Here is a 115,343-nt window from a genome sequence, read left to right on the forward strand (position 1 = left end):
ATAACAGAAATTGAAAAGTCATATTTCAGAGAAAATCATATCACAGCTGAAAAGGGAGTGGGAGGAGCTATTGCATGTGGAGGAATTGCACATATCGAAGACACAGTCTTCTTTAAGAATTATGCAATATATTCTGCAGGAGCAATACTCTCCCTAGCAAATACCACAATAAACAACTGCAGCTTTATTAATCAGACCACAGAATATACTGGAGGAGCAATAAGCAATCACAATTATATGATAATCAACAACAGCCAATTTATAAATGGATATTCAAGATTTTATGCAGCTGCAATCCTTGCACCTCTAAGTGGACAGCATGTTGTAACTGAAGTTTACAATACTGTCTTTGATGGGAATCATGTAACCAATCATGCTGCAGTCTCAAACAACTTTAAGGACACCGAACTTAAAATGGAAAATTGTGCACTTGTAAACAATTACATCCTTACAATGGGTGTGAAAGGTTATGGAGATGTTGCATTGGATGACAACGCTTCCTTATTATACTGCTGGTGGGGACAAAATGAAATAGGCAATTACTATTCCCCACATAGTGACGCTTGGGAAGCATGGAAAATAAATGCATCAAAATGGTTAATCATGACCTTTACATCAAGCAATGAAATCATAGCCCAAGATAAAAATAATGTGCTGACTGTAAGTTTGCACCAATTCTTTGATAATGAAACTAAAGAAATTTACGATTATGATGAAGACATTAACTTGCCTCTTTCAGTTAAATTCTATACAAGCACTGGAAAAGTAATAGATAACGTAATTATGAAAAACGGTACTGCAGTTCTCAACTACAAGCCGGAACTTAATGTGAGATATGTTTATGCTCAGTTAAACAACCAAACATTAAACATTTCAGTTAAAATGAAAGATGAATCCAAGCTTATAGTGAATAATTTAACAAAATATTATTTGGAAAACAAGCCGTTAACCATTAAATTGACAGATTCAAATAATTTATCCCTTACTGAAAAAACAGTCATTATAAAAATATCTGGAAAAGAGTATCAAAAGAAAACAGACACTAAGGGAATGATTAACTTAGGCATTGATCTTTCTCCAGGAACCTATAATGCAGTAATAAGTTTTGAGGATGATGATTACAGAAATCAAAAGAAAACCGTGAAAATAACTATATTGAAAAATAAGCCTTCCATAAATGCTAAAAATAAAAGCTTTAAGGATAAAACTAAAATTAAAAAGTATAGTGTTGTACTTAAAAATAGTTTAGGAGAGACCTTGAAGAATAAGAAAGTTACCTTAAAAGTTAATGGGAAAACTTATAATGCTAAAACAGATGCAAACGGCAAAGCTGTCTTTAAAATAAACAAATTAACTAAAAAAGGAACATTTAGCGCAAAAATCAGCTATGCTGGAGACAAATCCTACAGCAAAGTAAACAAAAAAGTTAAGATAACAGTTAAACAGTCTTTTAAAACCGTTTCAAGAGGAAGCAAAGATAAATCAACAGTTAAAAAAATCCAAAAGGCATTGAAGAAAAATGGATATTACTTAACTTATAAAAAACATTACCTAAAGATTGATGGGATTTATCAAAGCCATACCGAAAGATCCGTTAAGGAATTCCAAAGAGATAATGGATTAAAAGTTACAGGAAAAGTGGATGAAACAACAGCTAAAAAACTTAAAATAATATGAATTAAGAAGATGTCATGACATATTCAATATTTATTCTATGGAAAAATAATATTAAATATTGAAACAATGCACAATAAATATGAAAATTTATAAATAAACAGATACAATATGTAATAATATAGATTATTTTATAAATTTTTTATAAAATCTTATTTTATTATAAATTTAGCGGTTAAATCAAATTAGTGGTTAAATTGTAATGCGACTGAAAATTTGAAAAATAATTGATTGTCTGATGTATTATGAAAATATATTGGATAATTGATAGCGGATGGTGGTTTTTATTTCCGAAGAAGAAATTGAAACTTTAAAAGAAAGATTAGCTAAGAAAGATGACAAACTTAAAAATCAGGCAAGCGAATTGAATCATTTAACAAATGAAGTCATTCCTGAATTGAAAAAACAGAACAAAGAACTAAAAATAGTTAAAAAAGAACTTACTGAAGCATTGGAAGCAAGCACAAAAAAATATTTTAATCAATTAGAAATCAATGCGGATTTAAGTGAAAGCGTTGCTAAAAAAGGTGCTGGTCTTCAATTAGCTAAAGTCAGATTGGAAGAAATTGAAAAGCTAGTTATTGAACTTGAAGCAAAAGCTAATGAAAAAGAAGCAGAAATTGCCGCTACAGAAGACTTGTCTGATGAAGAAAAATCAATTGTTGATCAACTTAACAATAAGGTCGATAAATTAAGCAAAGAGTTAGAAGCAAAAGACAGAGTTATTGACAATAAGGAAAAGGAAATCATAAGAAAACAAAACCAATTAAAAGACAAGAACTCTGAAATAGCTGACTTGAAAGAAAATCTAATTCCTAAACTCAAAGCTGAAACTGCTGAAATCAATGCTAAAATGAAAGCTAAAGATGCAGAACATGAAGCTGAGAATGCAGGAATTGGAGGAACAATCGCTAAGTTAGAAGCGGAAATTAAAGACCTAAACGAAAAATTAGATAACAAACAGAGAGATTACAATAAGTTAAGCACTGCAATGAATGCAAAAGACAAAACCATTAACTCTCTTAAAAACAAAAACCAACAATTATCTGAACAGCTTAAGAACCAAGACAACAAAGGATTCTTTAGCAAAATCAGAGGCAGATAATTATAATTAGATTAATTAATTTTTATTAATTAATCACTTTTCTTTTTTTACAAATTTTATACACTATACTATTTTTAGAATAATAATTTTTTATAGTAATTATTTTTTAAGTAATTATTTTTTTAGAAAAAATTCTATTTTTAAAAATAAAGTTTTAATATAATCGAACAAATAATTGTGGGATTATTTTGAAAAAATGGAAAAATTTACAAAAATAGAAAATAAAAAAAATAAGAAAAATAGTTTAAAGTAGATAACCCCCAACTACTAGAAAAGATTTTGGTCTAGGTTTTGCGCCCCACAGGGGCGGAAAAGCTGGGTTTAAGCTTCTTGTCTTAACCTTTTAACAACAAAGTCCTTATCTAAAGAGAGTAAGAATGAAGCTGCTCTTGGCCCTTGTTTTTGACCGAGAATCAATTTGTAAATAGCTTGGAAAGCCTTTTGTGGTTTTAATCCATGGCTTTCTAAAACTTCATACATAGCATCATGCAATTCTTCAGCAGATGAGAACTCTTTTTCTTCCATCAAATCAGCAAGATCTTTCAAGAATGCAATTTGATCATCTGGAAGTGGTAATTTTGGAATTGAGTTGTATTGAACTTGGAACTTGACGAATTTAGGAGCATATTTGTCTAACCAAGCGACTACATTATCTACTCTTTCTTCATATTGAGCCAATTCAAGTTCGGTTAAGTCACAGAAGTCCTTATCCTTAAAGCTTTTAGTCAATTGGGAATTCTTTTTCAAAATTCCAAAAATCTTTTCAAGGTCCTTTTCTCCAACAATTTGATAAGCATTTACCAAGAATCTGAAAGGAGGTCTGAATGGTAAAGGCGCATCTGCCTTGATTTGAGCATTCTTATAAATGCTTTTGAATTTTCTGCCTTCTTTTTCAGATGGAGCTTCTTCCTCTCCGTAGAATACCCTTTCAACTTTATCAAAGGTGTCCATGAAGTCTAACCATGGCATTTTTGGAGAGAAGTCTTTGGATTTCATAGGTTTGCTTCTGAATAAGTAATAGTTAAGACTTTCTGCAGGTCCGATTTCCAACCATTGTTCTGGAGTGAAGAATACACCATGAGACTTACTCATTGCTTCACCATCCAATGTGATCCATTCATATGGAACTGGATATGGTGCTGGGTAATCAAAAATCTCTTCAGAGATAACGCTACTTACATCGTAAGATCCACCAGCTGCTGCATGGTCTTTTCCAAATGGTTCACAAGTGGTTCCGAAGATTTTCCATCTTGCTGCCCATTCAACTCTCCAGGTAAGTTTACCGTTACCAGATTTGATGTCCATTTCACCGTCGTGACCGCACTCACATCTGTATTTTACAATGTCTCCATCGAAGTCATATGCTTCTGTGGTGTTTACTCTTCCACATTTTTCACAGATTGGGTTGTATGGCAACCAGTGGTCTGCGAGTGGCTCTCTTCTGTATTGGTCAAAAATGGCTTTGATTTCATTATGCTTTTCAAGGGAGATTCTGATTGATTCAAGGTAATCCCCATTTTTGTACATTTCAAAACCGGATTTAGGGGTTATTTCAATACCATAAGCATCAAGAACTTTGAATAAAGGTTTTTCAAAGTGTTCTACAAAGTTTTTACAGCATCCTTCAGGACATGGAATCATAGAGTATGGCATACCTAAGTATTGGTCATAAGATTCAGGAAGTGGGAATGGAACTTTTCTGAGAGGGTCATGGTCATCTGCAATCCAGATGGTTTCTGCATCATTTCCCAATTCACGCAATGCTTTTCCAATAGCATTTGCAATGAATACGTCACAAGAATTTCCAATATGTATAGAACCTGATATAGATGTACCACTTGCTATGACATGTTTTTCTACATCTATTTCATTTAATTCATCAGCGATTCTTTCAATCCAATGTTTCATTGTTTCACCATAATAATTATAAAAGCTGCTTTCAATTTAATGTGTTTAATATTCCAAACTATATATGAAAGCAATAATGAAGTAATAAATTAATATGAATTTGATACTATTTTGATAATATTTCGATAATAAATATCCAATATAAATATCCTAATAATTTATTATATTATATATTTTTATTATCATCTTATAAAAAATTAATTACAAAAATTAGAGATTAATCAAAAAAATCTGGAAAAAATTATAATAAAAAATAGATTTGGAAAATTTTTTTAAAAATTTATAGAAATTTTATAAAAATAGCCATTAAAGGATGTAAATAGGATTCTAAAATAAGAACCCTATTAAGTGGAAAAATAGAGTCAAGCTCTATATAAAAATAAATTTAAAATAATAGGCAAAAAACAATGCCTATGAAAATTAATTAATTAATAAATCAATTAAACTTCAAGATCAATCAATAAGTCAAAGATAAGTAGATTGAACTTATTGTTCAAATCTACGTCTGTCGATTAATTCTTGACGTTTACCTGCGTTCCATCCACCGTTTGCAGATTTAGCGTGACCTACTTGTTGTACGTAACCAGTAATTCTGTCATACCATTCCACATCAGCAGTTTCACCACAGGAAGGACATTTGTTGCTTAATCCTTTCATTAAGGTTTTACAGTGTAAACAGAAACTGAATGCTGAACTGTAAGCCCAGAAACCAATGTCAGATTTTCTTGCAATCTTATTGGTTAAGCTCATTAATGCATCAGGATCAGAGTATGATTCACCCATGAATGCATGGAAGATGTGTCCACCAGGAGTTAATTTGTGGTATTGGCCTTCAATTTTAACTTTGTCTGCAAAGGAAATGTCACTGTTTACAGGTACGTGTGAGGAGTTAGTGTAGTAGTTAGCTCCATTGTCACCTTGTAAGATTGCTTTATCTCCGAATTGCTCTTTATCCAAGGTTGCAAATCTGTATGCAGTTGATTCTGCAGGAGTTTGCAATACAGACCATCTGAGTCCAGTTTCTTCTTGTAAGGATTTTGCTCTTGCATTGATGTATTCTAAACATTTGATACCGAATTTGTTTGCATCTGGGTTGTCGATACCTTCACCGAATAATGCAAGCAACATTTCATTAAGACCACAGAAACCAAAGGATAAAGTGGAGTTTTGGATTCTGTAATAGGTCTCACCATCAACATCTTGATTTAAGAATGGTAAGATGTCAAAGTTGTTTAAACAGTTAAGACCTTGGTTTCTTCTAATCATTAAGGTTTCAACAGCTAAATCCATGTAGTTGTCTAAGTATTCGAATACATCGTTTTCATCTCTGGATTGGTATCCGATTCTTGGTAAGTTTAAGGTTACGTAAGCTAAGTTACCGGTTCTTAAACAGTCTTGTTCCCAGTCACCAGTCCAGGTGTCTTGGAGACAGGTTCTGCAACCCATATAGTTAGCCATTTGACCTCTGTATTTAGGTAACATGTTTACAAAGTAGGATGATCCGTATTTTGCAGAAAGTTCATGAACTAAACGGATATCGTCTTCATAGTCCCCTTTTAAGGTCTCTTCACGTAAAGTATAAATAGTATTTGGGAATAAGTGAGGTTTACCTTCGGAATCTCCTTCAAGCAAGATTTCAGTGAATGCCTTTTGGATCATTCTGGTTTCATCTTCAAAGTCAGCATAAGTTCCTACTACTTGTCCTTTTGGACCGTATGCAGTAACATCTTGCAAGAATTTTGGAACTCCGAATTCTAATTGCATGCTTGTAAATGGAACTTGGGAACCTCTTGCTGCATAAGCCATGTTCAAGTTGTAAACTAACATTTGAATAGCTTGTTTTACTTCATCATAACTTCTGCCGGTTGCAAATGGTGCAACAAATACGTTCCAGAGAGACATAGCTTGTCCACCAGACATGTTTTGCTGTGCTGCTAACATGATTTCTCCAGTATGGTTCATTAATGTTTCCATATGGGAAGGAGGTGCAGCAACTGAAGTGTGGTCTCCAGTACCGTCTACTTTAAGACCATGTTTGATGAATGCTCTTATATCATGTTGGAGACAGTTTAATGGTCTTCCAGCAAAGAATTCCAAGTCGTGAATGTGAATGTCACCAGACATGTGTGCATCAGCTAAGTGAGCTGGTAACATGTGTAAGAGAGCATATTGTTTTAATGCTTCATCAGCAACATATTTGTGAATGGATTCAGGGTTATGCATCATGTTTGCATTGTCTCTTGAACCGTTTTCAATTAAGGAAGTGATGTTGTAAACAGGAATACCTAAACGAGTGTATCTGCTTCTTAAATCTTCTAATCCGTATTCTACAAGTTTTGTGTTTACAATTTCCCTAATCATTGGAGCGGTAAGGTATTCGACATTGAGTTTTTTAAGTTCTTTCCAAACTTCAGTAGCAATTTCAAAAGCGGTTTCTTGGGAAGCACCAGTTTCTTCAACTAAGGTACTTGCAATTTTTGCCATGTCGAATGCTTCAATTTTATCTCTGGAAGAACGTACTTTTAAAGTAGTTTTTGCTAAGTATTTGTTAGCTGATTCAGAATCTACTTCTTCCAAGCATTCGTAAACAATCTTTTTGATCTCTTTAGTGCTGATTCCATCGTATAAGTTTTCAACAACAGTTGAGACAATTCTTTCAGATTCAAAGTATGGAGCATCAACCATAACTAAAGACTTTAACAATTTCTCATAACTGAAAGCTTCACAAACACCGTTGTTTTTCTTAACGGTGATTTTAGCTCTTCTAATATCGTTTTCTACATTATCGACTTTTTCCACTTTAACACCTTCATTTTAATAAAAAATCAAATAATAAATAATTAATTTAATAATTATGTAATCATGAAAATTTAGATAAAACTTTCAAAGTGATTACTAATAATTATGTACTTACATGTATAATATCCGTTAGAAATTATACGAAAGTTAGTAACTATACAAAAAGTTAGTTACTTCACGAAATAATATATGTGATAAGATGTATATAAATCATTCGTTTTGATACGAACAAAATATATTGTAATACTTATGATTGGAAAATATTTAAAACAAATTTAAAAAAATTAAAAAATTAAATAAATAAAAAATTATAGATTAAGGAATTAACATTAGTATTAAGCTTAATCAATGAAATAAGAATCCAATAGAAATCATTACCCAAATGCGAAACAAACAACAATTATTTTCCAAAGAACACATCTAATGAACTTTGTTTTGATTTATCACTTTCAAATAATGAATTGATACCAAATTCTTGAATTTCCAATCTTTGCTCAAGGTAGTGAGATACAGGATATCTGTTTACAAGGTTCTGTGAAATTTCAAGATACTTGACTACAGATCCCTTGGATACGCTTAAAATCAGGTCTCCACCACATTTACATTTACCGGTTAAAGGCATTCTTCTATACTTTGCACCGCATTTAGGACATCTAACCTTCTGCTTGGAGAAAGCTCTTGAATTTCCCATAATGTCCGGCAAGAAGTGAGAGGACAATACTCCTTCTACAACTCCCCTTTGGTCAACTGCCCTAATGAGTTCAGCCAAATTGATTTGAGCTTCCACTTTCTCCTTCATGGAACCTAAACGTTTGTATAAGCAAACTTTTGGCCCTGCATGAATGCTTGAAGTATGGTGTGAAAACATCAAGTCATGATACTGCCTGTCAGTACCTAAATGCTTAGCAACATTATCCACCAAATCCAACATATCTGCAGGTTTTAAAGGTTCCTGAGATCTTTCAAAGAATTCCAATGGGAATCTTTCAAATATGTCAAGGTTATGTGATTCATCATCAATCTCCTCGGGATCTATACGGGTGGATAAAACCAAAGGAGCATCCATACTTCCTCCACGAGTGCTTGGCAAGTATGATTTTGAGAAATTGATCAATGCATCCAACAGCAATAGCACGGAATCCTCATCACTGTCACAGTTTCTCCTTTTTGCAGAATGGAAATAAGGGTGTGCATAACATCCTAATGCCTTGGTGAATCCGACTATACGGCCCAATACTCCTGCAGATGTGTGTGGAGCAAGACCTGCAATAAGATGCCCGATCAAGCCATATTTGTCCTTTACATTATAGAACCTTTCCATTCCATAATATCTCTCAAGCAAATCATCCACGAAATTAGCTACACCTACCAAATACTCACCGCAATTATCAGAAACTACAATATCCTGAACCTTAAGTTCAATGATTTGATCCTCACTGACAATGTCTTCACCATAGCAGTCTTTAGTATATCCCATTTCCAATAATTTTGGAACAGTTACTCCAATTTCTTTTGGGATGAAGTGAGTTAGTGGCAAGTCAGTGGAGTCATGACGAATAGTTCCTTCTTTAAAGGTGAACACTTCATTCTTTGCTCTTAAGATACCTTTCTCCAAAGGTTCTGGAAGCTTGTCTTCAGAGATTAAACCTATAACTCCCTTAACTTCATCAACTTTACGAACCCCTACATTATTGGAAGCTTTTGAAAGCATATGTGCCAAATTGATATCCTTTTGACCGGACTTGCCGATAACAGTAGGAGATCCACAATGTGGACAAATAGCTTGGAATGAACTTAATCTGCAATCAGGATTGGTACATTCCCTTCTTGCAAATTCGACTTTAATCTTTTTCTTTTTGGCAGCTTCTGCAACCAAACGTCTGTTTCCACCATTGTTTCCAATAGGGAAAAGCACATGAGGAGCGGGTCTCATCAATCTTTCTTTTGATTTTTCAGGACGACCAACCCTTGTACCGATATAGCATGGAGCCTTATCCTTTATCTCGAAATCTATATTCTCATTGATGATGTCAACGACTTTCATCTTGTAATACTCATCAGAGAGATACTTGGAATAGTCTCCATTTATAGTCTTAAGTAAGCTATAAGCATGATCTTTGTCAATTATTACCTTCCCATCATTAAGCTTATGGCATAAGCCCATAACTTCTAAAATTCTCTTTTGATAAGATAATTCAAGTTCTAAATCCTCTCCATTTTGATATCCATTTTCCAGATAGTCCCTTCTTGTATCTAACCACTGGCCTAAATCAACTAAATCCTTAATGGATATGTCATTGTAATAATAAGTGTATTCAGGATGCAAAGGCACATTAAACTCTTCAGTGATCTTAAATGCCTCTTCAACTGTGAATTTCTTGGTTTGCAATGAATTCAAATTGAATGCCTCTTTCTCATCATCGGTGAATGATTGATATTTTTCTGAATTTCTTATTGTTTCAATCCACCATTCTTCACACCAGCAAGCACCTAACATTGGCTGGTTATTCCTTAGGAACTCACCAAATGCAACAAGCATGTCTCCAAGGAAAAGAATCTCAACAACTTTCCCCTTAACCTTTCTTGCATCTTCAATGGAATCCAATCTGCGGACTTCACCTGATTTTAACTTAACAGTTGGACCTTCAATTGAGTCTACAGGAACTACACAGTTACCTTTTCCAGGTCTTTCAATCTTTAGTTGTGTACCAACTGCCAAGAATTCCAATAGCTCCATTGTTGCAGGGTGAACACCCATAGTTGCAAGACCTGTGTTTCTTGAACGACCATATCTGAGTCTGAATCCTCCTTTTTCAGAAGGGTATCCTAAAACAGGCCTTCCACCAATGATATCGTGCGCATACTTTGAATGTTCAAAGAGTTCATCCTTATCAATGATATTGTCATCAATTTCCTCAACAACCTCTTCACCCTCGGATGGAGAACTCTCTTCTTCCTTAGATGAACCTACACCTTTAGCATATTCCTCTAAGAATTCCCAACTGTCCAAATTAAGTGTGTGGGCATATTTTAAAATCTTTTTGGATTTCTGGATAACACCTTCAACCATCGCAAGAAGAGCCCCACCTCTAATGTTATTGGTTTCTACACGAGGCAAGTCTCTGTGAGACACTTCCACTTGGTCTGTTGGCTCACCGCTGACTTCAACTGGAATGCTTCTTGCAGCTAATCTGACCTCTTCAGGAGTTGGAGAGTATTGCAAGTTAGTAACTTCAGATTCGTAAAGCTCAACTTCTTCCACATATCTTTCTATCTCATCATCAGTAGGCTTATAAATGTCAAGGCCCGTAGCTACACGTATCTTATCACCTAAAAGAACGGATAATGCAGCTGCAGTACCTCCTGCACTACGAATAGGACCTGCAAAGTATACCGCAACATATTTGCTTCCATCAGAATTGCTTTTGATCTTTACTCCTGAAATACCTTCCAAAGGAGCCGCTACCACCCCTTCTGTTAAAATAGCTAAAGCGGTTCTAAGTCCCTGGTCAGCAAAAGCCTGTTTTTCAGCCTCTAACTTAGCACCAGTTTCATTTGATTCCTGAGATGCAATTTCAGCAGCAATTTCAAATGCAACCTCTTCCCTAGACATATCCTTTTCCAATTCTTTGATACGCTTTGCAATGCCTTTAGGACCTACAAGCCCTTCCACTCTCTCTGCCAAGTCCTTTGCCAATGGAATTTCAGTCTCTAACTCAACATCAAACCCTTTGGATCTTGCCTCATTAGCTATCTCATAGAGCTTGAGAGTTTCACTTTCCAATCTTTCAAAATAATCCATTCCAGCATCCATTATAATCACTGATAAATAAAAATAATAATCTGACTAAAAATTTACTAATAATTTAACAAATAAGTGAAGTAATGATTTAATTTTTTCCTTATTTTTTCTCTAATATTATTATATTCCTTATCATATTTAAAAATATTAAGAGAGCATATAAAAACTAATATGAAATTGAAATATCCTGAGAAATATCATGAAAAAATATAAAAAATAGATAACGAATAATTTAAAAAAAAATAGAATTAAATCAAAGTAAATCTAGTGAATAAAAGTAAATAAATTAAAAAAAGAAACTAGTAGAGCAAATACTCAACTAGTGAAAAGAAGTTTAATCAAACTTTCTAAAAGTTTGTTTATACAGAGAATCTTAAGATGAAACAGAAGATTCCTAAAATTACACTAAGTGCGATGACTATTTCTGGAGCGATTTTTGGACCTACACTTTCGTCATCAAAATATCTTACTAAACCTGCCCCGCTCATAGGCATGCCGATTTTATTATCTTTTTTTGCCATAAATATCACGTTAAAATAATTGAATAAATTTGAATTTTTTTATTGAATTTTAAATTTGATTAATTAATTAAGCATCAATATACTATATCAATACACTATAATATTAATATAAATTTTATAAGTATTAACTATTTCTATCATTTCTTATATTAAAACTTTTAGTTTATAAAATTTTCAGCTAAAAATTCTAATTTAGAGGAATTATAAAAATCCTCCGAAGATTAAAACTAAAAGTGCAGCGATTGCAAATGTTATCAACCAAACAGGAACACTCCAAGCCATTACTTTAGAACCATCTAAAGGAGGTATAGGCAATAGGTTGAAAGCTGCCAAGAAGAAATTGATTCTTGTACCAAGAACGCATGTCAATCCGACAAGATATCCAGTTTCAGTATATGCGAAATCCCCAAGAGATACTAAAATAAGGAAGAAGATTAAACCTAAAATGATATTTACAATTGGTCCTGCAATGGAAATGATACCATTTGTTTTCTCTTCCATACCATTACTATAAATAACAACTGCTCCAGGAGCTGCAAATATGAATCCGAAAAATGAACTGGCCAATGCAATAATGAGTCCTGTAGGCCATAACCCATATTCGGCATAATATCCATAATGCATTGCTACAAATTTATGCCCTAATTCGTGGAAAATGAAACCTGCTCCCACTCCAATCATAACTATAGGGAAAACCAAGCCTATATTGCTGTAATCACCATTGGAGTAGAGAATGGTAAATCCTAAAGCAATCACTATAAAGGATATGATTAAATCTCTTATCTCTTTACCTGTAAATCTAAACATAACTTAAATTATATTTTATAGTCATATAAAGTTTATGATTAATATAAAAAAATAATATGAAAAATAAAAAAATTAATTTAGATTAATAAATCAAAAGACATTTCTCCTGAACAAATCATTCTATTCCATACTCTCAGGCCATTCACTGAAAATTGCCTTAAACAAGACAAAATTAGAGACAATGGCTAAAATGATTATCAAGAAAATTATTATCAAATTGGACTGAATCAAGTATTCGACTCCGCTTAATGCAAGAAGGAATGATAAGAGATTATTCAAAAAGTGAGCAAATATAGGCTCCAATATATTTTTAGACTTTATATAAAGAATTGAAACGCAAATACCGAATAGTATAGCTCCTAAAATTCCTCCAAAGTTATGGCAAATACCAAACAACACTGAAGAGATTAAAATAGCTGATGTCACATTCAATTCCTTATTGAATCTTCTTAAGAATAATCCTCTAAACAATAACTCTTCTATAATCGGAGCGAGTATAACTACAGTGAAAAGGTAAAGAACCAATATTGCAATGCCCAATGCTCTGAAATCTCCAAAAAGAGGAGAATTGAAGTGGATTATTGACAAATGGCTTAAATATCTCAATATAAAATAAACCGCTGAAACAAATAGGATATTTGCGATTACAATAAATGAAATATGACAAATATCAGAGACCTTGAATATAGAATCATACTCTTTTCTTAAAGCAGCTTTAAATGAGATTTCATCAAAATCAATTTTATTTAACTCATAAGCAAAAAAGAGCAGCATGATTCCATACAAGATGAATTTGAAAAATAAGCTCCCCAAATGAATCTTAAAGACCATCGGAATCAAGGTAAAAACTAATATAATCAATAAAAAGAAGGATAAAACCTTAATTATGGATAATTTATCTAAAAAATCATTTAATCGAATCATATTAAGTTCACCTTTCAAAAATATATAAAAAATATCTAATATTCATTTTAATTTTTAGTTTTATAATATATAAGTTTAAACGAACATATTTTTAATAAAAATAAGAAGATTTCAGGAAATCAAATCATGACAATCGACTACATTCCAGAAGAATTTGAAATCAATTACAAGCACGATTTAAATGGAACAAAATCCATTAAGCTATTGAACAATTCCCTTTTGGTAAACAATCCGAATCCAGAGCTAATTGATATAAGCAGAATAAGCAAGGATAAGTGGATCCAAATTTGGGAAGATGTTGAAAGAATAGGTCTTTGGGATCTTGAAGAGGAATATCAATCTTGCACTTTAGAGGGAGGATTCACTTGGAGTGTAAAGATCATCTACAAATCCAAAGAGCTCAATAGCTATGGAGCTAATATGGAACCTAAAATAGTCATTGGTGATAAGATTTATTCTGTTTTAGAAGAGTTATATAAGTCAATTGAAGAACTGATTGACTTGGAATAAAAATTAAAAAAAGAATAAAAAAGAAAATGAAAAAATAAAATAAAAGATTAAAAATAAAAACTAATTAAAATACTGATTTTAATTAGTAAAAGAAGCAGTTTCTGCAATTGATTTTAACAATTCCAAATCGTTACCCGCAATTACAATTACCTGATTGCCATCTGGATTTTCAATGCAAATTGCATAGTCTGCATTATCAACATTTGAAATGATATCCTCATCAAATGAAGAATTGACATCCACTGAATCTTCACCATTTGAATCATTGACATTTACACCATCAGTTGAAATGGAAACATTATCCCCATTTGGATCTGAAACAGCCAATCCTTTAGTGCTTAATGAAACAGTGCTGTTGTCATCACCAACAATCTGAATTCCTTCATCTTTAGAAACCTGCACATCAGCATCCCCAGTTGTGACATTCACATTGGAATCATCTGAAAAGATTCCAGTAGCAAAGTTCCATAAATTGTCAATACCATTTCCAATGTCAAGATTAAGGAAATCCCAATTATTTGCATCTTTGGTTTCTACAATGAAATACTTGTCATTTTCCTCTACGATAAGATCATCCTTTTTCAAATCATTAATAACATCTGAAATAATGCTTTGATCCTTAGAATCATCTTTCAAATACACAATGGTGCTTAGATTATTTGCATTGTCCCCATGATTTGCAAAGACTTCCATGTTCATAGCCATATCTCCAACATTCAAGTTAGTTGTAGCCTCTTCAGCAAAGTCACTGCCTGATGGAATATCTATTGCAAAATTAGCGCTATCTATACCATTGCTTACCAAATCAACTGCACCAACGCTTGAAACTGCTATTGCAATAACAAAGAGTGCAGATAAAACAGTTGAAATTTTTGAATCGATTTTCAATTTATCACCCATTTTACAATTATTAGTTAAATCACCCATAGTTTCTAATTTTCTTATTTTAGATAGTTTCTAATTCAGTTTTAGTTGCTTCTTTGTAAATTGATCCATAAACTCTGCTGATTGCAATGCTGACAAATGGATTGATAAGCAATGAGTTAAGAATCATATTGATTAAAGCCATTACAAATGCTGAGCCCACAATCATGCTGACAATTCCAGCAATAGCCCCGAATATGAATCCGCAGAATACGGTGATAATCATAACTGCTATAACAGTGAAGAGTAAAATTCCTATGAATCTTCCCCATCCTAAGTTCTTGATTAAGCCCAAGATTTCCTTAAATCTGAATGCAGCAGCAAATTCATCCTTATCCACCATATTGCATAATGCCATTACATTCACTAAAGAAACGAATATAGCAAATATGATAGCAAGCAATAATATGATTCCACCAATTGCATTTACAGAAGTGCCTACAGATTCGTTTACAGTTAACATCAATCCAAGGAAGAAAAGAATCATAGGCAAAATGGAATATGCCAATCCAACAACGAATGCACGAAGCCCTTTCAATAATAATCCTTTAATGTCACTGAACTCTGGAAGTTCAGATCTTCCTTCTATACCATATTTAATAACATCATAAATGTATCCTGAAGCGAATACCATCAATACAAATGTTACAATCCAGGACAAGACAATCAAAGCCAAGCTGCTTGGAGGAAGAGCGGATAGTGCTGCTTGAACTGAATCAACCGGAGCTAAGTTCGCTAAAATCCTCATATTGTCAAAGACCAAATATTCCATTGCCAATGAGACAAGACTTGAAACAAGGAATATGATACCTAAAGTCAAGACCTTTTTTCCATCATTAAAAGGATATTTCAATCCTTCTTTAACTACATCAGTAATACTAGCCATAAAATCACCAATAAAGAAAATAATAAAATATAATTAATAATAATTAATTTTAATTCTTAATGTTAATTCTTAATGTAAATTCTTAATGTAAATTCTTAATGTTTATTCTTAATGTTTATTCTTAATTTTAATGATTTTTAATTATCTAATTGAGATTGTATAACAATCCGCTTACTCTTGATTGCATTATCATGGTGTAAGGACCTACAATAAACAACATTACGAAGTAAGCTATAAAGAATCCTGCAACAAATATTCCACCAGCTGCCATATCAAATCCTAAAGTTCCGGTAAATATCCCGAAGAATCCGAATACGAATAAGATCAAGAGGAAAACAACTGCATAAATTGCTACACAAATAATGATTAAACCAATGTAAGCTCCTAAGCTTCTTGTAACTCCAACAGATTTGATGATTTCAATTATTTCCTTATAATCAAACGCTTTAGATAAGGAATCGCCATTATTTGCCATATGTGCCACTCCAAACATGCTCATAATGTAAGCGAATAAGATTAGCACAACAGTGATAACAGACCCTATTGCCATTAATGCAGATTCACCATATCCTCCGATTGAGCTGGATACTGCTGCAAACAAGATGAATACTATAAATGGAACTATCAAGTAAATCAGATAGACCAGAACCACCTTTATACCGTCTACAAACATGTCAATGATGTTATCAAATGCAGGCAATGGATCATTTCCATTGATCATACCTTCTACAGAGATTTTAGTAACTCTGTATGAATAACCGTAAATCAAGAACATTGGAAGCAAAAGGAAACTTAAGAAGTATGTTACTCCCAATACCAATAAAGTCTTTAAGTCTTTAGCAGAATATTCTAAAGAATCCTTATAAATATCTAATATCATCTTTTTAACCCCTTTAACAAGTAATAATAAAAAAATTTAAATCAAAGCTTTCAAACTTTGAAACGTTTAATTTTTAAAGTCGTCATCACTAAATTTAAAAACATCCTCTATGCTCAAATAGGAATCCCTATCTTCACCATAAGTGGCTTCATTCAAGATTCTTGTTATTTTATATGCTAAAAGCAAAGAGGGATTATACCGTCCGTTTTCCAAGGCATTGATTGTTTGACGAGTTACGCCAACAGATTCCGCTAAATCCTGTTGACTTAACTTAATCTCCTGCCTCAAATATCTTATAATTGTTTTCATATGATCACTTAAACAATATCTGATTAATATAGAAACATAAACATGTAACAAATACATTCCAAATGTAATAAATAAATTCCAAATGTAAAAATTATTTTACATTCCTATATGTAAAAATTATTTTACATCATATATAAATGTTTCTATGAAAATAGTCAAAAATTGGAAGAGGGTTTACGAAACAAACAACAGAAGAAAGAAAAAGATAAAAAGATAAAAAAAGTATATGAATTAATGCAAAAACATGTGAAAAAACAATCTAAGCCCTTAATCGCTTCATCTCTTCAACGATGTAAACTAATATTAAAAGTCCTGAAACTATAGAAAGCAACAATGTGATAGGTGCAACCGGCATTTGGAATAGGAAAGCGTCTGCATTGCCAACTTCAAGAAGTACAGCCACCAGATTATTTAAGAAGTGGATTGACATTGTCATAAGGATATTGTCTGTTTTTAAATAGATTATGCACATGCAGATTCCAAAGAGAAATGCACTGGTTATTCCACCGAATTCATGTCCAATAGCAAAGAGGGCTGAAGATATGATCATAGCAGCTATTATGCCAGTTCTTATTTTGAGTCTGTTGAATAAAACTCCCCTAAAGAACAATTCTTCAATAATAGGTGCAAGTATGACTGAAGAAATCACATCAAGAATGAAGGATATTGGATCAAAAGGTGTTGGAGTGAAATCCAACAAGGGCTCCATATCAGGATATACTGAACCGTAAAGTATGTCAAAATTTGCAAAGAATGCCACTATCAGGAATACAAATAAAAGATTTATTAGGAATATATAGAATATCTCTCTACGATTATCCCTTTCAAAAAGCTTTGAAAAGTCATCACTTAAGCCATGAGTGCCTCTTAAGGCCCAAATGAAGAACAAGAGAACAAAAATGAAAAGAGGCATGATCATTAAATTATCATTTTTCCCTAATGAAGGAAATATTCCAATTAGAACTACATTTAAGATAAATCCTATTGCAATAGCTAAAACTGCCTCCCTTAACCTGATTGTTCTAAGCCTTACATTAAAGTCAGTAACATTAAAGTCCATTTTATGCACCTAAGATCTAAAAATCATTTTGAATAAGTGTTTTAATATTACATACTACCCTTAATAAACTTTTTCCATTAATTTTAAATATGCTCTTATTTCATCTTATAAGTGAAATAAATAATATAAACTGGAATAAATATCAATGATGAAATAAGGAGCAAACCCATTAATGAACTGAATTCTCCACCTAAAATCAAATATTGCAATGGAGTGTACACAAGGAGATATGATAAAAGATTATATGCAGAATGCACAACCATATTCAACAGCAAATTGTCTGTTCTTGAATACAAAATGCATAGAGTCATTCCCATTATGCAAGTATAGATAACATGTGAAATATGATCAGGGTAATTCAAATGACACAATCCAAAAATGACTGAAGAAACAACTAAACCAAAGACAAACCCTTTCCTGATTTTCAGTCTATTGAATAAAACTCCCCTAAAGAACAGCTCTTCAGAAATTGGTGCAATGATAATTGCTGAAAACATCTCAAAAATGAAAATCAATGGATCAGTTGTTCCAGTAACCACATCCAATAAAGGCAGGGAAATTGAATTGACCATATTTAAAAGGGAATCCAAAGGGAAGAACATGGTTTGAATGAAAATTGCCACAAACATGTTTGAAACGGCTAAAATCAAAACCCTTAGAATGCTACTGGCTTTAAACAAGTCATTAACATTCTTATTGAATCCTGTTGTACCATATGTGGCAATCAAAAAGAATACCATCATAAAGCAGAAGAAAAGGACATATTCCAATTCTGCAGAAGAAATATTAAAATATCCCTCAACAAATCCGGTCAAGAAAAAAGAAATGACTACTGCAATGATTATTTCCCAAAGTTTAATTGTTCGCAGTCTTACATTGAAATCTTTAACACTAAAATCCATACATATCACCCTATAAAGAAATAATAGTTAATAATTATTTTAGAAAATTAACTTTTAAATTATTAATCGTTAATATTAATTCTCTAAATAATAATTTATTATGGTTATTAATAAATCTTTATAAATTAATTGAAAAAATCATATGAAAATCAATAAAATATATTTAATCAAAAATTCAAAAATAGATATGTATTTTAAAAAAAAATATAATATAATATTTAATTTAAAAATTATATTTAATTTAAAAAAATTACATCTAATCAAAATTATCTACAATTAAAGGAGAGTTTAAATGGCAATACATCCAATAGAATTTAGATATGGAACTCCAGAAATGAAAAGAATCTGGGAACAAGAAAACAAGCAGCAAAGAATGTTAGATATTGAATCTGCATTGGCTCAAGCTGAAGGAGAGCTTGGTATCATACCAAAGGAATTTGCAGATGAAATCAAGGCAAAAGCAAATACCAAATTTGTTACCGTAGAACGTGTAAGTGAAATTGAAGCAGAAACCAAACACGATATCGCTTCCCTTTCAAAAGGATTAAGTGAAGTATGCGAAGGAGAAGCAGGAGAATATGTTCATTTTGGAGCAACCTCCAATGATATTGTAGACAGTTCAAACTCATTGCTTTTAAAGGATTCAATTGAAGTATTGGAAGAGAAAATCGAAAGATTAACTAAAATTATTCTTAAATTAGCTGAAGAGAACAAGATGAAAGTCTGCATTGGCCGTACCCATGGTCAACATGCACTTCCAACCACTTATGGTATGAAATTTGCAATCTGGGCAGATGAATTGCACAGGCAATACGACAGATTATTGCATGCAAAGGAAAATGTCTGTCTTGGTATGATGGACGGTGCTGTAGGAACCACCGCTGCACTTGGAACCCAAGGTTGGGAAGTTCATAAGAAAGTATCTGAAATTCTTGGACTCAAACCTGCTCCAATCACTAACCAAGTATTGCAAAGGGACAATCATGTTGAATTCGTAGCAACCCTTGCTAACATTGCAACTACCTTAAGCAAAATAGCTCTTGAGGTTAGAAACTTGCAAAGAACTGAAATTCAAGAGTTAGGAGAATTCTTCGACCCTGAAAAGCAAGTTGGAAGTAGTACCATGCCGCATAAGATGAACCCAATTACTGCAGAACGTATTTGTGGTGTTGCAAGAATCGTGAAATCATATGTAAATGCAGCAATGGAAAACAACCCACTCTGGCACGAAAGGGACTTGACTAACTCTTCCTGTGAAAGAATCATGTTCCCTGAAGCTTGTATTCTAACTGATTACATTCTCAACTTAACAATCAAGTTAATGAACAATCTCATCTTCTATGATGAAAACATTGAAAGAAACCTCAATTTCACAAATGGATTGATCATGGCAGAAAGATTGATGGCAGAACTTACCAGAGCAGGAATGGGTAAGCAAACCGCTTATGGAGTAGCAAGAAAGAACGCCATCAAAGCAAACAAGGAAAAATTGCTACTTGCAGACCTAATCCTTGAAGATCCTGATGCAAGCCAATTCTTAACAAAAGAAGATGTTGAAAGAATCATGGATCCTCATACCTACATTGGTTCTGCACCAATAATCGTTGATGAGATTATAGAATCATCTAAAGACTGGTTTTAATTAACCAGTTACTTTTTTTCTTTTTTAATTTTACAATTTTACTTATTTTTTTCTATTTTTCTATTTTTCTAGTTCCTATTTTTTACTATTTCTAAATATTTTATTTTAAAAAAAATATTCTTTTAATTAACTATTTTTATAAGTAAATCTAAACTATTAAATATGTTTAGAGAAATGAGAAGAAAGAAACAGGCATTAAGTGAAGAGGAATGCATAGAAATTTTAATTAACGAACCTCGTGGTGTCTTAGCAGTGCTTGGAGATGACGATTATCCTTATGCTGTACCATTAAGTCATGTTTATGTAGATGGAAAGATATACTTCCATGGAACTATAAAGGAAAGCCATAAAAGAGATGCAATCGAAAAGCATGATAAGGTATCCTATTGCGTGATGAATAAAGGCATAAAAGCAGAGGATGACTGGTGGTACACATTCAAAAGCGTGATTGTCTTTGGAAAAATGAGAACAATCAAGGACAAAGATACAAAAATAGAAAAATTGACTCATTTAGGAAACAAGTTCTTCCCAAGTGAAGAAGAGACCAAGTCAGAAATAGACAAGCTTTTGGATGTTACAGAACTTTATGAAATCACAATAGAGCATATGAGTGGAAAGATAGTTGAAGAAAAATAATTAAATCATCTGATGGCAATATCCTTTATTACCTCACCAGCAATCATTAATCCTGCTACAGGGGGCATAAAGGAAACACTGCCCTTGACTTTATGCTTCTTTTCATTTTGATTTATTTCACAATCATTTGTGTTTATAGGATGTTCCTTTGAATACAATACCTTTAACTTCTTTATATTTCTCTTTTTCAAATCTTTTTTCATTATTCTAGCAAGCGGACAATAGGAAGTCTTGTAAATGTCATCTATTTCAAAACTTGTAGGATCCAACTTGTTTCCAGTTCCCATACAGGACATGAGTGGAACATCAATTTCATTGGATTTGCATATGATTGCAATCTTTGCCATTATAGTGTCAACACAGTCAACGACATATGACAAATCCTCTGTAATGACATCAGATTCGCTATCAGCCAAGTAGAACTCATTATAAATTTCAACATTGGCTTCAGGATTGATATCCAAGATTCTCTCTTTCATGACATCAACCTTGTTTCTGCCGATTGTTTTTGTTGTAGCTATTATCTGCCTGTTGATATTGCTCTCATCAACCTTATCGAAATCCACCAGAACAAAATTGCCTACTCCGCTTCTTGCAAGTCCTTCACAAACGAAGGAACCGACACCACCAAGGCCAAAAACAGCTACCTTGGCATTCTTTAGTTTTTCCATCCCTTCCTTTCCAATTAACATTTCTGTTCTTAAAAACTTCTCATCCATCCAGGTTCACCAAAAATTTAAATTAATTTAATTGATTATATAATAATTGAGGTTAAAAGAATAAAAACTTAATGCAATAATTTTCTAATCAACAGAAAAAATAATCTCTTATGTGAGGAATTTAATGATCATCGATACACATTGCCATATTTACAATAGTGAAATGGAAAATGCAGAGGAAATAATAAAAGAGGCTCAAAAGAACAATATTATCTTAATATTGAATGGCACTGACCTTGAAAGCAATGAAGAAGCATTGAAATTGTCAGAAGATTATGAGAATGTCTATGCCGCTTTAGGATACTTTTACACTCTTGCAGATGAAATCACAGATGAAGACATTGCGATATTGGATAATCAACTAGAAAAGGATAAGGTCATCGCTGTAGGGGAAATAGGCCTTGATTATTACAAAGGAAAAGAAAATAAGGATAAGCAAATTGAACTCTTTGAAAAAATGCTTAACTTGGCCGAAAAACATGAACTTCCTATAATTGTCCATTCCAGAAAGGCAATGCAAGATACATATGACATCTTGAAAAAGCACAATGTAGTAGGATCCATGCATTCCTATCAAGGTTCCTGTGAAATGGCTGTGGAATTCATCAAATTAGGTTTCTATATAGGAGTTGGCGGAACAGTCACTTATAAAAACAACAAGAAAGCAAGAAAAATGCTGAATAAGATAGGCATTGGCCATGTGCTTCTTGAAACAGATTCACCATATTTACCTCCAGAAGAAAAAAGAGGGGAAATGAATACACCACTGAACATAAAATACGTCATTAAAAAAATAGCTGAAGAATTGGATATTGAAGAGTCTGAAGTTATTGAAATAACTGCAGAAAATGCAAAAAAGCTATTTGAAATCACCTGATCCATAATCTTTTTTAAAATTATACTAACAATCGTTAGTTTTATATATCAATGCCAACATAATAAAATACAATCTTAACTAACAAATGTTAGTTTTATGATTTATTTTTAATTTCATTTTAATAATTTCATTTTAATAAAAAAGATGATAATATGGCTAAAAAGAATACAAAAGAAAAGATATTTGATGTTTCCATTGACTTATTCTCACAATATGGATATGATGGGGTTTCTATACGGCAAATAGCTAAGGAAGTTGGAATAAAGGAAAGCTCCATTTATAATCACTATCAAAGCAAGGAATCAATATTAGAATCCATATTAAGCTATTACATTAACGAAATGCTAAAGGAAGAGGCTCCTGTAATGCAACCTAAGGAAAATCTGAATATGGATTTTGACCATTTCTATAAGGAAGGAATCGATAGATTCATCTCAAAACTCTCTGAAGAGAAGATGATGAAGATTACAAGGATATTCCTGGTTGAATCCTATCATAACGAAAAGATAAAGAAATTTGTAAAGGAAGCAATTATAGGGTATGCAATCAATGGCTGGGAAGACCTCTTTAATCTAATGAAAGAAATGAACTTCATCAAGAAGGATGCTGACATAAAACAACTTGCAGAATCATTCTATTACTATGGATTATTCCTATTGTACGAACACTTCATAATAAATTATCCAGAAGATGATGAGAAATTCCTAATTGATTTCAAAAGAAGAACAACAAATCATATGAAAATACTCTTCAATTCCGTAAAGATTGATGCTAAAGATAAGGGCAAGGATTATGATTTAAAAAATAGGGAAAATGATGAATCCTACAATAAAACAATCAGATTGGAAGAGGAAAAGGACTATCTAAAAGTTGAAAATCTTGTAAGAGATGCCTTTTGGAACGTTTATCGCCCAGGAGCTTATGAGCATTATATAGTCCATAACTTAAGAGATGATTCAAGTTTCATAAAGGACTTGGCATACATAATAGAGGAAAATGATGAAATCATCGGCCATATAAACTATTCAAACGGCAGATTGAATCTTTATAAGGAAAATAGATATGGAGTGGACATTAAAGTCAGTGAAGGAAGTGGAAAGGCAACTGTCCTTGGACCAATAGCTATCGATTCGGAATATCAAAGCAATGGCTATGGATCAAAATTAATAAGACATACATTAAAGCTCGCAGAAGATATGAACATCCCATTTATCTTTGTAATAGGTGATGAGGAATACTACAGCAGATTCGGTTTCGAAAGTGCATCAAAATACAATATTTACCTTGAAGAAACAGACACTGAAGATGAAAATCCATTTTTCATGATAAAAATATTGAATGGAAATGAGAATACTTTAAAGAATCGGGATTATGATAAGGGAATATTCTACAATCCAGAAGTATTTGATGTTGATGAGAAGAGGGTAGATGAATTTGATGAAAACTTTGAATATAAGGAAAAGAAGGTTCTTGAAGGACAATTAGACATATAAAATTATTTTAAAGGTGTTATGATGAAATACGTTATTATCAATGGATCTCCAAGAAAGAAAAATACATGGAGCATGGTTAAGCAAGCTAAAAGCAATTTAGGAGAAGACGCAGAATTTGAAGAAATTCAATTGATGAAAGCCAAACTGCCAATGTGTAATGGCTGCTTTAAATGCATTATGGAAGGTGAAGACCATTGCCCTCATAATGAGATTGTGCAAGAAATTATGGAGAAGATCAAATGGGCAGATGGATTAATAATAACAAGCCCAGTTTATGCAATGAATGTTACAGGACTCATTAAGAATTTCTTCGACCATACAGCTTACTTATATCATAGGCCAGAATTCTTTGACAAGAAAGCATTGATTGTTGTATCTACAGCAGGAGCTGGCCAAAAGGATGTTGCAAAATACATCGATGAAACCTTAAGGCATTGGGGATTCAATAAAAACTATAAGATAACTTATGCCTGTGGCGGAAAGGACGACATCAATAGGGAAGAAATAAACAAGATTTCTCAAAAGTTCCATAAGGATGTATCTTCCAAGAAACTTCATTCACCAAAACTTATGGATTTGATTTTCTACAATGTATGGAGAGCTATGGCATTAAGTGAAGACCCAATAGAAGCTGATGCTAAATACTGGGAAAACACTGGCTTGGTGAATCATGATTTTGCTCCAAATATAAACTTGGGAACATTGAAGAAGGCCTTTGCAAAAATAATGTTTTCCATACTTAAAAAAGTGATGAAATAAAATGCATAAATTGAAAGGCAGTATCATACTAGAAAATTATTAAAGTCTTTAAAAATATAAAGATTATTGAGAAAATAATTCTTGGTAATCCTATGAATCAATCTAAAAACACTGAATTATCTAAAACACCCTCAAAAAGAATATTCTATTACGATGTACTTAGAGCATTGGCAATAATTGGAATCGTATTCTGCCATGTCTCAGTTTCATACGTATCAAGAGATATAAATAGCCCTAATCTTTATATTTCTGTATTCTTCGACTGTTTTAGAGACTTTTCAATCCCTATTTTTGTAATGCTTAGTGGAGCCTTGCTCTTAGGTAAAAAAGACACTTTAATAAAATTCTTTAAAAAGAGATTATCAAGACTATTCATACCTTTCCTGTTTTGGGTATTGGTTTACATAATATTTACAAGCGCAATGAGCCATGGATTTAACCTAGACAGTGCACTTAAGATAGTCTTTGGAACAGCGGGAACACTGGGAGTTCATTTCTGGTTCGTTTGGATGATTATAATAGCTTATGTTGGAATATTCATAATAAACAAAGTGATGCAATTAGATATGAACATAAATGATTTCAATAAGAAATTCATCACAATTTTAGCAATTCTTTCTGTAATTTACATATGCTTGAGCCATTACTACATTATCAATCCATATACTCCCCAATTAACATATTACCTTTCTTTCCTTGCTTATATAATAATTGGATACTTCTTGGCAAAATGTGACTTCTTGGAAAAAAGAATTGATGGAAAATATCTTATCGCAACCACAACTTTGTTATTTATAGGATCTTACCTTTGGTACATATTCTGTTTTGTAGTTCCAAGGTCTCATTTAGTACATCAATTCGTTAGATTAAGCTATTTCAATCTATTGATACTTTTCATGTCTGCAAATGCGTTCTTGCTGTTTAAATACCTATCAAAGACCAAAGCATTCATTAGTATGGAAAATAATCAATTAGGAAATGCATTTACAACAATAAGCAATTACAGTTATGGAATTTATCTTATTCATTACTTGGTTTTATATTGCATAAAAATCAATTTAATAAAATTCATCAATTTCACTCAAGGCAGCTCATTGGTTTGGATACCTCTTTTAGTGATTCTTACAACAGCAATCAGTTTAGCAATTCTATCTATTTTAGATAAGATTCCATATTTGGATAAGGTAACTGGAAAGAAATAATAAATAAAAAATATTTGAAATTTACATAAAAATGCATATTAAAAAAGTGATTTTATGATTGGAAACAGTTGGGATAATGTTTTAGAAGAGGAATTTGAAAAGGAATACTTCCAAGAAATAAAAGAATTTGTAGAAGCAGAATACAAAACCAAAACAATCTACCCTCCAAAAGATGAAATATTCAATGCTTTCAAGCTATGTCCAATAGACAATGTGAAAGTTGTCATATTAGGCCAAGACCCCTATCATGAAGAAGGACAGGCACATGGACTTGCTTTCTCAACACCTGAAGGACATCCAATCCCAAGATCTCTAAAAAATATCTTTAAGGAAATAGAATCAGAATACGGTTATCCAATTCCAGAATCAGGATGCCTTGAATCCTGGGCAAAACAAGGAGTTTTCTTACTCAATACTGTACTCACTGTCGAAGAGGGAAATGCAAACTCACACAGCAAATGCGGATGGCAAACATTTACAGACAATGTAATAAGCATCTTAAACCAAGAGAATCATCATATCGTTTTCCTGTTATGGGGAAAACAGGCAGAGCTCAAAAGGGAATTAATTGATAATCCTAATCATTTAGTGCTCACATCATCTCATCCAAGCCCATTTTCTGCAAGAAGAGGATTCTTTGGATGCAATCATTTCAAATTAGCTAATGAATTCCTCAAAGAAAACAATTTAGAAGAAATTGATTGGAGAATCAATAACTCATCTAAGGGCCAGCAAACTCTTTTTAAATAATTTATTTTCTATTTTTAGCTTCTTTTAAAAAAATTTTAATATTCCAAATATCATTCAGTGATAAACAGTTTCTTAGGAAACATTTATATATTTCAAAATCCAACTATCAAATATGACAGCAAAGAAAATGCAGCGGGATAAATTTGATTCAATGCCTTTTATTGCACTGATACATCACATATCAAGAAATAAATTAAGATATTCCCAGAAAAACCCAAACCATATAGATATGGTTCATGAAGGCCAATATTTGATGGAAATCTATAAAAGGAAAAATTTGTCTCAGGATGACTTGGCGACTATTTTTGGTCAAAGCAAAGGAACAATAGCTAAAGCTTTAAGAAAATTGGAAGACCATGAATATGTTGAAAGAGTCATTGATGAAAATAATAGAAGAAAATACATCTTAAATATAACGAAAAAAGGAGAACAATTAGCTATTCTATTAGAAAATGATTTGAATAATTGGGAAGAACAGGTTGGAATAGACAAATTAGATGACTATGCAAAAGACCAATTAAGAGAAATAGCTAGAAAAACAGAGGAAATATTAAAATAATGATTATCATTAAAGATTGGGGATTAATATGGCAAATAAAAATGTAGAACTAATGAGAGGAGCACCGGAAATAGCAGTTAAAAAGCTTGCTATTCCAATCATGATATCCATGCTACTTACAGCATCCTACAATATCATAGATGGTATTTGGGTAGCAGGACTTGGACAGGCTGCAATAGCTGGAATCGGTTTTGTAACACCTATTTTCATGATATTGAATGGTGTGAGCGTAGGTCTTGGAAGTGGTGCTACAAGTAGTATAAGTCGTTTTGTAGGAGCTAAAAACCATGAAGGTGCCAATAAATCTGCAGCACATGCTCTTTTAATATTTTTAGTGGCTTCAATCATACTTACAGTAATCCTATTATCCGTTCAGGAACCTTTGCTTCGAACTTATGGGGCAAGCGGACAAAACCTTGCTGAAGGTATTAAATACGGAACCCCTCTATTTTTAGGCCTTATTGCATTCATGTTCGGTAACGGAGGAAGCGGTATCCTTCGTGGTGAAGGTGATATGAAAAGGGCAATGTATGCAATGATTGTCTCTGTAGTCCTTAATGCCATTCTTGACCCTATCTTCATTTATGTAATGGGCTTAGGTTCTGCAGGAGCATCCCTTGCAACAATTGTAAGTGCTCTTGGATCTGCATCAGTAATCCTGTACTGGATACTAATCAAAAAGGACACCTATGTGAATGTCAACTTAAAAGAGTTTAAATTCGACTTAAAAATAACTAAAGACATCTTGAAGGTAGGAATTCCAGCATCTATGGACATGTTCATGATGTCCCTTGCAGTAAGCTTATATCTGGTTTTCATCTCAACAATTGGAGGAGAATACGGTATTGCATCATTCACTTCAGGACAAAGGTTATACCTCTTTGCAATAATGCCTCTTACAGCAATAGGTAGTGCAGTTGCTGCTGTTTCAGGAAGCGCATATGGTGCTAAAAACGGAGATTATCTATCAAGGGCTCATTTATATGGTGTTAAATTTGGTGTAGCATTTGGAACAGCTGTTACAATAATACTTGTTGCATTTGCACCACAGCTTGCAACATTGTTTGCATACACAAAAGAAACAGCGGTTTTAGTTCCAGAGATTACAAGATTCTTGAGAATAGCTAGCCTTTGCCTTCCACTAACTGGAGCGGGAATGACTTCAAGTTTCCTCTATCAAGGAATGGGTAAGGGAACCATGAGCTTGATGTGGACAATCATCAGAGAAGTAATCTTTACAGTTACCGCAACATACACTCTCGGAATAGCATTAGGATGGGGACTCGTCGGTATTTGGACAGGCCTTGCAACAGGAAGAATCCTTGCAAGTATCTTAAACTTCTCCTTTGCAAGATATACAATCAAGAAAGTGAGAGAGGAATTCGGCACCTAATTTTCAATTTAATTAAATAACTGAGGATTAGAACCTTTTTCCAATTTCATAAGCTTCCTTCAATTTTTTGGCTGAGTCCTTACATCACCTAAACTTCCAACATCCAAGACATCCATCACTTCATAACCCATATTCATCATGAAATGCTGTATCTTTGAAAGCCCAATGTAAGAGTCATAATATCCTTCAGGACCTAAATGAGTGAAAATAAGCACAACTTTACCGGATAATGGAATCAAAGGATTGTGTGTTATGCCATAAAACCTGTCAATGAGAACCTTCAATGCACCAGTCATTTGGCCAAAATAGATAGGGCTTGAAACAATGAGCCCATCTGCCTTTGCGATTTCATGAGTTACTGTTAACCCATCATCACGGACACAATCTTTTCCTTGCATGCAAACTCCACATGCACGGCAAGGATGAACCTCCAAATCACTGATATAATACTTCTTGACATTATGTCCTTTTTCTTCTGCACCTTTAATCATTTCATCCAATAGCATGTCTGTATTTCCATGCTTTCTTGGAGAACCCATAATAGCTACGATATCCATCAAATCCCCTTATTACAACTCACTTTATTACAACTCACTTTATTAGAAATCCTCTTATTACAAACCTCTTTTGCTTGATCTGATTTCAGATAACTTGTCCAAATCAAAATTTTCAATGCCGTATTGAAGAGATTTCAATATGTTTTCCTTGTTTTCTCTAAAATTCACATTATTCAAATCCATTGAAATTGTATGATGAGTGATAAATCTGCCATCAAAGTCTAGATTTTCAATGAAAAGTTTCAACTCTTCCATAAGTCCCTTCTCAGACAATGGCTGGAATCTGCCTTTTCTATACAATCCCAATAAACCGGTTCCTTCAAATAAGACAAGCCCTCCTGTACCTACGACGGTAGGATTAGCCTGACTGAATATCTTTGCAGAATTTAGAGCATGCTCTTTTGTATGGGACTGACCAGCTACCCATTCAAGAATGTTAGCCAATATTCAATCCCTGCCTTATCCAATTTTTCACATTGCTCTAGAATATCTTGAGACTTGTAACCCTTATTTACAAAATCCAAGGTCCAGCCATCACCGCTTTCAGCACCGATATTCAACTCCAATATTCCCTTGTCCTTGAGTATCTTTAGTTCTTCAACAGTCTTGTCAGTTATATTGTCTACACGTGCTGCCATGGTCATTATTTCAATGTTTGGCAAGTACTTGTGCACCAAATCACAAATTGCATCCAATCTCTTAAAGTTTAATGCAAAAGGATCCGCACTAAGCAATTGCAAACGATTGGTTTCAGGATAAAAAGATGCAATTTCAGCCAAATCCTCTTCAATCCACTCCATAGGAGAAGGGTTATACTTAACGGCAGAGTACATATTGCAAAACTTGCACTTATTATGACTGCATCCTTGGGTAATCTCAAGCAAAGGAGAAGGAGGCTCATAAGGATTTCTATAAACTGTTCCAGTATAATGCATGATTTAACTCCATAATATTTTAGTTTTTATTTTATATCCACATAATTATTTTGTTAATAATTTTTGTTAATATATAAAAAACATTTATTATAAATTTTGCATTTAGTTAAAGTTAGATGAAATATTTAGAAATAGCAAAAAAATAGAAAAGATTAGTAGATTAGATAAAATTAAAAAAATTTAGTAAAATGATAAATGAATCATAAATTTAAGAAAAAGTTAGATAAATAAATTAAAAGAAAATAAGTATAAAAAATATTAAAGAAAGATGTTAGGAAATAGCATCTTTCATTGACTTGACATAATTTGCAAGAGGCTCTTTTGCATTTTCTCCATGCTCTGCAATAATATTAACAATTGCACTTCCTACAATAACGCCATCAGCCACTTTTGCAATATTTTCTGCCTGCTGCGGAGCATTTATACCAAAACCAACTGCAGCGGGAACATCAGTAACTTCCTTAATATCCTCTAAAATGGATTTTAAGTCTGTCCTAATCTCACTTCTCATTCCAGTGACTCCCAATGATGAAACAACATAAATAAATCCGCTTGATTCCCTTGCAATCATCTGAATACGCTCTTTTGAAGTAGGTGCAATCAAACTGATAATGTCAATGCCATACTTCTGAGTAACATCAAGAATTTCATCCTTCTCGTCATATGGTAGATCAGGTGAAATAATTCCACATACATTAAGCTCTTGGCATCTCTTGAAGAACTTGTCATAGCCATAGTAGAATACCGGATTGATATAAGTCAGGAACACCAAAGGAACATCTGACTTTTCCCTGATTTGCCTGATTGCCTCAAAAACATCATCAGTATTTGTATTGTTTGAAAGCGCTCTGATATTCGCTTCCTGAATGACAGGGCCTTCAGCTACAGGATCTGAAAATGGAATTCCTATCTCAACCAAGTCACATCCTGCCTCTTCCATAGCCAAAACATACTCTACAGTCTTTTCAATTGTAGGGTCTCCTGCAGTCAAGAATCCGATAAATGCTTTTCCATCCTTAAATGCATCAGCAATCTTTATATCTTTATTATCACTCATTTCAAACACTCCTACAATTATTCGTATAATTCAACTCCTTTATAACGAGCAATAGCTGCCACATCCTTATCTCCACGGCCTGATACATTGATGACAATTATATCATCCTTATCCATATCACCTGCAATTCTCATGGCATGTGCTATTGCATGTGATGATTCAATAGCGGGGATGATTCCTTCCATTCTTGATAAGTATTCAAATGCCTCAACTGCTTCATCATCAGTTGCTGAAACATATTCTGCTCTTCCAATATCATGCAAATAAGCATGTTCTGGACCGATTCCAGGGTAATCAAGTCCTGCAGAGATAGAGTAAACTGGAGAAATCTGACCATAGTTTCCTTGACAGAAATAAGATTTCATCCCATGGAAAATTCCAAGCTCCCCTTTAGCAATTGTTGCTGCATGAAATTCAGTGTCAATTCCCTTTCCTGCAGCTTCCACACCAACAAGCTTTACTTCCTCATCTTCCAGGAAATTATAGAATGCACCCATAGCATTGCTTCCACCACCAACACAGGCAATGACCATATCTGGCAATTTGCCTTCAAGCTCCAATATCTGTTCTTTTATCTCTTCACTGATTACCGCTTGAAAATCCCTTACAATTGTTGGGAATGGATGAGGACCCATTGTTGAACCAATTACATAGTGAGTGTCATCAACTCTTGAAATCCATTCTCTGAATGCATCATTCACTGCATCCTTAAGCACTTTCGAACCGGTTGTTACAGTATGCACTTTAGCTCCGAGAAGTCCCATTCTAAATACATTCAATGCTTGACGCTTGGTGTCCTCTTCACCCATGAAGACCTCACATTCCATACCCAATAATGCTGCTGCAGTAGCTGTAGCCACTCCATGCTGACCTGCACCTGTCTCTGCAATGACTCTGGTCTTTCCCATCTTTTTAGCCAAAAGACATTGACCAAGCACATTGTTTATTTTATGAGCTCCAGTATGGTTCAAGTCTTCACGCTTGAGGTAAATCTTTGCTCCACCGAGATCTTCGGTCATTCTCTTTGCATAATACAATAATGAAGGTCTTCCTGCATATTCCTTCAATAGAGTGTTTAATTCCTCTACAAATTCAGGATCTTCCTTAAAATGATTATATTGCTCTTCCAAGTTCAGGAGTTCATTCATCAATGTTTCAGACATGTATTGGCCACCATGAACTCCAAATCGTCCTCTGCTCATATTTTATCTCCAATTCTATCTCATTATAAAATTCAAATATTTATTAGTAATAATATATTATCTATAATTTTCCATAATTTCAATGATTTTCTTGATTTTCTTTTCATCCTTAAATCCATCCGTTTCAACGGAACTGCTTAAGTCAACTGCAAATGGATTGAATTCCCCAATAGCTAAAGCCAGGTTTTCACTGTTTAAACCTCCCGCTAGAAAAATGGAATTTTTAAAGAATTCACTCTCTTTATCTATAAGACTCCAGTCGAATGTTTTTCCAGAGCCTTTTCCACTGTCTAATATAAAATAGTCAGATGCTGAATCTCGCCACTTCAATAACTCATCATCATAATCAGCACCTTCTTTTATTTCAATTGCATTTATAACAGGTATTTGTTTTCCAGTTTCTTCAATTGATTTATCTTTTAGATCCCTTATATACTTTTCATCTTCATCTCCATGAAGCTGAGCCATTTCTATTATTCCATCCTTGAACAAGTCTACAATGAGTTTCATATGCTCATTTACAAACACCCCTACAGGAACAATATCTTCACTTAAAAGACCGGACAATTCTTTAGCCTGATTATATGAGACTTTACGTGGACTTTCAGCAAAAACGAATCCAATGTAATCTGGCTTATAACTATTTGCCATTTCTATATCTTCAGACCTTCTCATTCCACAAACCTTAAGCTTAACCATTCTTTAACTCCGCAATCATAGCTTTTTTATCATCACTTCTCATTAAGGTTTCGCCAATCAAAACTGCATCAACATTGTTTTCCTTCAATCTCCTTACATCTTCAGCTGTTTTAATTCCACTTTCAGAAATGAACAATATATCATCACTAACTAATCTATGTAAATTAACGCTATTATTGATATCAACAGTGAAATCAGCTAAATTTCTATTGTTTACACCGATGATCTCTGCACCTGCATCCATTGCAGTTCTGATTTCCTTTGCATCATGAGTTTCAACAATTGCAGAAAGACCTAATTCATGAGCCAAGTCCAAATATTCCTTCAATTGAACATCATCAAGTATTGAAACAATCAAAAGAATAGCTGAAGCCCCTAATGATTTAGCTTCATATATCATATACTCATCAATTGTAAAATCCTTTCTTAAAATTGGAAGGCGAACATTTTCAGCAATTTCCTTAAGGTAATCGTTAGATCCTTTGAAAAAGTATGGCTCTGTCAAAACTGAAATTGCAGAAGCCCCTGATTGCTCATAATCCTTAGCAATTTTAATGTAGTCAAAATCTTCAGCAATTAATCCTTTTGAAGGAGAAGCTTTCTTGACTTCCGCAATGATTGCAATTTCATGGTCTTTTAAGGCTTTCTTAAATGGAAAATCATCATTGGCATCAAGTTTTGATACTTCCTCTCTTATTTGATCTAAAGACCTATTCCTCTTTGATTCAACTAATCTCTCTTTAGTTTTTGCAACAATCTTATCTAGCATATAATCATCTATTTAGTAAGCAAAGGTATTTATCTATTTGTAACTTCAATGAATCTCTCAAGCTGATTCAATGCCTTGCCAGAGTCAATGACCTCTTCAGCCAACTTGATTCCATCTTCCAATGAATCAACTTTACCTGCGACAAAGAATCCTGCAGCGGAATTTAAGAGAACCGCATTTCTTCTTGGGCCTTTTTCCCCATTTAAGACAGCTAATGTGATTTCTGCATTTTCCTTTGCATCCCCTCCAACAAGATCTTCTTTAGAAGAAATATCCATTCCGAAATCTTCTGGAGAAAGTTCATATGTTCTTATCTTGCCATCTTTTAGTTCACATACTGCGGTCTTGTCACTTGCAGAGATCTCATCCATCACATCCAATCCATAGACGACCATTGCAGACTTAACTCCCAAATTCTTCAAAACATATGTAAGAGGCTCCAATAACTCCATTTCATATACTCCCAAAACTTCCATTGAAGCACCTGCCGGACTTGTCAATGGCCCTAAAATATTGAATATTGTTCTAATGGAAAGTTCCTTACGAACACCTGCAACATATTTCATTGAGAGATGGTAGTTTTGAGCAAAAAGGAAACATAAGTTTATTTCCTTTAGGCAACTTAAGCTTTTTTCAGGACTAATATGGATATTGACTCCTAATTCTTCCAGCACATCCGCTGCACCACATTTGCTTGAAGCTGATCTGTTTCCATGCTTTGCCACTGGAACACCTGCAGCTGAAATCACAATGGAAGAGGTAGTGGAGATATTGAATGTGTTTGAACCATCCCCTCCAGTTCCAACGATTTCAACGACTTCCTCCTCATTCAATAATCTTACACAGTGAGCCCTCATAGCTTCAGCAGATGCTGTGATTTCATTAATTGTTTCACCTTTCATTGACATTGCTGTTAAGTATGCGCTCATTTGAACTTCACTTGCCTTTCCGCTCATGATCTCATCCATTGTCTCATAAGCTTCCTCATAAGTTAAATCTTCATGTTTATATACCTTTAAAATTGCTTCTTTAATCATAAAAATCACTTTTCTTGCTTTTTAAAAATTCATAATGTCTTCAATTAATCAGTTTTACTATACCTTATTTAAAATAATATTTTTAAACAATCAATTACTATACCTTATTTAAAAAATTCTCTATAATTGTTAATCCATCGGGTGTCAATATTGATTCCGGGTGAAATTGTAGTCCATAAACATCAAATTCCTTATGCTTTACAGCCATGACTTCACCATCATCCTCTGATTTTGATATGATTTCCAATGAATCTGGAAGGGTATCCTCCAACAAGCTTAAGGAATGATACCTTCCAACGCTTATCTCATTTGGCAATCCTTCAAAAATGGAATCTGAATCTAAGGAAATTCTTGAAGATTTTCCATGCATCAGTCTTTTTGCATAGGAAACCTTAGCTCCAAATGCTGTGCAGATTGCCTGATGACCTAAACAGACACCTAATATTGGAAATTCACTGTATAATTCCTTAACTATATCTATGCAGATTCCTGCATTTTCACATCTTCCAGGACCTGGAGACAATATGATTGCTTCAGGATTCAAAGCCCTTATTTCATCAATGCTAATTTTATCATTCCTAAAAACCATTATATCTGGATTGACCTCACCAATCAATTGGAATAGATTATATGAAAAGCTGTCATAATTGTCTATAAGCAGAATCATTCTATCCCTCCATTTGCTATCCTTAAAGCATCCATAACTGCCCTTGCCTTATTGTTGCATTCTACAAATTCATTCTCAGGAACACTGTCTGCAACAATGCCTGCACCAACTCTTATGAAAACCTTTTTGTCCCTTGCAAATGCAATCCGGATTGCAATGCAAGTGTCTAGATTGCCTGTCAAATCGATGTATCCAATAGCTCCACCATAAATTCCTCTCTTATTGTCTTCAAGCTCATTGATTATCTCACAAGCCCTTATCTTTGGGGCTCCGGATAATGTACCCGCGGGAAGGATTGAATCAATTGTGGATAAGTAGTCATAATTCTCTCTTAGAATTCCTTCAACAGTTGATCCTATATGCATCACATGGGAGAACCTTACAATATCCATATATCGATTTACCTTAACAGAGCCAATTTCACTTATTTTGCCAATGTCATTTCTTCCTAGGTCAACGAGCATATTATGTTCAGCCAATTCCTTTTCATCGGCAAGCAAGTCCTCTTCTAGTAATCTGTCTTCTTCAACTGTCTTTCCTCTTGGCCTTGTTCCTGCAAGAGGGAAAGTGTAGACCTGGTTGTCAACAAGCTTTACAAGGGTTTCTGGACTTGCACCTGCAATCTCTATGTCATCACTTGAGAAATAGAACATATAAGGAGATGGGTTTGTAGTTCTTAACACCCTATAAACATCAAATAGGCTTCCTTCAATATCCGCTTCAATCCTATTTGACAGCACAACTTGGAATATGTCTCCTTCTGTAATGTAATCCTTTGCCTTTTCCACCATCTCGCAGTATTCATCTTTTGAAAACAAGTATCTGAAATCGGATTTGAGTTCAATAGGCAAATGCTTGGTAATTTCCTTTCTAATCTTATCTATTTCTTCCAAGGAATCTATTTCCTTCATTTTTTGACTAGCTTCCAATGTCTTCCTATTGGTTAAATGATGATTGAAATCATCATCAAGCAAATCCACAATATTATCTGCCTTAATGATATCCACTATGTCCAAAATGGATTTGCATGCTTCAGCATAGTTTTCTTCAATGAAACTTTGATCTTCACTTATCTCCATATTAACAATGACAACAATCTTTTGCTTAAAATTGTCAAATGCAATTACCTTATCAAAAAGCATCAAATCAACATCCTTGAATGCATCCTGATTCTGTGCATCCAAGATAAGTGAAGGTTCACTGTATTTAATGTAATCATAAGAGAAATATCCTACAAGCCCTCCTGAAAAAGGAGGCATCCCTTCAATCTTTGGGGATTTGTTCTCTTCCACAATTTCTCTGATATACTCTCCAGGATTATCAGTTTTGACTTTAAAGCATTTGTCTTCATCATCTTCTATTTCACAATCACTGAAACTTGACTTGCCTTTAATGGAGAGATTGCCGTCTTGACAGGTAATTTCAAGAATAGGATTGAAACCTAAGAAACTGTATCTTCCCCAATTTTTAGAATCCTCTACACTTTCAAGCATATAGCAATGATTGCTTAAGATCCTAAGTCTTCTTAAAACTTCAATGGAAGTTTTTGTATCTGAAAATATCTCATAGCTGATTGGAATCCTTTTATATGAAGGGCCCTTAGCTATTTCTTTTGCTTCTTCAATATTGGGAAAAAACACTTTTAATCTCCTTTATAATATTAATATTTTAATAATGTATACTTTATTATGTATAATGTACTATTTAAATCTTTGTTGTATAAAAATGTACATTATTTTAATATCTTGAAAATTGGGGAATCAATAAAAAAATTTAAATAATGTTTTAATATAATTATAAACATTATTCAATATACTTTTAAAAAGATAAATCTTTTTAAAAATAATCGATTTAATTTTTAATTCATTTATTTTATAATATGATAAAAAAGCAAATTAAGGAATGAATTCATTAGAAATCCAGTCCAAATCCATTAATTATTAAGGCGGAATTATGAGGATAAATTACTTATCACGACAAGATATAAAAATCATCTTGCATTATCTTGGATACATTATGGTGGGAATAGGTGCAATATTGATGCTACCAATATTCATCGACCTTTACTACCTTGAACATTCATACATTATTGGCTTGATTCCACCAGCCCTATCAATTGGATTAGGTTTTTTATTTGCTGAAAAGTTTAAGCAGTACGATAAGCTTAAATTCAAGCATGGAATGTTCATATCAAGTGTTGCTTGGCTATGGGCAGGATTTGTAGGCGCCATCATAATGATGCTGATGTTGGACATTTCATTTATAGACGCTTTTTTTGAAAACATTTCCGCATGGACAGGAAGTGGATTGACCATGTTCAATGATGTGGAAGTGTTGCCAAAATCAATACTATTTTTAAGAAGCCTTGAACAGTGGATTGGAGGATTAGGTGTAGTAATTATTTTCATTAGCCTTCTCATCAAACCTGGAACTTCTGCTTTCAAATTGTATAAATCAGAGGCAAGAGACGATAAGATCAAGCCAAACATTAAGAATACCCTTAATAAGACAATAGAAATATATCTTATTTACACTTTATTCGGTATCATCCTATATCTTTTGGCAGGACTCCCTCTTTTTGACTCCGTAAATCTTACTTTTACCACTATTTCCACTGGAGGAATGTCAATAAAAAATGCGAATGTGGGATTCTATAACAGCAATCTTGTCTATTTAATCACAATGGCCCTAATGCTGTTGGGAGCTACAAGTTTTGCAGTCCATTATAATATAATCAAGACAAAGGGAAAATCCATAATAAAAGATATACAATCCCAAGCAATCATTTTAAGCATCATAATCAGTGGAATATTAATTGCGGCAATAACTCACATGACTCCAATGAATGTAATATTCCATATAGTCTCAGCAGTGACAACAACAGGCGCAAATATTGCAAGTTCCAGTGAATTGGCTTCCTGGGCCCCTGCTTCATTGATTATCATAATGGTATTGATGGTGATGGGCGGTTCTTCCGGATCAACTGTAGGTGCTGTAAAGATAATTAGGGTAATTACATTCCTTAGAGGCATAAACCTTACCGTTACAAATGTAATTGCTCCTAAAAGGGTCGTGAATACAAAAATAGCCAACAGAACATTTACTCAAAGGGAAATAAAAGAAGCTTCATCCTATATATCAGTTTATCTAATGTTTTTAATTGTGTCATGGGTAATAATGACTTTCTATACAAATGACCCTATCAATTCATTGTTTGATGTTACATCCACAATAGGTAATGTTGGATTAAGCACTGGCATGATCAATGGAAACTTAGCAACAATCCCTAAAATAATGCTAATATTCCTAATGTGGATAGGAAGATTGGAAATCATCCCTATTTTACTTACAATACAATTAGGATTCAGAACATTTGACCAAAGCTTAAAATTAGCTAAAAGAAAGTTCAGAAGAATAATTAACTTAAGATAATACATAAGTTAATTACTCATAAAATCATGATTATTAGTATTGAGAAGTTAAGTGGGGAAAATTAATGGTTAGTGAAACACAACTCGTATACATGGCTATATAAATAATATACATATTTTAGGAATTGCATTTTTCTTTGGAGTTTATTTAGTGAGTTCATATATACTCAAATATCTCAAGAGAAATAGGCATAAGAGATTATTGAACTCAACAGAATATTTGCCTAAAGAAGAGACTCAAACATTGAAACAAGTCTTTTATCTCATCATCATAACACTTTGTTTTGTAGATATCCTTTATCCTTAGTGTTTTGGTCATCAGATGACTTTTACAGGCATTTTATTTTCTATGATGTCCTTGTATCATTGATAGGCTGTTTGGCAATTAAAAAAGATACCCTAACAGAAAAAATAATCATGATATTCTTAATCCTCCTATCTTCATTGCTACACTCTACCCTTGATGACCCTGCAATATTATTAGTGATATTATTAGCTGTCCACTTTATAGGATTGGCTTATGTAATTAAAGTCTATTATGGCAAATTCATTCATTTCACTGAATCAAATGGATTGGGAATAAGTATCTTATTGTTATTTGGACTTGTATTTGTAAGTTTTATTTTTACCTCCTTTGCAGAAGGAAAAAATTTATTAGACTCATTGGTAATGGTTTCAAATGCATTCACAAGTAATGGTTATGCGGTATTAGGAGACACCCCTATAGGTAAATTGAATAGCCTATTCCTTGTTTGGGGAGGATATATCCTATCAGGAGTAGGTACTGCAACATTAACTACTGCACTTCTCTCAAGACACTTCAATAAGAGATTTGAAGAATTGGAAAAGCTAATCAAAAACAATAACGATGAAAATGCTGATGATTTAAAAAAAGATGATTAATAAAAAATAAGAATAATAAAAATAAGATTAAAAAATAGAAAATAAAATTCCATCCATTTAATTAAAAGTTCGATTAATTAAACAATGAAATAACTAAGCAACTTGTTTTTTAATTGGTGGCACATAACGTTTAAGCAATAGTGACAAACTAATTACTGTAACTGAACTTAATGCCATAGCTAGGCCTGCCCATTCTGGACGAAAAACTATGCCCCAAATAGGATAAAGTATACCTGCAGCTATAGGAACAAGTATCATATTATATGCAAATGCCCAGAATAGGTTTTCCTTGATTCTTTTCATGACCTTTTTAGAGAACTGTATTGAAGCAACCACATTTTCAAGATCCCCTTCCATAATGACAATGTCACCGCTTTCCATAGCAATGTCTGTACCATTGCCCATAGCTACACCAACATCCGCTTGAGATAATGCAGGAGCATCATTGATTCCATCTCCAACAAACAAGACTCTTTTTCCTTCCTTTTGAAGTTGGCGAACCTTATCGAGCTTATCATTAGGGAGCACATTTGCCATTATATTGTCAATTCCAACTGCATTCGCCACAGTGGAAGCGGTTTTTTCATTGTCTCCTGTAAGCATATATGTTTCAATGCCCATCTTATGCAAGTGATCAATGGCTGATTTGGAACTGCCTTTAATCTTATCCATTAAAGTGATTATTCCCTTGACTTCACCATCCACTGCCATTACAATGGTTGTTTTAGCATCTGAAACAAAATCATTGAACTTATTTAAGACCTCTTCACTAACTTCCACACCTTCTGATTCCATAAGCTTAAGGTTTCCTGCAAGTACTGAAGAATCGGCACCGTCAATTGATACATTTGCCTTTAAACCTTTACCTGTGACATTTTCAAAGTCTTCCACATCCAATAATTTAAGGTCTTCTTTTCCTTCATTTGCCAATTTAATATTGTCTGCTTTGAATCTGTTTAATATGGATTTTGCAATTGGATGGCTTGAATTGTTTTCAACACTTGACAATATTTGAAGGAATTTGCCCTCATCTATGTCAAAGCTTTCAATGTCAGCAACTTCAGGTTTTCCCTCAGTGATTGTACCTGTCTTATCAAATACACATACATCAACATCCTTAGAGCTTTCCAAGGTTTCCCCGTTTTTAATGAGTATTCCATATTCAGCTGCCCTTCCAACACCTACAGTAACTGCAGTTGGAGTAGCAAGACCTAGTGAACATGGACATGCAACAACAAGCACGGATATGAGACATGTGAGCGCAAACAGCAAGCCAGAACATGCAACAAAGTACCATAATAGGAATACAATGATAGCTATTGTTAAGATAACTGGTATGAACCAAGTCACTATCTTATTTGCAAGCCTTTGCACAGGAAGTTTAGACCCTTGTGCCTTTTCCACAAGTTGAGTGATTTGAGATAAAACTGTTTCTGAACCAATCTTTTGCGCTTCAATCTTCAATACCCCATCCTGATTGATTGTTCCTGAAAAAACATCAATTCCTGCCTTTTTAAGCTTAGGAACAGGCTCACCTGTAATCATAGCCTCATCTACATAGCTTTCACCATCAACTACAATGGAGTCTGCTGGAATCTTCTCACCAGGCTTAACAAGCAAGATGTCACCGATATTGATATCTTCAATACCTATCTCATTTTCAACTGGATTTCCTTCTGCATCAACAGTTACTAAAGTAGCTGTTTTTGGTTGTAAACCAATAAGCTCTTTGATTGAAGAGGATGTTTTTCTTTTAGCCCTTGCTTCAAGATAACGACCTATTGTCAAGAAGGAAGGTAACATCACTGCAGATTCATAAAACATGAAACTTGAATTGAGAACAATGCCAAAAGTACCCAATACACTTGATACAAATGCTACGAGAATACCCATTGAATACATTACATCCATATCCAAGTTTTTATGCTTAAGGGAATTCCATCCTGCCTTTAAAATTGGATAGCTTACATAACAAAATGGAAAAATAGATATAATCAATGAAAGTTGACCCATAGTGAGTGGAGGAATCATTATATGGAAGTGCATTATAGCCATTAAAATTGCTGCAAATACAAGACCTACAATGATTCTATATAATTTGCCTCTTAGATCCTTTTGATATCTTTCCTCTTCATCCATCACATCAAGTTCACCATCAAGGCCAAGATATTCAAATCCCAACATTTCAATGGTCTTTTGAATCTCCTTGAGATTAAGCATATCCCTATAATACTTTATGGTGACTTTTTGATTGGACAAATTAGCATTTGCCTCCACAACACCATCAACACGTGGAAGGAATCTTTCAACATTGTTTACACAGGATGCACAATGCATGCCATCAATTTGAATTACAACTTCATCTTTTGGAACTGTAAATCCAACTGATTCAACGGTCTTATCGATTATATCAGGAGAAATCTTATCATTCAAGACAATATGTGCCTTGTTTGTATTCAAATCCACATTGATGGAATCCACTTCCTCAAGCTTGCCAAGTGATTTTTCTACAAGCAATGAGCAGGATGAGCAGTGCATGCCATCCACTGGAATATCCAATTCTTTTTGAGCCATATTACTCCTCCCAATTAATCATCTGAAAAAATTAGTTTTTGAAATAAATAAAATTATAAATAAATTATCGGAATATGAACAGAAAAATTAATGAAAATAAAAAAAATAGTTTAAAAAACCATTTTAATTATTCTACATCAAATCCTGCTTCCTTAACAGCACCTGCTAAGTCCACATCGGATACTTTTTCATTGTCATATTCGACTTCTACTTTATTAGCATCTAAATCTACAACAGCAGATTCTACACCATCCAAATCCATCATGCAAAGTTCAACTGCTTTTGCACATGAAGGACAGTGCATTCCGACGACTTTTACTTCTTTTTTATCGATTGCCATATTTTCACCTTTAAATTCTTAATATATAATCTATTATTGTTTTATATAATTATATATATCGAAACATAATATAAAGTTTTGGTATGCCTAAATATCTTATAAATAGTATTTTAAACAATATTCAAGAATTTATAGATAAATTGAAAACAATTCATAAAAATAGAAAAATACCCTCATATTAAAAAAATAGTATGGTATTAAATATAAATAATTTATCATGCCTAACGCAGATCTTATTCAAGAACTTATGAAGCAAGCTAACTTGACAGAAGACCAAGGAAATATCGTTAGCGATATTTTTGCACAAAAAACTTCACCGCAGGTGGTGGAGCGGAAGACGTGATAGTTAACTTGATTGCTGAGAAACTAGGAGTAGATAAAGCAAGAGCTAAAGACATTTACGATATCGGTGTGACTGTTCTTACTACTACTGGTATCTTGGACAAAATTAAAGGAATTTTTAAGAGATAATAATTTTATTATCTCTTATTTTTTTAAAAAAATAAGTTATTTTTCTGATTTTAACTTCATCCCTATTTAAAAAACTATTTTTAAGCTGCTTAAAAAATAGGATTATGCTTTAGGATTTCTCCATCTTGAATTACAGTCAAAATATTATCATTATTTTCTAAAGACTCAATTTTATCAATTGGGTTCTCTTTTACAATAATCATATCCGCTATTTTACCTACTTCAATGGAACCTAAGTCATTTTCCTGATTGAAGAATCTTGCACCTTCAATTGTTCCTGCTTGAATAGCTTCAAGTGGACTTAATCCTACATCAACAAGGTATTTCAACTCACCGAGGTTTCTTCCATGGTCTATTACACCACAGTCAGAACCCATTAGGAAACTCACTCCCTCTTCATAAGCGGTAGCTATGTTTTCCTTTTGTATTTTAACAACTTCTTTAAGTTTTTTTACCTTGTCATCTGCAAAATTATCCCAAACTGGGAAACCTTCTTTAATTAATGTGTGGTGTACAACCAATGTTGGAGTTAGATACATTCTCTTTTTGGCAAGTAGCTGTGAAATCTTCTTATCAATGAAAGTACCATGTTCAATGGATTTTACACCCGCTTTCGCACATCTTTCAATTCCTTCCAAACTATGACAATGGGCAACTACTTTCAAATTATGATTTTCAGCCTCATCAACAATTGTTTTAAGCTCTTTCTTATTGAATTGTGCAATGTCTGGGGAAGTGTATGGAGATAGAATGCCCCCACTTGCCATGATCTTGATGAAATCAGCACGTGCCCTAATGACTTCACGGGTTTTCCTTAAAACTCCTTCAATTCCATCACAGGTTCCTACTGGAAAACCAGGATATGCAATTTCCATATCAAATCCTGAATTTAGATAATGGTCAAAATGCCCTCCTGTAATGGCTAAAGGCTTTATTGAAATATTCAATCTTGGAGCTGGGAAAATCTTCTTTTCCTGTGCCATTTTTACTCCAATGTCTGCCAGCCCTGTATCACGAACTGTAGTGACACCTGCGTCAATGGTTGCATTCATATTTGAAATAGCATTATAAAAGTAATAGGATAAAGGATCTTTCATCATATCCTCTTTATGAAATCCATTTGCCATGACATGGGCATGTGAATCTATAAAACCTGGCAAAAGATAGTTATCTTCACCATCTATTACAATATGGTCTTTGTAAAGGGAAGATTCCTCTGTATGCAATGACTTGATTCTGCCATTTTCAATTAATACATGACGCTCTTCAAGAGGTTCCTCACTAAAAGGATTGATGATGTTTACATTTTTAATATAAATAGAAGACATTTTTTTCATCTCTAATAAATCAATATAAAATAATCAAATAAAAATAATCCAACTAATTATCCGTGCAAAATAAATTAAATAAATTAAATTAATTATAATAAAGTTATTTTACCGTTATCACTGTCTACTTCAACCATTTGTCCATTTACCAATTCTTCAACGCTTGATGGAGAATCCACCATTGGAATATCAGACATGATTGCACCAGTTGCTATAATAGGTTCTGCTTTTAGGCAAATAATTGCTTTAGGAGAGGTATTGTTTTTCATCATTTGGAATATTACATAAGACCCGACAGTAGAGCCTTTCCCTCCTGGAATGAAAAGCACCTTATCCTTAATGGATTCCCCTTTGAGTTCATGATTTGGGTCAATGACTACACCAGTTTCAGGGTCTACTCCACCTAAAAAACTGATAGCCTCACCAGATACAATTAATTCCCCTTCTGCTTTTCCTTTAGAAATATTTCTGCATTCAATCATAAAATCACATATGAAAATAAATTTATATAAAAAATTGATAACTCCTTAAAAATTATCTTTAATCATAATTAATTTATTAATTCTATTATAAAAATTTTAAAAATTTTATTTAAAAAATTTAAAAAAATTTATAAATTATTAAAATATATTTAAAAATAATAGTCATAAAAATATGACTAAATTAGGTGATATCATGAATCGTTTAGAAAATAAAGTAGCAATTGTAACAGGTTCAACAAGTGGGATAGGCATCGGTATTGCAAAACTCTATGCTGCAGAAGGTGCAACAGTTGTAATCTGTGGAAGAAGAGAAGAAAGAGGTCAAGAAATCGTTGATGAAATCAAAGAAGTAGGGGGAGAAGCATTCTTCCACTTTATGGACCTTGACGATATTTCTTCAATTGAAACATTGTTCAAAGATGTTAATGAAAAATGTGGAAAAATCGACATTCTCGTAAACAATGCAGCTAATGTAAGCCTCCAAGACGGTTCTGTAACTGAACTAACTCTTGAAATGTGGGATGCTATGTTTACCAGTGACCTTAGAGGAACATTCTTTGCAATAAAAACCGTTATTCCATACATGCAGGAAAATGGAGGAGGTTCAATTGTCAATATTGGTTCTATGGCATCTACCGGAGGGGACCTCGGTGCAACAGCATATGCATGTGCAAAAGCAGGTATTGATATGTTAACCTCTTGCGTAGCTCTCCAATATGGTAAAGATGACATTCGTTGCAACTGTGTTCGTCCAGGCCTTATCATAACCCCACAAAATGAAGCTCTTGTTGCACAGGAATTAAAAGACATCTTCCTTAGCAATATTGAAGTAAATAGATATGGTTGCCCAGAAGATATCGGACATGCTTGTGTTTTCTTTGGATCAGATGAAAGCGCATATGTCACTGGACAAATCATCAATGTTGATGGTGGTATGAACTCACACGTACCTACTGTTGGTCAATTCCGTGAACTAAGTTCTAGAACCTGGTAAAAAATAAAAAGAAATTTTTATCAAAAATTTTAATAAGATTAACAACCAATATTTTTATAGGTGAAATTTCTATGACTAATGCAGAATTGGCTTTTAAAACTGGAAGCATATTTAATAAAAAGATTACTGCTGCCTTTTGGTCCTCATTCAAAGGAAAATATGGCAGGGCTCAAGTTGAAGTGTTAGTATTTCTTTCAGAAGTTGAATCTGCTTAGGCATCAGAAATTGCAAGGGAATTGAACATATCTAAACAGCATGTTTCACTGATTTTAAAAGAATTCATTTCAGATGGATATGTGGAAACTGTCAGCAATCCAAATGATAAAAGAGCAAACCTTGTATCTATTAGTAAATTAGGACAAGAATTCCTAAATGAACATGTTGAAATAAGTAATCAGGTTTTTAATGATATTGTATCAAAACTGAATGAAGAAGATAAAAAGAAATTTCTTGATGCAATGGACACAATATTTACTATACTCAATAATGTAGAATAAACAATATCGAAAAAACCTATTTACAACTTCTTTTATTATAATTAACCCCTTTAACGATAGTTTTGAATATCATAAGTGATATAACATTTGATATAAATTTTATTTCAAGATTTAATTAAGTTAATTACGAAAATTATTATATGCTAAAAATAAAATACTAATTAACTGTAATTATTAAAATGAGATTAGGTTTGAGAAAATGAGTAAAACAACAAAAATTTTAACTATTCAAGATATTTCATGCTATGGGCAGTGCTCAATAACTGTTGCACTTCCTGTAATTTCTGCTTTTGGAATAGAAACTGCAGTTCTTCCTTCTGCGGTTCTATCTACACATACTTCAGGTTTCACAGACTTTACTGTGAGAGACTTAACTGAAGACCTTCCTGAAATTAGAAAACATTGGGAAAAGGAAGGAATATCCTTTGATGCCATTTATACTGGTTTTATTGCATCAAAAGAACAATTGGATTACATTAAAGACATTATAGACTCAAGATTAAATGACAATGGACTGGTCTTCGTTGACCCTGCTATGGCAGACCATGGAGAGTTCTACAATGGGTTTGACCAGGAATTCGCAGATGCAATGGGAGAACTTTGTAAGTTAGGAGATTACATTCTTCCTAATACAACTGAAGCTTGCTATATACTTCACAAACCGTGGAAGGAAACATTTTCAAAAGAGGAAATGCTTGAAATGGCTAAAGAGCTTTCACAATTCACTAAAAGATATGTTATCCTAAAAGGTTATGAAAGCGATGAGAAAATGAAAATGATTGTTTTAGATAAGCAAGAGGAAACCATTGAAATCGTATACAATGATAAAATAGACTATGTTAGTCATGGTACTGGCGATGTCTTTGCTTCATCATTTGTAGGATCTGTAATGTTAGGAAAATCCCCTTCATCTGCAGCAAAAGTGGCTGGAGAATTTACTAAAAAGGCAATTGAAAAAACAATTGGGGATAAGACTCATACATATGGAGTTAAATTTGAACAAGCAATTCCAGAACTGTATAATCTATTAAAAACCCTTTAAATTAACTAATTTTAAAGGGGAATACTATGGAAAATCGTACTGGCCTTTTTTCAAATGGAGTTATCTGGTTTGGGGTTGCAGTCTCTGTTTCAGAAATAGAAGCAGGGATACAACTTGCTTCTTCATCTCCAATTGATTCCATTTGGCTTCCATTGGTGCTTGGACACATTATAGGTGGAATATTGCTATTTTTCACTGGATTGGTAGGTGCACGCCTAAGAGTGAATGCTATGGAGACCATCAAATCTACTTTTGGGGAATATGGTTCCAAATTCTTTTCTTCGTTGAATGTGATGCAGCTTATAGCATGGGTCGCTGTGCTGAATGCCCAAGGTGCAGCAGCTATGATGGGATTGAATTTGCCGATATCCTTCACTTTAACATGCATAATTCTCTCTAATCATTGCAATATGGGTTTATATTGGACTTTACCGCTTATCAAAAGTAACCACTGTAATGATGGTGGTGCTGACAATATTGTTGGCAATCCTATCCTTTAAGCTATTGGGAGGAAACATAACAAATTCATTGCCTATTGCATCCTTTGCAAGCACAAATTCAGCACCGTTAAGCTTTTGGAACATCTTTGAAATATCAATAGCTATGCCTATCTCATGGCTTCCGGTAATTTCAGACTATACTAAGGATGTTGAAAATCCAGTCAACGGAACAATGATTTCTGCAGTTGCATACACTATAGCAAGCCTTTGGATGTACATTTTAGGTATGCAAATCGTTGGAATTGGAACAACAAGCATTGCACAGTCAATACTTATGGCAGGTCTTGGAGCTACAGGAGTGATTATCCTAGTGCTTTCAACTGTAACTTCCAACTTTGTAGCAGCAAATTCAGCAGGAGAATCTGCAAAAGCTATCGTTAATAGAATCAATCCTAGAATTGCAGGAGTTGTAGTGAGCATATTAAGTTGTGTACTTGCCATTTCTGGAATCATGGATCATTACATTGGATTTTTATATCTTATCGCTTCAGTGTTTGCCCCAATGGCAGCAGTGCTTCTGGTTTCATTTTATCTTTCAAAAGAGGAGAGTGGAAATGCAAAGACCTGGTATTGGAACCTATTTGCATGGTTTGCAGGATTTATTGTCTATCAAGTGACTGTAGGACTTGATTCAATTCCATTAGGTCCAACATTGCTTGCCATAATTGTATCTGCTGTACTTGCTTATATCGGAGTTTTAGTAAAAAATAAGTCTCAAGCAATTTAATTGAAGCGTGAAAGTGTATTGGAAATGTATAAATATGCTTTGATAAAAAATAATAATTATGGCTATAGAAAATTTTATGGAAACAGGTAGGCTCGAAGCACTTTATGATGCAATCATTGCAATCATTGTAACTGTGCTAGTTTTAGAATTGCCTCAACCAGCAGCCCCAACCCTTGCATAACTTTGGGCCTTAAGGACATCTTATTTTGCATATTTGCTAAGTTTTTTAGTATGTGCTAACCTTTGGCAATACCATCATTTAATCTATAATCACGTTGAAAAAATCAATAGTAAGATAATATGGTTGAATATATTGCTAATGCTTGTATTCTCTTTGGTTCCATATTTAACAATCTTTGTAGCTAATAATCCAAATTCATTCATTCCACAAGCATTATAGGGATTAGACTTTATTATTGCAGATATTATTTTATTTATAATGTCAAAATCATTGCTAAAAATCAACGACGAGAACAAGGATAATATAAAAGAAGCATTCAGTATCCAAGAAGCATTGCATACACCTTTAGTGATATTTGCATTTGGATTTACTTTAGCTTTATTAGGTTACCCAATTGCAATTAGCATATGTTGTCTAATAACAGTAGTCAGGTCTATTATCACTTCTTTAAGAGATTAAATGATATTTAAAATAATATTTTTAAATATAATTAATAAACATCCTTTTTCATGACTTCCCTTAATACTGCAGTTGCATAGGAACCCTTGTCAATGGAAAACTCACACATTACACCATCTTCCACAGCTTTAGCACTTGCATCCCATACCTGAAATCTCATAGCTCTTCTCAAGCCATGACTTCCTAAACGAGGCATTTTAGGAACTTCAAAATCAGCTTTAGTTAGTCCATAACTGTCTAAAATAACCTCTTCCATCTTACCTACTTCTCCACCTGCAAATGGAACTTTTGTACCATATAATGGACAGGTCTGGTTTATTTCAAAGGAGGATACCATTTCCTGAAACTCTTCCTTGGTCTTATCCCTTACGATACGTTCTTCTTTGTCTATAACGATATCGCCTTCAATGTATTTGTCCATTCCCATAGCTACCCTTTCACTTACTGCTGCATTGAACAAAAATGATTGGTAAGCATGAACAAACATTCTTTGAAGCGGCTTTGGAAGTGCATGAATGGCATTCTTATATGCTTTATCTGATAATTCCACTTGAGATTTATCCACTTCATCAGGTTCGATTCCTTCCTTTTCAGCAATCTTTCTAATCGCTCTTTTCTCTTCCTTGATGAGAACCTTAAGCATCATCTTTTCATAACGCATTCCGGGATGCATCAATTCCAAGGACTTTTCCCATTCTCCATCATCATAAGCTTGACGAGCTGCTCTAGCTTCTTCACCTTCTTCTGGAGAAGGATTACCAATATATCTTCTTACAGCTTCCTTTAATTCATTTTGAATGAGAGCCTCACCAACCAAATGAGTGTTGGTTCTTGGCTTTCCAAACCTTTGCCAACCGAAGTAATTAGGAACGCCTGTTTTCTCAAGAGTCTTTAAAATGGCATCTGCTCTTTTAGCTGCATCTTCAATAGCTAATCTTCTTTCTTCAGCATCTTCTGATTCCATTCCATCGATATCTTTTACAAGGATTCTGAATTTGTTTCCTTTTAATTGACCCATTCTTAACTTTTTTCTTCCTCTTACAACCTTTAGGAATTCTGTGTTGTGAATGGTTCCTTCCAATGCCTTGACTTGATTGAACTGCTCTTCAGAATCCATATTAGCTATGCAGATCCATTGGCGGGTAATGGCTTTCTTGTCTTTCATTCCTGCAAAACCCATTCTTTTTCTGTCAATATGAAGGTCTCTTGCAATATCAAGCAAAACATCAAGAGTGGTTCTTCCCAATTTCTCAATCCAAATGTAAATGTTTGGACCTTTTCCATCTGGAATCACTTCAGGGATTTCCTCAACATAAAAGTCTTCCCATCTGTTTCTTATTGTTCCACCGATACCTTCTTCCTTTGTTACGTAAGTGTTTGCATTAAGCATAGCCATTCCTCTTGAATAAAATGATAAATATAAATTAATGATTATTAATTCCTTAAAAGATTATTAATTCCTTAAAAGATTATTAATTCCTTAAAAAAGCTAAAATCAGTCATTAAATATAAAAAATGCCCTGGCCGGGATTTGAACCCGGGGAATGGGATCCGCAGTCCCACGTGTTATCCAAGCTACACCACCAGGGCAGGAACAAATGAAAAATAGTTTGAATATGAAAAAGATTAATTCTCTTAACCCTTTAACTTATTATAATATGTTAATTCAAATATATAAATCTTAGGTAGAAGAAATTAAAGATTTGATAGAATTAATGATTGAATTGCTCAAAAGACATACAATTTATAGGAATAGTTTCCATAGTTCCTAATAGCTACATTAACTCTCCTTGAACTTGAATAATCTCCATTTGAAGATAATATCTCTCCATTCAACTGATTGGTTTCAACAAAGGAATAATGATGCCTATCATCAAAATAAACCATAAAGAGCTCATCCAAAATAGCTTTAACTTCCCTTCTTGAAGCGATTGAATTATTGTTTTCAGATAAGATATAAGTTATTCTCTCTAAGACAGTGTAATCCCTGCCATCTACTTTTGAGGACATGATTTCCATAATGTCCTGGCTTGTCTTAAAATCATTGCTTTCTTCACTTAAACTTGGAATTTCTATATCAATCATCATATTTAAAGCCATCAAAACCATTAAAAGTATGAAAATGGAAAGCATTGCATCTGCCAAAGATACAAATCCCTTATTGTCCTTGATTAAATTAAACATAAGCTCACATAAATTATTGTAAAATATTGTAAAATTATATTTGATTTAATCTTATAAAAAGCTTTTTAAAGCATTAAAATGACTTTAATATTGATTTAAGATTGAAATATTGATTTAAATTACAATAATGATTAAATTGAAAAATAAAAATAAAATAAAGAAAAATAGATAAAATAAATAAAATAATTAAAATAAATAAAATAATTAAAATAAATAAAATAATTAAAATAAAATTTAAAAAAAAATAATAATTAAAAATGTTTAACTCATTTTATAGCAGTTATGGTCATCCATTGAACGAATCTGTCTGAAAGTGAAAAGTGATCATAATCATCATCAATTGTAATCTCCTTTCCATCATATTTGATTGTCTCTTTTTTGGATTTTCCATCTCTTAAATATGTTTTTATCTCTTTATAATCATTATTCTCTAAAAATTGACACAAATCGGCATCAGTATAAGCGGTCATGTTCATTAATCCTCCACATAACCTCATAAAGAACCCTGCACCATTTGTTTCACAGCCAATTAAAAACATTCCTCCAGGTTTAAGAACTCTTTTAACTTCACCAAATGATTTTTCAATATATGGCCAGAAATAGACAGTTTCAAATGCAGTTACAATATCAAATGTATTGTCTTCAAAAGGCAAGCTTTGAATATTGCCCTCTAAAACTTCTACACGACCTTGGATAATCAGATCTTTATTTACTTCACGGGAAAGATTTACACTTTCAATACTATAATCTACACCATAAACCTTCTTTGCAGTTTGAGCCATACGATTAATGTTCATCCCTCCACCACAGCCTACATCCAATATAACATCATCTGGAGAGATATCTAAATGTTTCAATCCCCATAGAGAAACGGGAGTGTGTTCCTTATTCATTGATTTCAGCTGAATATTACCTAATTTACCTTGTGGATTTCCCATATTTTTAAAAAAGCCCATATTGACACCTATAAATATAATTTCTTAATTTAGATTTCTTTGTTTAATATAGAAAATTTAACATCTAATTAAATATTTTAAATAATAGAATATAAAGTTTTGGTATACCTAAATATATTTATGAATAAATATATTATGACTTTAATAAAAATATAATAAGGAACATTTTGCATACAAAATAAAAAAAAAAATAGAGCCGCATTTGTTCTTAAACTAAAGTTTTAATAAAAGATTATTAATCAGATGAAAATTTTAATCCTTCTGATTCCATTAACTTGACATTTTTCTGAACTTCAGTTCTATACCATTGCCTTAATTCCAACTCCTCATCATCTAATGAACTGGTATCAAGGGTATCAAAATATTTTATGTTGCGTTCCATAATGCTTAGGTTATTGAGCCTATTTGGAGGTACCTTCATAGGATCCTTTTTGTACAATAATATTACATAAATCGCCATGGAACAGGAGGCAAAATAGGAATCATGGAAATGATCAACAAATTTATCTACAATTGATTTCATATTTTCCAAATTGTTGGCTTCATATTCTGCTTTAAAGTCTCTAGCCAAATCCAATTCATTATATTTTTTAAAGCTTCCAATAATGTTTCCAATTAAGCCCATAAATAACGCCTTTTTAAAAAGAATTAAAAAAAGATAAGATAAAAAATAAAAAAATAAAAAAAGTAAATTAATTAGAAATTATATGATTCATTGATTTTACCGGTTACATCACGAATTTCAGCAGTAGCTTCTTCCAAGTGGAAAATAGCCATTTTAAAACCGGTTTCATCATTATAGATTCCTTGCAAGAACTCATTTCCTGCAACTATAGCATCTGCAATATCATAGGTTTCTTCAAATACAGCTTTTCCATAGTATCTTAAGAAATCAGTTTCTACAAGCGCTACAATTTCAACATAAGGATTTGCTTCCATTTGTTTGTATACGTCCTTATGGTTTCCTACACCGAAGTAAATCTTACCATCTTTGAGGAGATGGAAACCTAAAGGTCTGTTCTTTGGTTTGTCTCCATCAACAGTTGCCAAGAAAAATACGCCTGCTTCATTCATGAATTCATCTATTCTTTCTGCACCTTCTGCCATTTATATCACCTATTTAATTTTAAGAATAAAAATCTATAAAAATAAAAAATTTATAAAAAATTAAAATAATAAACCATTGAAATTATTAAAATTAATTAATAAATAAAATTATTTATTATTAGATAAAATATAATCAATAACTCTTTCTTTTTTCTTAATGGAATTATCAGCTGCCTTTTGAACCTTTTCTTTCATGATTTCAAAGTCTTCAGGGGTCGTATCTCCAACCAATTTCTTGATTTTAGTGTATGCAGCTTCTCTAAATAAGGGAACTAAAGTTTCTTCTGTTCCATCTTCCTTAAGTAGTATAGGAGAACCCTTATTGTTTACCTCACCGATTTCTGTAATGTACACTCCCACATCAGAAACTACTTTTTTAACATCCTCAACAATTTCTGGAGGAACTACAAGCATAAGTGAATCAGTGGAAACTCCAAGAGGATCAATATCCAAATCTTCAAGCATATTCAATACATTCGGCGCTACAGTGGACTTGATCTTGTCATGATAGAACTCCAATCCTACACCAGTTGTTTCACAAATCTCGTGAGCATCCCCTCTAAGACCACCATTGGTTACATCAGTCATTGCATGAACGTGTTTTACTAAATCTGCTGCAAACAATGCCTTGGATGCCTTTACAAAACTGATGTTCATTGTATCCCATACAACATCAAAGTAACCGTTATAAAGTGCAGTTGTGGTGATTGTTCCACCACCAGCACCTTCAGTCATAAGAATGATATCTCCTTCAGTTGCTCCTTTCCTTGCAGTTGGAGGATACTGTGAAACTCCTACACTTCCAACACAGCTGACTAACCTATCACCAAGCACCATATCTCCACCTACACGCAAGGTACTTCCTGCTACAAGAGGAACATCAATTAGTTCAGATACTGCACATACCCCTGCAGTATAGTCAAACAATTTACCGATATCCCCATCATCTGCAAGATGAAGATCGCTTAGAATAGCCACTGGATCTGCACCCATTACACAGACATCCCTTAAAGTAGCTCTAGTAACATGGAATCCGCCTAAAAATGGATATTCACTTAATCTTGAATGAATTCCATCAACAGCAGTGGTTATATAAACATCATCTCCAGGAGCAGGTACTTTTACCACTCCCCCATCATCTTGAGCATTTGGATCCACTACAGACTGAACCTTTGTACTTTTAACAATCTCTGCAATCTTTCTGTGTACAAAGAAGTCACCTGCACCACGTGAACCTACACCCATCTTTCCCATGCCAACATTAGCCTTTGGCACGGTGATGATGTCCTTTAAGAATTCATCTTCAGTATTATTGAGTTCAAGTGTGGTTTTCACCTCATCAATGACACTTTCAGCCATCAATATTGAATGTTCATCTGAAATGTCCTTAAATTCCTTTATTCTTTCTGCGAGGATTGACTTAAGCTCTTCTTCATCTTCACCTTTAGTAATTCTTCCTCTTACAAAACCTTCTATATCCATGTTTACACCATTTAGATAAAATATTAATTAACAATTTAAAAAATATGATTAAAATTATGATTTGAAATTAACGAAATTTATACATTCATTCGGACAAGCTGCAACGCATACCTTACAGTCTCTGCAAATGTAATCCTCTTTAAGTGATGATTTCCCATCCATAATAACAAAACTGTTGTTTGGACAGACTGAAACGCATCTTTGGCAAGCTTTACAGTTTTCTCTATTGATTTCAATATGAGATTCTGCTAAATCTTTTTCCTTCTTTTTTTCTTCAACATTATCTTTCTTAAAAAATGAAAATAATCCCATGAACTTACTTTATTAAAACAAATTAATAAGTTTTTATCAATTAAGTTAAAAAAATGCAAAAAGAAGAAAATAAAATATTAAGATAAAAAATGGTGAGCAGAAAAAAAATAAAATATTAAGATAAAAAGACACCCTGATAAAGAAAAAAGTAAAATAAATATGAAATAAAAAAAGAAAAAATAAATTAATAAAATAAAAAACCATCTATAAACATTTATTATAAAACTCTTCTATTTTATCAAATGGGATTACATCCACCTTATAATACAAATCAGTGTGAACAGCACCAGGAATTATCACCAATTCCTTATTGTCACCAGTCAATTTAGCAAATTCATCTTCTGAAAAGTATCTTGAATGAGCATTTTCACCATGAATCATCAAAATAGGAGTTCTGATTTCATCGCTGTATGCAATGATAGGCTGTGAAATAAAGGACATGCAACCGATTACATTCCAACCATCATTGGAACCTGGAGAACGTGGATGATAACCTAATTCTTCAATATAATAGTTATGATAATCCACCACAAATTGAGGAAGGTCATCTGTAAGTTCCTTAACCACACCACCAGCTCTTGCATATTCACCATTTTTATAGTCTTCAGTCCTTTGGTTGTTCAATGCAATTTTCATTTCATATCTAGCGTCTGCATTATCCGCTTCATCATAATACCCTTTAGCATTTATACGAGTCATGTTATACATTGTAGAAGTTACTGTAGCCTTGATTCTTGTATCAATGCTTGCAGCATTCAATGCCATTCCTCCCCAACCGCAGACTCCTAAAATGCCTATTCTTTCAGGGTCAACTTCATCATGACAAGACAAGAAATCAACCGCTGCTTGGAAATCCTCTGTATTTATATCAGGAGAGGACATAAAACGAGGATGTCCTCCGCTTTCACCTGTAAATGATGGGTCAAATGCTATTGTTAAAAATCCTCTTGCAGCAAGTTCCTGGGCATAAAGACCAGAGACCTGTTCTTTTACAGCACCAAAAGGACCACTTACAGCAATAGCTGCAAATTTGCCTGCCTCACCCTTTGGCTTGTATAAATCAGCAGCTAAAGTGATTCCATATCTATTTACAAATGTGACCTTTTCATGACCCACATCATCTCTTTTTGGGAAAACCTTATCCCATTCCTGTGTTAACTCTAATTTTTCACATTCCATTTTATCATCCTTTTAATTATTCATTCTGAATATAATTTATTCCTATTCTAATGAATTATAATATTCATCTTCAACTTTTTCTAGCCATTCAGCTTCAGCATCTTCACCAGGAACTTCAACAGCAATATGTGCAAACCAAGAGTCCTTTTTTGCTCCATGCCAATGCTTCACATTAGGTTGGATTGTAATGACTGTTCCAGGTACAAGACTGACTGGATCTTTGCCTTCTTCCTGATACCAACCTTCACCAGCTGTGCAGAGCAATATTTGACCTCCTCACTACTTGCCTTGTGGATGTGCCAGTTATTCCTGCATCCCGGTTCAAAAGTGACATTTGCTACAAAAACAGCAGATTCACCGATTTCATTTAATGGATTCAAATAGGAATTTCCTATAAAATATTGTGCATAAGCATCATTTGGAATGCCAATCCCAAAGGTGTTAGTGTTTTCAAATTCATCTTTATCTAAATATTCCAATTAAAAACCTCCTTAGATAAAATTAAATTGAGGATATTGAAAAATATTTTTATATATATTGAAGATGAAAATATCTTTCATATATAAATAGGTTTTTATATTATATAACAATATAGGTAAAGTTAAATAAGTTAATAATCGAAAAAATGGGATAATATAATAATACAGAATAAATAATAAAACAATAGAAAGAATAGAAAAAATAAAAATAATTATGAAAAAATAGTTTAAAAGTTATTTAAACTATTTTAAAGCCTCTTCTACAGCCACTGCAACTGCTACAGTTGCACCGACCATAGGATTATTTCCCATACCAATTAATCCCATCATTTCCACGTGAGCAGGTACGGAACTTGAACCCGCAAATTGAGCATCAGAATGCATTCTTCCTAAAGTGTCAGTCATACCATAGGAAGCAGGACCTGCTGCCATATTGTCTGGGTGCAAGGTTCTACCGGTTCCTCCACCAGAAGCGACTGAGAAATATTTCTTGCCTTCAAGGAAACATTCCTTCTTATAGGTTCCAGCTACTGGGTGTTGGAATCTTGTAGGGTTTGTTGAGTTACCTGTGATTGATACATCAACTCCTTCAAGGTGCATGATAGCTACACCTTCCCTTACATCGTCAGCACCGTAACATCTTACTTTTGCTCTTTCCCCATCAGAATATGCTTTTTCTCTAACCACTTTCACTTCACCGGTGAAGTAGTCGAATTCGGTTTGAACATAAGTAAATCCATTGATTCTTGAGATGATTAAAGCTGCATCCTTTCCTAAACCGTTTAAGATAACTCTTAAAGGCTCTTTTCTAACCTTGTTTGCAGAGTTTGCAATACCTATTGCACCTTCTGCTGCAGCAAAACTTTCGTGACCAGCAAGGAATGCAAAACATTCAGTTTCATCACTTAAAAGCATTGAAGCGAGATTTCCATGACCTAATCCCACTTTTCTATCATCAGCTACACTTCCTGGAATACAGAATGCCTGTAATGCTTCACCGATTGCAGTTGCAGCATCACTTGCCTTTTTGCAATCCTTTTTGATTGCAATAGCTGCACCTAAAGTGTATGCCCAACAAGCGTTTTCAAAACAAATAGGTTGAACAGACTTTACAATATCATATGGATTGAATCCCTTTTCATTACAGATAGCTTTAGCTTCTTCAAGGTCTTTAATGCCGTATTTTTCAAGTACAGGAACAATTTGATCTATTCTTCTTTCATAACTTTCAAATAAACTCATTATTATTCCTCCTATTCCTTCCTTGGGTCAATCTTTTTAACAGCATCTTCAAATCTGCCGTATTGACCACTTGCCTTTTCAATAGCTTCCATTGGATCTACACCATCTTTGATTAAGTCAAGCATTACACCCATATTGATGTATTTGTATCCAATGATTTCATCATCCTCATCAAGACCTATTTCAGTGATGTAACCTTCAGTAAGTTCCAAATATCTTGGTCCTTTCACTTTAGTTGAGTAAATGGTTCCAACTTGGGATCTGTGACCTTTACCTAAGTCTTCAAGGCCAGCACCGATTGGAAGACCCCCTTCTGAAAATGCAGATTGGGTTCTACCGTAAACAATTTGCAAGAATAATTCACGCATAGCTGTATTGATTGCATCGCATACAAGGTCTGTATTCAATGCTTCAAGGATTGTCTTTCCAACAAGAATTTCACCAGCCATTGCTGCAGAATGAGTCATACCAGAACATCCGAGAGTTTCAACCAATGCCTCTTCGATGATTCCTTCCTTAACATTTAAGGTTAATTTGCAGCATCCTTGTTGAGGTGCACACCATCCGATACCATGAGTGAGTCCGGAAATATCGCTTATTTCCTTGGATTTTACCCATCTGCCTTCCTCAGGTATTGGTGCAGGACCATGGTCTGCTCCCTTATGAACAGGACACATATTTTCAATTTCTTTTGAGTAAATCATTTCAATCTCCACTTAAAATCTTAGAATTATGTTAAAATTATTTAATTATTAAAATTATTTAAAAATGATAAAAAATTTAATAATTTTATAATCTTTATGTAATTATATTTGTTTTATTAATTATATAAGATTTGATTTTTAAGTTTAAAATTAAAAAAAGTAGAGTGAAAAGAGTGAAAAAAATAAAAAAGTAAAAAAAGTAAAAAATTATAAAAATACTTGTATTGAAGTGTAGAACAAATAAATAGCTCCAATAATAATCAAAATCGCAAATATTCTAGGGATATAGCTTGCTTTTGAAATCAATTTCTCCAAATCTATTCTTGAAATTGCCAAACATAAGGCAAGCAAGGTCAATGCAAATCCTAAAACGTAAATAAGTATATTCCCAACTGCGTATAATGGACTGTTTGAACTTACAAGCAAGGTTATAAGAGAAATAAGGTATGCACTATAGCAATCTGCCCAAGCGATCGAAGTTAGAAATCCTAATATGAATGAATTGAGTTTGCCTTCACCTGTTTTAGCACTGATTGATTTAAATGGCAATTTATAATCAAATAACATCAATATTCCAATAATCAACAAAAGAACTGCTGCAATGACTCTAACATAACCAATATATTTATAGAGAATAGCTGTAAAGAATCCTGTCATAAATATGATTATTGTGAAAATGCTGAATAATCCAAGTATGAATGACAATATTTCCGCTTTTGACTTTGCTTTTAAGCTAAATCCTACAATTATAGGTATAGTGGGTATAATGCAAGGAGACAATATTGAAATAACTCCTGTAAAAAATGAAATAATCGGCATTATCTCCATAACATCACCGTATAAAACTAAATTATTCAATTTGTTTAAGTTCATCTAGGAATTCTTCAGGATCTAAATATCCATCGATTTGATAAACAAATTCTTCATCTCCACTTACGAATACCACAGTTGGAGTTCCATACACATTATAATTACTTGCTATCATAGGATTTTTATTTATATCCACAATAGCAGGGATATATTTTTCATTTATAGCCTCTTGAACTTTAGAATCAGTTAAAGTATTTTCCTTAAGCATGTCGCAATAAACACAAGAGCTTTGATCGAAAATAATCATAATAGTTTTATTTTCTAATTTAGCATCTTTCAAAGATTGATCTAAATCAAAACTCACATTCAACCCATCAATATATTTGTCATCATAAGAATTTTCCGCACTAACAGATACAATAAATCCGCTTATTAAAAATAGTGAAATGATTGAAATTAATGCTAAGTTTTTTAATTCCATCTTTTTACCCCCAATATACTCTAAATATCTTTAGATTTCTAAAATTACTTAGATTTCTAAATATACTTAGATTTTATAATAAATAAAGTTTTTTATAAAAAAAGAAAATTGAATAAAAATTGAAATAGAATAAATTGAAAAAATGAGTAAATTAAATAGAATAATTTAATTATTCTAAATTAACAAAGTTCTTAAGTATCTTCAAACCTGGGACTCCACTTTTTTCTGGGTGGAACTGGGTTGCAAATACATTATCCTTTGATACTGCAGCAGTTAAATCAATGCCATAATCCACAACAGCAGACAAATTACTATCATCATCAAGTACAGCATGATAGGAGTGTACAAAATAAAAGTCCTTGCCATCAACACCATCTAAAATAGGGCATTCCTTAACTTGCTTCAATTGATTCCATCCCATATGAGGAATCTTTCTGCCTTCAGGAATCTTAGCGACATGACCTTTGAAAATGTCAAGCCCTTTTACACCCGGAGACTCTTCACTTGAGGATAAAAGCACTTGAAGACCTAAACAAATCCCTAAAAATGGCTTTCCATCATCAATATGTTCGAAAATCGCATCCTTAAAAGGTTCGATGTTTTCCATAGCTGTTCCAAAAGCGCCTACTCCTGGAAGAACAAGATGTTTAGCATTTGCAATCTCAATTGGATCGCTTGTAATGATGGCTTCAACACCTATTTTTTTAAAACTATTGGAAATGCTTCTGAGATTTCCACTTTTATAATCAATAATTGTAATCATAAAAATTACCTGCAAATAAATATTAAATTGAAATTTTTAAATTTTTTAATATATTGAAATTTTAGATATTAAATTTTAGTTTAATATATTAAACTATTTTTTGAAAAAATTATTCTATAATTTAAATTAAAATAACGATTAATTAAACTGATAGTTAATTAAATAAATATTAGTTTTATTCAAGCTCCCATTCAATAACTGAACGTATCATCATACCAAAGTCAGAATCAACTATCTCATCTACACCTAATGTCTTAGAATGAGCATCTAATTCAGCTATGACATGGGAGTAACCTAATTCATTAAGTGGTTGAACAAGTCTTGGACCATCTGTAACAGCAATGGTTTCACAGTCAAGCTCTTCAACATACAATGCATGAGGAACACCAGCAACGATTACAAGATCTGGCTTGATTTCTTCAAGATATTCCTCTGCCTTTCTTGGGGTGATAGGATATTCATCAAGGCCCCCGGTGATGCATTCAATCTCAATACCAGTTTCATTAAGCTCTTTAGTTATATTCACTGCATGCTGTCTGATTCTTGGAAGACCTATGTTTTCATCCAAATTAGCAATGAAATGAAGATTTTCAATGTCCTTATTAGAATTAATATTAGCATCATCAAATAATCTGGAAAAATCACAATTTAGAATGTCTGCAAAGAGATATGAAGTTTCCTTTTTAGCATTCAACACAAATGCTACCTTTTTGCCTTCTTGAATTGCTTTTACAATAATCTTTGCTACCTTTTCCTTGCTTTCTCCAAAATTAGGCTTGATGTATTTTCCTTGTGCCATTCCACGAGTCTTTTCAACATATGTTGCAAGTCTTAGCATTTCATTTTGGCGATCAGTTTCCTCTTGAGGGATTACACCATATTCCACAGCAGCATTAAGCACTGCAATAGCTCCTTCTGTATTGTCTCCTTCACCGAAACCTCCATGAGACTCCACTGGCAAGATAACACAATCAAGGCCAAGGTTTTCAATTGGCTCTTTTAAGTCTTCACCAATAATCATACTTGCACAAGTTCCTACAATACCCATTAATTTTGGATTGAATGTATCATAAGCTTCCTGCAAGGTTTCCTGAAGCTTTTCGCCTGCACCTAAAATAAAATCATTTTCAGCCATAGCTGTTGTAACAACTCTAACACCATCACTTTCAAGGAGCCTTCCTGTTCTAAAGCAACAGCCATGTGGCCCATGCATAACAATTACATCTGCATTTAAATCTCTTAAAGTGTATAATGAAGCTGCTATTGGACTTGGACGTGGATGCATCATATTTATTCACCTAATAAATAATAAAATAATCTTAATTTGTTTTTAATTAATCAAAGTACATTTAATGTGTAATAATCTTAATAATATCTCTGTCTTGAAGCTCATAATCGCTTGCAATTCTCATGCTCTTTCTTGCATCTACTGCATGCATGAACTTATCACCGATATCTGTGTGAATGATATATGCAAATTCACGAGGAGTTGAACCTTTAGGCACTAGGAAAGCATCTGGGAGCACATTTCCTTTTTGATCTGTAAGTTTATGCTCATCTCCTACAGGATAGACAACAATCATGTCTAAAAGATCAAAGACTGCAGTGTTCAATGCCTCTTGAATGCCTGTGCTTCCATAAACATCAAGGATATTGGTTTGAATGTATTCCAATGCCTTGATTTGATTAGCGTTTAATTTGTCCTTTTCAAGGATTTCAAAACTGCTGTCTCCAGAAATGTATGAAATCAATCCTGCTCTTGTAGCATTCATAAGTGCAAGTTCAGATTCAGCAGATGTTGGGATTACACGAGGATACTTCTCTTGCATTCTTTCAATGTTATCACGTGCTCCAGGCAAATCCGCCTTATTTGCAATTACTAGGGAAGGTTTTGCAATATTCAAGAGATTACGTACAAATTCAATCAAGTCTTCATCTTCCCATTTGCCGTAATTAGGATTTACAGTTCTTAAAGCTTCAATCACATCTTCAATTAGGATACCGGTACCGGATAACTGATCAAAAATGACTTTGGAAAAGTCCAAGTGTTCAGCTTCAACCTTACGGATAAGCCTTACCCAGTTCTTGCTAACGATTCCATACATCCACATGACGATTTCATGCTCTAAAAACTCAATGTCTTCCAATGGGTCGTGTGAACCTGGATCAACTGGGTTTCCTTCTGCATCAGTAGAGCCTGAAGCATCAATCACATGAATGAATACTTTAGCTTGCATCAGGTCATCCAAGAACTTGTTTCCGAGTCCCTTACCTTCGTGAGCTCCTGGAACAAGCCCTGCCACATCAATCAATTCTATTGGAATCAATCTTGTCCCTTCAATGCATTGGGAGTTGTGTGGATTGCATGTGACATTCATTTCCTTACATGGACATTCACTGATAACATGAGCAACAGCCTTGTTTGCATCGATGGTTGTAAATGGATAATTAGCCATTTCCACTTGAGATGCAGTGGCTGAATTAAAAAATGAGGATTTTCCTACATTCGGTTTACCTGTAACTGCAATTTGAAGCATAATATCATTCCTAATTATTATAAAATGTAAATCTAATTAATTTTTATTTGATTTTTGTAATTTTTAAAAGATTAAAATTGTTTATTGTTTTTTAATAAACTTATATTATTATAATACTTTATTATATCTATTTTACAAAGTATAAAAAATTATTTAAAAAATAGCATGATAAATTTTAAAATTTGAAAAAATAGTAGAATAAAATTGAAAAAAATAAAAAAAGAAAATAGCTAAAAAGCTATCGTTTTAAAATTTAAAAGTTTAATTAACCTATGTATCTGAGGTCATCTTGAGTTTGTTGTGGTGCTTGTTGACCCATAGCTCTTTGAAGCATTTCTTGCTCCATTTGTTGAGCTTGGCTAATCATTTCACGGATTTCTTCAGCTTTTGCTTCTAACTCTTCAGTACTTACTTCGAGTTTTACGAGAATAGCTAATTTTTGCAATATAGCTTCAGCTGCTTCAGCATCAATGAAATAACCCGGAGTTTTACCCATTAAGCAAGCTCCTTTCATTCCTCTGAGTCTACCTAAACCTAAGAATAAACCAGAAGCACCAACGATACCGCCATCAGCAGATCTGATTTCAACATCTGCTTCCTTAAGCATTTCAATACGCTCTTCGTCAGTAGCAGCACCTAAAACACGACCTTCAGTACCTTCTACAGGTTGACCGGTAGCAAGACCACCTAAAGTGTAAAACTCTTTAGCCCCTTTTGATTCAACGAAGTCAAGGATAGAACCACAGAGTTCGTATTGACCTTCAGGCGCTAAAGCTTGACAATTACCTACTAAAAATATGAAATCCCTTTCATCTGCACCTGCAGACTTCAAGTAATACATTTCATTTGTCATATCCTCTACCACTCCACCTTCACCAACAAGAACTTGTGGAGGGAAATAAGGAGAATAGATTTCTACAAATTTAGTAGCATCAAGTTCATCAATAACATGATCAATTGCTAATTTACCTACATGACCGATTCCAGGAAGTGCTTCAATAAATATAGGATTGTTTAAACTAACTTCTTCTAATACTTTAAATTGAGTTGTTCTCATAAGATCACCTCTAAGAACATTTTATATATAATCAATAATCGCAAATCAAATAATTGTAAATCAAATAATCGTAATCGTAAAATCATAAAAATAGAAAAATAAAAAAATAGAATAATGGTTTTTAAACTAACAATAGCTTGCTAATCAAAAACTTTTTATTCCTTATTAAGCATCTCTTTCTTTAATTGTCTACGATATTTACCATACTTATCCTCAACGGAAAATTTTGGAGGGTGAATCACTTTAAGTTCACCACCACAATTTGGACATTGGGATTTAAGTGTGTAAATATTACAAACAGGACACTTCTTCATTTTCATTTTCATCTGATTCACTAATTAATTTTCAATTTCACGTAAGAATTCTCCAGTTCCATCTGCATATTCTACGATAGAAATTGCTTTTTCTGCTGCTTCCTTCAATTGCTTTTCAGCAACCAAATAATCAGTAGAAGTTACAGTAATCCTGTAACGAGGAGCTCCAACACATTGAACTTCAATGTTTTCAGCTTCTGCTGCCATAAGTGCTTTCTTAATAACCTCTACACCATCTGGGTTGTAGTTTTTAATATCTACATAACCGCTGATGTGAACTTCAGGAGGTTGAATGTTCTTGACAGCAACTTCAGTTATGGCATCAGCCCACTCCTGGCTAATTCCCTCTTCAGTAAGAGTGCCTGCCCCTTCTTCAGAAGCGCTTTCAAATGCACCATAGATATCTCCAAAGATATCCATAAGTTCATATCCCACTTCATCGTAAGCGGTATCCAAGTCTTTATCTAAAGATTTAGCAGCTAATTCCAAGAATTTTTCAGCTTTTTGTTCAATTTTCCATTGTTGAATCTTTTTAGTCCTTTGGTCTTCTCTGATTCTTTTCAAAGAAGCGTCTACATGACCTTTTTTAGGATTAACTCTTAAAACACGAGCAACAATCTTTTGATTTTCTCTTACATGATCTCGAATATTCTTTACCCAACCAGAAGAAACTTCAGAAATATGAATGAAAGCTTCCTTACCTGCGTATTCTTCCAAGTTAGCAAATGCACCATAGTTAACAACTTTGTAGACAGTTCCTACAATAAGTTCTCCTTCATCTGGCCATTCTTGACTTTTTCTTACCAATTAAAACACCGAAATAAAAACAGTTAAGATATGGTTAAGAATAATTAAAATAATCATTATAACCAATCTTTATTCTAAGATCACATAACAACCAATTACATATTCAGCTAAAATAGCGTGTTTTGATAGTAATTGGCTATTAATAATTTTAAGCTTATTGTAAAACTTCATCGATGTGAGCCATGATTTTAGCTTTTCCGCCACGGGATTTTACAATAGTTTTACCGCAGATGATACATTTTACATCAGAAGCTGCACGATCGAAAATGATTTGTTCGTTATCACAATCTAAACATTTAACTCTTAAAAAGTTTCCTCTTCCATTACTTGCCATACAAATCACCTAGTTAGATACCCATTCAGGTTTTCCTACTCTGAAAGATTTTCTGATGTGGGATTTTCCACATTCTTTACATTTGTATCTTAAATCTAATTTTTTAACCGGCTTGTTACCACCTGGTAATGGTCTTGGATAACCTCTGTACCCTGCAGTAACTCTTCTGAATTGTCTTTGTCCCCATTTTAATTCACTAGCTTTTCTCTTTTTGGAAGTATGCACTTCATGCATAGTGTGTTTTTTACAATGTGGACAGTAAGTTCTTTTTTCTTTAGGCATTTTCATATTTTTCACCTTTAATTGATTTCTCTGTTAAAAGACTTTTAGAACTTAATTAACAGATTATATAATAAATAATTACAACAAACCACTTGGAACTGTTTAGGTTTCCATTTAGCATGAGGATAAATTATAACATACTAATAAGAACATTTTTCAGTTTCTTACGAGCATGAGCGCATCTACACATTCTTATAAAAAATATTTTTATTTAAACATTTTCTAATAGATTGAACAATATAGTCCCTATTCATTCATAGGATAAACTAAATTGAAAGTTTAAAAACTATAAAAAAGATTTAACAAACTGTAAATCTTGGAATCTAATAATTAAAAAAATATTTTAAAATAAGAAAATATCATATTATTATAGATACATTAATTATATATGATTATTATCTATATATAAGGTTTTGTATGTTATAAATAATTATAAAAATAGTAAGTTTAAGAAATAGAAATGGAATTTAGTATTTTATTAAACTTGCCTTATTGTTGTCAATGAGAATTTGAGCAGTTATATTCGGCAAGATAACAACATCATTTGCCAAGAAAGGGCCATAAACCTTTCCATCAATGCCTACCATTTCACCGACATCTTCACTAAGGACAACAGTTGCATTCTCTATTTCGCCTCTAGCAAATAATCCTCCTCTTGTCTTATCAACTGGTTTTTTAGGAGCATTACCCTTTTTAACATCAATATTATCATTAATAGCTTTATTAAAACCATCAGTACGGGTAGTTTTCTTTCCCTTTACATCAAGCCCGGATGAAAATCTTAATTCAGATTGTCTGGATTCAATCTTCGCTGATGCATTATCCTTAGTTTCTGCAGACTCATCATTAACTGGTGTCTTTTCTTCAGCATTTGCAGACTCAACTTTAGGCTTTTTAGGCTTTGCAAAAATCAGATTGAAGTCATCTTCACTTGGAGCAGCATAATTGGACCCTGCAGCTATTGAATCATAATAGTCATCATCATAATTAGGTTCCAATTTGTCCAAATCTACAAACTGACTATCCGGATTTTTGTAAAAGTCCTCTGGATTGGTGGAAACATAACTTTCACGTTTAGTATCCTCTTCCACATTGGATTGGACTTCTATTGATTCTTCTGCTGATTCTTCTGCTGATTCTTGAGACTCTTGAGTAATAACTGGAGTTTCCTCTTGTTTATCTTCCACTTCTCCAGTTTCAGCTTCTGCAAGCTTTTGATCATTGTCTACAGTGCCTTGGCCAGGATACCTTTGATTAGCTACCTGCTTATCAATGTTTTCATAAGTTTCATCAGTGATTACTTTTGCATTCTTGATCTGATTTAACCTATCTAAAACTTCATTAGATTCTCCAAGAGCATCAGAAATCTCATTTTCCATCTCATCAGAAACATCACTTTCCTCTTCAACAGAACTGGTTGATTCATAAGAATCCTCTACAAAAGAGCTTTCTTCATCCTCATCAAAATCCCCATCATTCTCTTCAGAATCTTCATAATTTCCTCCAATAGAGGTTTCTTCGCTATATTCATCTAAGGAAATTCTATATCTATGATTTTTAAGAGCATCCATCAATAAGAAATATAAGGTTTCCTCTTCATCTGTAAGATTCAAAGGAGTAGTATCCAAGAGGTCAAATTGAGGATTGTCCTTTTTGAACAGAAGAAAAGATCTGTAGATATTGTTATTGGCTGCTTGAGTAATTTTAGATTCCCTAAGCTCACAAATTTCAGTAGCAATCCTTTGAGCATTATTGAGTAACAATTGCTCATTTCCAAAAGGATCGTTCGCTACAGAACGCTCTAAGTCCTTAATGTAATCACGTAACTGCTTATAGAAATCATTATCCACTCTAGCTAGAGAGGATTTATTACGTTCTTCCTTTTGAACTCTGCGTAATACTTGAAAAAAGTCGCCTTGCATAAAAATCATAAATTTAAAATAAATTCGCCAAAACTTAAGAAACTAAAAATTTAGTTAATACTGATTTAATACTGATTTAATTAATACTGATTGTTTTAATAAAGTTAATAATGTATAAAAATTTAAAGGGTGTAAATAGCTTTAAAGCTATAAAGAATAAATAAAATAAATTAATTTAAGAATAAATTAATTTATTGGCTATTTAAAAAGACTATTTAAAAAGCTTAAATCTTCTATTTAGTCTTCAGATTCTATTCTTGGAGCAAGCAAGAAACTGAGTTCCCCATCTTCAGATACCATTTTAAGACTTAATGTCAATGGCATATCGTTTCCAAGACAAATAGTAGCGATTTCAGAGAATTTGTCTGCTTTAAGCATTTCTCTGATTTTTTCTAAAGAGAAAATGGATTTAGCTTTAGTGTCTATTTTTTCACCATGTAAATATTCAATGTTTGCATCTCCAAACTCACCTTCAGCAGATGCATAGAAGTTTTCTTGATCTACCATTAAAGTGATTTTATCAGAGAAAATATCCATATCTTGAATTGAGTCTTTTAAGAGTGTGAAAGGAATCTCAAATTCAGTTGGATAATCCAATGAAGGAGGTGCAGGAGAATCATATTCCATATCAATCAATCTAATTTTGAAAGTTCTTGTAGCTTCACCAACAAAAGTGAGAATAAGATTTCCTTCATCTAATGACATTAAGACACGGTCATTAGCTTTAGAACGTTTTAATACTTTCATTAACTCATCTGTGTCAATATTAATCTTTTCTGGTTCATCACAAATGAACTCATCAAATAAACTAGATTTAAGTTCGAGATGAACAAAAGTAATATGACTACGGTCTAAGGCATCTAAACGAAAACCTTCACTGTCAGTTTGGATTTGTACTTCATCTACAATAGATGAAATAGCATCGAAACTGGTTTTTAAAATACTAGAATCACTTAACTCTGCTTTAAACATTAAAAATCAACTCTGATTTAATTTTAAGCATTGATTATATATTTTATAAATCAAAATACCTAAATTAAGCCATATTTTATTTATAAAAAATTTATTAAAATAATGCATAATTTAATTTTTTAAATTCTTGAAATTTAATAAAATCATATTATTTTATTATAATATTATATAAGTATCTAATCATTTATAAATCTAATCAAAAGTTAAAATTTTTTAAAAATTTTTATATGAAAAAATGAAAAAATATTGAAAAATATTAAAAAAAGTGTGAAAAAAACGAGCATATAGCTAAGTAAATAAAAAATAGATGATGGATTTTACGAAAGAATAAAAGAAAAAATAAATTTAAGAAAAGTTAATGTTTTCTTAAACTATTATCAAAATTGGTTCCTTCAATGATTCTTCTTTTTTTCTCTTCCAATTCTTGAGCTTTCCTTTCCTTTTCAGCCAATTCCTCTTCACTTAAGGAATCACCATCAAACTTTGACAAGTCAACAGACTTTTTGAATTGAGGTTTAGAACTTTTAGATTCTTCAAAGGTCTCATCATAATCATCTTCAAAATCATATTTGGAATATTTTTCTTCTAAACCATCCATCTTTTCAGCCTCTAAATTGGAATCCGGATACCCTTCAACGATATCTTCCTCAAGATGATTTTCTTCAATAGCCTCTTCAACAGGCTCATCTATAGGCCCTTCAATATCCTCATAGATAATCAATTCATCTTCTTCAACTAAATCAGATTCGTCCTCAGGAATTTCATCAGGAACATCCTCATAAATCTCAACAGCTGAATCAAATTCATCCTCATCATCTTCAAAATCATATTTGGAATACTTATCCTCCAAATCAGACCCATCAGATTCCCTATTTAATCTAGAATGAATAGGAATGATCTCATCAGAGTCATCATCAGTTTCATCATCTGAAATTTCTGTTGAATTGGCATTTTCATGCTCTTTAAAAGAAGATTGATTTTTTTGAGATGTTAGATTTGAATCAGAGTATAAAGAATTGATATCATCATCAGAAAGTTCTTCTTCCTTGTCATTCTCAAATAAATCTTTAGAGGAATCAACAGATTTGTCTTTATCGCCGTTACCGGAAAAATTAGAATCTTTTTTTCTTTTCAAGACGCTAAAAATAGCATCAAAGTCTTCACGAGTAATACCGTCCTCGCTTACTTCGTCATAATCAATACTCTTAATGCTGTTGAATGTATCGATAATCAACGAAGACTTTGAAGAGGAGAAGAACTTCAATAAAGAAAATCCGATAATAATAAGTCCAATAATTACCAAGAAAATTGCAAGTCCTGCAGTCTCACCGGATAAAACATTATCCACAACACGATCAGAACTTGAAGCATAATAAGTTATTCCAATGATTAGGATTGCCAAACCTACAATAAAACCAACAAAGGTTAACATTGTAGAGGAATCAAAAATATCTAAAGATTTGTTAGAGTCAGAAGATTTTTCCTTATTATTTATCAATACACCTTGAGCAGAAGATTTGCCAATTTTTTCTCCCACATCTTCATCCGCTAATGCAACATCACTATCTTTTTGAGCGATAAAAGAGTCTTCATCATCAATCTCTTCATCACCATCAAATGATTCGCTAGACTCATCACTAGCTTCATCATCAATAGACTCAGCATTTTCTTTTAAATCAACATTCTCAGTTGATTCAATAACATTTACTTCAATTGAATCATCTACATTAGGATTAATGATAACTCCTCCTTCAATAGATTCATCATCGAAAGCATCAGATTCTTCTAAATCCCCATATTCATTATGAATAGGAATAATCTCATCTACATCATCTTCATAGTCATTAGAAACTTTATAAGATTCATCATCTTCAAATTCTAATTCCTTGAAAACCTTAGAGATAGATTTGGATTTATTGAATCTAGTTTTTTTATCAGAAGTGGAATCGTTAGCTCTGGGAGCTGATTCATCGTTTCCCTTAGAAACACCTTCCAAATTACTATTTTTTGAATTAGTCATTTTATCCCCTTACTTAAAAATACTAAGAATACTCACTCATCAATAATTAACACACTATAATACCCTTAGTAAAATCGCTATAAATACGATTAAATGAATAATAAATGTAAATATTAATTTAAAACTAAAAAATTTAAAAAATGATTAAATTAATTAATCATAGCCTCTCCATTTATGACCGCATTTTTCACAAGTGAAGAAACGAGTTGGCGCTTCATCAGCACTACGGGTTTGAAGCAATTCGTATGAAGCACGATCGTGTCCACATTTCGGACAAATTTCTCTTACAGTAGAACGTAAACCACTTTCATCTCCTCTCATTATAACGGTTTCTTTGGATTCCACTTTCTTTTCAATTGAATATTCGGCTTTATCCACTTCAGATGAATCATAGCCACAGGTGGAACATTTTAATACAATCTGTTTATCATCTTCATCCCCTACTTCTTGAGGAAGAATCATACCACCACATTTTGGACAGAATTCCATTATTTACCTCCAATATAAGATACTACTCTTTAAAAACAGAAATTAAAAAATTTTAAAATTAAATTTAAACACAATAGACATTGATTATAATCTCCAATAATTATAATCGAAACATTTACCTTTCCTATAATAATTCAACTTAATTAAAATTCTGAAATTTAAGTTTTATAAATTTCGTAAATGATTAAATACTTTATATATAACATACTTATAAATAAAGATTATTCAGTCATAGTATTTAAACTTAATTTAAAAATAGGGTAAAAAACGCCTAAAAATTAAGAAAAATTGTAAAAATTTAGTAAAAAATAATAATAAAAACAGATTGTTAGTAGATTGAAAAATACTAAAAAATTTACAATTTTTTTGAAAAAATTTATGCAAAAATCAGTTAGTTTTTTTTAAAAAAATGAGAAGAAATTAATTTTCTTCTAAATGTTTTTTTATATCAGTTAAGATTGATTCATGATCAAATGCAAGTTTTCTTTCTTTTAAAACATCAAATGAAAATACCCCAATATCCTTAGCATCATCATCCGCCTTTGCATCATCAAAATTGCCATGAGCCAAATAGATTATAGACACTGTATGTCTTCTTGGATCACGGTCTGGATCTGAATATACCTTGAATAATTCTACAGATTCAATATCAATGGAAGTTTCTTCCTTAGCTTCTCTAATAGCAGCATTTTCTGTTGTTTCACCATAATCAACAAATCCGCCAGGCAATGCCCAGGATCCTTCAAAAGGAGGATTTTTCCTTTGAATCAATATGAATTCATGATTTTCATTATAAATAAAAATGTCAACAGTCAATGATGGAATCTTATATTTAATGCTCTCACCCCGCATAAAAATAATAAATAAAATTATAATAAATCGAATTTAAAACAAAACCATAAAATAAAATTTAAAAAATGATAAGAAAATAATAAAAAAAGATAATTAAAACTAAAAAATAAAAAAAATAAGAAAGAAGAAAGAATTCAAAATTAGATTCCTTCAAGCAATTCTTTAAATTCGGCAGTTTCTTCTTTTAATCTTTGAGCTGCTCTTAAAAGAGAGTCTCTTGGTCTTTTTGTTCTTTTAGTTTTAATGGTCATGATAGGTTCACCGGTAAGAGGGTGATCAATACCATAAACCGCATATTCTACATCATTATCTTCCATGAGATATTTTCTTAAAACATTACAAAGAGAGTGGTTTTCTCCGTGAATAATCATTTCGAGTTCTAATTTGGTATCTTTTACAACTTCAATTTCCATGTTATCTTTTCCTTAAAAATTAAATAAACAACTACAAATCTGCATTCTTATTAAAAATTAATAATCATAATTTTTAGAAACTTTTCTTTTTTCCTTTCTATCACATACAGGGCAGTATACTTCAGATTCATTGCAAGGATCCATAAAGGTTCTGCATCTGGTACACATAGCCTTTACAACACCGGAAGTAATGTCTTCTGTGTTCAAATCAAGGTTATCTCCCATAATCTTAACTACTTTTGCTTCAATTAAATCTCCAATTCTAAAAGCGTCAGTAAGCTTATCGATGTAACCAGGGGTTACTTGGGAGATGTGAATCGCTGCCAAATAAGGAAGAGCCAATTCACGTCTGGTTCCCTTTTTAGAATAAATAGTTATTAAAGCTCTTTGGCCACGTACATCTTTTACCTCACCGTATACAATATCTCCAACTTTCAATAGGTTTGGACCACCAGATTTTGATATTACAGAGATTTCCTTTTCATCTTCATCAATCAATACATTTCCAGGAACACCAGATTTTACGCTTCCATCATCTTCGTATGCTCCTTGACCTGGTAAGAACTGTTCACTTACACTTAAAAAGTCACCAGGCATTACAAAATCTCCAGATTCCATTTTCATCTAAACACCTCATAACAGGCAATTTTGCCAAGTTCAACATTTTATAATTCTGTTTATAAAATTAGGACAATCCTCCAAACAACCCTATAACTCCGTTTATAGAACTAGGACAATTAATCCAAGAAATAAATTTCATAATTCCATTTATAAAATTTATTTTGATTTTTGAACAATATGAAATTAAATTTGAAAAATTTTCATTCATAAATCATTCATAAAATTATCAATTATTTATATGTAAGTTATTTATGTTTTTTAGTAATATATAAAAAATTCGGTTTTAAGAAATAGTTTTAAAATTATAGAACAATAAAAGGGAGTATGAAAACTAATCTAATTTTTAAAAAAAAATGAAAATTAAAAAATAAAAAAGAAAAAATAAAAAAGAATAAAACGCCAATTATTGATAATACCTATCTTCAAACAATATTTCATCCAATTGATACTTTTCCCATTCCCTTTTGTTTAAGACAATCTCTAACTCTTTAGGAGTTATAACTGGCTTTTTATACATTTGGGAATCATCAATAGCTATTCTAGGACAAGCGGTTACAACAAATCCTTCAAGTTCCATATATGGAAGCAATACATCAGGATTTACATGATCCATAAGGAGAATATAGGCCTCCATTCCCTCATCTTCAAGAAGTTTCTTAATTTCCTTAGCCAATTTCATCCTGTATTGGCCTTCCTTTGAGGAAACTATAATTCCCCATTTTGTAACTTCCCGTGCCTTCACGATTCTTGCAAATCTGATTCTCAAGATCCTGTCTGCATAGGCACTCATTTCACGAATGTCCCCACTATAAGGATCAATAGCTAAAACTGGAGCTTTTGTAAACAAATAGATTCCTAAGGGATGAAAATTACCGCTGCCAATGAATAGGTAAACATCTGCCCCTAAATTCTTTACAGAAGTGAAATTGCAACCTAAAACCTGCCCCTTTCTGGTGCTTCTTGAAGAGCCGATAACAACTTCCTTGCCATTATCCTCTAAGAAGTCTACAATCTCATCAAGCAAATGCAAGTGTTGTGCAGTTGTTGCAATAGCTATCTTGGAATAACCCTCCAATTGTTCCAATGCCTCTTCAAGATAATCCTTGATTTTAACATTGGCTTTAGCTTCTATAAACATTGTAGGAATGCTGTATCTAAGCGGAAGGGGAGTGTGTCCATAATGAACAATGAAATCAACTATTCCATTCATCTTTCTGTCTGAAACATCACAAGCTCCAAAGCAAGGATCTGCGGATACAATTACAGTAGCTTCAGTTTGCTTTTCTATTTCCCTTGCAAGAGCTACAGCTTGCATCTTAAGTCCTTCTGGAAACTGCAATCCCACATTCCTAACATTTAAAGAGTTGATTTTCTTTATAACCCTTTTAAGCTCCATATCGTATAATGCCATTTTATCAACTAAAATCAAAATAATTTAAAAAAATAAATATTAAAATCCATCAACCAGACTAATCTATAATTGGATTAGCCTTAAATATAGACTTTAAAAAATTTAAAAAAATAAAAAATTAAAAAAAAGAAGAGGGATTATAACAATGAATCGGCCACAACTTTTCCATCAACAACATCCAATTTTACAAGAGTCTTGATGTCTTCACCGGTAGCTTCTTCAACAACACCTTTACCTTCACCTTTTTCAACAACAACAACAGTGTCAACTAAGTTTACACCAATGCCTTTCAATTCATTGATGACAGCAGTGAGAGTTCCTCCTGTACTTACTACATCATCCACTAAAAGGACATTATCTCCCTCATTCAAGTCATTGATGTATAATTTGGAAGTTGCGTAACCAGTGGATTTGACTATTTCATGTTCACCAGGCAATCCGTATTGCCTTTTACGAATAACAATAAATGGAATGCCAGTCTCGAAAGATAATGCAGTTGCAATGTGAATACCCATTGCTTCAACACCGACAATCTTATCGATTTTAGACAAATCTAAAATTTCATCTATCACTTTAGCAATTTCCTTTAAAACTGCTGGGTCCATTGCAGGAATTCCATCACTGATACCGTGAACAAAGTAATCATATTCTCCTTTCTTAACAACTGGTGCTTCTCTTAATGATTCTACTAATTTTTCAAGCATTTTTAAACCCTCAACTACTATAAATATATCTTTTTAACATAATTTCAATTAAAAATTTTAAATTAATGATAAAAAATAAAAAACTTAAAATCAAATTTATGTATCTATATCAATAATTTTATAATAAAAGATAAATAAACTTTTATATAATATTAATTTATACATTAAAGTTAATAAGATAAACTATTATTTTGTTTTGGAGGACTGGAACAAAATAGTGATTTAAAAAAATATAATTATTTCAATCCATTATCAAAAAATATCGGAGAGATATTATGTCAATGTTAGGAAGTTTAGGAGAAAACCTTACAAACACCATGAAAAAATTGGCTGGAATGAGTGTTATTGACAAAAAGGTTGTAAAGGAAGTAGTCAAAGATATTCAAAGAGCTTTAATCCAATCAGACGTAAACATCCAGCTTGTATTAAAATTATCCAAAACAATCGAAGACCGTGCACTTAATGAAGAGCCACCAAAAGGAATTACCCCAAGGGAACATGTAATTACAATTATCTATGAAGAAATGGTTAATTTGCTCGGCAGTGAAGCTAAAGAGCTTGAAGTCAATAAAAAACCATTCAAAATATTGTTCTTAGGATTGCAAGGTAGTGGTAAAACTACCACCATCGGTAAATTATGCAAATACTTGCAAAGAAAAGGTTTCTCTCCAGCAGTCGTTTGTACAGACACATGGAGACCTGCAGCATATGAACAGTTAAAGCAACTTACTGAAGATATGCAAATCCAACTTTACGGTGACCCTAACAATAAGGATGCATTAGACCTTGCAGAAAAGGGTTTAAAACAGTTCAAGAATCAAAAGATCATTATTTTCGATACTGCAGGTAGGCATAAGAACGAAGAGGATTTAATTGAGGAAATGAACAAGTTGGATAAGATCATTGAACCTGATGAATCCATTCTCGTTATTGACGGTACTATAGGTCAACAGGCAGGAGAGCAAGCTAAAGCATTCTCACAAGCAACCGATATCGGTTCCATAATCATTTCAAAATTAGATGGTACTGCTAAAGGGGGAGGTGCTCTCTCTGCAGTAGCTGAAACCGGTGCACCAATCAAGTTCATTGGTACTGGTGAAAGAATCGATGAGTTTGAGGCATTCGACCCTGAGAGATTCATTTCAAGATTATTAGGTATGGGAGATATCAGAAGCCTTATCGAAAAGGCTGAAGAGGTTATTGATGAAGATGTCGCTACTAAAACCATGAACAATATGATTAGCGGAAAGTTCACACTTATGGACATGCAAAACCAGTTTGAGATGATGAACAGCATGGGTCCTATGCAACAGGTCATGAATATGATTCCAGGTTTAGGAGGCAAGATTCCTAAAGAGGCAAGTCAAATGACTGAAGACAAGATCAATGAGTTCAAGATAATCATGTCTTCAATGACTGAAGAGGAAATGCTCAACCCTAAAATAATCAAGACTTCCCGTATTACAAGAATCGCAAGAGGTTCTGGTGTAGACGAGAACAGCGTAAAGGAATTATTAAGATACTATAACAATACTAAAAAAGCCATGAAAGGTATTGGACGTAGAGGAATGGGCGGAGGAGCCATGAATAGACTCATGGGTCAATTCATGAAATAAATATTCCAAACCCCAAACTAAACTACTTTTATTTTTATATTCATTTTTTAAAAGAGAGATTTTAATGAATCAAGAAACATTGGATAAGGCACAGGAATTAATTGATTATACAGATGGAAAAATCTGCAATCATTGTCTCGGACGTAAATTTTCAGACTGTGTGGAAGGAAATGGCAATGAGGATAGAGGGATTAAAATTAGAGAATCCCTAAATTTGGAAGCTTACGATGGAGAATGTGAAATATGCCACAATATCTTCAATTATATTGAAAACGATGTTCTTGATTTAGTAAATGAAAAAATAGAACTCTTGAAAGTTGAATTTGACACATTTGTTGTTGGCTGTAAATTGCCTAAGGAAATAGTGGAAAAGGACCAGGAAATCAGCGATGAACTTGATTTTGATGTTGAAATAATCAAAAAGGAAGTCAATAGGGAAATCGGCAAATTGCTTGAAGCAAATCTCGAGCAGAATGTTGACTTTGATGGTGAAGATGTGTTGGTGATGGCTGATTTTAGAAGAATCCTAAAGGAAGATATGGAAAATCCAGTGAAAGTCCGACTTCAAATCAACCCTATTTTCATTGAAGGAAGATATAGAAAGCTTGTCAGAGGCATTCCTCAAACCAAATGGCCATGCACTAAATGTAAGGGAAGAGGCTGTGAAGAGTGCAATTTCACAGGAAAGCAATACCCTGAATCAGTGGAAGAGCTCTTATCCGAAACTGTCTTAAAGCACACAAATGGATACGAAGCCAAGTTCCACGGTGCTGGAAGAGAGGACATTGACGTTAGAATGCTAGGTACTGGCAGGCCGTTTGTACTTGAAATCAAGGAGCCAAAGGTTAGAAAAATAGACCTTGAAAAGATATCTGAAGAGGTTGCTGAAGTCGCTGAAGGGAAAACCGAATACTTGAATCTCAAGTTCTCCGAAAGGAAAAGAAAAGCGGAAATTAAAGTATCCTCACCAGACACCTATAAGGTTTATAGAGCATTGGTCAAATGCGAAGATGACATCAAGGAAGAGGACTTGGAAAAGCTACAATCACTTCATATGATTCAACAAAGAACTCCGATAAGAGTTTCCCATAGAAGGGCAGACAAGATTAGAGAAAAGGAAGTCAAAAACATTGAAGTTAAGTTCATTGATTCAAAAACCTTTGAAATGATCATTAAAACAGAAGGTGGATTGTATATCAAGGAGCTTATCTCAAGTGATGAGGGAAGGTCCAATCCTAGCGTGACTGAAGTTCTTGGCACACAGGCAATATGTGCAGAATTGGATGTGATCGAAGTTGGAATCAAATGATTCCAATTTTAAAATTAAAAACTATTTTTTAAAAATTTAAAAATAATTAAAAAAATCTTATAAAAACATAAACTTTATTAATATCTTAAAATATATAGTTTATTACTATCAAAAATAGAAGATTGGATTATTGCTGAAATCCAGTCACTAAAATTTTATGATATTTTATAATATTTTTGATATTTTTTTCTTTCAATATATAAAATTTAGATATGTCTTAATCAATTAAACCTACGGTTAGGGCTAAGTCTAAATAGAATTTATATATTGGCTTTTACATGAATAGCTAAACCGAAGGGCTTAAGCTATGGTATTCAACTTAAATATCGTACTGGGCTACTAGCTATTTAAAAAGATATAAAATGATGGGTTTTATATTTTTACCACAAAATTAATTAAATATTAAAGAGGTATAAAAATGCAAAGATCCAGAGGATTTAAAAGTAGAAGTAGAAAAAAATTGACCAAAAGAGTAAGACCTGGTCGTGCAAATCCAATTACCAGAAGAATTCAACAATTCGAAAATGGTGATATGGTACACATTATCATCGACCCAAGTATCCAAAAAGGCCAACCTCATTCCAGATTCCATGGAAAAACCGCTAAAGTAATGGACAAAAAAGGTAAAGCTTACATACTTGCATTAAAAGATGGTAATAAAGCAAAAGAATTAATCGTTACTCCAGAACACTTAAAATTACAAGAGTGAGTACAATGATTGGGAAAAAAACATTAGAAACAGAACCAATACCTGCAGCTAAAGTGAAAGAAATTCTTGAAGAGTTTTCAGAAAAACATGAACTTAGTTATGAACAAAATTTAACTTTAGCTCATGTAACTAATCTAAATAAACTTTCCCTTGAAGATACTGAAAAATTAATCGAAGAACTTGAAGCTTACGTCGACCACAAGCAAGCTGTTCGTATAGCAGACATTGTGCCAAGAGACATGGCGGACTTAAGATTAATTTTCGCAAAAGAAAGAAATGCTCCTTCAAACGATGAAATGAAGGAAATTCTTGAAATTTTAGAAAAATATGATATTGAAGAAGATTTATTCTTATAAATCTCTTTAAATCAAATTATTTTTCTATTTTTATTCTTCAATGCAGAGATTACTTTTTAACAATTTTTACTACTTTTAGCTATTTCTTATTTTTATTAGAAAATACAATTTCACTATTTTTTAAATATTTTTTAAATTTCTTAATTTTTTTAGATTTTACTAATTAATTTACTAATTAATTTACTAATTATTTTACTAATTTCATTTTTTTAAAATTCACATTAAACTTCACTTAATTTTGCTATTTTTAACAAAAAAGAATAAAATTATAAATATTAATAAGATTAAAATATACTAATATTATATTAAAAAATTAAATAATAATTTAAAAAAATAAATTATTACAAAAAATTAATCGTAAGGAATTAGCAAAATAAAAAGAAGATTTGCTAGAACTAATAAACATTAAAATTAAAATGAGGTGAAAATATGGATAATCCAAACATTGATAATCCGAATCCAAAAAAAGAGGAGTACGTAATTATCTTAGATTATCTTAAATTTGGGTATGTAAATCCAGAAAGACCAACTGCTCATGGCAAACCTATTGCACAAGCTATTGGAGTAGACAAATTCACATTAATCGAAGTTACCCCTAAAGAAGGTGTTGATTTAGATATTCATGACAAAGTCTATATAGGATCTGGAAAAAGAGATAAAGTGAACAGAGTAAAAGGATTATTAGACTTTGAAAACTTAACTGCAACCAGTAGAATCGAATTGGAATATGCAATTAAGGAAATCATTTTGGCTCATGAAGACATTTATGTAAAATTCTTCAATGAAATCGATTCACTTAACATTAAAATGCATAAATTGGAGCTAATCCCAGGTATTGGTAAAAAGCACACTCAAATGATTTTGGAAGAGCGTAAAAAAGAGCCTTTCAAAAGCTTTGAAGACTTGAAGGAAAGAGTCCCTCTACTTGGAGAACCTGTGGATATGCTTGCAAAAAGAGTCAGATTAGAACTTGATACAACTACCGTCAAAAGAGGTAAAAACAAGTATTACATCTTTACCCAAGTTCCTTCTAGACACCCTTCCAACAGAAAGAAAAAATTCAACAAAGGCAGAGGAAGAGGTAGAAACAATAGGAACAAAGGTAGAAAACCAAATAACAGAGGCAAAAAACCTCAAAACAAACCAAATTCCGAAAACAAGGAATAAAATTCCTGAGTGAAACTCTAAAAAGAGTTGAACTCATTTTTCTATTTTTTTAATTTTTTATTTTTTTAAAATGTAATCATCAATGATTTTCATATGATAAACTACTATTTTAATGGCTAAAAAGGTGATTAGTTGACTGAAAGAATATCCTTAGCTAAAGAGACTAAACAAATATTGCAGGAAAATGGGATTATCTTAAATAAGAATTTAGGTCAGAATTACCTTATAGATGACTTCAAAAGAAAGAAAATCATTGAATATGCAAAGCTTACAAAAGAGGATACTGTACTTGAAATTGGTCCAGGTATCGGAACCTTGACAATTGAACTTGCAAAGAAAGCAGGAAAAGTAATAGCTATAGAGCAAGACACCGCTATTTTTAACATATTAAAGAAACGTTTGGAAAAAGAGAAAATCGATAATGTGGAACTTATCAACGGCGATGCAGTTAAGGTAGATTTCCCAGAATTCAATAAAATCGTTTCAAACCTTCCTTATCAAATATCATCCTCTATAAGCTTTAAATTCCTGGAACATGAATTTGACCTTGCAATTCTAATGTATCAGAAAGAATTTGCAGATAGGATGAATGGAAAAGTGGGAACAAAGCAATATTCCAGACTTTCTGCCATGCTATACTTTAAAGCGAATGTCAAGTTCCTAACAAAAGTTTCACCGGAATCATTCATACCATCCCCTAAGGTAGACTCTTCTGTTGTGGAATTAAAGCGAAAAGAAAATAAAATAGCAGATGATGACTTTAAGGTCTATTCAAAAGTCGTTAAGGCATTATTCCAACATAGAAACAAAAAGGCACGGAATGCATTAATTGATTCAAGACATATAATTGGCTTTAAAGACAAAAAGCAATTGAAATCTATCTTAAACGATTTGGAAGATGAAAATCCAAGAATCAAGGAATTGTTATTAGAAAGAACAATTAATCTATCTCCAAAAAGCATTATGGAACTATCTATCTTATTAAAAGATCATATTGACTAAGGGCATGAATGAAAATTCAAAATGCTAAAAACCTAATTGAGGATTATTTATGAGAATGGGAAAATTTGAAATAGAAACTGATGATTTGGTTTACATCCCTTCAGATGACACTTTCCTTTTGGCTGAAAATCTTGAAATAAAAGAAGGGCAGAGCGTACTTGAAATTGGTACAGGATCAGGCCTTGTTTCAATGTATGCAAGCCTATTAACCGATGATGTTACAGCAACTGACATCAACTACAATGCCCTTGAACTTGCAGAGAAAAATTTCAAGCTCAACAATATCAACACCATAAAACTTGAGTTCGGTGATCTCTTTGAGCCTGTAAAAGATAAGAAATTTGATGTTATACTATTTAATACTCCATATCTCCCTACCGATTCAGATGACATTATCAATGACGATTTAAATTATGCATTTGACGGTGGATTAGATGGAAGGAAAGTCATTGACAGGTTCATTAATGAAGTCTCCAATCATTTAAATGATAAAGGAATTGTGCAGATAATTCAATCATCATTATCTGACAATAACAGGACATTGGATATGTTTGATAGGAATGGATTCGTTGCAGAAATAGCTGAAAGCGAGAAGTTCTTCTTTGAAGAGATTGTCTTGATAAACGCATATAAAATCTAAACATTAAAATCAAAATTCTAATGATAAAATGAATTCTGAAAACACCAATACAAGACCACAGTTAACAAAAGACCTAAAAAGTGAAGACTTTAAGGAATACTATTTTTTAAAAAAGGAATTAAAAGATTTTTGTAAAAAAGAGGGGTTAAAGGTTAGCGGAAGTAAAAATCAATTAGAAGAAAGGATTATTTACTATCTCGATACTGGGAAATCCTTAGATAATTCAAGATCTATCAAAAATAAAAATAATTATTCCAAATCTAATTCAAACAAAGCCACCACTTCTGAAGAAATCACATTGGATTCCATTTTAGGTGAAAACTTCAAATGCAGTGAAGATAAAAGAGAATTCTTTGAAAAAGAAATAGGAGAAGGATTCAAATTTAAGGTAAAGTTCCAAAAATGGTTAAAGACAAATCCGGATAATACATATCAGGATGCAATCAATGCTTATCATGAACTACAAAACTCAAATGAGAAAACCAAAATAGACAAGCAATTCCAATACAATCAATACATACGTGATTTTTTCGACGATAATGATGATAAAACATTAAATGATGCCATAAAATGTTGGAAATATAAAAAAAGCATTAAAGGACACAATAAATATGAAAAATCTGATTTAGATATATTAAACTAAACATAATTGTATATATTAAATTAATTAAGAAAATATTTAAAAATTTAAAAATCCTATTTAATCATATAATCTAGCAAAATTAATCAAAATTGGAGATGGATGATTTATGAATTTAGAGGAGAAAAATTCAAGAGAAATAGAAGACTTTCTTAAATCAAAAGGTGCAGAAGTAGTTGGTTTTGCTAGTTTAGAAGGTATAAGAAACGTTCCAAAGGAGTATCCAAACAGCATTTTAATAGGTATCCCAATAGAAAAGGAAGCATTGAAAACCATTTATACCGATGACCAGTCCACATATGTTGAAGCCATGAAAAGTTTGGCATTGAAACTGAATGACATAGTTCTTGAAGGTGAAGATTACATTAAGGAAAACATGAATTACAATGCATTGGCAATGTCACGTGAAAGGATTGCTAAGGATTTTGAGGGTTTGGCAAGCAAAATCCCTCATAAGACAACAGGTACAAGATCTGGACTTGGCTGGATAGGAAGATGTGCATTGCTCATCAGCCCAACTTATGGGGCAGCACTTAGATTATCCACAATTCTTACTGACATGCCTATAAAAGTAGGCACCCCAATAGATGATTCATTATGTGATGACTGTACAGATTGCCAAGACGTTTGTCCGGTTGATGCAATACATGAAGTTAAATGGGACTCCAGAAAAGAAAGGGAAGAGTACTTCGATGCAGAAAAATGCTTTGAATTCATAAAGAAGGAAATGCAAAGAACTCATGGAAAGAGCTTATGTGCAAAATGTGGTCTGGCTTGCCCTTACACTAAAGAATACTTAGGAATAGAAACCGACAGGGATTTAATTAAGGAAATATGATTTAAAATCTAATTAATTTTAATTTGCTTCTTTGAATAGGCGTTATAGGGGGTTTTGCTATTTTTAATGGAAGTCCATTAGATTTTTACAAAGAAGAACTGCCCAGATTCACGATTTTATCAAGAAACATTTTGAATTATTTGAAAGAGGGAAAAACACTTGAAGAAGCTTGCGCTAAGGCAGGTGTTGTTCAAAATGAGTTGAATATTTGGAAGCTTTGGGCAGATAAAGGTTTGCAGCCTTATGCAGATTTCTTTAGAGAAATTCAAAATTATAGATGATTTCAACAAGATATGAAAATAAATTGCAATTTGAAAAAATAATTAAAAATAAAGTTTAAAGAATATAATAAAAATATCAAAAGAATTTTAAAAAATAATTAAAAGTTTAAAGAATATAATAAGAATAAAAAAAGAATTAAAAAAAATAGAAAAATTTATTTAAAATTAAATAAATTTATTGGATTTCAGCATTGAAGACCAATGCTGCAGGTCCTTTCATGAATGCTCCGAGTTCTCCGTCCTCTTCATAGACATTAAACTCTAAGTCTCCACCAGGTAAGTGAAGAAGAACTTCATTATCAAAAAGACCTAATTTTACACCAGCAAGGGCCGTTGAAGTTGCACCGGTACCACATGCAAGTGTAACACCAGCACCACGTTCCCAAGTTCTCATTTTTCCTTCATTCTTGCTTATAACTTCAACAAAATGAACATTGATCTTTTCTGGGAATACTTCATGGCATTCAATAGCTGGGCCATATTTGTCAATGTCAATAGCATCAACATCATCAACAAAGAGGATTGCATGAGGATTTCCAACATTGACACAAGTTGCCTTGAAGGTGGTGTCAATAACATCAAGGTCACCGTCGACAAACTCCTCTGAATCTGCAATCATTGGAATTTGTGGAACTTTGAATGTTGATTTGCCCATATTGACCTTAAAGAGAACAGGTTCACCATCTTCTACAGTAATTTCAATGGTCTTGATACCTGATTTGGTTTCAACGGTCATTGTTTCCTTTTCAACGATTTTATTTCTGTAAACGAAATCTCCGAAACAACGGATACCATTTCCACACATTTCAGCTTCAGATCCATCTGGATTGAACATCCTGTATCCAATGTCTGCCACTTCAGATGGCACTACAAATAATACTCCATCTCCACCCACACCAAAGTTTCTGTGGCATAATTGTCTGCATGCTTCAGCTTTGTCTGCTTCTGGAATTTGTTCCCCTTGACTTTCATCTATAATAGGGAAATCATTACCGATACCATGCATTTTAGAGAATTTTAAACCTTTTAAATCTACCATTCTATCACCTTAACATCTATTGTAAGTGGTCAGGAACAGATTGTTTTTCAAAGATGTCATCGTAGCTTTGTGCTTCACGGATTACGAAAGACTCTCCATTTTTAACAAGAATCTCTGCTGGAAGAGGTCTTGAGTTGTAATTGGAAGCCATAGTGTAACCGTATGCACCAGCATTCAAGATTCCTAAAATGTCTCCTTCTTCAATATCTGGAAGAGGTCTGTCTCTTGCAAACAAGTCACCGGATTCACAGACATTTCCTGCAACATCCACTTCTTGAGTTGGCTCTTCATTCATTTTGTTTGCAACTACAATGTGATGGTAGGAATCATACATAGCAGGTCTGAGCAAGGTGTTGAATCCAGCATCTACACCGATGAATTTTCTGTAGCTTTCCTTTACACTGTTTACTTCAACTAAAATAACAGAAGCGTCACCTACAATGTATCTGCCTGGTTCAAGGTATAAGGTAGGTTCTCCCATATCAAACTCTTCTAATTTTTCTTTGAATAATTTGACGTTTTCTTCTGCAAAGTGTTCCAAGTCAAGCAATTCTTCATCAGGAGTGTATGGAATTCCAACTCCTCCACCGAAGTCAATGAATTCAAAGTCAATTCCTGCTTCTTGGTGAACTTTTCCTGCAATGTTCATAGTGGATTCAATAGCTAATTTGAATGGTTCTGGGTCTAAAATACCTGAACCGATGTGAGAGTGCATACCTACAGGTTCAAATCCTAATTCCTTAGCTAATTTGTAAATCTCTACAGCTTCGGTTTCCATAATACCGAATTTACTCATTTCTCCACCGGTAATGCAGTGACCGTGGTGACCAGCACCTACCATAGGGTTTACTCTGAATGAGATTTTTTTGCCATTAGGATCAATGCTTTCTGCAAGTCTTTTAAGTGCGGAAACTGAGTCAATGTTCAAGATTACATCTTCACTGTTTACGTAATCCATTTCATCGTTTCTAATGTTGTTTCCTGTAAATAGGATTCTGTCTCCAGAGAATCCCATTTTTTTACAGATGTATACTTCTCCAGGAGATACAGCATCAATGCAACATCCTTCTTCCTCAAGGATTTTTAAAACAGCGATGTTTGTATTTGCTTTACAAGCATAGAATACTTTGAATTTAGGATAAAATTTAGTGAAAGCGTTATAGAATCTGTTGTAGTTGTCCCTAATTCTTTCTTCATCAATTACATAGATAGGAGTGCCATACTGTTCTACAAGATCACATGCATCAGCACCGCCAATATCTAAATGGCCTTTGTCATTTATTTTTATATTTAAATCCATTTTGTGCCTCCGATAAAAATAATATATAATGAATAATTATCTTTAATAATTATCTATAATAATCTAAAAATAAGTTTTCAATAAAATTCTATTTAAACTAATATATAAAATTATTTAAGGAAATTGATTCTCCGACGAAAAATTAATTTTATTAGGAAATTGAAACAAATAATACTATAGGTGAGAAAATGAATGGTAAAAAGGACTGGGGATTGACTGTAAGAGGAGTAGTTAGAGAAGGAGATAAGATACTAATCCTTAGAAGACATCCAAAATCAAGAAACAATCCTCATAAGTATGAGCTTCCTGGAGGAAAAGTGGATCCTGGCGAGTTCTTTGATGTGGCATTGATAAGGGAATTCAAGGAAGAGACTAACCTTGATGTTAATATAGAAAGCTTGTTTGAAGTTGTTCAAGATGAATTCATAAGCAGAAGAACAAATCAACCAATAAGCACAGTTCAATTGATGATGAATCTTGAAATATTGAGTGGAGAGCTTCAGATAAGCGATGAGCATGATGATTTCAAATGGGTAAGCAATGAAGAATTAAAAGAGCTTTACAATGAGGATATGATTACTCCTACACTTAGAAAAACTTTAGAAAAAAGAGATTTTGAGATTTGAATAAATCCCATTATCTTTTTTAGTCTCTTAACTTTTTTTAATCTTAAAATTTTTTAAATTAAGCATACTATTTTTCATATAAGCGTCCAACATAAGGATTTAAATGAGTTTGAATAACCTTTACAATAGGCCCAATTATTAGAGCAGAAATGATTGTCCCTTCACGGACTCCTGCAAGGTATCCCAAGAATACAATTGACAAAACAGCTGCGGTAATTACAAAACTAGTATCAACAAAAGGTTTTACCTTTGGAAACTCCTTTTTCAAAACCTTTGAAATGGCTACGATTATTCCATCCGGAGGAAGATAAACCACTTCCGTTTGAACCTCCAGCATCACACCAAAAGCAACCACTACACAGCTTAAGAGAAGTGTTGCAAATTGACTTAAATAATCTGCAGGATTCAAGAAACTTACCAACATCATTGAAAAGTCCAAGGTAAGGGAAAAGATTGTTCCCACGATTATCTGAAGATACTGTCTCTTTTCAAATCCGCTTCTTAGAAGGATTATCTGTACAGCTATAAAAATAACATTAAAGATCAAGCATACTGTTCCAACACTCATTTTCAATATCAGACTTGAAACATAAGGAAGACAAATGATAGGGGAAGTCCCCAAATTTGCTTTTATTGATATTGCTCCACCTAAGGATATTAAAAACAGTGAAAATAAGTAAATGACGTATCTTGAAATCTTTTTTATTTGCATAAAATATAGTTTGCTTTAAAATACTTAAATAATTTTTTAAAAAAAATAAGGAAAATGTTGCAAAAAAGTAAAATAAAAAAGTAAAAGATAAAAGAAAAGATAAAATTATGAAAGAATTAATGATAACAAGTGCTTTTCTTAGTCCTATAGCAATTATTGCACATCAAGCATCTTGATTCTCCAGAGCCCTCCTCTTTCCAATTCTTTAGGAAATCATTCTCTGCTACAAATGGCCTGTACATGGACATGAATTCAATATTGGTTCTATTCAATAATTCATTCATATGTTCCATGTTTCTAAATCCGCCACCTACAATAACTGGAACCTTAACAGTATCAATCAATACATTGGTATAGTCAATCAATTCCTCTTCAGAAGATAATTTCTTAGTGAAATATAAAGGTGATAGAGGTCTTGTAACCTGTATGCTGTCAACACCTACCTTTTCAAGCAATTTACATGCTTCAATACTTTCTTTTGCATCAAAACCATCTTTTCTCTCATCAAATGTATTAACCTTACATGAAATGTGCAAATCCAAATTGTCTTTCATTACTTTAATCAATTCCAAAATCAATCTTAGCCTATTGAATACATTTCCACCATAATTATCCTCTCTTTGATTATAATAAGGATTGATCATCTTTGATAGGTAGAAATTATTTCCTAGGGATAATTGAATGCCATCAAAACCAGCATATTTCAACATTTGAGCAGATGAGATGATGTCTGATTGTATTTTCCTAATGTCTTCAATTGTTAAGTCATTTACGGGAATGTCCAAATCAATTCCCCAGTTATATTTGATGAATTCGACCTGACCTAAGATAGGAACATCATAATCATGACATATTTCAGAAATTTTCATTGCCATTTTCATGAAATTAGGATTATGCATCCTGCTTGAATGCTCAATAAATTTATCCTTGGGATAAATGGAAAATAGCTCAGAACTAATTAAACCTACACCACTTGAAGCTATTTTATCATAACGATCATAAATGGAATATGAGTCATTCTGTTGGGATTCCCATAATCCAGTTCTCATAATCCGACTGTTGAGACTTAAATCTCCTAATTTAACTTTATCAAATATGCTTTTCATACAAATTAATTAGGTAAAAATAGTATAAAAAAGACAAGTTATTTAAAACTTACTTATAAGATACTTCAATACATAAAAAAAAGCGCAAAAATAATAAAAATTAATAAAAACAGCACAAAAATAAAAAAGGAAAGAAAAAAGAGAAAAAATAGATTATTTAAATTTAAAACAAGTGCTCTCTTTTTTAGAGTAACAATTGTTACAGCTTTGACAAATTGAAACTCCATCACCATTTGCTTTCCAATCAGCTAAAAAGTCTGGCTGAGCAACAAATGGCTTGGACATGGATAAGAATTCCACTTTTGAATCATTTAAAACATCATTCATTGATTTCATATCCCTCATTGAACCGCCTAAAATGACTGGAACATCAATCTCATCAATCAATTTATCCACATACACAAGGAAAGGATTTCTATCATTGCCGTCATAAAGATAGGATATTGTCCTTGCAGTCAATTGAATGCTGTCAACACCTGCCTTTTCAAGTTCCTTTGCAACCTTGATACTTTCTTCAGGAGTCATTCCATTTTTCCTTACATCCCAAGGATTTATTCTGCAACTAACATGGAAATCCATAGTCTTTTTAAGAACCTTGATTATCTCAGAACAAATTCTTACACGATTTTCTGTATTTCCCCCATATTGGTCCTTTCTTTGGTTGAAATAAGGGTTGATGAACTTTGCAAGATAAAAATTGTTTCCAATGTCTATCTGCATACCATCAAAGCCTGCAAAAGAGAACTTTTTAGCTGCCATAATAACATCTGCCTGAAGACGTCTTATTCCTTCCAAGCTTATGTCATTTGCTTCAACCTTTTGATTCAATCCATCATTATAATAAAAGAATGCTAATTGGCCAAGAACAGGCACATCATGATTGTGGCAGATATCTGTAATTTCCTTATAATCCTTTACAAAACCCTTATAGTTCACATTATTGCAGTATTCAGCAAATCTGTCTCTTGGATCAAATACAAACATTTCTGAATTGATCAAACCTACACCGCTTTTAGCCATCTTTTCATATCTGTCAAAGACTTCACTCTTTAAAAATCCGCCAGCTTCTGTTTGTCTTTCCCAAGTCCCTGTTCTTATGATACGGCTTTTTAACTTTAAATCCCCTAAACTACATTCATCAAATATATCTTTCATAATTATCACTATATTCTATTAGAAATTAAAATATTAAAAAAATAGAAAGAAGAAAATACTAGTAATTGTATTTATCCTCTATTATTTGACCATCTTTGATCTTTATGGTTCTTTCTGCCAAAGCAGCAACACCATTATCGTGTGTAACTATAATTAAAGTCACATTATAACGCTCATGCATTTCCATAAGCAAATTCAATATCATTTCTCCTGTTTTTGAATCAAGAGAACCTGTTGGTTCATCTGCTAAGATAATGGAAGGGTTATTTACCAATGCCCTTGCAATAGCTACCCTTTGACGTTGACCACCAGACAACTTATTAGGCCTTTGCTTTTTCTTATCCTCCAATCCTACAGCACGAATAATTTCGCTTGCCTTTTCCTTCATCTCCTTATTGGACATTCCGGTAGGGAGTAATGGAATCTGAACATTGTCAAAAACGGACAAGTTAGGAATAAGGTTATGCAATTGGAAAACAAAACCTATTTTTTCCTGTCTGAATTCGCTTAAATCCTTCTCTTTAACAAGGTCGATGCCATCGATATAAATCTTTCCTCTAGTAGGCTTATCCAAAGCCCCAAGCATATTTAGGAGTGTTGATTTTCCAGAACCTGAAGGTCCAATGATGGACACGAATTCCCCTTCAAAGATATCCAGGTTTACTCCATTCAATGCCTTAACAGTTCCTTTGTCGTACTCCTTTACAACATCAAATAGGCTGATTAATGGCTCTTCATAATAATATTCCTCGCCATCCTCACCGATGAAGGTTTCATTATAGATATACTCCTCATCAGGATATGCATTCTCATTTTCTATGTAACCATCCATAAAATCACCTATTCATACCTCAATGCTTCTGTTGGAGCAAGCTTGGATGCCTTATAAGCAGGATAGATTCCACCGATTATTCCAACGATAATTGTAATTCCAAATGCAAGAATGAAAGTCTTAGGAGAGTAACCCAATGCAAAATCTGTAACATTAAATAATCTAAGACCCACTTCAGGTATCAATATTCCAAATATTGATCCGACTATTCCGGATAAGGTTGTCAGTACCAATGTCTCCCCTAGAATCATGGTTAAGATCTTTCTTGATTTCCAACCAACTGACTTTAAAACACCGATTTCCTTTGTCCTCTCATAAACTGCCATGACCATGGTATTTATGATTCCAATAGCTCCTACAATAATTGCAAGAGCTGAAACTGCAAGGGTGGCGGTATCCAATATTCCTAAAACATCATCGGCTATTGAAGAGATTTCCTCACTGGTCAATGTTGTAAAGTTTTCATAATCCTCTTCAATCTTTTCACTGATTGCTGAATCGTTTACATCTTCACCTGTTTTAACAAGGATACGTGAAACTCCATCCTTATCTGTTATATCCTGCAAAGTATCCAATGGGACATAAATTCCACTGTCTACAAATGGGCTTCCAGTCTCAAAGATTCCTGAAACATTAAATTCCTTGCCTTGTAGGGTAATGTCATCTCCACGACTTACATTATTTAGTTCAGCATATTCCGCTCCAACAATTGCATCTCTAGAGCCATTTTCATACACTTTTCCATCAATGCTCTTAATCCCCATCATATAAAGTTTCTCAGGTGCCAATCCTACAACAGTGGTTGCAAAACTGTTTCTGGAATCTGAACTGCCTGATTTCAGCCGATCCATATTCATTTCAGTAACCGTTAGCGAACCAGCAGCATCTATGACTCCAGTCCTATTTTTCATCTCTTCAACTATTTCACTGTCTATCATACCTGTGTTTGTGCTGACAGAACTGGAATTGCTAACTGTTATCTCAGCACCAACATCATTCAGCGAAGTTTGAACTGAGTCCTCCATTCCAGTGGTAATAAGGCCCAATGCCACAATAGTGGTAATCCCTATAGCAATGCCAATAATGGACAATGCACTACGGGTCTTATTCCTAAATGGATTTTTTAAAATTAAATTAATGAATCTTATAATAACATCCCCTTATAAATAATTATTATTTTACTTTTTAAATAATTAAACTTAACTAAAAAATTATTGAATATTAAGTAAATTAAGTTTAAATAATAATGATAAAAAGGATTAAAATAACTATTTGAGTGATCTAAAGATTAAAAAAGAAAAAACAGACAAAACTAGGAAATAATAGATAAGTAAATAAAAGAATAAAATAGATAGAAAAAGAAAAATTAAGAAAAAAGAGACTTGCTTAAAGGGAAGCGAATACCTTATCAAGTGCTTCCACAAGTGCATCAATTTCCTCTTCATTAACCACTAAAGGAGGAGCAAACCTTAATACGTTTCCTGCGGTACAATTAATCAAGAATCCTTCTTCAAGCATTTTGCCAACTATATCTGCTCCTTCAAAGTTAAGTTCCAAACCTACCAAAAGACCAGAGCCTCTTGCATCGGTAATGAACTCATATTTCTCTTTCAATTCAGCTAATTTTTTAAGGAAGTATTCTCCCATTTCCTTACTGTGCTCAACAAGGTTTTCCTCTTCAAAGACATCAAAAACAGCATTTGCTGCCGCACCTGCAAGAGGACTTCCTGCAAAGGTTGTACCATGGTCACCAGGTACAAAACCGCCAGCAACATCCTCTTTTGCCAAGAATGCAGCCATTGGGAATCCTCCACCAATACCTTTAGCTACAGTCATGATATCTGCATCTATGCCGAATAATTCATGAGCAAACAATGCACCACATCTTCCGAAACCTGATTGCACTTCATCTACAATGATTAATACTCCTTTTTCCTTACATAAGTCATTTAATCCTTTGTAGAACTCTTCGCTTGCTACATGAACACCACCTTCACCTTGAACAGGCTCAATGATAATAGCTGCAGTGTTTTCAGTGATTGCTTCCTTAACACTGTCCAAATTGCCGAATTCAACTTTCTTGAATCCTCTTGGCAAGTTTTCTGTGTAAGGTGCACTGTATTCTGGGTGGTCTGTTACAGATAAGGTCAAGAATGTTCTTCCGTGGAATGAGTCTCCGCAGAACAATACTTCATGCTTGCCGCTGTATTTGATTGCAAGCTTAAGTGCACCCTCATTAGCTTCAGCACCGGAGTTTGCAAAGAAGATTCTGTCAAAATTGGTTGCATCCACCAATCTTTTAGCATAAAGTGTAGCAGGTTCATTATAGTAAATGCTTGAAATGTGAATGAGCTTTTCAGCTTGATCTTGAATAGCTTTCACAAGCTTAGGATGATTGTGGCCTAAACAGTTTACAGCAATCCCTGCCAAAAAGTCCAAATACTCGTTACCGTCAATATCCCATACCTTAACTCCTTCTCCATGGTCAAGGACAATTGGGACTCTATTAAATGTATTAATGAAATATTTATCTTCAATATCAATGATTTCTTGTGTTTTCATGAAAATTCCCCTCATTTTTAATTTTTTAATGAACAGATAATTGTTAGTTAAATAATCGTTAATAAGATTAAAATCAAAAATTTTTGCCTATTAAAGATTGAACACAATTATATTTATAGTTTATTATATAAAAGAATAAGTAATGAAAAGATATATGGAATTAGAAATGTAGTGATAAGAAATAGGATAAATTCCATAATATATCACATATTCATATTGGGATTGATTATATGGCACAGATAATACTAGGCAAAACTGGACTGAAAATAGAAAAGAATGGTTTTGGAGCTCTTCCTATCCAAAGGACTTCATTTGATGAAACTAAAGAGATCGTTCAAAAGGCTTATGCTAATGGAATTAACTTTTATGATACTGCAAGAGCATACACCGATAGTGAAGAAAAGCTAAACTATGCCTTTGAAGGATTCAATGATAAATATCCGAGGGAAAGCATCATAATAGCTACAAAAACCCAAGGGGAAAACAGAAAGGATATAGAAAAGGACATTAAAACAAGCCTTGACAATCTTGGCACTGATTACATTGACCTTTATCAAATCCACAACCCATCATTCTGCCCTACTGAAGGTGATGGAAGTGGGGCATATGATGCATTATTCGATCTTTATGATGAAGGAATCATAAGACACATCGGCTTTACCTCCCATAAGGCAGAGCTTGCTATGGAAGCTATTGAAAGTGGATTGTACGAAACAATCCAATTCCCATTCTCCTACCTTACAGGCCCTAAGGAACTTGCCATTGTTGAGATGGCAAGGGCGAACAATGTAGGTTTCATTGCAATGAAAGCTATGAGTGGAGGATTGATTGGAAGCTCTAAAGCGGCTTATGCTTACATAAATAGCTTTGATAATGTAGTTCCTATCTGGGGAGTTCAAAGAATGTCTGAACTTGATGAGTTCCTATCCTATATGAAAGATGAACCAACTCTTGATAACGAATTGGAGGAAATAATCAAAAATGAAAGAGAGGAGTTGCAAGGAGATTTCTGCAGAGGCTGCGGATACTGCATGCCTTGTCCTGAAGGAATTGAAATATTCCAATGCGCAAGAATGTCCTTATGGATTAGAAGATTCCCATCAGCTCCAAGCTTGACTCCAGAGTCTCAAGAAAAGATGAAGAAGATTGAAGAGTGTACAGAATGCAAGCAATGCGTAAGCAGATGCCCATACGAATTGGACATCCCAGAGCTCTTAAAGAAAAACTATGAAGACTACAAAAAGATCTTATCTGGCGAGATAAAAGTAGATTAATTTTAATTTAAAATAGTTTAAATATTAAGTAAAATAAATTATAAATAGTATTTTTTAAAATATGTTTTAAAAATATGTCTTAAAAATATGTTTTAAACTAAATAAAAAAATAACTATCATTAAACAATTGAAACGTGATATAATGAAAAAAGCAATTATTGAAACTGAAAAAGGAGATATCGTATTGGAATTATTCCCTAATGAAGCTCCTGGAACTGTAGCAAACTTTGAAAAATTAGCTAATGAAGGATTTTATGACGGATTAACTTTCCACAGAGTAATTCCTAACTTTGTAATTCAAGGTGGATGTCCTATTGGTAACGGTACCGGAGGACCAGGATACACCATTAAATGTGAAACTGAAGGAAACCCACACAAACATGGAACTGGAGCATTATCTATGGCTCACGCAGGTAAAGACACTGGTGGAAGCCAATTCTTCATTACTCACAGTCCACAACCACACTTAGATGGTGTTCACACCGTATTCGGACAAGTTATCGAAGGTATGGATGTTGTAAATGCTATCCGTGCTGGAGACAAAATGTTAAAAGTAACCATTCAAGGTTAGATTAAAAATTAAAGCAGTTTTTAACTGCTACTTATTCTTTTTTTTAAGATTTTTTCATGCATTATTTAAATAAAAACTTTTTTTAAAAACATTACAATACTATAAAAATGAAAAAATAGAAGAGAAAAAATGAAAAAAATAAGATAAAAATTAAATAAAAATTAAAAAAATTAATAAGAAATCAAAATCAATAGCCATACTCTTCATCGGCTAAATCCAAATCATCAGGATTTCTAATCATATATCCGCATTCATGACATTTGTATGTATTGTAGTTGATCTCTTCAATAGCTTCAGAACCACATCTTGGACATCTTGCCATTAATCACCCTCCTTTAATGAATGATTATTTTATATGCTTTGCAGTTTATAAAACTTTCTAAAAAATTTCATCTCGAAGAAAAAATTTATTTATAAAAACAATTATATATTATTAAAATTAATACAAAATTAAATAAAAATAATAAAGGTGAAAATATGGAATATGAAATACGTGGAGGAGCTTTCCCTATTGTAATATGCACATTGCATGAAGGGGAAACCATTAAAAATGAAACGGGGGCAATGTCCTTTATGACCTCTGGAATGAAAATGGAAACCAATACTGGAGGAGGCCTTTTAAAAGGACTTGGAAGAGCATTGTCTGGAGATAGCTTATTCTTAAACTTCTTTACTGCAGAGAACGGCACCCAGCAAATAGGGTTCTCAACACGCAGCCCAGGAAAAATCATACCTTTCAAATTGGATGGCACCAATACCATAATCGGTCAGAAAAATGCATTCTTGGCTGCAGAAGACTCTGTTGAAATTGAGATATACTTTAAAAACAAACTTGGAACCGGAATATTCGGTGGTGAAGGATTTATCCTTCAAAAATTCTCTGGAGAAGGATTAGTATTCTTGGAAATTGATGGTGAAGTAATTGAACATGACCTCCAAGAAGGAGAAACCTTACTTTTAGATCCGGGACATCTCGCTGCAATGGAAGAAACTGTTGGATATGAGATTGAAAGAGTCAAAGGTGCTAAAAACATATTATTCGGTGAAGGACTCTTCTTCGCTAAAATACAAGGCCCAGGAAAAGTTTGGATTCAAACCATGCCTATCAGCAAATTAGCTGAAGCAATAATCCCATTTATTCCAACAAGCACTGGATAATAATGATAATGTAATAAAAAATTTTAAAAAGTTTATTATTTAATAAACTTTTTTTCTTTTTTAATATTTGAACCATCCAAAAATCAATATTAACTTCATTCCCTTTTTTTAATTTTTCTAAACAATTTATCTCATTATTTCTCGTCTTTTTTTAAAAAATTTTTAAACAACATTAAATAATATAAAATCATATCTATAATTATATTATTCGAAAAGGAAAACACAGAAGAAAAAATCATAACCTCTACTTTTAACATTGTTCAAAAAGAAGGTGTTCAAAAAGCAACAACTAAGAAAATAGCTGCTGAAGCCGGAGCGAATGAGGTAACTGTCTTTAGGAAATTTGAAAATAAAAAAAATCTCATAGAGGCTACTAAAGATTACTATATGTCAAAGCTTCTTTCCAGACTGGAAGAAACCTTCGATTATGATGAGGATGAAAGCATCGAAGATTATCTTAAACACTGTTTTCATGGAATTCTAGATTTTTCACAAGAGGATATTAGCATTATCCGAGTTGCTATGCAAGAAATTACAGGAGAAACAGATAAAAAACTTTTAATTTCCCACATCACTGATACAATTATCAATGAAATGGAAGAATTCTTTAAATTGCAATTGGAAAAAAGCGTTATAAAAAATGTTAACTCCAAAGCAATATCCGTAATGTGCTTTAGCATAATATTCCCATCCACTATTTTATGGCAGATATACGGAAACAATGCATATATTGAATCAGACATTTTCGCTGATGACTATCTCGATATCATCTTTAATGGAATAAAACCTTAATTAAAGACTAAATTACTACTTATTAATCAAATAACGACTATTTATCGTTGTTTTTAGCATTTTAACATGCAAGTAAGCACTTACATTCGAAAATCTTTATATAATAAGGTTTTTAAATATAGTAGTGTGAACTATAATCACACTATATCCAAAAAAGAATTCATATATTAGACCTTTAAAAATTCGTAAAAAATTAAAAAATTTGTTTAATTTTTTTATCAACCTTAATTACTGTAAGAAGTGTTTCTGCATCTATGATGTGGATCACTACAGTAATTCTATTTATAAAATACTTTTTTTCAATATAAAATTTCCTAAAAATAATAATTTATTTCTATTTTTTCAAGATCAATTAGTTAAAAAATATACTGCTAATAAAATTAAGAGCAAAGCTATATTCAGAACTGTGAATACTGTCAAATATCTGATTTTAAAATCATTGAACTCTCTAGCAAGTATCTTATATGAAATAAGATTAGCCATTGACGCAATGAGAGTGCCTAATCCCCCGATATTGATTCCAACAATAATGGATTCATAATTTGAACTGAAGCCACTGAGCAATATTGCAGCAGGAACATTTGAAATGACTTGTGATGAAATAATACCAAATATGACCTCATTACCTATAATCCATTGCTTAAATAGGGAATTGAAGAAAGGAATGCATTGCAGATTTCCTATCAAAACAAACAATGCAATAAATGTTAAAAGCAAGTAATAGTCCACACCTATAAACACCCTTTTCAAGAATCCTTCCCACTCAACTTCAATCTTTCCAAACCTTGGCAAACTGACTTCATCACTTGGAATAAAGAATGACAAAATAATCAAAAAGGCCACTGATACGATTATATAAGGCAGAAGCAGAAGGAAAAATGATTGAAATGGAATATGGGACACAGTATACATTACAATATTGTGTGGAGCCCCAATAGGAAGAACCATGCATCCCACATTTGCTGCAATGGTTTCTAAGCTAACTGCAAATATTATTAAGTCAACCCTTTCCATTTTCTTTAAGGCCAATAATGTAAATGGCACAAAAATAATCAGTGAAACGTCATTTGTAATAAAAATGGAACTGAAGAAGCAAGTGAAAACCAAGAACAAAACAAGTCCACGAGTGTTTTTAACTTTATCCAATAGCTTACGAACCAATATCTCAAATACAGACAGATTCTTTAAGATCTCCACTATAATCATTATTGCAAAAAGAAGAATGATTGTTTCCCAATTGATGTAATTCAAATAATCCTTATTTGGTAAAACAAAAAAGCATGAAACAATAGCCAATATCAAAGAAATGGAGAAGATTGTTTCCTTTTTAAAAAAGTTTAAAAATCCGTCTTTCAAATTATTCATAATATTATTTTAGTGAATATATTTAATAAAGTTTTAAAAAAAGTAAAGAAAGTTTAAAGAAATGCTAAAAACCAAAAAATGTTTGAAAAAATAAATAAAAAAGAAATACAAAAGAAATACAGTAAATGAAAAAAAGAAAAAAGGGAATATAATTAAAATAATTATATTCTCTCTAAGTTGGCCTATCTGTATTGAACTTATCTTTGGATCTTACACCAACCAATGAAGCAAATACAGCGAGGATACAAGCAACTGCACAGATTCCGCAAATGATTTGAGATGCTTGAACGACCATTCCAGCATATTTGGTTGCAAGAGGCAAGGTTCCCATGACCCAAGCGAATACAAGGGTAAGAAGACCTAAACTCATGGTCTGACCAATTGTCCTCATGGTTGCTTGAGATGCTGATGCTGTTGGAGCGTCTTTTGGTGGAACTGAACTCATGATTGCATTCATGTTTGGACTTGAGAATAGACCCATACCGATACCTTGAAGCACCATAGCTAAAATGACCAAGTAGATTGGAGTGTTTCCATTCAAGAATGTCAAAATCAACAGCGCTACGGTTGCAATTCCCATACCAATAGCTGCCAACTTTTGAGGATGTGTCCTATCTGAAAGCTTACCTGAATTAGGAGCTATGATTGCCATGATAATAGGTGTGATAATCAAGATCATACCAGCCATTTGAGCATCCCATCCCCTTACATACTGGAAGTGGTAATTCAATATTGTTGTAACTACCATAACTGCAATGTAACTGCATAAAGCTGCAATATTGGATGAAGTGAACTTCTTGTTTTTAAACAAGTTCATATTGAATACAGGAGATTTTTGCCTAAGCTCATAAGCTCCAAATACAACCAATATGATAAGTCCAAGAATAGTCAAGATAAGACCAGTGCTTGTTGTTAAAGTTGTGAATCCATAAATGAACAATAAAATTCCTATTCCATATAAGATGGAACCTATTGTATCGATTTTATCGTTTTCATATGTTTTCCATTCATCGGTAATTTTCCAAATCATAAGTGCAATACAGAGCACTAGGAATGGAATTACAAAGTAGAACATTGATCTCCATCCTAAGTTATGCACCAGGACCCCGCAGATTACAGGAGACAATGAAGTTGCCAAGTAAACACCAGTTACAGTAAACCCTAAAGCCTTGCCTCTGTTTTGAGGTTTAACAGCTTGAACTACCATTGCCATAGCGGACACATTCAAGAATGCCACACCTGCACCTTGAAGCATACGGAAAATCAGGAATGATTCTGTTGAAAATGAAAGCACCGCACCTATTGAAGCTAATAAGTAGAGCAATACTCCACCAAGCAGAGACCTCTTAACACCAAACTTACCTGATATCTGTCCTGCAGGAACTGTAAATACAGCAACCACAAGGAAGAATATGGTAGGAACCCAATTCTGAATAACGTTATTCATTGCAAATTCTTGTGCAATAGCCGGAACACCTATAATGATTCCATTGGATAAGAAAACCGCAAAGAATGAAGTGATGAATGACACCGCTATTACTACAGTTTCTAAATCAAATTTCATAACAATCCCTCTTTTATATACGTAAATCGTGAAATATATTATTAAATCTTTTAAAAATTATAAATCCTCAACTAACCTCATGCCATTGATGGCTATTTCCTTAATTCTTTCAATGACTTCCCAATCTTCTTCTGTTATTCCCACTTCCTTTTCCCAGCCCTTAGATATTTGCCTAACCTTAGGAACCAATTCGTCACCTTTGGAAGTGGTCTTTAACATGTATTTTCTTCTGTTTTTCGGATTGACTTCCCTTTTAATGAATCCATCATCCTCTAATTTCTTTAAGGATTTGGCAATGTTTCCCTTGCTTTGACCAGACATTACCACCAAATCATCCTGTGAAATGCAAGGGTTATCATAAATCATCATGATGTATCTCACTTCGTGACCTAAATCAAATTCAGCAATCTTTGACTTTAAGTATTTAAAATGATTTTTAGATAGATTATGAATCCATGCAACTAAAGGAGAGCTATTCATTATACCCTGAAAGCTTTCACTTTCCATTATTTCACCTAATTTAAAAATTTAACAAGTAATCACTTTCAAGATTATATTGTATTCTATATGATATAAATGTTTCATTTGAAACAGTTAATAATGAAACAGTGAAAAAACTGGAAAACTGAAAAAAATAAAAAATAAGAAACAATAGCTAAGAGTAAAATTTTAAATCATGAAAATTAAATAAGAATATATAGAGAATTTTGGAGAATAATAATGAAACTAGTCATTCAAAGAGTAACAAATGCCAGCGTAGAGGTTGAAGGGGAAATCACAGGCCAAATTGATGAAGGATTAATGGTTTTAGTCGGCTTTGGTCAGAAAGACACTGAAAAAGAAGTTGAATATTTAGCAAGAAAAATATGCAAACTCAGAATATTCCCTGATGATGAAGGTAGAATGAATAGGTCGGTGCAAGACATAGGCGGAAAACTTTTACTTGTTCCTCAATTTACATTATATGGAAAGACCAAAAAGAACAGGCCTTCATTCCATAAGGCATTGGCACCAGATGAAGCTACCAAATTATTTGATTACTTTGTAGAAAAATGCAGTGAAGATGTCCCATGCGAAACTGGAGTCTTTGGAGCATTCATGAAAGTAAGCCTATTGAACAATGGTCCAGTTACCATATTGCTTGAAAAAGAGTTTGAAGAATAAAAAATAAACAGTTAGTTTAATTTAAAAAAATAGCAATAATGCCATCTAGGCCTTAAATTTAAATCAAAGAATTTTATTGTATTTCAAGTGTTTTCATCATCAATAATGACTTGGAAACAGATCCTTTTTTAATCTTTCCATGAGGACTAAGGACTTCACAGGTTACAGCAGGAATTCCTTTCAAATTAACTTCGTCTTCTAAAGCTCCAGGATACTCCGCCCCCGACCTTTTATAAATTTTGTATTTGACTTTTGCATTTTTGGCAATATATTTAGCGATTGCTGCACTTTTTTTAGTTGGCTTATATGATCCAAAAACAAGATTCCTGCCTGGCTTTCCACCTGGTCTTGTAGCATGAAAATCACCATAATCATCACATTTGAACTTCTTGATTAGTTTGACTGTCTTATAGGAAGTGGTTCCTTTCTTATTAGCCTTTTTATTCAAGTGAACTCCTTTGTAATCCCTGACATTTGCTGCAGTTCCCTTAGGATTCATGAAAGGCATCACATAAACTGTTCCTTTAATGTAATGGGTCTCCAAATACTTAATCAATCTCATTGCAGCGACTTGATAAGGTATCTCATTACCATGGCATCCTGATGTAATGAATACAACTTTTCCGTTTCCTCCCTTGAATTTTATTACAGGAGTGCCTGATTTTGCAAGTTTAATTATATTCCTTACAAGCGCAGATTTCGGAACATTTGCCTTAATCCTTTTATTCTTTAAGACATTAACTCCTGATTTCCATTTGTAATTGGTTATTTTATAGTGATTCTTTACAATGCAGTAGTTTTTTCCGGAAATGCCGCTTGCATTATCATTGATTGCATATTTTCCTGCATTCAAGTTAAGATAAACATAAGCTATTCCACTGGCATTTGTGTAACGATTATATGTTTTTCCAGAAACCTTAAAAGTCACTAATCTATGATTAATAGCTTTTCCTTCATTATTCAGTACTTTAACAGAGAATTTGGCCTTTTTCCATATTGTGAACTGATATTTTTAGTGGATGAAAACTTATAATGGCCTTTTGAAGAATCAATGGTTGTATTGTTGCTTGCATTCCCTGTGGAATTGCCAGTAGCATCCAAAGAAATATCTGAATTAGCACTATCATTAGAGATTTCAGAAGTTTCAATTGATTGCTCCCCACTAACGACTTCCATACTTTCATTAGAATCATCAGAACATATCTCTTCAGCACTAACTGAAGACACCAATAAAAATAAGCTAATTCCGAATAATGCCAATGCTAAAAATAGTTTATTCATACAAAAACCCTTAATCCATTAAAATATAATCCATAAAAAAATTATTTCTTTATTTTTTCCATTAATCCTGACTTACGAGCATAATGGAATAAGTAGAGTTGAGCATAACCTGCATAATCTCCAAAGTGCTCAATTCCAAAATCTCTTGTCTTATCTGCAGAAATCTCCTCTCCATCAAAGTATAAATGGGAAACGATTCTTTTAATCCAGACATCAGAGGGAAATGCCTCTTTGAAACCGAATCCATACAATAAAATGCAATCTGCAACTTTAGGGCCTACACCCGGCATCTTTAAGATTAAATCAAATGCCTCATCATAATTCATATTAAAAATATCATTCAAATCCATTTCATCAAGAATCATTTGACTTGCCTTTTTCATATAAGGTGCCCTATAGCCAACACCACATGCCTTTAAATTATGAGTATAGCAATCTATTTCATAGCTATGCCCATCTGCATCAGCTTCCTCTATTGGAGTTTCATAAAAGTCCAGGAATTGATTTGGATTTGGGAATCCATAAAAAATTCCACTATCGAACTCAACTTTTTCACCCCAATTGCGCTTTATCTTATCAATTGATTTTGTCCAGCGTGCAATTGAATTGTTTGCAGAACATATTGAAGATATAATGCATTCAAATGGATCTTTTGCAATGAACAATCTCAAGCCATTACAGAAATCTACAGAAGGAGCTAATTTCTCATCATCCAATAGGAATTCATAGAATTTTTCCAAGTCAAAATCCAAGTCATAGATTTTGGTCAATTCCTTTTTGATTTCATTTTCGATGGTTTTGATTTCATTATTTGATAAATTATTTTTATCAAAAATATTAGAAAATTGACGATTTCCTACTTTTTTAGGAAACTCATATAGATAAGAAAATTCATTAAAATCGTATCTATCTTGTGATAGCTTTAAAAGAATTGGAAGGTTATTTAAATTAATAGTTTCATCAGTAAGTTCATTAATAATTAAAGGAACTTTTAAGTAAATTAATTCATTAAACTCATCCGTATCTCCAACTGAATTATGTTTCCATGGAGACTGAGAAGTTTGACCTGACTCTTGGGTCAACTTAATATTGATTAATGAATTGAATTGAAAACTAGACATGCCACCACTATCTTAAATCATTATCTTAAAAATGTTATGTAAACTAGAAAGTTTCCCTAATTGGAATTCCCTTTTCTTTCAAGAACTTTTTAACTACTGGAACTGGATACTCATCAAAGTGGAAAATACTTGCTGCGAGCGCTGCACTTGCGTCAGCTATTTCAAAAGCTTCAAGGATGTGCTGCGGATTACCTACACCTCCAGATGCAATTACTGGAATGTCCACATTATCGTTGATTGCTTTTGTAAGGACAAGATCATATCCGTCCTTGGTTCCGTCTCCATCCATTGAAGTGAGAAGAACTTCACCTGCACCTCTATCTTGACATTCCTGAGCCCAAGCTATGGCATCCATGCCAGTGAACTCCCTTCCACCATAGATACTGCAATCAAACCATACTTCACCTTGGTCTGTATCTACAATGGTCTTGCCTTTAGCAGCTTCCTTGTCTTCTTCAACATATCTTCTTTTAGCATCAATTCCTATTACAACCGCTTGAGAACCTACAACCTTAGATGCATCTGTCAATAGCTGAGGATTGTGAATGGCTGCAGTGTTTGTAGAGCATTTGTCTGCACCTGCCTTAAGCATGCGAGTGTAATCATCTACCTTTCTTATTCCTCCACCTACACAAATTGGAATGAATACGTTTTCAGTTAATCTTTCTATAACATCCACCATTGTTCCTCTGCGTTCATGGGAAGCGGTGATGTCCAAGATTACAATCTCATCTGCTCCATCTTCATAATATTTGGTAGCAAGCTCTACTGGATTTCCAGCATAACGGATTTGTTTAAATTCAACTCCCTTAACCACTCTGCCTTCCGGAACATGCAGGTCACAGTCTAAACAAGGAATAATTCTTTTAGTAAGCATGATAATCACAAATGTTAAAAATTCTAATTAAATTATATTTCATTTTAATAAATTTATTTAGTTAAATTTTATTAAATTATTAAAAATTCTATCTAACACTATTTTTATTTAATATAATTAATATTTTTAACTAAAAATAAAAATTTATTGTTAATAAAAACTAAAATTTTAAAAAAGATAATAAATAAACTAATATAGTAGATTAATAATGTTATTGAATAAATCAAATTATTAATCTAAAATGAAATAATAAACTGTTTCTTTTGGGCCTATAGTCTAGTCAGGATTATGACATGGGACTTCGGATCCCAAGGTCGGGGGTTCAAATCCCCCTAGGTCCGTTTAAAAAAAAAATAGCTATTTTTAAAAAATATTAAAAAAAAATAATATAAGAAACCATAGAAAGTCAAATTAATTATTCTATTGATTCTAAAATCAACTTTCCCTCATTAAAGAATACAATGTCTAATCCTTTTTCTATACATGCCTCTAGAATATCTTCCAATTTTTCATATCTGGCAAGTACTGTTGCATCATAATGAGTACTGTCTATTTTTATTAGTTTATAACCTAATACTTCCATCATATCACCCAAATTCTTTATACTTTTAATAGTATTGGTTTATATAAATGTTCTCTTTCTATTTTTCAATTATTGCTCTTCATTCAACAATTTCTTTATCTCTCTCCAGTTTGGACAGAAATTGTCCATAAGTGCCTTGAATCTTGGCCCATGATTGAATTCAATCAAGTGGCACAATTCATGAATCAATACGTATTCTGTGCAGATTGGCGGTTTTTTAGCCAATTTTATGTTTAAGGTAACTCTCTTATCCTTCCTGCAGTTTCCCCAATTCTTCATGTTTCTGATTTTAACTTCCTTTGGTTCCTTTCCAACAAAATAAGTGCACTTTTCAAGGAAATAGTCCAGATTTCTGTTCATTTCATCCCTATAAAGTTCAAATAATATCTTTTCTCTTTGCTTTATATTGGACCTTTTAGGAACTGGAAGATAAATTATTGACTTATCACTGTCATAAAAAGCTTTTTTAGCATCTTCATTGCTAATTAATTGAAGAGTGTATGGCTCCCCCCAAATATAGTGGGTTTCCCCATCCTTATATTTCACTTTAGGTTTTGATGGGTTTTCAAGCATCCTTGCCCTTGTATCCTTAATCCAATCTATTCTTGACAATACAAAATCAGTTATGGCTTCATCGGATAAACTCATTGGAGAAGAAACCTTAACAGTGCCATCAGGCTTGATTCGAAGGTATAGGTTCTTTATATTCTTCCTCTCTAGAATTATAGGAATTCCTTCAATTTCAATTTCTTCTCTTAATACCATATTATCACTTAAAAAAGAGAAAATCATATTATTTTATCATCATTGATTACAATAGCTTCCTTAAAGAAATCCGGAATCAATGACTTGTACAATGGACTTTTAAGGAGCATTTGGATATCTGAATCAAGGATATAAGTTACACATGAATCGTCATCTGCTCTCATTCCTCTACCATAAGTCTGCACTAAAGTCATTGCAGTCTTATATGCATACCATCTTTGGTCCTTTTTCATTCTCATATTGATTTGCTTATCACCAAGGTATGGGAACGGTATCTTATAGATTATCTGGAATCTGCATTTGTCATAAGGCAAGTCAACCCCTTCACTCATGGATGGGCTAACAAGAACCAATGGATTTTCATCCTCTTCAAAGAATTGCAAGACCCTTTCCCTATTGTTGGTTCCATGTGCAATCAATCTGTTGTTGTATAGGTTATTGATGATGTACTGTTGGCACTTATAGCTGTGGGTATGGATCAAACCCTTTTCCCCTTCATGCCTTTTCAATATTTTCTGCATTATTTCAATGGATTTTGGAGCAGATTGCTTTACTCTATTTTTAGACATCTTTCCAGCTAAATTCAATTCAATTGGCCTTTTTTCAACAGAGAAGGGACTATCAACTTGAATATGATAAACGTCACGAGGATCGAGCCCTAACCATTTTGAAAACATTTTATGAGATAATATTGTAGCGCTTAAGAAGATTACAACATCACCATGCTTGAATAGATAATCTTCAGCATAATGATTTACTCTTAGTGGCTTGAATGATACCCCATGCTCATCTGCATCAATCACCCAATTTCCCGGTTCCTTTTCAAGATTTGTTTTAAGAGCCTTTAATTTTCTTATAGTGGAGTTGATCCTATCTGCATTATTAGTTGGCAAATCCTTTATTTCAATATCTGAGTAATGGCCTTGAATTGCATCAATTTCCATTATCCATTCGCCTTTTTCAGCACTTTTCAGAGTTTGCGGACTTATGACTTTCTTGATGTCCTTTTCAAGCTGGCGATTGTATAAATTAATCTCCATTGTTCTCATTAACTTGTCTTCAATGTTATGTGCCTCGTCAAGAATCAATAGGCTTCTTTTTCCGAAGTGCTTTACATAATTCAATTCCAATATGGCATAGTCATAATTCATCAAGGTTATTGGGGAATTGATTGCATTTGCCTTTTGTTGCCAGTATTTACAGTGATCAGTTGTTTGGAAGAAGACATCACTTCCAAAGGAATCCTGGAAAGCCAATTCTCCAGTTAATGTTGGATTTTTGCTTATTCCATAAGGACAGAAGAACTTAGAGGATTTTGGTGCTGTTTTACAAGCCCCCATATCACAGGTAACTTCAAATCCATCCTTTAAACAGTCAAAGTTGCCTCTTCCCTTTACAAGAGGAAAATCAAACTCATCTGCATATTGCTTTTGAAGCTGCTTTGTCATTGTCAAAATATATGCAGATTCATACATACGGGCCAATGTGGAGGCAATAGCTGATTTTCCTGTTCCGGTACCTGCTTCCAAGATGATGTATTTGTATCCTTTTGAAATTGCCTCTTCAATATCTGCAATAATCTCCAGTTGGCCTTCCCTTGGCTGTTCAAATGGAAAATTCTCGATTATCTGTTCTGGAATTTCAGGATATTCCTCTTTTAATTTATCAATAACATCTTGAGGAAGATCATGCTCTGCAATATCATAAATCTCTGCATTAGGAACATCCAAATCCTCACTAACAGTTAGAGGTTTACGATTTTCATATTGATAAATCCCTTTAGCACCTGTAGATTTTTTATTGCTTGAAGAAGAGCTTTTGGAATTATTAGGATTACTGAAAAAAGTGCCCCCTTTCTTCTTTTCCTTTTTCACATAAGGCTTTTTTGTTCTATCTGCAACGTATTTTCCACATACGCAATTTTTCTTAAGCATCCCACAATTGGGACAAAATAATGAGTCTGACATTACAATTATATTAGGATTAAGTTATATAAAAAGGTTTTAGAAAGAGCGAGTGAAAGGTAATATTTATTATAAAAAATTGATTTTAAGTTGTTATATCTGTTTTTAAATGCAATATTCCAATCAAATCGAAAAATTATAATTAAAATAGAAGAATCAGTGAAAATAGAAAAAATAAAATGAAAAAATAAAAACAGCAGAAAAATGTAAACTGAATGAAAAAAATAAAAAAATAATAATTAATTAAAAAATTAATTATTTAGAAAGCGAAAGCTTCCCCATCTGGGGATTCCACTAAAAAATTGCAGCAGTCATCACCCATGGTGAAACATTTAACTTCAGTTACGTCAACATCCTTTTTAAGATAGTTTGAGAATAATGCTTCAAAAATACCTGCATCTAAGTAACAGGTTGGTTTACCTTTTTTAGGAAGCAAACTGCATTCGAAACATTCATAAGCAGTAATGTTAATGATATCTCCCAATTCTATTTCGAGTTTGCCTAAACCATTGTCATCCCAGAATTGAATGATATTGTTACAGAACTTGTTGATGTCTTCTTCATAAAGCTTTTCATACATTGCTGCTCCAATATTCTTACCTGATTGGTTTAATACAGGGTTTATGTTGATTCCTTCTTGAATTAAGTTAGATCTCAAGGTATGGAACAATAGGAAAGAGAACTTGAAGTTGTCTACATCCATGATATTTTTAACCAAGAATTCAGCTTGTCTTTCTTCCAATTCCTTTTCATCTCCTGATTGGACTTCACCTAAGAATTTTGAATTGATGAAGAAGATTTTCTTTCTGTGATCGTTTGCATCGAATCTGTAACTTACGATTCCATCTTCCCTTAATGATTTCAAATGAACGGAAATGGTAGATTTGGATTTTCCAGTGTTTTTAACAATTTCGTCAAATTCCATATCAGTGTCTTTCAACATTGAAAGAATTGTTAATTTCACTGGACTTTTAACTACCTTTACACCAAGCTCACCAGGAGCCTTTGCAAAAATTTGAATTGCTTTTGGTCTGATAGTCTTTTCTTCATTTTCCATAATAAACCCTCAAAAAATAAAAATCTTTAATATTATATAATTCTGTATAAAATTTTTTAAGATTTATAAAAAATCTTAAACAGTATAAACAAAAATTGTTTGATAATTATAGTATAAACTTTCTTACATATATACTTGTTCTTATGTTTACAAAATGTTTTATTATCTTAGATTTTAGTACGAATAGTTTTTAAAAATTATGTGGTTTTTTACTAAAAAATACGAACATTCGTTATAAAATATCCAAAATAGGGAAAAAATACGAACAAATTTAAAAAAATAACATATGTTAAGAGAGTTTTGAAAATAAATAAAAAAGTGTATTCATAAGAAATGAATTTAAAAATTTTTTACAATAATTAATATTTCTTACAAATACTTAATTCAAATCATCAAGATCTGAAATTAAAGTTCTAATTTTTTAGCTTCTTCAACTAATTTTTGACCTAATTTGAAGCTGGTGTCATCGTCTTCTCCATCAGGTACGTAGTAGATTTCCTGTTGGTCGAGAACTTCGAATCCACATTCAGTGAGTTCGTTTGCGATGAATTCTACAGCTCCACCTCTTCCTCCCATGGAACCGAAGGTAACAGCAGGTCTTTTGAATCCAGTTCTGTTGAAGTGGAGACCTTTCAAGTAGTAAATGATGTCACCAATGCTTGGGAATGGGAAATCGTTGATGGTTGGAATACCAAAAGCAACTGCCTTACTGGTTAAGATGCTTTTTACGATTTCACTTCTTTCATCTTCATGCAAGAAGTACATTTCCACATCGTATCCTTCTGCAATGATTCCTTCAGCAACTTCGTGAGCCATTTTTTGGGTAGAGTAGTGCATGGTATCGTAAACAATGGTTACTTTGTCTTCTGCTCTCTTACCGGTTGCCCAGTCACTGTAAGCACCGATGATTTTCATTGGGTCAGTCCAGATTTGACCGTGAGAAGGAGCAATCATTTTAACTTGTTCTAAAAGGCCTAATTCAATGATTTCATCAAATTTATTAAGTACTTTTTTAGATAATGGGGTAATTAAGTTACCGTAGAACTTTTGTGCTGCATCCATAAGTACAACTTCTGGAATGTCAGTGTCAAATCTTTTAGCGAAACATAAGTGTTGACCGAATGCATCGTTAGGGAATAAGATTCCATCTTCTGCAAGTAAGGTGAACATGCTGTCAGGCCAGTGAAGCAAGAAAGCATCTAAGAATGCTAAGGTTTTACCGCCTAAGTCAAGTGCATCTCCAGTTCCTACGATGTTGAAATCTGCACCTTCTAATTTAGGGTAGTGTCTGAGTAATCCGCCTTGAGCGATCTTACTGCAGTAAATTGGTGCGTCGAATTTTTTCCATAAGTCGTATAAGACACCACTGTGATCTTTTTCTACGTGGTTTTGAACGATGTAGTCTACTTTCATTTCTCTACCTTCTTGTTCAAATGCGTCTTCGATACGAGCCATCATTTCTTCAGTTTTTCCAGGATATGCGTTATCAATAATAGCTACTTTTTCACCAAATACAATGTAAGCATTGTAAGTGGTTCCATCTAAAGTGTATCCGTGGTAAGATCTTAAGTCCCAGTCAAGTACACCAATCCAGTATACTCCATCACCTATTTTTTGTGCTTTTGCTTTCATTTCAATTCCTCAAAATATTTAATTGAATAATCTTAATACATAAAATCTTATGTATTACATTTCAGCATATTTTCTTAACTAAAGTAATATTAGTTCGTAAATGCTTAAACATCTATTTATATGTTTTTCTACATATATAAAGTTTTGGTTTGATAGAATACGAACAAAATTACCACTGAAAAAATAAATGGAAATAAAAATGATAATTACATTAGAATGGGGGTCCAACCACTCCGACAACCAGACTAACCACAATAATTATTCCCATAAAGAAAGACATGAATGTTACAATTGGCTTATAAGCGCTTTCAGGCATTATGTAGGACAAGAGATTTTCAAGCAAATGACCTCCATCCAAAGGTTTCATTGGAAGCAAGTTGAAAGTGCCGATAGCAAAATTCAGGAAATAAATCCAAAACAATAACTCACTTAAAGGCATTAAAATCCATAATAAAGGAGTGTAGAACTGATTGTCAAAGCCATCTGCAATAACGTTGTTTGTATTGACTTGGACTCCCATAAAGCCTAAGGATCTGTTCATAGGATTTGATTTCAATTGGAAACTGTAATCTCCTTGATCCGTGTGAATATTAACCGTTTCATTTGGCTTTAAGGTATTTGTAGCTTTCTGAAAAGACGCCATGTCATTTACAGTGAGATTATTTATTGATCTGATTACCATCCCTTCAGACATATGATTAATGGCATTTCCATCTGAAGTCAATCTGTTAATGACAACCCCATCATCTTCAAACACCATAGGCACGATAAATGAAGAAATGACCATCATGATAATCATTGCAATAGCTGCTAAGGTTAAATTTGCCATAGACCCTGCTACATAAATTCTCATCTTGGCTGGGCGGCTTAATTCATTCAATTCCTCTTCATCAGGTTCTACAAAAGCCCCGGGAATAATCGCAAACAACAAGAGCCCTATTGAATTTATATTGATTTTTTCCACTCTTGATAAGATTCCGTGACTGAATTCATGAACTATCAGAACTGTTGCAATAGCAATAAGTCCAGCAAGCAATGGAATGAATATAGGGGAGCCTGGGACTTCAACTCCTGGAACGACTAAACTAACTGTAGGAGCATCCACCAATGTCTTTAATGAATAGACCAAGGCACCAGCCATTAAAATCATGAATCCGGTTGAGATAACGATTCCTAAATTCATGTACCATTTCCAAAATCTTGGAGCACGATTGGCCAATCTATCTATAAAACCTCTTAACCTTTGTGTTCTCCACATCAAAATAGGAAAATTAACTTCAACTCCATGGTCTGTAAGCTGGTTTTTAAATACAATTGCAATAGTCCATATGAGAATGAAAGCTATCACATAATAATATATACCGTTCATAATAACACAATAAAGATTTTTAAAAGTTTAAAATATTATAAAAAATTATTCTTTAATAAGATTTTTTGAATAAATTTTTATTTATTTGAATAATATTATTAAGTTTTCATAATATAAAAAAGTACTCATTTTAGAAATTTTTAAAAGACATGAAGAGAATAGAATAAAACATGAATAAAAAAATAATTTTTTTAACATGTGTAATTGGGATTATAGCGCTTTTGGCCATTAGCGCAACAAGTGCTGAAAAAAGTGATGTGGACACTTCAGATTGGGTGAATATAACTGTATACAACACCAATTTTCAGATTCCTCCAGAGTATGGGGGAGGAAGCGAATCTGGAGGAAACTATGTTAAGACAAATGTATTCACATTTGGGCTTGTAGCTTTGGAAGATGACAAGTCCCTTAAAAACAACTATGGATACGAATCCACACTTGATGAACTTTATGACGTTGAAGAGATGGAAATTGACGGCCATCATGCAGTTGCCTATTACAGCCATAGAAGCATAGTTGACCATGACGTAACCTATCTCTACTTTGAATCAAACAAGACATTCTATGCATTGAGCTATGATGGAAACGATGTTAATGATACAATGAAGAAGATTGTTTCCTTTAGTCCTAAATCAAAGTTCACTAAAGAAAAATTCAATGAAAAGTTAAACAATCTTCAAGATGAGTATATTGAAGAGCAAAAAGAAGCTGAAGAGCAATCTGCCTATGACCAAGGTTATAATAATGGATATGCTCAAGGAAGCTTGAACAGCAGAAATAATCATGATGACTACTTTGCCTACTACTTATTCTATAGATTAGGAAAAAGAAGTCGTTAACTTAGAGATAATCAAAAATAGATTAATTAGAATCTATTAAAATAAAAAATAAAGAAATAAAAAAATTAAATAAACAATAAATCCTAAAAATAGCAAAGATAAGGTTTATAATTCTTATCTAAATTCTTTTTTTAAAATATAAAAAATATAAGATTATTTAAAAAAATTAAATTTTAAATCTCTAAAGGCTAGGCCATGCCATATCATTGAAGAAGATCAAGTCAACTTCATCTCCTTTTTCAATTCCCTCATGGTTTTCATCAATGATAATGTAACAATTTGCCTCTACCATTGATCTGATGATACCAGAACCTCTATTCAATACATGATGAACGCCAGTGTCATCAGCTACTGCACGAATATAATCTGTTCTTCCAAGAGAGGAGGGTATTTTGGTTTTGGATACCCTATTAATCACTTTATGGGAATAATCGAGTCCTTGCATTTTAAATAGGTAATGCCTTGCAATTATATCAAACTGACCCATAGCAGCTACTGGTTGACCTGAAAGCATGAATACTTGTGTGCCATTTACTATACCAGCACCTACAGGTTTGCCTGGCCTCATTGCAACACCGTGGAATAGGACTTCGCCTAATTCCTCTACAGCTTCAACAACCACATCACCTTTACTGATAGCTGTTCCTCCAGTGGTGATGACTACATCATATTCATTAGTTGCTTTATCAATAGCTTCCTTAACTGCATCAAAGTCATCTGCACCATGTCCTATATCCACAATAGCTCCTGCACTTCTAATCAATGCAGCAATGCTGAATTGATTGGAATTAATTATTTTAGCCTTATCAAGCTCTGGAGAAGGTTCAACCAATTCATTACCTGTTATTAGCAATTTAACTCTTGGCTTTTTGTAAACTTCAACTTCACTGTGACCTGCTGAAGCAATCAATCCCATCTCCTGTGGTCTGATTAAAACATTTTCACCTAACAATTCATCTCCTTCAGCAATGTCTTCAGCCTTTGGAGAAATGTTTTCACCAGGAGTCACTTGTGAATGAATCTCTAAATTATCACCATCTTCATAGGTGAATTCCTTCATTAAAACAGCATTTGCGCCATCCGGAATAGGTGCACCGGTTGCTATAACAATAGCTTCACCATTGGATAAGGTTTTATCTGAAAAATCCCCTGCTCCAATCCTATCAATGATCTTTAATTCTTTAATGACATTATTGGAAGCTCCAAAGGTGTCCTCTGCAATCACAGCATATCCATCCATAGCAGATTTGTCAAATGGAGGGGAATTGTGATAAGAGGAAATGGAATGAGCTAAAACTCTACCTTGAGAATCTTTTAAATGTATCTTTTCTGTATCCATAAGCTTTTGATTCTCATCAATTTTAGCTAAAGCGTCTTCCAATGGAATTAAATTTGATATAAACTTCATATTATCGTCCATAAAATAAATTAATAAACTAATAAATAAACTAATAAAATAAATAAGATTAAATTTTTAATAAAAAAATAAAAGAAATGATAAATATTATAAATTAAGCCATGTACTTTTCAATGACACCATGATAAGCATCATCCAAGTCAGCTACAGCTAAATCTACAATGGTTTCATCATCTTTCTTAATGACTAATGAATCTCCCTTGACTTCACCGATAATTGCAGCATCCACATCAATGGAATCGAGTATTTCATCTGCCTTATCAGCACTTACGGTTATGATAAATCTTGCATGGGATTCAGAGAACAACAAGTTATTGTCACTGATGCCCTCTT

General features: G+C 33.0%; 121 protein-coding genes, 2 tRNA genes and 2 pseudogenes (2 of these 125 cut by a window edge). 43 read left to right on the plus strand and 82 right to left on the minus strand.

Translation table 11 applies throughout. The features are described from left to right. Both VW161_RS00265 and VW161_RS00270 read left to right on the plus strand, forming a co-directional pair. Window positions 1–1,677, plus strand: partial view of a peptidoglycan-binding protein gene (locus tag VW161_RS00265; RefSeq protein ID WP_325192625.1) — the 3' portion only. The gene continues 696 nt to the left of window position 1, outside the view; only the last 1,677 of its 2,373 coding nucleotides appear in the window; its start codon lies off the left edge, out of view; its stop codon occupies window positions 1,675–1,677. A 271-nt stretch (window positions 1,678–1,948) separates the two neighbouring features. After that, window positions 1,949–2,779: a hypothetical protein gene (locus tag VW161_RS00270; protein WP_304102299.1), complete on the plus strand. Its 831-nt coding sequence runs from the start codon at window positions 1,949–1,951 to the stop codon at window positions 2,777–2,779. Window positions 2,780–3,100: 321 nt separating this feature from the next. Here VW161_RS00270 and lysS read toward each other — a convergent pair whose 3' ends face one another. From lysS to VW161_RS00300, 6 genes are all read right to left on the minus strand, one after another. Continuing rightward, window positions 3,101–4,687 carry a lysine--tRNA ligase gene (gene lysS, locus VW161_RS00275; RefSeq protein WP_304086765.1) on the minus strand — a complete coding sequence of 529 codons (1,587 nt, stop codon included), beginning with the start codon at window positions 4,685–4,687 and terminating at the stop codon, window positions 3,101–3,103. 486 nt (window positions 4,688–5,173) lie between these two features. Then, a complete protein-coding gene (gene nrdD / locus VW161_RS00280) occupies window positions 5,174–7,486 on the minus strand; it encodes an anaerobic ribonucleoside-triphosphate reductase (protein ID WP_304086761.1) in 2,313 nt (770 codons plus the stop codon). A gap of 400 nt (window positions 7,487–7,886) precedes the next feature. Beyond that, window positions 7,887–11,300: a DNA polymerase II large subunit gene (polC, locus tag VW161_RS00285; protein ID WP_304086758.1), complete on the minus strand. Its 3,414-nt coding sequence runs from the start codon at window positions 11,298–11,300 to the stop codon at window positions 7,887–7,889. A 347-nt stretch (window positions 11,301–11,647) separates the two neighbouring features. Next, on the minus strand, window positions 11,648–11,809 hold the full coding sequence (locus VW161_RS00290; RefSeq protein WP_304086755.1) for a preprotein translocase subunit Sec61beta: 162 nt from the start codon (window positions 11,807–11,809) through the stop codon (window positions 11,648–11,650). Between the two features lie 201 nt (window positions 11,810–12,010). Next, entirely contained in the window at window positions 12,011–12,616 is a 606-nt protein-coding gene (locus VW161_RS00295; RefSeq protein ID WP_304094580.1) for a site-2 protease family protein, read from the minus strand. A gap of 120 nt (window positions 12,617–12,736) precedes the next feature. Next, a complete protein-coding gene (locus VW161_RS00300) occupies window positions 12,737–13,540 on the minus strand; it encodes a CPBP family intramembrane glutamic endopeptidase (RefSeq protein ID WP_325192626.1) in 804 nt (267 codons plus the stop codon). Window positions 13,541–13,666: 126 nt separating this feature from the next. Here VW161_RS00300 and VW161_RS00305 point away from each other — a divergent pair, with 126 nt between their 5' ends. After that, entirely contained in the window at window positions 13,667–14,050 is a 384-nt protein-coding gene (locus VW161_RS00305) for a hypothetical protein (RefSeq protein WP_304102292.1), read from the plus strand. Between the two features lie 78 nt (window positions 14,051–14,128). On the opposite strand, the gene VW161_RS00310 is transcribed toward VW161_RS00305, so the two are convergent. The 6 genes from VW161_RS00310 to VW161_RS00335 form a co-directional block, all read right to left on the minus strand. After that, a complete protein-coding gene (locus VW161_RS00310) occupies window positions 14,129–14,938 on the minus strand; it encodes a hypothetical protein (RefSeq protein WP_304102289.1) in 810 nt (269 codons plus the stop codon). A 58-nt stretch (window positions 14,939–14,996) separates the two neighbouring features. After that, the gene (locus VW161_RS00315) at window positions 14,997–15,860 is read right to left on the minus strand and encodes a DUF4013 domain-containing protein (RefSeq protein WP_304102286.1); all 864 of its coding nucleotides are present in this window, start codon (window positions 15,858–15,860) and stop codon (window positions 14,997–14,999) included. A gap of 145 nt (window positions 15,861–16,005) precedes the next feature. Beyond that, window positions 16,006–16,740: a DUF4013 domain-containing protein gene (locus VW161_RS00320; RefSeq protein ID WP_304102283.1), complete on the minus strand. Its 735-nt coding sequence runs from the start codon at window positions 16,738–16,740 to the stop codon at window positions 16,006–16,008. 66 nt (window positions 16,741–16,806) lie between these two features. After that, complete coding sequence (locus tag VW161_RS00325; RefSeq protein ID WP_304093557.1) at window positions 16,807–17,049, minus strand: helix-turn-helix transcriptional regulator; 243 nt, start codon at window positions 17,047–17,049, stop codon at window positions 16,807–16,809. Window positions 17,050–17,308: 259 nt separating this feature from the next. Then, window positions 17,309–18,109: a CPBP family intramembrane glutamic endopeptidase gene (locus tag VW161_RS00330; RefSeq protein WP_325192627.1), complete on the minus strand. Its 801-nt coding sequence runs from the start codon at window positions 18,107–18,109 to the stop codon at window positions 17,309–17,311. A 95-nt stretch (window positions 18,110–18,204) separates the two neighbouring features. Further along, entirely contained in the window at window positions 18,205–19,011 is an 807-nt protein-coding gene (locus tag VW161_RS00335) for a CPBP family intramembrane glutamic endopeptidase (RefSeq protein ID WP_325192628.1), read from the minus strand. A 292-nt stretch (window positions 19,012–19,303) separates the two neighbouring features. Between VW161_RS00335 and purB the strand changes: the two genes are divergently transcribed. Both purB and VW161_RS00345 read left to right on the plus strand, forming a co-directional pair. Then, the gene (purB, locus tag VW161_RS00340) at window positions 19,304–20,653 is read left to right on the plus strand and encodes an adenylosuccinate lyase (RefSeq protein ID WP_292786409.1); all 1,350 of its coding nucleotides are present in this window, start codon (window positions 19,304–19,306) and stop codon (window positions 20,651–20,653) included. A gap of 162 nt (window positions 20,654–20,815) precedes the next feature. Continuing rightward, window positions 20,816–21,289 carry a pyridoxamine 5'-phosphate oxidase family protein gene (locus VW161_RS00345; protein WP_304086726.1) on the plus strand — a complete coding sequence of 158 codons (474 nt, stop codon included), beginning with the start codon at window positions 20,816–20,818 and terminating at the stop codon, window positions 21,287–21,289. A gap of 5 nt (window positions 21,290–21,294) precedes the next feature. Here the strand turns inward: VW161_RS00345 and VW161_RS00350 are convergent, their stop codons facing one another. Continuing rightward, window positions 21,295–22,008: a tRNA threonylcarbamoyladenosine dehydratase gene (locus VW161_RS00350; protein WP_325192629.1), complete on the minus strand. Its 714-nt coding sequence runs from the start codon at window positions 22,006–22,008 to the stop codon at window positions 21,295–21,297. 124 nt (window positions 22,009–22,132) lie between these two features. Here VW161_RS00350 and VW161_RS00355 point away from each other — a divergent pair, with 124 nt between their 5' ends. The 7 genes from VW161_RS00355 to VW161_RS00385 all read left to right on the plus strand — a co-directional run bounded on the left by VW161_RS00355 (window position 22,133) and on the right by VW161_RS00385 (window position 29,041). Continuing rightward, window positions 22,133–22,885 carry a TatD family hydrolase gene (locus VW161_RS00355; protein ID WP_304086719.1) on the plus strand — a complete coding sequence of 251 codons (753 nt, stop codon included), beginning with the start codon at window positions 22,133–22,135 and terminating at the stop codon, window positions 22,883–22,885. 152 nt (window positions 22,886–23,037) lie between these two features. Beyond that, the gene (locus VW161_RS00360; RefSeq protein ID WP_325192630.1) at window positions 23,038–24,378 is read left to right on the plus strand and encodes a GNAT family N-acetyltransferase; all 1,341 of its coding nucleotides are present in this window, start codon (window positions 23,038–23,040) and stop codon (window positions 24,376–24,378) included. 21 nt (window positions 24,379–24,399) lie between these two features. Continuing rightward, on the plus strand, window positions 24,400–25,137 hold the full coding sequence (locus VW161_RS00365; protein ID WP_304086713.1) for an NAD(P)H-dependent oxidoreductase: 738 nt from the start codon (window positions 24,400–24,402) through the stop codon (window positions 25,135–25,137). A 92-nt stretch (window positions 25,138–25,229) separates the two neighbouring features. Beyond that, window positions 25,230–26,339 carry an acyltransferase gene (locus VW161_RS00370; RefSeq protein ID WP_304086712.1) on the plus strand — a complete coding sequence of 370 codons (1,110 nt, stop codon included), beginning with the start codon at window positions 25,230–25,232 and terminating at the stop codon, window positions 26,337–26,339. Between the two features lie 54 nt (window positions 26,340–26,393). After that, on the plus strand, window positions 26,394–27,089 hold the full coding sequence (gene ung, locus VW161_RS00375; RefSeq protein WP_304086709.1) for a uracil-DNA glycosylase: 696 nt from the start codon (window positions 26,394–26,396) through the stop codon (window positions 27,087–27,089). A 112-nt stretch (window positions 27,090–27,201) separates the two neighbouring features. Further along, window positions 27,202–27,648 carry a MarR family winged helix-turn-helix transcriptional regulator gene (locus VW161_RS00380; protein WP_304086706.1) on the plus strand — a complete coding sequence of 149 codons (447 nt, stop codon included), beginning with the start codon at window positions 27,202–27,204 and terminating at the stop codon, window positions 27,646–27,648. Window positions 27,649–27,676: 28 nt separating this feature from the next. Next, window positions 27,677–29,041, plus strand: coding sequence for an MATE family efflux transporter (locus VW161_RS00385; RefSeq protein ID WP_304086701.1), 1,365 nt, complete (start codon window positions 27,677–27,679; stop codon window positions 29,039–29,041). Window positions 29,042–29,100: 59 nt separating this feature from the next. On the opposite strand, the gene VW161_RS00390 is transcribed toward VW161_RS00385, so the two are convergent. The 10 genes from VW161_RS00390 to VW161_RS00435 all read right to left on the minus strand — a co-directional run bounded on the left by VW161_RS00390 (window position 29,101) and on the right by VW161_RS00435 (window position 37,604). Beyond that, the gene (locus VW161_RS00390; protein ID WP_304093579.1) at window positions 29,101–29,598 is read right to left on the minus strand and encodes a flavodoxin family protein; all 498 of its coding nucleotides are present in this window, start codon (window positions 29,596–29,598) and stop codon (window positions 29,101–29,103) included. A 57-nt stretch (window positions 29,599–29,655) separates the two neighbouring features. Beyond that, a complete protein-coding gene (locus tag VW161_RS00395) occupies window positions 29,656–30,042 on the minus strand; it encodes a hypothetical protein (protein WP_304086696.1) in 387 nt (128 codons plus the stop codon). Beyond that, window positions 30,018–30,533: a radical SAM protein gene (locus tag VW161_RS00400; RefSeq protein WP_325192631.1), complete on the minus strand. Its 516-nt coding sequence runs from the start codon at window positions 30,531–30,533 to the stop codon at window positions 30,018–30,020. Before VW161_RS00400 ends, VW161_RS00395 begins: the two co-directional genes overlap by 25 nt. 271 nt (window positions 30,534–30,804) lie before the next feature. Continuing rightward, window positions 30,805–31,590 carry a tryptophan synthase subunit alpha gene (gene trpA / locus VW161_RS00405; RefSeq protein WP_304086691.1) on the minus strand — a complete coding sequence of 262 codons (786 nt, stop codon included), beginning with the start codon at window positions 31,588–31,590 and terminating at the stop codon, window positions 30,805–30,807. 17 nt (window positions 31,591–31,607) lie between these two features. Beyond that, the gene (trpB, locus tag VW161_RS00410; RefSeq protein WP_304086688.1) at window positions 31,608–32,792 is read right to left on the minus strand and encodes a tryptophan synthase subunit beta; all 1,185 of its coding nucleotides are present in this window, start codon (window positions 32,790–32,792) and stop codon (window positions 31,608–31,610) included. A gap of 57 nt (window positions 32,793–32,849) precedes the next feature. Then, window positions 32,850–33,491 (minus strand): phosphoribosylanthranilate isomerase, encoded by a 642-nt coding sequence (locus tag VW161_RS00415; protein ID WP_304086685.1) that lies wholly within the window; start codon window positions 33,489–33,491, stop codon window positions 32,850–32,852. Next, the gene (trpC, locus tag VW161_RS00420; RefSeq protein ID WP_304086682.1) at window positions 33,484–34,260 is read right to left on the minus strand and encodes an indole-3-glycerol phosphate synthase TrpC; all 777 of its coding nucleotides are present in this window, start codon (window positions 34,258–34,260) and stop codon (window positions 33,484–33,486) included. The genes VW161_RS00415 and trpC overlap by 8 nt, the downstream gene beginning before the upstream one ends. 29 nt (window positions 34,261–34,289) lie before the next feature. After that, window positions 34,290–35,297 (minus strand): anthranilate phosphoribosyltransferase, encoded by a 1,008-nt coding sequence (trpD, locus tag VW161_RS00425; protein WP_304086679.1) that lies wholly within the window; start codon window positions 35,295–35,297, stop codon window positions 34,290–34,292. 97 nt (window positions 35,298–35,394) lie between these two features. Further along, window positions 35,395–35,964 carry an anthranilate synthase component II gene (locus VW161_RS00430; protein ID WP_304089162.1) on the minus strand — a complete coding sequence of 190 codons (570 nt, stop codon included), beginning with the start codon at window positions 35,962–35,964 and terminating at the stop codon, window positions 35,395–35,397. Continuing rightward, window positions 35,961–37,604: an anthranilate synthase component I family protein gene (locus VW161_RS00435; protein WP_304089161.1), complete on the minus strand. Its 1,644-nt coding sequence runs from the start codon at window positions 37,602–37,604 to the stop codon at window positions 35,961–35,963. The genes VW161_RS00430 and VW161_RS00435 overlap by 4 nt, the downstream gene beginning before the upstream one ends. 313 nt (window positions 37,605–37,917) lie before the next feature. Between VW161_RS00435 and VW161_RS00440 the strand changes: the two genes are divergently transcribed. From VW161_RS00440 to VW161_RS00450, 3 genes are all read left to right on the plus strand, one after another. Further along, on the plus strand, window positions 37,918–39,396 hold the full coding sequence (locus tag VW161_RS00440) for a TrkH family potassium uptake protein (protein WP_304089160.1): 1,479 nt from the start codon (window positions 37,918–37,920) through the stop codon (window positions 39,394–39,396). Window positions 39,397–39,546: 150 nt separating this feature from the next. Then, a complete protein-coding gene (locus VW161_RS00445; protein WP_304089158.1) occupies window positions 39,547–39,702 on the plus strand; it encodes a hypothetical protein in 156 nt (51 codons plus the stop codon). Next, window positions 39,702–40,298, plus strand: a complete 597-nt coding sequence (locus tag VW161_RS00450) for a hypothetical protein (protein ID WP_304089156.1) — start codon at window positions 39,702–39,704, stop codon at window positions 40,296–40,298. The genes VW161_RS00445 and VW161_RS00450 overlap by 1 nt, the downstream gene beginning before the upstream one ends. A 93-nt stretch (window positions 40,299–40,391) precedes the next feature. Here the strand turns inward: VW161_RS00450 and VW161_RS00455 are convergent, their stop codons facing one another. Then, entirely contained in the window at window positions 40,392–42,872 is a 2,481-nt protein-coding gene (locus tag VW161_RS00455) for a heavy metal translocating P-type ATPase (protein WP_304088681.1), read from the minus strand. A gap of 127 nt (window positions 42,873–42,999) precedes the next feature. Then, entirely contained in the window at window positions 43,000–43,212 is a 213-nt protein-coding gene (locus VW161_RS00460; RefSeq protein ID WP_295607308.1) for a heavy-metal-associated domain-containing protein, read from the minus strand. A gap of 339 nt (window positions 43,213–43,551) precedes the next feature. On the opposite strand from VW161_RS00460, the gene VW161_RS00465 reads away from it, so the two are divergent. Then, window positions 43,552–43,683 carry a hypothetical protein gene (locus VW161_RS00465; protein WP_304088677.1) on the plus strand — a complete coding sequence of 44 codons (132 nt, stop codon included), beginning with the start codon at window positions 43,552–43,554 and terminating at the stop codon, window positions 43,681–43,683. An 89-nt stretch (window positions 43,684–43,772) separates the two neighbouring features. Here the strand turns inward: VW161_RS00465 and VW161_RS00470 are convergent, their stop codons facing one another. After that, on the minus strand, window positions 43,773–45,011 hold the full coding sequence (locus VW161_RS00470) for a metal-dependent hydrolase family protein (protein ID WP_304088675.1): 1,239 nt from the start codon (window positions 45,009–45,011) through the stop codon (window positions 43,773–43,775). Between the two features lie 92 nt (window positions 45,012–45,103). Next, the gene (locus tag VW161_RS00475; protein WP_304088673.1) at window positions 45,104–45,493 is read right to left on the minus strand and encodes a DUF126 domain-containing protein; all 390 of its coding nucleotides are present in this window, start codon (window positions 45,491–45,493) and stop codon (window positions 45,104–45,106) included. A 193-nt stretch (window positions 45,494–45,686) separates the two neighbouring features. Between VW161_RS00475 and VW161_RS00480 the strand changes: the two genes are divergently transcribed. The 8 genes and pseudogenes from VW161_RS00480 (at window position 45,687) to VW161_RS00515 (ending at window position 49,893) form a co-directional block, all read left to right on the plus strand. Then, the gene (locus VW161_RS00480; RefSeq protein ID WP_304088670.1) at window positions 45,687–46,487 is read left to right on the plus strand and encodes an SDR family NAD(P)-dependent oxidoreductase; all 801 of its coding nucleotides are present in this window, start codon (window positions 45,687–45,689) and stop codon (window positions 46,485–46,487) included. Between the two features lie 71 nt (window positions 46,488–46,558). Further along, window positions 46,559–46,702 carry a hypothetical protein gene (locus VW161_RS00485; protein WP_304088667.1) on the plus strand — a complete coding sequence of 48 codons (144 nt, stop codon included), beginning with the start codon at window positions 46,559–46,561 and terminating at the stop codon, window positions 46,700–46,702. A 9-nt stretch (window positions 46,703–46,711) separates the two neighbouring features. Further along, window positions 46,712–46,984 carry a MarR family winged helix-turn-helix transcriptional regulator gene (locus VW161_RS00490; RefSeq protein WP_304088684.1) on the plus strand — a complete coding sequence of 91 codons (273 nt, stop codon included), beginning with the start codon at window positions 46,712–46,714 and terminating at the stop codon, window positions 46,982–46,984. 199 nt (window positions 46,985–47,183) lie between these two features. After that, complete coding sequence (locus tag VW161_RS00495) at window positions 47,184–48,026, plus strand: pyridoxamine kinase (RefSeq protein ID WP_304088664.1); 843 nt, start codon at window positions 47,184–47,186, stop codon at window positions 48,024–48,026. Between the two features lie 26 nt (window positions 48,027–48,052). Further along, window positions 48,053–48,526 carry a cytosine permease gene (locus VW161_RS00500; protein WP_304103340.1) on the plus strand — a complete coding sequence of 158 codons (474 nt, stop codon included), beginning with the start codon at window positions 48,053–48,055 and terminating at the stop codon, window positions 48,524–48,526. Continuing rightward, the gene (locus VW161_RS00505) at window positions 48,486–49,253 is read left to right on the plus strand and encodes a hypothetical protein (RefSeq protein WP_304105196.1); all 768 of its coding nucleotides are present in this window, start codon (window positions 48,486–48,488) and stop codon (window positions 49,251–49,253) included. The genes VW161_RS00500 and VW161_RS00505 overlap by 41 nt, the downstream gene beginning before the upstream one ends. Window positions 49,254–49,329: 76 nt before the next feature. Beyond that, a pseudogene (locus VW161_RS00510) lies at window positions 49,330–49,653 on the plus strand (TMEM175 family protein). A 39-nt stretch (window positions 49,654–49,692) separates the two neighbouring features. Beyond that, complete coding sequence (locus VW161_RS00515; protein ID WP_304088655.1) at window positions 49,693–49,893, plus strand: hypothetical protein; 201 nt, start codon at window positions 49,693–49,695, stop codon at window positions 49,891–49,893. Window positions 49,894–49,924: 31 nt separating this feature from the next. Here the strand turns inward: VW161_RS00515 and truD are convergent, their stop codons facing one another. From truD to hpt, 31 genes are all read right to left on the minus strand, one after another. Next, window positions 49,925–51,283 (minus strand): tRNA pseudouridine(13) synthase TruD, encoded by a 1,359-nt coding sequence (gene truD, locus VW161_RS00520; protein ID WP_304088652.1) that lies wholly within the window; start codon window positions 51,281–51,283, stop codon window positions 49,925–49,927. 126 nt (window positions 51,284–51,409) lie between these two features. Further along, a tRNA-Arg gene (locus tag VW161_RS00525) sits at window positions 51,410–51,483 on the minus strand. 138 nt (window positions 51,484–51,621) lie between these two features. Continuing rightward, on the minus strand, window positions 51,622–52,077 hold the full coding sequence (locus VW161_RS00530; protein ID WP_304088648.1) for a hypothetical protein: 456 nt from the start codon (window positions 52,075–52,077) through the stop codon (window positions 51,622–51,624). A gap of 266 nt (window positions 52,078–52,343) precedes the next feature. Then, window positions 52,344–53,033 carry a class I SAM-dependent methyltransferase gene (locus tag VW161_RS00535; protein ID WP_304094239.1) on the minus strand — a complete coding sequence of 230 codons (690 nt, stop codon included), beginning with the start codon at window positions 53,031–53,033 and terminating at the stop codon, window positions 52,344–52,346. Between the two features lie 235 nt (window positions 53,034–53,268). Continuing rightward, window positions 53,269–53,658: a hypothetical protein gene (locus tag VW161_RS00540; RefSeq protein ID WP_298536093.1), complete on the minus strand. Its 390-nt coding sequence runs from the start codon at window positions 53,656–53,658 to the stop codon at window positions 53,269–53,271. A gap of 71 nt (window positions 53,659–53,729) precedes the next feature. After that, on the minus strand, window positions 53,730–54,140 hold the full coding sequence (locus VW161_RS00545) for a pyridoxamine 5'-phosphate oxidase family protein (protein ID WP_304135707.1): 411 nt from the start codon (window positions 54,138–54,140) through the stop codon (window positions 53,730–53,732). Window positions 54,141–54,248: 108 nt separating this feature from the next. After that, a complete protein-coding gene (locus tag VW161_RS00550) occupies window positions 54,249–55,622 on the minus strand; it encodes an AIR synthase-related protein (protein WP_304103334.1) in 1,374 nt (457 codons plus the stop codon). Between the two features lie 54 nt (window positions 55,623–55,676). Continuing rightward, window positions 55,677–55,934, minus strand: a complete 258-nt coding sequence (locus tag VW161_RS00555) for a 4Fe-4S dicluster domain-containing protein (protein ID WP_295607343.1) — start codon at window positions 55,932–55,934, stop codon at window positions 55,677–55,679. Between the two features lie 204 nt (window positions 55,935–56,138). After that, entirely contained in the window at window positions 56,139–57,113 is a 975-nt protein-coding gene (locus VW161_RS00560) for an alpha/beta hydrolase (protein ID WP_304103331.1), read from the minus strand. A 42-nt stretch (window positions 57,114–57,155) separates the two neighbouring features. Then, complete coding sequence (locus tag VW161_RS00565) at window positions 57,156–57,377, minus strand: hypothetical protein (RefSeq protein WP_304088446.1); 222 nt, start codon at window positions 57,375–57,377, stop codon at window positions 57,156–57,158. Between the two features lie 458 nt (window positions 57,378–57,835). After that, window positions 57,836–58,834, minus strand: a complete 999-nt coding sequence (locus VW161_RS00570) for a GGGtGRT protein (protein ID WP_304105208.1) — start codon at window positions 58,832–58,834, stop codon at window positions 57,836–57,838. An 11-nt stretch (window positions 58,835–58,845) separates the two neighbouring features. Beyond that, window positions 58,846–59,538, minus strand: coding sequence for an iron-sulfur cluster assembly scaffold protein (locus VW161_RS00575; RefSeq protein WP_295607349.1), 693 nt, complete (start codon window positions 59,536–59,538; stop codon window positions 58,846–58,848). A 207-nt stretch (window positions 59,539–59,745) separates the two neighbouring features. Further along, entirely contained in the window at window positions 59,746–60,366 is a 621-nt protein-coding gene (locus tag VW161_RS00580) for a cytochrome c biogenesis CcdA family protein (protein WP_304088441.1), read from the minus strand. Window positions 60,367–60,388: 22 nt separating this feature from the next. Next, window positions 60,389–60,829 carry a thioredoxin family protein gene (locus VW161_RS00585; RefSeq protein WP_304088438.1) on the minus strand — a complete coding sequence of 147 codons (441 nt, stop codon included), beginning with the start codon at window positions 60,827–60,829 and terminating at the stop codon, window positions 60,389–60,391. Between the two features lie 169 nt (window positions 60,830–60,998). Then, window positions 60,999–61,592 carry an imidazole glycerol phosphate synthase subunit HisH gene (gene hisH / locus VW161_RS00590; protein ID WP_325192632.1) on the minus strand — a complete coding sequence of 198 codons (594 nt, stop codon included), beginning with the start codon at window positions 61,590–61,592 and terminating at the stop codon, window positions 60,999–61,001. A gap of 175 nt (window positions 61,593–61,767) precedes the next feature. Further along, on the minus strand, window positions 61,768–62,877 hold the full coding sequence (gene cfbD / locus VW161_RS00595; RefSeq protein ID WP_304088462.1) for a Ni-sirohydrochlorin a,c-diamide reductive cyclase catalytic subunit: 1,110 nt from the start codon (window positions 62,875–62,877) through the stop codon (window positions 61,768–61,770). A 64-nt stretch (window positions 62,878–62,941) separates the two neighbouring features. After that, complete coding sequence (locus tag VW161_RS00600) at window positions 62,942–64,129, minus strand: redox-regulated ATPase YchF (protein ID WP_304135703.1); 1,188 nt, start codon at window positions 64,127–64,129, stop codon at window positions 62,942–62,944. Between the two features lie 265 nt (window positions 64,130–64,394). After that, window positions 64,395–65,186, minus strand: coding sequence for a proteasome assembly chaperone family protein (locus tag VW161_RS00605; RefSeq protein ID WP_304088430.1), 792 nt, complete (start codon window positions 65,184–65,186; stop codon window positions 64,395–64,397). 155 nt (window positions 65,187–65,341) lie between these two features. Continuing rightward, on the minus strand, window positions 65,342–65,512 hold the full coding sequence (locus tag VW161_RS00610; RefSeq protein WP_304088427.1) for an RNA-protein complex protein Nop10: 171 nt from the start codon (window positions 65,510–65,512) through the stop codon (window positions 65,342–65,344). Between the two features lie 12 nt (window positions 65,513–65,524). Continuing rightward, the gene (locus VW161_RS00615) at window positions 65,525–66,307 is read right to left on the minus strand and encodes a translation initiation factor IF-2 subunit alpha (protein WP_304088424.1); all 783 of its coding nucleotides are present in this window, start codon (window positions 66,305–66,307) and stop codon (window positions 65,525–65,527) included. Window positions 66,308–66,461: 154 nt separating this feature from the next. Next, window positions 66,462–66,641: a 30S ribosomal protein S27e gene (locus tag VW161_RS00620; protein WP_292788071.1), complete on the minus strand. Its 180-nt coding sequence runs from the start codon at window positions 66,639–66,641 to the stop codon at window positions 66,462–66,464. Between the two features lie 9 nt (window positions 66,642–66,650). Beyond that, window positions 66,651–66,929, minus strand: a complete 279-nt coding sequence (locus VW161_RS00625) for a 50S ribosomal protein L44e (protein ID WP_295607415.1) — start codon at window positions 66,927–66,929, stop codon at window positions 66,651–66,653. 461 nt (window positions 66,930–67,390) lie between these two features. Then, entirely contained in the window at window positions 67,391–68,845 is a 1,455-nt protein-coding gene (locus VW161_RS00630) for a DNA replication complex subunit Gins51 (RefSeq protein WP_325192633.1), read from the minus strand. A gap of 237 nt (window positions 68,846–69,082) precedes the next feature. Next, complete coding sequence (gene pcn / locus VW161_RS00635) at window positions 69,083–69,817, minus strand: proliferating cell nuclear antigen (pcna) (RefSeq protein WP_304087728.1); 735 nt, start codon at window positions 69,815–69,817, stop codon at window positions 69,083–69,085. Window positions 69,818–70,172: 355 nt separating this feature from the next. Then, a complete protein-coding gene (locus VW161_RS00640; RefSeq protein ID WP_304087726.1) occupies window positions 70,173–71,837 on the minus strand; it encodes a hypothetical protein in 1,665 nt (554 codons plus the stop codon). 153 nt (window positions 71,838–71,990) lie between these two features. Next, entirely contained in the window at window positions 71,991–72,326 is a 336-nt protein-coding gene (locus VW161_RS00645) for a transcription factor S (protein ID WP_304087724.1), read from the minus strand. Window positions 72,327–72,746: 420 nt separating this feature from the next. After that, on the minus strand, window positions 72,747–73,178 hold the full coding sequence (locus tag VW161_RS00650) for an NUDIX hydrolase (RefSeq protein WP_304087722.1): 432 nt from the start codon (window positions 73,176–73,178) through the stop codon (window positions 72,747–72,749). A 140-nt stretch (window positions 73,179–73,318) separates the two neighbouring features. After that, the gene (locus VW161_RS00655) at window positions 73,319–73,591 is read right to left on the minus strand and encodes a DNA-directed RNA polymerase subunit L (protein ID WP_298534189.1); all 273 of its coding nucleotides are present in this window, start codon (window positions 73,589–73,591) and stop codon (window positions 73,319–73,321) included. A gap of 57 nt (window positions 73,592–73,648) precedes the next feature. Then, window positions 73,649–74,215 carry an exosome complex RNA-binding protein Csl4 gene (locus tag VW161_RS00660; protein ID WP_304087719.1) on the minus strand — a complete coding sequence of 189 codons (567 nt, stop codon included), beginning with the start codon at window positions 74,213–74,215 and terminating at the stop codon, window positions 73,649–73,651. Between the two features lie 400 nt (window positions 74,216–74,615). Continuing rightward, complete coding sequence (dph2, locus tag VW161_RS00665; protein ID WP_304087717.1) at window positions 74,616–75,623, minus strand: diphthamide biosynthesis enzyme Dph2; 1,008 nt, start codon at window positions 75,621–75,623, stop codon at window positions 74,616–74,618. 137 nt (window positions 75,624–75,760) lie between these two features. Continuing rightward, the gene (gene hpt / locus VW161_RS00670; protein ID WP_304102755.1) at window positions 75,761–76,327 is read right to left on the minus strand and encodes a hypoxanthine/guanine phosphoribosyltransferase; all 567 of its coding nucleotides are present in this window, start codon (window positions 76,325–76,327) and stop codon (window positions 75,761–75,763) included. Window positions 76,328–76,602: 275 nt separating this feature from the next. Between hpt and VW161_RS00675 the strand changes: the two genes are divergently transcribed. The 10 genes from VW161_RS00675 (at window position 76,603) to VW161_RS00720 (ending at window position 84,885) form a co-directional block, all read left to right on the plus strand. After that, window positions 76,603–77,943 (plus strand): signal recognition particle protein Srp54, encoded by a 1,341-nt coding sequence (locus VW161_RS00675; RefSeq protein ID WP_304087714.1) that lies wholly within the window; start codon window positions 76,603–76,605, stop codon window positions 77,941–77,943. Between the two features lie 64 nt (window positions 77,944–78,007). Next, window positions 78,008–79,252 carry a tRNA pseudouridine(54/55) synthase Pus10 gene (locus VW161_RS00680; RefSeq protein ID WP_304087712.1) on the plus strand — a complete coding sequence of 415 codons (1,245 nt, stop codon included), beginning with the start codon at window positions 78,008–78,010 and terminating at the stop codon, window positions 79,250–79,252. A 418-nt stretch (window positions 79,253–79,670) separates the two neighbouring features. Beyond that, entirely contained in the window at window positions 79,671–79,961 is a 291-nt protein-coding gene (locus tag VW161_RS00685) for a 50S ribosomal protein L21e (protein WP_304102752.1), read from the plus strand. Between the two features lie 5 nt (window positions 79,962–79,966). Continuing rightward, a complete protein-coding gene (locus VW161_RS00690; RefSeq protein ID WP_304087709.1) occupies window positions 79,967–80,317 on the plus strand; it encodes an RNA polymerase Rpb4 family protein in 351 nt (116 codons plus the stop codon). A gap of 429 nt (window positions 80,318–80,746) precedes the next feature. Further along, the gene (locus VW161_RS00695; RefSeq protein ID WP_304087707.1) at window positions 80,747–81,484 is read left to right on the plus strand and encodes a DUF655 domain-containing protein; all 738 of its coding nucleotides are present in this window, start codon (window positions 80,747–80,749) and stop codon (window positions 81,482–81,484) included. Between the two features lie 132 nt (window positions 81,485–81,616). Continuing rightward, the gene (rsmA, locus tag VW161_RS00700; protein ID WP_304102749.1) at window positions 81,617–82,486 is read left to right on the plus strand and encodes a 16S rRNA (adenine(1518)-N(6)/adenine(1519)-N(6))-dimethyltransferase RsmA; all 870 of its coding nucleotides are present in this window, start codon (window positions 81,617–81,619) and stop codon (window positions 82,484–82,486) included. A gap of 55 nt (window positions 82,487–82,541) precedes the next feature. Then, on the plus strand, window positions 82,542–83,126 hold the full coding sequence (locus VW161_RS00705; protein WP_304087732.1) for a HemK2/MTQ2 family protein methyltransferase: 585 nt from the start codon (window positions 82,542–82,544) through the stop codon (window positions 83,124–83,126). Window positions 83,127–83,154: 28 nt separating this feature from the next. After that, window positions 83,155–83,769 (plus strand): DUF6434 domain-containing protein, encoded by a 615-nt coding sequence (locus tag VW161_RS00710; RefSeq protein ID WP_304087703.1) that lies wholly within the window; start codon window positions 83,155–83,157, stop codon window positions 83,767–83,769. A gap of 106 nt (window positions 83,770–83,875) precedes the next feature. After that, a complete protein-coding gene (locus VW161_RS00715) occupies window positions 83,876–84,604 on the plus strand; it encodes a 4Fe-4S double cluster binding domain-containing protein (protein WP_325192634.1) in 729 nt (242 codons plus the stop codon). Between the two features lie 140 nt (window positions 84,605–84,744). Beyond that, complete coding sequence (locus tag VW161_RS00720; RefSeq protein ID WP_295608224.1) at window positions 84,745–84,885, plus strand: hypothetical protein; 141 nt, start codon at window positions 84,745–84,747, stop codon at window positions 84,883–84,885. Between the two features lie 175 nt (window positions 84,886–85,060). Here the strand turns inward: VW161_RS00720 and dapF are convergent, their stop codons facing one another. Beyond that, on the minus strand, window positions 85,061–85,924 hold the full coding sequence (gene dapF / locus VW161_RS00725) for a diaminopimelate epimerase (RefSeq protein WP_295608226.1): 864 nt from the start codon (window positions 85,922–85,924) through the stop codon (window positions 85,061–85,063). A 16-nt stretch (window positions 85,925–85,940) separates the two neighbouring features. Then, window positions 85,941–87,224, minus strand: a complete 1,284-nt coding sequence (lysA, locus tag VW161_RS00730) for a diaminopimelate decarboxylase (protein ID WP_304087696.1) — start codon at window positions 87,222–87,224, stop codon at window positions 85,941–85,943. A 188-nt stretch (window positions 87,225–87,412) separates the two neighbouring features. Between lysA and VW161_RS00735 the strand changes: the two genes are divergently transcribed. Next, window positions 87,413–87,850 carry an NUDIX hydrolase gene (locus VW161_RS00735; RefSeq protein ID WP_304087694.1) on the plus strand — a complete coding sequence of 146 codons (438 nt, stop codon included), beginning with the start codon at window positions 87,413–87,415 and terminating at the stop codon, window positions 87,848–87,850. A 67-nt stretch (window positions 87,851–87,917) separates the two neighbouring features. Here VW161_RS00735 and VW161_RS00740 read toward each other — a convergent pair whose 3' ends face one another. The 6 genes from VW161_RS00740 to VW161_RS00765 form a co-directional block, all read right to left on the minus strand. Then, window positions 87,918–88,562: a YczE/YyaS/YitT family protein gene (locus VW161_RS00740; protein ID WP_304087692.1), complete on the minus strand. Its 645-nt coding sequence runs from the start codon at window positions 88,560–88,562 to the stop codon at window positions 87,918–87,920. 116 nt (window positions 88,563–88,678) lie between these two features. Beyond that, complete coding sequence (locus VW161_RS00745) at window positions 88,679–89,668, minus strand: oxidoreductase (protein WP_304093504.1); 990 nt, start codon at window positions 89,666–89,668, stop codon at window positions 88,679–88,681. Between the two features lie 153 nt (window positions 89,669–89,821). Next, window positions 89,822–90,823, minus strand: a complete 1,002-nt coding sequence (locus tag VW161_RS00750; RefSeq protein ID WP_304093502.1) for an oxidoreductase — start codon at window positions 90,821–90,823, stop codon at window positions 89,822–89,824. A gap of 58 nt (window positions 90,824–90,881) precedes the next feature. Continuing rightward, window positions 90,882–91,655, minus strand: coding sequence for an ABC transporter ATP-binding protein (locus tag VW161_RS00755; RefSeq protein WP_304087684.1), 774 nt, complete (start codon window positions 91,653–91,655; stop codon window positions 90,882–90,884). Between the two features lie 8 nt (window positions 91,656–91,663). Then, on the minus strand, window positions 91,664–92,746 hold the full coding sequence (locus tag VW161_RS00760; protein ID WP_304087682.1) for an ABC transporter permease: 1,083 nt from the start codon (window positions 92,744–92,746) through the stop codon (window positions 91,664–91,666). A 295-nt stretch (window positions 92,747–93,041) separates the two neighbouring features. Beyond that, window positions 93,042–94,217, minus strand: coding sequence for an aspartate aminotransferase family protein (locus VW161_RS00765; RefSeq protein ID WP_304102739.1), 1,176 nt, complete (start codon window positions 94,215–94,217; stop codon window positions 93,042–93,044). A 230-nt stretch (window positions 94,218–94,447) separates the two neighbouring features. Here VW161_RS00765 and VW161_RS00770 point away from each other — a divergent pair, with 230 nt between their 5' ends. Then, the gene (locus tag VW161_RS00770) at window positions 94,448–95,491 is read left to right on the plus strand and encodes an aldo/keto reductase (protein ID WP_304087678.1); all 1,044 of its coding nucleotides are present in this window, start codon (window positions 94,448–94,450) and stop codon (window positions 95,489–95,491) included. 142 nt (window positions 95,492–95,633) lie between these two features. Next, on the plus strand, window positions 95,634–96,062 hold the full coding sequence (locus tag VW161_RS00775) for a peptidylprolyl isomerase (RefSeq protein ID WP_304089243.1): 429 nt from the start codon (window positions 95,634–95,636) through the stop codon (window positions 96,060–96,062). Between the two features lie 187 nt (window positions 96,063–96,249). Here VW161_RS00775 and VW161_RS00780 read toward each other — a convergent pair whose 3' ends face one another. Further along, window positions 96,250–96,384, minus strand: coding sequence for a hypothetical protein (locus VW161_RS00780; protein WP_295608249.1), 135 nt, complete (start codon window positions 96,382–96,384; stop codon window positions 96,250–96,252). Between the two features lie 155 nt (window positions 96,385–96,539). On the opposite strand from VW161_RS00780, the gene VW161_RS00785 reads away from it, so the two are divergent. From VW161_RS00785 to VW161_RS00790, 3 genes and pseudogenes are all read left to right on the plus strand, one after another. Further along, a complete protein-coding gene (locus VW161_RS00785) occupies window positions 96,540–97,220 on the plus strand; it encodes a TIGR00266 family protein (RefSeq protein WP_295608251.1) in 681 nt (226 codons plus the stop codon). A 255-nt stretch (window positions 97,221–97,475) separates the two neighbouring features. Beyond that, window positions 97,476–97,532, plus strand: a pseudogene (locus tag VW161_RS08900) (hypothetical protein); the annotation flags it as partial. A gap of 75 nt (window positions 97,533–97,607) precedes the next feature. Further along, window positions 97,608–98,012 (plus strand): hypothetical protein, encoded by a 405-nt coding sequence (locus VW161_RS00790; RefSeq protein WP_304102735.1) that lies wholly within the window; start codon window positions 97,608–97,610, stop codon window positions 98,010–98,012. Between the two features lie 348 nt (window positions 98,013–98,360). On the opposite strand, the gene VW161_RS00795 is transcribed toward VW161_RS00790, so the two are convergent. From VW161_RS00795 to VW161_RS00805, 3 genes are all read right to left on the minus strand, one after another. Next, window positions 98,361–99,377 carry an SLC13 family permease gene (locus VW161_RS00795; RefSeq protein WP_325192635.1) on the minus strand — a complete coding sequence of 339 codons (1,017 nt, stop codon included), beginning with the start codon at window positions 99,375–99,377 and terminating at the stop codon, window positions 98,361–98,363. Between the two features lie 172 nt (window positions 99,378–99,549). After that, on the minus strand, window positions 99,550–100,941 hold the full coding sequence (locus tag VW161_RS00800; protein ID WP_325192636.1) for an MFS transporter: 1,392 nt from the start codon (window positions 100,939–100,941) through the stop codon (window positions 99,550–99,552). A gap of 57 nt (window positions 100,942–100,998) precedes the next feature. Further along, entirely contained in the window at window positions 100,999–101,448 is a 450-nt protein-coding gene (locus VW161_RS00805) for a MarR family winged helix-turn-helix transcriptional regulator (RefSeq protein WP_304087440.1), read from the minus strand. A 213-nt stretch (window positions 101,449–101,661) separates the two neighbouring features. Between VW161_RS00805 and dtd the strand changes: the two genes are divergently transcribed. After that, window positions 101,662–102,105 (plus strand): D-aminoacyl-tRNA deacylase, encoded by a 444-nt coding sequence (gene dtd, locus VW161_RS00810; protein WP_304093491.1) that lies wholly within the window; start codon window positions 101,662–101,664, stop codon window positions 102,103–102,105. A gap of 73 nt (window positions 102,106–102,178) precedes the next feature. Here the strand turns inward: dtd and VW161_RS00815 are convergent, their stop codons facing one another. The 4 genes from VW161_RS00815 to hisF are packed head-to-tail and all read right to left on the minus strand — an operon-like array spanning window position 102,179 to window position 105,384. After that, complete coding sequence (locus VW161_RS00815) at window positions 102,179–103,033, minus strand: succinylglutamate desuccinylase/aspartoacylase domain-containing protein (RefSeq protein ID WP_304087436.1); 855 nt, start codon at window positions 103,031–103,033, stop codon at window positions 102,179–102,181. 32 nt (window positions 103,034–103,065) lie between these two features. Next, complete coding sequence (locus tag VW161_RS00820; RefSeq protein WP_304087434.1) at window positions 103,066–103,386, minus strand: hypothetical protein; 321 nt, start codon at window positions 103,384–103,386, stop codon at window positions 103,066–103,068. Window positions 103,387–103,427: 41 nt separating this feature from the next. Then, entirely contained in the window at window positions 103,428–104,507 is a 1,080-nt protein-coding gene (locus VW161_RS00825; RefSeq protein ID WP_304087431.1) for a DNA glycosylase, read from the minus strand. A 43-nt stretch (window positions 104,508–104,550) separates the two neighbouring features. Beyond that, window positions 104,551–105,384, minus strand: a complete 834-nt coding sequence (gene hisF, locus VW161_RS00830) for an imidazole glycerol phosphate synthase subunit HisF (RefSeq protein WP_304087429.1) — start codon at window positions 105,382–105,384, stop codon at window positions 104,551–104,553. 265 nt (window positions 105,385–105,649) lie between these two features. Between hisF and VW161_RS00835 the strand changes: the two genes are divergently transcribed. Then, a tRNA-Arg gene (locus VW161_RS00835) sits at window positions 105,650–105,725 on the plus strand. A gap of 74 nt (window positions 105,726–105,799) precedes the next feature. On the opposite strand, the gene VW161_RS00840 is transcribed toward VW161_RS00835, so the two are convergent. The 6 genes from VW161_RS00840 to VW161_RS00865 all read right to left on the minus strand — a co-directional run bounded on the left by VW161_RS00840 (window position 105,800) and on the right by VW161_RS00865 (window position 112,754). Continuing rightward, entirely contained in the window at window positions 105,800–105,967 is a 168-nt protein-coding gene (locus VW161_RS00840) for a hypothetical protein (protein WP_304087427.1), read from the minus strand. Between the two features lie 69 nt (window positions 105,968–106,036). After that, the gene (locus VW161_RS00845; RefSeq protein WP_304087425.1) at window positions 106,037–106,732 is read right to left on the minus strand and encodes a M48 family metallopeptidase; all 696 of its coding nucleotides are present in this window, start codon (window positions 106,730–106,732) and stop codon (window positions 106,037–106,039) included. Window positions 106,733–106,755: 23 nt separating this feature from the next. Further along, window positions 106,756–108,699, minus strand: a complete 1,944-nt coding sequence (locus tag VW161_RS00850) for a helicase C-terminal domain-containing protein (RefSeq protein WP_304093487.1) — start codon at window positions 108,697–108,699, stop codon at window positions 106,756–106,758. Between the two features lie 256 nt (window positions 108,700–108,955). Then, window positions 108,956–109,753 (minus strand): V4R domain-containing protein, encoded by a 798-nt coding sequence (locus tag VW161_RS00855; RefSeq protein ID WP_304087421.1) that lies wholly within the window; start codon window positions 109,751–109,753, stop codon window positions 108,956–108,958. 405 nt (window positions 109,754–110,158) lie between these two features. Continuing rightward, window positions 110,159–111,385: an FprA family A-type flavoprotein gene (locus VW161_RS00860; protein ID WP_304087418.1), complete on the minus strand. Its 1,227-nt coding sequence runs from the start codon at window positions 111,383–111,385 to the stop codon at window positions 110,159–110,161. A 211-nt stretch (window positions 111,386–111,596) separates the two neighbouring features. Next, a complete protein-coding gene (locus VW161_RS00865) occupies window positions 111,597–112,754 on the minus strand; it encodes a site-2 protease family protein (RefSeq protein WP_304087416.1) in 1,158 nt (385 codons plus the stop codon). A 170-nt stretch (window positions 112,755–112,924) separates the two neighbouring features. On the opposite strand from VW161_RS00865, the gene VW161_RS00870 reads away from it, so the two are divergent. Continuing rightward, complete coding sequence (locus VW161_RS00870; RefSeq protein WP_304087414.1) at window positions 112,925–113,593, plus strand: hypothetical protein; 669 nt, start codon at window positions 112,925–112,927, stop codon at window positions 113,591–113,593. Window positions 113,594–113,774: 181 nt separating this feature from the next. Here the strand turns inward: VW161_RS00870 and VW161_RS00875 are convergent, their stop codons facing one another. Both VW161_RS00875 and purL read right to left on the minus strand, forming a co-directional pair. Next, window positions 113,775–115,001: a molybdopterin molybdotransferase MoeA gene (locus VW161_RS00875; RefSeq protein ID WP_304087411.1), complete on the minus strand. Its 1,227-nt coding sequence runs from the start codon at window positions 114,999–115,001 to the stop codon at window positions 113,775–113,777. A gap of 103 nt (window positions 115,002–115,104) precedes the next feature. After that, a protein-coding gene (gene purL, locus VW161_RS00880) for a phosphoribosylformylglycinamidine synthase subunit PurL (RefSeq protein ID WP_304087409.1) crosses the window boundary here: on the minus strand, window positions 115,105–115,343 show its 3' portion. The gene runs 1,972 nt beyond the window's last position; only the last 239 of its 2,211 coding nucleotides appear in the window; the start codon falls outside the window, past its right edge; it ends in the stop codon at window positions 115,105–115,107.

The organism is Methanobrevibacter ruminantium (assembly GCF_016294135.1).
In the GTDB taxonomy this organism is placed as follows: domain Archaea; phylum Methanobacteriota; class Methanobacteria; order Methanobacteriales; family Methanobacteriaceae; genus Methanobrevibacter; species Methanobrevibacter ruminantium_A.

Excerpts from the sequence above, each read along its gene's own strand:
- VW161_RS00270 (WP_304102299.1), top strand. The coding sequence starts at position 1,949 with ATGGTGGTTTTTATTTCCGAAGAAGAAATTGAAACTTTAAAAGAAAGA.
- lysS (WP_304086765.1), bottom strand. The coding sequence starts at position 4,687 with ATGAAACATTGGATTGAAAGAATCGCTGATGAATTAAATGAAATAGAT.
- polC (WP_304086758.1), bottom strand. The coding sequence starts at position 11,300 with ATGGATGCTGGAATGGATTATTTTGAAAGATTGGAAAGTGAAACTCTC.
- VW161_RS00290 (WP_304086755.1), bottom strand. The coding sequence starts at position 11,809 with ATGGCAAAAAAAGATAATAAAATCGGCATGCCTATGAGCGGGGCAGGT.
- VW161_RS00295 (WP_304094580.1), bottom strand. The coding sequence starts at position 12,616 with ATGTTTAGATTTACAGGTAAAGAGATAAGAGATTTAATCATATCCTTT.
- VW161_RS00300 (WP_325192626.1), bottom strand. The coding sequence starts at position 13,540 with ATGATTCGATTAAATGATTTTTTAGATAAATTATCCATAATTAAGGTT.
- VW161_RS00305 (WP_304102292.1), top strand. The coding sequence starts at position 13,667 with ATGACAATCGACTACATTCCAGAAGAATTTGAAATCAATTACAAGCAC.
- VW161_RS00315 (WP_304102286.1), bottom strand. The coding sequence starts at position 15,860 with ATGGCTAGTATTACTGATGTAGTTAAAGAAGGATTGAAATATCCTTTT.
- VW161_RS00320 (WP_304102283.1), bottom strand. The coding sequence starts at position 16,740 with ATGATATTAGATATTTATAAGGATTCTTTAGAATATTCTGCTAAAGAC.
- VW161_RS00325 (WP_304093557.1), bottom strand. The coding sequence starts at position 17,049 with ATGAAAACAATTATAAGATATTTGAGGCAGGAGATTAAGTTAAGTCAA.
- VW161_RS00330 (WP_325192627.1), bottom strand. The coding sequence starts at position 18,109 with ATGGACTTTAATGTTACTGACTTTAATGTAAGGCTTAGAACAATCAGG.
- VW161_RS00335 (WP_325192628.1), bottom strand. The coding sequence starts at position 19,011 with ATGGATTTTAGTGTTAAAGATTTCAATGTAAGACTGCGAACAATTAAA.
- purB (WP_292786409.1), top strand. The coding sequence starts at position 19,304 with ATGGCAATACATCCAATAGAATTTAGATATGGAACTCCAGAAATGAAA.
- VW161_RS00345 (WP_304086726.1), top strand. The coding sequence starts at position 20,816 with ATGTTTAGAGAAATGAGAAGAAAGAAACAGGCATTAAGTGAAGAGGAA.
- VW161_RS00350 (WP_325192629.1), bottom strand. The coding sequence starts at position 22,008 with ATGGATGAGAAGTTTTTAAGAACAGAAATGTTAATTGGAAAGGAAGGG.
- VW161_RS00355 (WP_304086719.1), top strand. The coding sequence starts at position 22,133 with ATGATCATCGATACACATTGCCATATTTACAATAGTGAAATGGAAAAT.
- VW161_RS00360 (WP_325192630.1), top strand. The coding sequence starts at position 23,038 with ATGGCTAAAAAGAATACAAAAGAAAAGATATTTGATGTTTCCATTGAC.
- VW161_RS00365 (WP_304086713.1), top strand. The coding sequence starts at position 24,400 with ATGAAATACGTTATTATCAATGGATCTCCAAGAAAGAAAAATACATGG.
- VW161_RS00370 (WP_304086712.1), top strand. The coding sequence starts at position 25,230 with ATGAATCAATCTAAAAACACTGAATTATCTAAAACACCCTCAAAAAGA.
- ung (WP_304086709.1), top strand. The coding sequence starts at position 26,394 with ATGATTGGAAACAGTTGGGATAATGTTTTAGAAGAGGAATTTGAAAAG.
- VW161_RS00380 (WP_304086706.1), top strand. The coding sequence starts at position 27,202 with ATGACAGCAAAGAAAATGCAGCGGGATAAATTTGATTCAATGCCTTTT.
- VW161_RS00385 (WP_304086701.1), top strand. The coding sequence starts at position 27,677 with ATGGCAAATAAAAATGTAGAACTAATGAGAGGAGCACCGGAAATAGCA.
- VW161_RS00390 (WP_304093579.1), bottom strand. The coding sequence starts at position 29,598 with ATGGATATCGTAGCTATTATGGGTTCTCCAAGAAAGCATGGAAATACA.
- VW161_RS00400 (WP_325192631.1), bottom strand. The coding sequence starts at position 30,533 with ATGCATTATACTGGAACAGTTTATAGAAATCCTTATGAGCCTCCTTCT.
- trpA (WP_304086691.1), bottom strand. The coding sequence starts at position 31,590 with ATGAGTGATAATAAAGATATAAAGATTGCTGATGCATTTAAGGATGGA.
- trpB (WP_304086688.1), bottom strand. The coding sequence starts at position 32,792 with ATGAGCAGAGGACGATTTGGAGTTCATGGTGGCCAATACATGTCTGAA.
- VW161_RS00415 (WP_304086685.1), bottom strand. The coding sequence starts at position 33,491 with ATGGTTAAGCTTAAGGTTTGTGGAATGAGAAGGTCTGAAGATATAGAA.
- trpC (WP_304086682.1), bottom strand. The coding sequence starts at position 34,260 with ATGCTAGATAAGATTGTTGCAAAAACTAAAGAGAGATTAGTTGAATCA.
- trpD (WP_304086679.1), bottom strand. The coding sequence starts at position 35,297 with ATGATTAAAGAAGCAATTTTAAAGGTATATAAACATGAAGATTTAACT.
- VW161_RS00430 (WP_304089162.1), bottom strand. The coding sequence starts at position 35,964 with ATGATTCTGCTTATAGACAATTATGACAGCTTTTCATATAATCTATTC.
- VW161_RS00440 (WP_304089160.1), top strand. The coding sequence starts at position 37,918 with ATGAGGATAAATTACTTATCACGACAAGATATAAAAATCATCTTGCAT.
- VW161_RS00455 (WP_304088681.1), bottom strand. The coding sequence starts at position 42,872 with ATGGCTCAAAAAGAATTGGATATTCCAGTGGATGGCATGCACTGCTCA.
- VW161_RS00460 (WP_295607308.1), bottom strand. The coding sequence starts at position 43,212 with ATGGCAATCGATAAAAAAGAAGTAAAAGTCGTCGGAATGCACTGTCCT.
- VW161_RS00470 (WP_304088675.1), bottom strand. The coding sequence starts at position 45,011 with ATGTCTTCTATTTATATTAAAAATGTAAACATCATCAATCCTTTTAGT.
- VW161_RS00475 (WP_304088673.1), bottom strand. The coding sequence starts at position 45,493 with ATGATTGAATGCAGAAATATTTCTAAAGGAAAAGCAGAAGGGGAATTA.
- VW161_RS00480 (WP_304088670.1), top strand. The coding sequence starts at position 45,687 with ATGAATCGTTTAGAAAATAAAGTAGCAATTGTAACAGGTTCAACAAGT.
- VW161_RS00485 (WP_304088667.1), top strand. The coding sequence starts at position 46,559 with ATGACTAATGCAGAATTGGCTTTTAAAACTGGAAGCATATTTAATAAA.
- VW161_RS00495 (WP_304088664.1), top strand. The coding sequence starts at position 47,184 with ATGAGTAAAACAACAAAAATTTTAACTATTCAAGATATTTCATGCTAT.
- VW161_RS00500 (WP_304103340.1), top strand. The coding sequence starts at position 48,053 with ATGGAAAATCGTACTGGCCTTTTTTCAAATGGAGTTATCTGGTTTGGG.
- VW161_RS00505 (WP_304105196.1), top strand. The coding sequence starts at position 48,486 with ATGGTGGTGCTGACAATATTGTTGGCAATCCTATCCTTTAAGCTATTG.
- VW161_RS00515 (WP_304088655.1), top strand. The coding sequence starts at position 49,693 with ATGTCAAAATCATTGCTAAAAATCAACGACGAGAACAAGGATAATATA.
- truD (WP_304088652.1), bottom strand. The coding sequence starts at position 51,283 with ATGCTTAATGCAAACACTTACGTAACAAAGGAAGAAGGTATCGGTGGA.
- VW161_RS00530 (WP_304088648.1), bottom strand. The coding sequence starts at position 52,077 with ATGTTTAATTTAATCAAGGACAATAAGGGATTTGTATCTTTGGCAGAT.
- VW161_RS00535 (WP_304094239.1), bottom strand. The coding sequence starts at position 53,033 with ATGGGCTTTTTTAAAAATATGGGAAATCCACAAGGTAAATTAGGTAAT.
- VW161_RS00540 (WP_298536093.1), bottom strand. The coding sequence starts at position 53,658 with ATGGGCTTAATTGGAAACATTATTGGAAGCTTTAAAAAATATAATGAA.
- VW161_RS00545 (WP_304135707.1), bottom strand. The coding sequence starts at position 54,140 with ATGGCAGAAGGTGCAGAAAGAATAGATGAATTCATGAATGAAGCAGGC.
- VW161_RS00550 (WP_304103334.1), bottom strand. The coding sequence starts at position 55,622 with ATGGATATAGAAGGTTTTGTAAGAGGAAGAATTACTAAAGGTGAAGAT.
- VW161_RS00555 (WP_295607343.1), bottom strand. The coding sequence starts at position 55,934 with ATGGGATTATTTTCATTTTTTAAGAAAGATAATGTTGAAGAAAAAAAG.
- VW161_RS00560 (WP_304103331.1), bottom strand. The coding sequence starts at position 57,113 with ATGGAATGTGAAAAATTAGAGTTAACACAGGAATGGGATAAGGTTTTC.
- VW161_RS00570 (WP_304105208.1), bottom strand. The coding sequence starts at position 58,834 with ATGAGTTTATTTGAAAGTTATGAAAGAAGAATAGATCAAATTGTTCCT.
- VW161_RS00575 (WP_295607349.1), bottom strand. The coding sequence starts at position 59,538 with ATGATTTACTCAAAAGAAATTGAAAATATGTGTCCTGTTCATAAGGGA.
- VW161_RS00580 (WP_304088441.1), bottom strand. The coding sequence starts at position 60,366 with ATGGAGATAATGCCGATTATTTCATTTTTTACAGGAGTTATTTCAATA.
- VW161_RS00585 (WP_304088438.1), bottom strand. The coding sequence starts at position 60,829 with ATGGAATTAAAAAACTTAGCATTAATTTCAATCATTTCACTATTTTTA.
- hisH (WP_325192632.1), bottom strand. The coding sequence starts at position 61,592 with ATGATTACAATTATTGATTATAAAAGTGGAAATCTCAGAAGCATTTCC.
- cfbD (WP_304088462.1), bottom strand. The coding sequence starts at position 62,877 with ATGCATCCACGTCCAAGTCCAATAGCAGCTTCATTATACACTTTAAGA.
- VW161_RS00600 (WP_304135703.1), bottom strand. The coding sequence starts at position 64,129 with ATGCTTCAAATTGCAGTTACAGGTAAACCGAATGTAGGAAAATCCTCA.
- VW161_RS00605 (WP_304088430.1), bottom strand. The coding sequence starts at position 65,186 with ATGAGAACAACTCAATTTAAAGTATTAGAAGAAGTTAGTTTAAACAAT.
- VW161_RS00610 (WP_304088427.1), bottom strand. The coding sequence starts at position 65,512 with ATGAAAATGAAAATGAAGAAGTGTCCTGTTTGTAATATTTACACACTT.
- VW161_RS00620 (WP_292788071.1), bottom strand. The coding sequence starts at position 66,641 with ATGGCAAGTAATGGAAGAGGAAACTTTTTAAGAGTTAAATGTTTAGAT.
- VW161_RS00625 (WP_295607415.1), bottom strand. The coding sequence starts at position 66,929 with ATGAAAATGCCTAAAGAAAAAAGAACTTACTGTCCACATTGTAAAAAA.
- VW161_RS00630 (WP_325192633.1), bottom strand. The coding sequence starts at position 68,845 with ATGCAAGGCGACTTTTTTCAAGTATTACGCAGAGTTCAAAAGGAAGAA.
- pcn (WP_304087728.1), bottom strand. The coding sequence starts at position 69,817 with ATGTTTAAAGCAGAGTTAAGTGATTCTAGTATTTTAAAAACCAGTTTC.
- VW161_RS00640 (WP_304087726.1), bottom strand. The coding sequence starts at position 71,837 with ATGACTAATTCAAAAAATAGTAATTTGGAAGGTGTTTCTAAGGGAAAC.
- VW161_RS00645 (WP_304087724.1), bottom strand. The coding sequence starts at position 72,326 with ATGGAATTCTGTCCAAAATGTGGTGGTATGATTCTTCCTCAAGAAGTA.
- VW161_RS00650 (WP_304087722.1), bottom strand. The coding sequence starts at position 73,178 with ATGCGGGGTGAGAGCATTAAATATAAGATTCCATCATTGACTGTTGAC.
- VW161_RS00655 (WP_298534189.1), bottom strand. The coding sequence starts at position 73,591 with ATGGAAATTGAAGTTGTAAAAGATACCAAATTAGAACTCGAAATGATT.
- VW161_RS00660 (WP_304087719.1), bottom strand. The coding sequence starts at position 74,215 with ATGAAAATGGAATCTGGAGATTTTGTAATGCCTGGTGACTTTTTAAGT.
- dph2 (WP_304087717.1), bottom strand. The coding sequence starts at position 75,623 with ATGGCATTATACGATATGGAGCTTAAAAGGGTTATAAAGAAAATCAAC.
- hpt (WP_304102755.1), bottom strand. The coding sequence starts at position 76,327 with ATGCTTGAAAAATTAGTAGAATCATTAAGAGAAGCACCAGTTGTTAAG.
- VW161_RS00675 (WP_304087714.1), top strand. The coding sequence starts at position 76,603 with ATGTCAATGTTAGGAAGTTTAGGAGAAAACCTTACAAACACCATGAAA.
- VW161_RS00680 (WP_304087712.1), top strand. The coding sequence starts at position 78,008 with ATGAATCAAGAAACATTGGATAAGGCACAGGAATTAATTGATTATACA.
- VW161_RS00685 (WP_304102752.1), top strand. The coding sequence starts at position 79,671 with ATGCAAAGATCCAGAGGATTTAAAAGTAGAAGTAGAAAAAAATTGACC.
- VW161_RS00690 (WP_304087709.1), top strand. The coding sequence starts at position 79,967 with ATGATTGGGAAAAAAACATTAGAAACAGAACCAATACCTGCAGCTAAA.
- VW161_RS00695 (WP_304087707.1), top strand. The coding sequence starts at position 80,747 with ATGGATAATCCAAACATTGATAATCCGAATCCAAAAAAAGAGGAGTAC.
- VW161_RS00705 (WP_304087732.1), top strand. The coding sequence starts at position 82,542 with ATGGGAAAATTTGAAATAGAAACTGATGATTTGGTTTACATCCCTTCA.
- VW161_RS00710 (WP_304087703.1), top strand. The coding sequence starts at position 83,155 with ATGAATTCTGAAAACACCAATACAAGACCACAGTTAACAAAAGACCTA.
- VW161_RS00715 (WP_325192634.1), top strand. The coding sequence starts at position 83,876 with ATGAATTTAGAGGAGAAAAATTCAAGAGAAATAGAAGACTTTCTTAAA.
- dapF (WP_295608226.1), bottom strand. The coding sequence starts at position 85,924 with ATGGTAGATTTAAAAGGTTTAAAATTCTCTAAAATGCATGGTATCGGT.
- lysA (WP_304087696.1), bottom strand. The coding sequence starts at position 87,224 with ATGGATTTAAATATAAAAATAAATGACAAAGGCCATTTAGATATTGGC.
- VW161_RS00735 (WP_304087694.1), top strand. The coding sequence starts at position 87,413 with ATGAATGGTAAAAAGGACTGGGGATTGACTGTAAGAGGAGTAGTTAGA.
- VW161_RS00740 (WP_304087692.1), bottom strand. The coding sequence starts at position 88,562 with ATGCAAATAAAAAAGATTTCAAGATACGTCATTTACTTATTTTCACTG.
- VW161_RS00745 (WP_304093504.1), bottom strand. The coding sequence starts at position 89,668 with ATGAAAAGCATATTTGATAAAGTTAAATTAGGAGATTTAAGTCTCAAC.
- VW161_RS00750 (WP_304093502.1), bottom strand. The coding sequence starts at position 90,823 with ATGAAAGATATATTTGATGAATGTAGTTTAGGGGATTTAAAGTTAAAA.
- VW161_RS00755 (WP_304087684.1), bottom strand. The coding sequence starts at position 91,655 with ATGGATGGTTACATAGAAAATGAGAATGCATATCCTGATGAGGAGTAT.
- VW161_RS00765 (WP_304102739.1), bottom strand. The coding sequence starts at position 94,217 with ATGAAAACACAAGAAATCATTGATATTGAAGATAAATATTTCATTAAT.
- VW161_RS00770 (WP_304087678.1), top strand. The coding sequence starts at position 94,448 with ATGGCACAGATAATACTAGGCAAAACTGGACTGAAAATAGAAAAGAAT.
- VW161_RS00775 (WP_304089243.1), top strand. The coding sequence starts at position 95,634 with ATGAAAAAAGCAATTATTGAAACTGAAAAAGGAGATATCGTATTGGAA.
- VW161_RS00780 (WP_295608249.1), bottom strand. The coding sequence starts at position 96,384 with ATGGCAAGATGTCCAAGATGTGGTTCTGAAGCTATTGAAGAGATCAAC.
- VW161_RS00785 (WP_295608251.1), top strand. The coding sequence starts at position 96,540 with ATGGAATATGAAATACGTGGAGGAGCTTTCCCTATTGTAATATGCACA.
- VW161_RS00790 (WP_304102735.1), top strand. The coding sequence starts at position 97,608 with ATGTCAAAGCTTCTTTCCAGACTGGAAGAAACCTTCGATTATGATGAG.
- VW161_RS00795 (WP_325192635.1), bottom strand. The coding sequence starts at position 99,377 with ATGAATAATTTGAAAGACGGATTTTTAAACTTTTTTAAAAAGGAAACA.
- VW161_RS00800 (WP_325192636.1), bottom strand. The coding sequence starts at position 100,941 with ATGAAATTTGATTTAGAAACTGTAGTAATAGCGGTGTCATTCATCACT.
- VW161_RS00805 (WP_304087440.1), bottom strand. The coding sequence starts at position 101,448 with ATGGAAAGTGAAAGCTTTCAGGGTATAATGAATAGCTCTCCTTTAGTT.
- dtd (WP_304093491.1), top strand. The coding sequence starts at position 101,662 with ATGAAACTAGTCATTCAAAGAGTAACAAATGCCAGCGTAGAGGTTGAA.
- VW161_RS00820 (WP_304087434.1), bottom strand. The coding sequence starts at position 103,386 with ATGAATAAACTATTTTTAGCATTGGCATTATTCGGAATTAGCTTATTT.
- VW161_RS00825 (WP_304087431.1), bottom strand. The coding sequence starts at position 104,507 with ATGTCTAGTTTTCAATTCAATTCATTAATCAATATTAAGTTGACCCAA.
- hisF (WP_304087429.1), bottom strand. The coding sequence starts at position 105,384 with ATGCTTACTAAAAGAATTATTCCTTGTTTAGACTGTGACCTGCATGTT.
- VW161_RS00840 (WP_304087427.1), bottom strand. The coding sequence starts at position 105,967 with ATGGAAGTATTAGGTTATAAACTAATAAAAATAGACAGTACTCATTAT.
- VW161_RS00845 (WP_304087425.1), bottom strand. The coding sequence starts at position 106,732 with ATGGTATTAAGAGAAGAAATTGAAATTGAAGGAATTCCTATAATTCTA.
- VW161_RS00850 (WP_304093487.1), bottom strand. The coding sequence starts at position 108,699 with ATGTCAGACTCATTATTTTGTCCCAATTGTGGGATGCTTAAGAAAAAT.
- VW161_RS00855 (WP_304087421.1), bottom strand. The coding sequence starts at position 109,753 with ATGGAAAATGAAGAAAAGACTATCAGACCAAAAGCAATTCAAATTTTT.
- VW161_RS00860 (WP_304087418.1), bottom strand. The coding sequence starts at position 111,385 with ATGAAAGCAAAAGCACAAAAAATAGGTGATGGAGTATACTGGATTGGT.
- VW161_RS00865 (WP_304087416.1), bottom strand. The coding sequence starts at position 112,754 with ATGAACGGTATATATTATTATGTGATAGCTTTCATTCTCATATGGACT.
- VW161_RS00870 (WP_304087414.1), top strand. The coding sequence starts at position 112,925 with ATGAATAAAAAAATAATTTTTTTAACATGTGTAATTGGGATTATAGCG.
- VW161_RS00875 (WP_304087411.1), bottom strand. The coding sequence starts at position 115,001 with ATGAAGTTTATATCAAATTTAATTCCATTGGAAGACGCTTTAGCTAAA.